Raw genomic sequence first — 115,343 nt, forward strand, 5'->3', positions numbered from 1 at the left:
ATTTAGTGCGACAGCCCCTTTAATATATCTATAATAACTATTTAGGTTGAACAATTAATCTAATTGCTGTTCTTTCTTCACCATCAATCTCAATATCAGTAAATGCTGGTATACAAACTAGGTCTACTCCACTTGGAGCAACGAATCCTCTGGCAATAGCAACAGCTTTAATTGCTTGATTAATTGCACCTGCTCCAATTGCTTGAATTTCTGCTCCGCCTTTTTCTCTTAAAACCCCTGCTAATGCACCTGCTACAGAATTTGGACTTGATTTTGCTGAAACTTTTAATACCTCCATAAATAAACCTCCTAAGTTAAACTTTATCATTGCAATATAGTAATTCTACAAAAAACACGAAAATCCTCTTAAAATATTTTAATTAATTTTGAAAATTGAATTTTTTTACTTTATTCATATATTAAAAAAATCTTCCTAAATCTTAGTACCACTACTAAAATTCAAGAAGATTTGTTGTTTGCAAAGTTATTATTTTCTATTTGGCATATTCTATTGAACGTGTTTCTCTAATTACATTTACTTTGATTTGACCTGGATACTCAAGTTCACTTTCGATTCTCTTCACAATATCCCTTGCCACTTCAACAGCGCCTGCATCATTGATTTCTTCTGGTTTAATCATAATTCTAATTTCTCTTCCAGCCTGAATGGCATATGACTTTTCTACGCCTTCATATGAGTTTGCAATTTCTTCTAGTTTCTCTAGTCTCTTAATATAAGCTTCTAAAGTTTCTCTTCTAGCACCTGGTCTTGCTGCAGATATAGCATCTGCTGCCTGAACTAGTATTGCCTCCAAAGACTGCATTTCTACATCCCCATGGTGAGCTGCTATAGCATTTACAACCATTGGCGATTCATGATATTTCTTAGCAATTTCTGCCCCAATTAGTGCATGTGGTCCTTCCACTTCATGGTCAACAGCCTTACCTATATCATGTAATAGTCCTGCTCTTTTTGCTAAAGTTGGATCAATTCCAAGCTCTGAAGCCATTAATCCTGCTAAATAAGATACTTCGATAGAATGTTTTAATACATTTTGACCGTAACTTGTTCTGTATTTAAGTCTACCCAACAATCTAACTATCTCAATGTGTAACCCATGTATACCAGTTTCAAAGGTGGCTTGTTCGCCCTCTTCTCTAATATCATTTTCAACATCCTTCTTAGCCTTTTCAACCATTTCTTCGATTCTTGCTGGATGTATTCTTCCATCAACTATTAATTTCTCTAAAGCGATTCTTGCAACTTCTCTTCTTATAGGATCAAATCCTGAAAGAATTACTGCTTCAGGAGTATCATCAATTATTAAATCTACTCCAGTTAAGGTTTCAAGAGCTCTAATATTTCTACCCTCTCTTCCAATAATCCTTCCCTTCATTTCATCATTAGGAAGGGAAACAACATGTACTGTTGATTCTGCAACATGATCTGCTGCACATCTTTGGATAGCGTATGTTATAATCTCTCTAGCCTTTTTATCTGCCTCTTCTTTAGCTTTTGATTCTAATTCCTTAATCATCATTGCAGTTTCATGTTTAATTTCTTTTTTCACTTCATCTAATAAAACTTGTTTTGCCTCATCAGATGTAAGACCTGACAGTCTCTCTAATTCTTGTCTTTGTTTAGTATACAATTCTTGTATACTTGCCTCTAATATTTCAACCTCTTGTTGCTTTTTATTTAATGATTCTTCTTTTTTCTCAAGAACTGTACTTTTTTTATCTAAAGATTCTTCTCTTTGAATTATTCTTCTTTCAAGCCTTTGGATTTCTGTTCTTCTCTCTCTTGATTCTTTTTCAAAATCATTCCTTAGTCTATGAACTTCTTCCTTAGCTTCAAGAATTGCCTCTTTCTTTTTTGATTCGGCGTCTTTTTTTCCTTCTTCAATAATTCTCTTTGCCTCGTCTTCAGATTTAGCTATATTAGCTTGAGATATATTTTTTCTTGTATAAATAACAACAAAAATTCCAATTAAAATAACAACGAAAATTGCTCCTACTAATAAAATAGTTGTGCCCATTTCCATTTAATCAACACCTCCTTTGCTTATTCCATAATATCTATTTGCAATAAATTGAAAGCTAGAAAAGGTGTCATACTTATTCAATTGGTAGCAATTATATTATGCTAAACCAGTATTTGTATTTATTTTATATTAATTTTTCATCAATGTCAAGATTGTTGCCAAATAGTACACTAAACTTACATGATGTTCTACATTAATTCTGCACAAATTTTACAATTATTATACTTATATATAATTAAAACTATTTTTCCTTTAGGAAATATCACTTACTGAAGAAAATATGTATTTCATTGAATCAACTCTTTACATCACTTAATAGAGCTTTTATATATTTATCAAAACCTTCAAAACTAACACTAAAACTCTCATTCTCTTCAATATACTTCACCATAAATTCTTAGGGCTTTTCACAATGCACCAAAGGAATTTCTCTGAACGTTAAAAAAACAGCTATAACCCATATAGTCATAACTGTTTTTCAACCTAATTATAAACTTTTCATATTTACTTATTAATACACTTTAAAATGAACAAGTTCATTTTATCAAATTATTTTCGAAGGAATTTTCACTCCCACTAAAGTTTATGTTTCATGCCTTACCTCTCACTTAAAGAGAGTAGTGGAGTTAACCTTGTAAGTATAGCTAACTCAAATTACTCTTCAGTAGCTTTATTACTTTCTCCTGCTTTAGCTACAGTTTCTTTATACAAGGGTAAATTATACTTTTCTCTTATTTTATTTTCAATTTCTAATCTAACTTGAGGGTTTTCTTTAAAGAAGGTTTTAGCGTTTTCTCTTCCCTGCCCAAGTCTCACATCTCCATAAGAGAACCAAGCTCCACTTTTTTGAACAATTTCTTCTTTAACAGCAATGTCAAGAACATCTCCTTCTTTAGAGATTCCTTGTCCATACATGATATCAAATTCTGCTTGTTTAAATGGTGGTGCTACCTTATTTTTTGTTATTTTAACTTTTGTTCTATTTCCAAGGAACTCTTCTCCTTGCTTTATAGTGTCAACTTTTCTTACATCCATTCTTACAGAAGCATAAAATTTAAGTGCTCTTCCTCCTGGAGTAGTTTCTGGACTTCCAAACATTACTCCAACCTTTTCTCTTAACTGGTTAATAAAAACAGTTACACACTTAGACTTATTGATTGCACCAGCAAGCTTTCTTAATGCTTGAGACATTAATCTTGCTTGAAGTCCTACATGGGCATCTCCCATTTCTCCTTCAATTTCTGCTTTTGGCACTAAAGCAGCAACTGAGTCAACTACTATTACATCTATAGCGCCAGAACGCACTAAGGCCTCAGCAATTTCCAGCCCTTGCTCTCCAGTATCTGGTTGAGATACTATTAAGTTATCTATATCTACGCCTAAAGCTTTTGCATATACTGGGTCTAATGCATGTTCAGCATCTATATAAGCAGCTGTTCCGCCAGCTTTCTGAGCTTCAGCAACTACATGTAATGCTACTGTTGTTTTACCTGATGACTCTGGTCCAAAGATCTCTATAATTCTTCCTCTTGGAACTCCCCCTATTCCAAGACCTATATCTAATCCTAAGCAACCTGTTGAAATTGCTTCTAGATTCATAATTGTGTTTTCTCCAAGTTTCATTATAGAACCTTTACCAAATTGTTTCTCTATTTGTCCCATAGCAGCTTCTAATGCTTTTAATTTTTCGTTATTCATATATTTTCCCCTTGGGGTTCACCATCCTTTCGATTATCGAACATTAGTTCTATTTAATTATATAATAAACTCTTCTTTAGGTCAACTATATAATGAGTATAATTATAATAAGAAGTTCCTACTAAATCAGTAGGAACCTCTTATTATATTTGACACTTTTTTAAATTTTAATCATTACTTGTCTGTTCTTATTACACTTTTATTTTTAACGAAATAATCCACTCCAGAAACTATAGTTATAACTACAGATAACCCTATAGAAATTGTTGTGATTAACTTTAACCATCCTAGAGGATAACTTAAATAAACTAAGCCTACTATTATAGCCAATATTTGAACTACAGTCTTTGCTTTTCCCCAATTACTAGCAGCTATAACTAAACCTTCTGAAGCTGCCAGAGTTCTTAATCCAGATACCGCAAATTCCCTAGCAATTATTATCATAGCTACCCATCCAAAAATAACATCTCTTTCCACTAATGTTATTAATGCAGAGGTTACTAATAATTTATCTGCTAGAGGGTCCATGAATTTACCAAAGTTGGTAATTTGATTTCTAGACCTGGCAATATATCCATCCAATTTATCTGTAATAGATGCAGCTATAAATATAACTGTTGCAATTACAGTTCCAGCTGGACTATTTAATGCAATAAAAATTAAGAATATAGGTACTAACAGCATTCTTAGTACGGTAAGTTTGTTAGCAAGATTCATTATACACATCTCCTACTTCCAATTTAATACTTCTTTATCTATTTATCAGTATTGTTAACAACCTCTCCAATAAGATCATATTCTAAAGCGTCAACAATCTTAACATTTATAAATTCTCCCATATTAATAATTTTATCACATTTTATAAAAATTTCACCATCTATTTCTGGCGACATTTCATAACTTCTTCCAATGTACTCTCCTGGTTGTTTTTCTTCTACTAAAACTTCGTAGATTCTTCCAACTTTCTCCTTGTTTATTTCAGCAGAAATGCCTTGTTGTAAAGCCATAAGCTTATGATATCTTTCTTCTTTTATTTCTTCATCTATTTGATTTCCCATTTCAGCTGCTGCTGTGCCTTCTTCTTGAGAATATATAAATACTCCTAGTTTATCAAACTTTACAGTTCTTGCAAACTCTAAAAGTTCATTGAAGTTTTCCTCTGTTTCTCCAGGAAAACCTACAATAATTGAAGTTCTAAGTACCACATTAGGAATTGCTCTTCTTAACTTTTCTATATTTTCTATAATAATTGCTTTTCTGCCTCTTCTTTTCATAGCTTTTAAAATATCATCACTAATATGTTGAACAGGTATGTCTACATATTTACACACTTTGTAATTGCTAGCAAATTCATCAATAATCTCATCGGTTAACTCTTCTGCATAGCAATATAATACTCTAATCCACTTAATACTCTTTATCTTTGAGAGTTCTTGAAGAAGTACATGAAGCTTTTGTCCTCCATATATATCTATACCGTAATTAGTAGTATCTTGAGCCACTAAAATTACTTCCTTATATCCGTTTATTGCAAGCTCCTTCGCTTCTGCTACAATATCTTCAATAGTTCTACTTCTATATTTTCCTCTTATCTTTGGAATAGCACAGTAAGCACATTGATAATTACAACCTTCAGAAATTCTTATATAAGCAGTAGTTCCTCCAGTAGTAACTATTCTTTTTCCTGAGTTTATGTTTGAATCACTGTAATTTGTGTAACAGCTCTTCTCCCCTTTATCTAAAGCTCTTTCTATGGCTTCGTTTAGCTTGTCATAGTCGTTAACACCTAAAATTATATCTAACTCTGGAATAAGTTCTAAAAGTTCATTTCCATATCTTTGAGTCAAACATCCTGTAGCAACTAAGACCTTACATTTATTATTTTCTTTATATCTAGACATTTCTAATATTGTGTCTATGGATTCTTGTTTAGATGTTTCTATAAATCCACAGGTATTTATTAATATCACATCAGCATTTTCTGGCTCATTAACTACTTCATAGGTTTCTTTTAAATTTCCTATAATGATTTCTGAGTCAATTCTATTTTTATCGCACCCTAAATTAACTACTCCTACCTTTAACTTACTCACTAGTTATCCTCCTATTTTATCTGTTATTATCCTTCGTAATCATTTTCTCTTATAAGAATCTGTCTTGGTTTGCTACCATTCTTTCCTGATATCACACCATTTTGTTCTAATTGATCCATAATTCTTGCCGCTCTATTATATCCTATCTTCAACTTACGTTGCAATAGTGAGGTTGAAGCTTGACCTGTTTCAAGCACTACACTTATAGCTTCATCCAAAAGCTCATCCCCATCTTCATCCTTACCACTAGCATTTACTTCTATTTGATCAATTATTTCTTTTTTATATTCAATTTCTTCAACACCACTTTTTATATAATCCACAACTCTTTCTACTTCTTCCTCTGAAACAAAGGCTCCTTGAATTCTAATAGGTTTTGCTTCACCAACTGGATAGAAAAGCATATCACCTTTACCTAGTAGTTTTTCAGCTCCTGATGAATCTAAAATTGTTCTAGAATCAATTTGACTTGAAACAGAAAAAGAAATCCTTGAAGGAATATTTGCCTTAATAACTCCAGTAATTACGTCTACAGAAGGCCTTTGTGTTGCTATAACTAAGTGCATTCCAGCTGCTCTAGCCATTTGAGCTAACCTTCCTATATAATCTTCTATATCATTTGGACATACCATCATTAAATCTGCAAGCTCATCAATGATTATTACTATCCAAGGGAGCTTCTCTTCTATTATTCCCTTATTTGCTAGTTCATTATAGCCTTCAATATTCCTCACATTATTATCTGCAAAAACTTTATATCTTCTTGTCATCTCATTTACTGCCCAGTTAAGAGCCCCTGCGGCTTTTTTAGGGTCTGTTACTACTGGAATTAAAAGATGAGGAATGCCATTATAAATATTTAATTCAACTACCTTAGGGTCAATTAATAATAGCTTTACATCCTCTGGTGAGTATTTGTATAATAAACTCATTAAAAGAGTATTAACACATACACTTTTCCCTGAACCAGTAGCTCCTGCTATTAAAAGGTGAGGCATCTTAGTCAAATCTGCTACAATACAATTTCCTCCTATGTCTTTTCCAAGACAAAAGGCTAAATTTTTATTAGACTTACTAAACTCATCTACTTCTATAACTTCTCTTAAAAACACTGGACTTAAATCCTTATTAGGTACCTCTATTCCAACGGCAGCCTTTCCTGGTATAGGTGCTTCAATTCTTACTCCTGAAGATGCTAGATTCAAAGCTATGTCATCAGATAAATTAACTATTTTACTAACCTTTACTCCTACATTAGGCTGAAGTTCAAACCGAGTTACTGATGGGCCCTTAGTTACTTGAATAACTTTAGCTTCTACTCCAAAGCTCAAAAGGGTTTCTTGCAATTTATTAGCACTGTTTAAGAGTTCTTTCTTATCACCTTTTCTTAGATTTAATGCTTCATTTTTTGATAACAACTCTATAGAAGGGTATTGATACTCATAATGAACCTTAGAGGCGGAAGTGTTAATTTGTATTTCCTCCTCAATTTCACTGCTACTTACTTCTCTGTTGACTCTATCTTCAGTATTCTCTCTTTTTTCAAATTTTGGTTTCTCATAAACTTCTACTACTTCATCACTTTGCTCCATAGATTTCATGAAATCAATTATTTTTATTTTTTGATCTAACTTTCCTGAAAAATCTTCAGTAGCTTTGGGTGCTTCCTTAATTTGTTCTGCCCCTAATTCATTTCCTATTTTTATTTCATTTTTTACTGGTTTTTTATCATTTAAAGACTGCTTGGCTGTTTTCATCAAATCTTTTATAGTTACTTCACTAATTAAGGTTATGGCTATTATGTACAAAGCTACAAAAATAATATAACTTCCAACCTTGCCAAATAACTGATATAAAGGTACCGCTATTAATAGAGAAACTATTCCTCCATGGAAGGTACTATCTCCATTAAATTGCTTAACAATAGCATCTGCTAGATATCCCTCCCTATAATATTTTGATAACACAAGCATTTCCACTACTAAAAGAGTACAAATTACGAATAACATTATTCCATAGAATCTTTTATTAAATCTAAGTCTTCCATTAGTTGAAATATAGTTTATCCCTATAAAAATAAAGAATACTGGAAAAATATATGCTCCAATACCTAACATACCTGTAAAGAATTTATTAAGAAAAATTCCAATAGTTCCTGACAATGAAGATGGATTTGAGAATAAAGTTGAAAAAAGGCTTAGTAATATGAGTACTCCTAAAGTAATTAACATTATTCCTGTTACATCAAAATTCTTTTCAACTTTTTCTTGCTTATTGTCATTTATTTTTGTGGCATTGCTACGACTTTTTTTACCACTTGCATCCTGCTTCTTATCATGGTCCTTAGATTTTTTAGCCACAATATCACCTCCAACTTAAATACTTCTACATTAGCAATTAAATTTCCTTTATTTTTTATTTATACCACATGACAAATCAAAGTCAAGTTCTACTTATACCTATCCCCTCTTAACTTCCAGAAGGCTCCTTAAGATAAAATATACGCCCTCTCAGCTTTTATATTATACATGAAATCACGTGAATATTTACTTCTTGGAAAAACTGCTTTGCTTTTCCAAATCTCCAGACAATGTTTAATTTTAACATTAACCTTGAAACTTAATAGCACATTATAATTATAGTCTAAAACTCCGAGTTTAAAATATAAAATGCAAATTTATTATATTTTTATATTTATGATTTATAAAATAAAATAAAACTAGCAAGGAAAGTTTTTTGTACCTTGCTAGTTTTATTTGCTTAATAATGAATTTTTTAATAAGTGTTACTTATAAGAACCCATAGTAAAGACTTAATTTATGAATTGAACCTACATTGGTTTCCTTAAGGAGTTTTGAAGATAAATAAAATTCCACCTTAAAAGCCTATATTGTCATAAATTTACTTATTACATACCATATTAACTCATCACTACTTTAGTCATCTCCAACTAATTCATTTAACTTATCCAAGGCCTGTCTAATGCCACCTACTTCATCAATTAAACCACAATCAACTGCCTGTTTTCCTATTAAAATTGTACCAATATCGTTAAGTAATTCATCAGTTTGACCCATTAAATTTCTAAAATCCTCATCACTAATTTTAGAAGTTCTAATGACAAATTCAACAATTCTATCTTGCATCTTCTTAAAATATTCAAAAGTTTGATGTACTCCTATGACAAATCCATTCATTCTAATTGGGTGAACAATCATTGTAGCCGTAGGAGATATGAAAGAATAATCTGCAGAGGTAGCAAGTGGAACTCCGATTGAATGACCTCCACCAATTACAATAGAAACCGTTGGCTTACTTAAACTTGCAATCATTTCTGCTATAGCGAGACCTGCTTCTACATCTCCACCAATGGTATTTAGCACAATTAGTATTCCCTTTACTTTTTCATCACGTTCCATTGCAATAAGTTGGGGAATTACATGCTCATATTTTGTAGTTTTAGTTTGTGGATTGGATATACTATGACCTTCTATTTGACCTATAATAGGAAGTATCTGAATTCTTTCATCTGGATGAGCTACAGTCATTACTCCAACTTCTTTAAGATTGGATACTTCTTCGCTAGGCCCACTTTTTAATTCCTCTTTTTTTGTATCTTCTTTGTTATCATTTATCAATTTTTTTTCAGGGTTTTTTTTCTCCATTTTTGACATAATCATTCCTCCTAATTCACAAATATTGTGTGCATTAGGAGGAAATTATATACTTATGAGAAAAGCATTAAATAATGAAGTAGCTTATTTTCTTAACAAGAAGATTATCCAAGATTAAATTCCTTATGAAGTGCATTTATAGCCCTTTGAGTATTCTTGGACTCTACTAAACACCAAATAGTCATATGGGAGTCAGCCGTTTGTAATACCTCTATCTGCTCTCTTGTTAATGCCTTTAGAATTTTAGCCATAACCCCTGGAATTCCTCTCATTTTAGAGCCTATTATAGCAATCTTGCTACAACTTTCAATATGATTACAGTTCAAGTTAATTCTATTTGCAATTTCCTTAAACTTAGTAAGGTCATAGCTAGCAATAGTAAATATTTTTTCTTTTGGAAAAACATTTATTAAATCTATGCTTATTTTCTCTTCAGCAAGTATATCAAACAAACTTTCATATGCTTGTTGGTTATTATCGCTGACTCTAATTTGAACTCTATCATTCATGTGAGTTATTCCTGTAATTATGCTATCACTATCTTCAACATAATGAGATATAATAGTACCTTCACTATCACTTAAAGTGTTCTTTATAACTAATGGAATATTATATTTTCTCGATATTTCAACTGCTCTTGGATGTATAACTTTAGCACCTTGATCTGCAAATTGGAATACTTCATCATAGCTTATATTTTGTATTAGGGTAGCATCAGATACGATTCTAGGATCAGCCGTCATGATACCATCTACATCTGTATAAATTTGAACTTCATCAGCTTTTAAAGCAGCTCCTAGTATAGCTCCAGTAACATCGCTTCCCCCTCGTCCAAGAGTAGTTAAAAATCCATTTTCACTTACTCCTTGAAATCCAGCTACTACTGGCACTTTTCCCTGATTTAGCAACTCTAATAGCTTATCTGGTTTCACCTCTAAGATAGCAGCGTTATTATAATTATCGTTAGTTTTTATGCCTGCTTGGCCACCAGTTAATGGTACTGCTAATATATTTTCTTTGAATAAATCCTCACTAATTACCACTGTGCTTAGAATTTCTCCACAGCCCATCAACAAATCTATTGCCTGAGGATTATTTCTTTTGAAATTCTCTCCAACTAAAGATAGTAAAGTATCCGTAGCATATGGAGCACCTTTTCTTCCCATAGCTGAAACAACTACTACTGGGCTATAACCTTGCTCTAGGGCAATTTTAATTTTTTTCACTACAAGTTTTCTATTTTCTTCACTAGATACTGAAGTCCCACCAAATTTCTGAACAAGAATCTTCATCGTTAAACCTCCAAATTTAAATGTGAGATCGTTTTAATGTTTCACCATCAATATCTATTATTATTGTTCTAGAGCCAATTTTTTTAACATACTCCCAAGGTACTTCTAACACATCCGCATTGCGGAATAAACTAAATCCACCTTTAGATTCATTCAATAATAATAGTTTAAACTCACCATTTTCATCTACTACTATATCATTATTACCTAAAAAACTGTATTTGTCACCATCATTAATATTTATAATTTCATATCTTTCCATTTCACTAAGATATTTTATATTATCTTCCATAAAATCACCTCACAATAATTCTCATAAATTACTATGAGAATTATTGTGAATATATACCTATTTTTAGATATAATTTAAATAATTCACATTTTAACTCTAATAAACTTTAGTTATACCCTAATAACCATTGTTTACTTGTGTACAAAAATTCATATCTATAATTCTGGATAAAATTATTCCTTTATACTTACCGTTCCCTATGAAGTAGATATTTTTTATTCCTGAACTTGCATAAAGAAAGTACATAAGTTTATATTTAATCCCTATATTTTAGTCTTATCTAATTTAAATTCAATTAAGGTATCTTTATAAATGTCTTTAAGCAAAGCTTCATCCTTCCCTACAAAAGCACTGTTATATATTCCTCTTCTGAAGGTCATATCCATCACAGCATCTACTTTATTATAATCAATACTATCTATTTTACTAAGCACATCATTAGGTGTATTTATTTTATCCTTAAAAAGAACAGATTTACCATTACTAAACATCCTACTGCTAGTGCTTTCCAACCCTAAAATATAACTTCCTTTTAATTGTTCCTTAGCTTTCATAAGTTTTTCTGGAGAAATTCTATCAGTTGAAAATCTTTTTAGTTCATGATTAATAGTTTCTAAGGCTACCTTTATATACTGTGGATTTAATCCAGTATATACATTCACTGTTCCCACATTTATATGAGAAGAGATAAATAAATAGATAGAGTAGCATATTCCTAACTCTTCTCTAATTTTTTGGAATAGTATGGAAGAAGCTCCTCCACCTAAAATATTAGAAAGTAGTATGAGGGTATAAATATCATCATGACCAACTTCTAAACCAGGCATACCCAAAGTTACATGTAATTGTTCTATATCTTTTTTCCTAAAAAAATTAGTTCTTTTAATCTCTGGTGAATTATATTTTGTAATACTTTTATTTTTACTGTCCCAGGCTCCAAAATACCTCTCTACAACTTCTTTTATGGTTTTCATATCTACTTTACCACAGATTGATATAACACAATTTTCAGGTATGTAATAGCTTTGTAAATAGTCAATGAGCATATTTCTATTAAAACCTCGTACAGTATGTTCATAGCCTAATATTGGCCTTGAAATGGATTCTTGACCCCAAGTAGCTATAGAATGTAAATCCATTAACACATCTTCTGGGGAATCTTCACTCATATTTATTTCTTCTATAACCACTCCTTTTTCCTTTTCAATTTCTTCTTCATTAAAATTGCTATTAAATAGCATATCCGATATTACATCTAACCCTAACTCTAAATAACTATCTAAAACTTTCACGTAGTAGCAAGTGGCTTCTTTACCCGTGAAGGCATTAATTTGCCCTCCAATGTCCTCAATAGCTTCAGCTATTTCTTTTGAAGTCCTTTTCTTAGTTCCCTTAAAAAGCATATGTTCTATAAAATGAGAAATCCCATTATTAAACTCATTTTCATTTCTAGATCCATTCTCCACCCACAGACCTACTGAAACTGAGTTAAATTGTTCAATATTTTCTACTACAACTCTTAATCCATTGTTAAGTCTAAATAAATTATACATATATTAATCCCCTTTACATAATAGAATAAAAAGGTCCTTTTCTATTATCTGTAGCTTCAACTAATACTATGTATACTATGATAGTTATTAGTAATTTGCTATAGACTATGACTTTTCACAGCTTCCTTCAACTAAGAACTTTTCTTATTCTTTTTAAATAGTTCAAGGTAGCCAGAGTAGTTCATATAAAAGTTAAGCTTCCTTTTACTTCTCCATAACTAAACTTTAATATAACAAAAGCGTGTATTAACACGCCATTTTAAAAGAACGCAACTACTTATAAATTTTTACATTTATTCTAAAAAATATTATTCACAATACTTTGCTATCATTATTATAAGTGAAAAAAGTTGAACTTCTTATATAATAAAAAAAATAAAAAGGCATAATGCCCTTTTATTGCTCTGGTTTATTTTCTTCACTATCTTTTATAGCATCTTTTCTTGAAAGGTTTACTCTACCTTGTGAATCTATTTCTGTAACTTTAACTAGGATTTCATCTCCAACAGAAACTATATCTTCTACCTTATTTACTCTTTCTGTATCTAACTTAGATATATGAACTAAACCTTCTTTACCTGGCATAATTTCTACAAATGCTCCAAAAGTTGTAATCTTAGTAACTTTACCTAAGTAAATTTCACCAACTTCTACTTCTTTAACAATATCTTTTATTATTTTTAAAGCAAGATTTGCACTTTCACTATCGTTAGACATAATAACAACTTTTCCATCGTCATTCGTATCTATTTTAACCCCTGTATCAGCTATTATCTTTTTAATAACTTTTCCACCAGGTCCAATTATATCTCTAATTTTATCTGGTTTAACTTGAATAACATACATTCTTGGAGCAAAAGGTGACAATTCTGTTCTTGGCTCTGGTATGCATTCCTTAATTTTATCTAAAATAAATAATCTAGCTTTTCTAGCATTTTCAATAGAAGTTCTGATACAGTATTCTGATAACCCTTTAATCTTTGTATCAACTTGAATTGAAGTTATTCCTTTTTCTGTTCCTGCTACTTTAAAGTCCATATCTCCAAAGAAATCTTCTATTCCTTGAATATCAGTTAAAACCTCTTCACTTGTTAAATCTTCATTGGTTATTAAACCCATTGCAATACCTGCTGCTGGTCTTTTAATTGGAACACCAGCATCTAATAATGCTAAAGTACTTCCACATACACTTGCTTGTGATGTAGATCCATTTGAGCTTAATACCTCAGATACAAGTCTTATTGTATATGGGAAATCCTCTTCTGAAGGAATTAGTGGTTCAAGAGCTCTTTCAGCTAATGCACCATGACCTATTTCTCTTCTTCCTGGTCCACGTAATGGCTTAACTTCACCTACGCTATAAGCTGGGAAGTTGTAGTGATGCATATATCTCTTAGTTTCTTCTTCACCAAGACCATCTAGTATTTGAACTTCTCCTAATGCTCCTAAAGTAGCAACAGTCATTACCTGAGTTAATCCTCTTGTGAAAAGTCCTGTACCATGAGTTCTTGGAAGTAATGATGTCTCACAACTTATAGGTCTTATTTCATCAAAAGCTCTTCCGTCTGGTCTTTTCTTATCTACTAGCATCATGTGTCTTACTATTTCTTTTTGAAGATTATAAACAACTTCTCCTACATCCGCCATTCTATCTTCATATTTCTCGCCAAATTCTTCATTGATTTTTTCCTTAATTTCATCAACTAAAAGGTTTCTATCACCTTTACTAGTTGTATACATAGCTTCTTTTAACATATCATAAGCAAAAGCTCTTACATCATTTTCGATTTCTTCATCTACTTTATGTAATTCTGGAACTATTTTTTCTTTTCCAAACTTACCTCTTGCTTCCTCTTGGAAGGCAACCAGCTTTTGACACTCTTTAAATCCAAAGCTAATAGCCTCTATCATAGTTTCTTCTGGTATCTCATCTCCACCAGCTTCGATCATCATTACTCTTTCTTTAGTAGCACATACTGTTAAAGACATTGAGCTTAATTCTCTTTCTTTAGCTGTTGGGTTAACAACAAAGTTTCCATCGATTAAGCCTACAGATACTGTTCCTACTGGGTCAGTAAATGGAATACTTGATAGGTATAATGCCATAGATGCAGCATTCATAGCTAGTATATCTGGTGCATTATCTTGATCAACGGATACTACTGTACAAACAACCTGAACATCGTTTCTATATCCTTTTGGAAATAATGGTCTTATAGGCCTATCTATAGCTCTACCATTTAGTATGGCTTTTTCAGATGGTCTACCCTCTCTTTTTATAAATCCTCCTGGAATCTTACCAACTGCATACAATCTTTCCTCATATTCAACACTTAGTGGAAAAAAGTCGATTCCTGATCTTGGTTTTTCTGAAGCATTTACATTTACAAGTATAACTGTATCTCCATAATTCACAAAAATAGCACAATCAGAGAGCATTCCTACTCTTCCAAACTCAACTTTCATTTGTCTACCTGCAATACTAGTTTCAATTGTGTTTATCATATATTGGCCTCCTTTCGCCCTTTAATAATATTATTGTCAAATTTTTATAATTTATAAATAGTTAAAATAATAGAGCGGCTTTGCCGCTCTTACTATTTTCTGATTCCTAATTGAGCAATTATAGTACGATATCTTTCAATATCTTGCTTCTTAACATAGTTTAAAAGTCCTTTTCTTTGACCAACCATCATTAAAAGACCTCTTCTAGAGTGGTGATCTTTCTTGTGAACTTTTAAGTGCTCAGTTAATTCTCTAATTCTTTCAGTTAATAATGCTATTTGAACCTCTGGAGAACCTGTATCTCCTTCGTGTCTTGCATATTTAACCATTATTTCTTGTTTTCTTGCCTTTTCCATCGTATAACACCTCCGAAAGTAAATCGCCAAATGCCATGTTTACCGTTGGCAATTCAAAAAACATAGCATAAGGTTCCTAAAGAATTATATCAAATTATTTCATACTTGTAAATTGTTATTTTTGTATATTATGATTAAATATGAAAATTTTATTTTAATTTTATGAAAAGTTCTATTTCCAACTTAAATTATAGTTTATACTTTTAGCAAAATTCTTATCAGCCTCAAGTTGAGTCTTCAAATCCTCTATAGATTTAAACTTTTTCTCTTCTCTTATTTTACTTACAAAATATATGTTAACCTCTTCATTGTAAATAGATTTTTCAAAATCTAAAATATGAGTTTCAATACTTAATTTTCTTCCCTCTACAGTAGGATTATATCCAATATTAGTTATACCTTTGTAGAATTTATTGCTGTACTCCACATAGGTATAATATACGCCCCCTTTAGGGATTGTAAACTTTTTACTATAACCTAAGTTTATAGTTGGGAACCCTATAGTTCTTCCTATTTGCTTTCCTTTAATAACTTTTCCACTAAGCATAAAAGGTCTTTGCAAGAACTTATTTGCTCTTTCTATATGTCCCTCTTGAATGTGATATCTTATAGCTGAGCTACTAACAACTTCATCCTCAACTATTACAGGTTCCACTATATTTAAAGTAAAACCTAGGGATATGCTTAAAGTTTTCAGTAATTCTACATCACCAAGATTTTTATATCCAAATCTATAATTAAAGCCAACTATAATCCCTGCCACATTATAGAAATGCTTTAGATTAAAAATGAACTCCTCTGGGGAAATTTTCATTAAATCTCTATCAAATTCCATGAAATTAACAATATCTACACCAAGCCCTTGTAGAATCTTTACTTTGTTCTTATTATCCATAATAAGCTTAGGTGCCAAATCCTTATTAATAACAGTTAAAGGATGATTACTAAAAGTACATACCATAGTTTTTGCATTTTCATTATAGTTTTTATTATATAATTTTGTAGCTTCTATAGCATTTTCGATGAGAGCTCTGTGACCTTGATGGATTCCATCAAAGCTTCCTAGGGCTATAAATGTAGGATTTTTTATCTCATGCTTAAAATTATCTTTAATTACTCTCATAACCTTCACTTAAACAAAAACTTTTAAAAGTTTTAATCCAATATCGCTATAGTATGCTATACCTATAAAAGTATTTTCCTCATTAAAAATAGTATAGTAAACAGACTTGCTTAAATCTTTCACTAATTTATTATCTTTAACAGCTACACCATTAACTAATAATTTTTGAAACTTTTCATCTACAATTATCCTATGGTAATTTTCAAAGGTACTCTCAATTGGCAATAGAAAATCTTTAATATTCACTTCATTCAACTGGTTAATATTAATGCTATCCTCTTTTACAAAGCTTCCTGTTCCGAGTCTCTCTAGACTCCACATCATAGCTCCACAACCTAAAATACTTCCTATATCATAGCACAAGCTCCTGATGTAAGTACCCTTAGAACACTTTACTAAAATCTTAACAATAGGCAGCTTAATTTCCACTATATCTATATTGTAAATTGTGACTTTTCTAGGCTCTCTTTCTATTTCTATACCTTGTCTAGCCAATTCATAAAGTTTTTGACCATTATGCTTTAGAGCAGAATACATAGGTGGAATTTGTTCTATCTCTCCAATAAAAGAATTTATAGTAGCTATAACTTCTTCTGATTGAAGATTTACATTTTTCTCTTCTATTATTTTGCCTTCTCTATCATAGGTATCTGTGACTACCCCTAACTTAAGTTCTGCTTCATAAACTTTAAAATCATCCATGATAAACTCAATAGCCTTAGTAGCTCTTCCAAGACATACAGGTAGAACTCCACTAGCCTCTGGGTCAAGAGTCCCACAATGTCCAACTTTTTTTTGCCTAGTAATCTTTTTTATTTTTCTAACTACATCAAAAGATGTAATTCCTGTAGGCTTATATACATTAATTATTCCACAAAGCTCTTTAGAACTCTGAGGTTTTATATTATCTAAAGTCATTATATCAACTCTTTTTCTAATATTTCCATGAGTTTTAACTTAATATCTGAAATACTTCCTTCAAAGGCAAAGCCAGCTGCTCTAATGTGTCCGCCACCATTAAACTGCTCTGCTATTCTTCTTACATCCACCTTGTTTTTAGATCTTAAGCTAACCTTAACCACTTCATCACTCTCTTTAATTAATACAACTACTTCTACATCTTTAATCATTGATCCGTATGTAAGTACATCTGAAGTATCTGACTTTTCAAGCCCTAATTCCTCCAACATGTGTTTTGTTATATACATAAACACTGCATTATCATTGAGTTCTAAAGTCATTGAATCAATTACTTTCCCATAAAGCTTTACTCTATTAAATTTCTTATTGTCAAAAATAGTTCTGTGAATTTCGCTAAAATCTATTCCTGTATTAATCACATCTCCTGCAATTGTATGAGTGACAGAAGTTGTATTAGAGTGTCTAAAAGATCCAGTATCTGTTAGTAGTGAGGTGTACAAAGATATACCCATGTCCTTAGTTAGTTTTACACCTAACAACTGTAACATTTGGTATATAATTTCCCCCACGGCTGCTGCATTAGTATCAACAAAATTATAATCTGCATATAATTCATTTGATAGGTGGTGATCTATATTAACTAAGGTATAACTTCTATTTTCCTGCATTATATCCGCATTAATTCTTTTAAAATCTCCACAATCTAATACTACTACTAAGTCTGTGTTGTCATCTACTACATATTTTTCTCCAGTTATCTCATTGCTACAAGGTAAATACTTAAAAGTTTCTGGAAGTACCTCTTTACATAAAATATGGACATTTTTATTAAGTGCCCTAAGCCCTTGTAAAAGGGCTGTGGCACTTCCTAAAGAATCTCCATCTGGGGATGTGTGAAAGGTAATAGCAATGTTTTGGCTTTCTTTTATAGCCTTAAGAATATTATTCATTATCATCGCTATTCTTCTCCTTTATAGCTTCGAATAATGTGTTAAGGTGCTGAGCTTTATCTAAAGTTGCATCAAGTTCAATTAGTACTTGCGGTACATGTCTTAGCTTTACATTTTTTCCTATTTCTTTTCTCATAAAGCCTGTTGAACTTTTTAACGCGTCCAAAGTATTTGCTTTTTGCTCTTCACTTCCAAAAATACTTACAAAAACCTTTGCATAGCTTAAATCTTTAGTTACCTCAACATCAGTTACGCTTACCATAGCAGTTAATCTAGGATCTTTTAGTTTGTTTTGTATTGTATTACTTACTTCTTTCTTAATTTCCTCATTAATTCTACCACCTCTATAATTAGCCACGTAACTCAACTCCTTATGTTATATTTGTTTAGGTTTAATTTCTTCCATAGTATAAGCTTCTATAATGTCGCCTTCTTTAATATCATTAAATTTCTCAACACTAATTCCACACTCGAATCCTGCTGCTGCTTCTTTAACATCATCCTTAAATCTTTTTAAAGATGCTAAAGTTGATTCAAATATTACAATGCCTTCTCTAAGCACTCTTACGCTGCTGTTTCTAGTGATTTTACCATTTAAAACATAACATCCCGCAATTGTGCCAACATTAGAAATTTTATATACAGCTCTAACTTCAACTCTACCAAGAACTACTTCCTTATATTCTGGTTCAAGCATTCCCAGCATAGCAGCTTTAATATCATCTAGAGCATTGTATATGATTCTATAAGTTTTTATTTCAACGTTATCTCTCTCACCTACAGCAATAGCATTATTATCTGGTCTTACGTTAAATCCAATTATTATTGCATTTGAAGCATAAGCTAAAGATACGTCTGTTTCAGTAATAGCACCTACTCCACCATGAATAACTCTTACTTTTACATTGTCTGTAGAAAGTTTTTCAATTGATTGTCTTATAGCTTCAACAGAACCTTGAACGTCTGCTTTAACTATAACGCTTAGTTCTTTAACTTTTCCTTCTTGAATTTGACTATATAAGTTTTCCATAGAAACTCTATTAGATGATTGGAAGTTTTCTTGTCTAATCTTTTCTTTTCTTGATTCAGCCATGTTTCTAGCTGTTTTTTCATCTTTAACTACAATAAATCTATCTCCCGCTGCTGGAACTTCAGAAAGTCCTAACACCTCAACTGGAATAGATGGTCCTGCAGCCTTAATTTTTTTCCCTTTATCATCAAGCATAGCTCTTATTCTTCCATAAGTTGTTCCAACGATTATAGAATCACCAGTGCTTAAAGTTCCATTTTGAACTAATAGTGTTGCAACAGGTCCTCTTCCTTTATCAAGCTTAGCTTCAACTACTGTTCCTTTTGCATTTCTCTTAGGATTTGCAGTAAGCTCTAACATTTCGGAAGTCAACGTTACCATTTCAAGTAATGTATCTAATCCCTCTCTAGTGTGTGCAGATACTGGAACACAAATTGTATCTCCACCCCAGTCCTCTGATAAAAGTCCATGTTCTGTTAACTCTTGTTTAACTTTATCTGGGTTAGCTGCTGGTCTATCCATTTTATTTATAGCTACAATCATAGGAACTTTAGCTGCTTTACAGTGATTAATAGCTTCTACAGTTTGTGGCATTATTCCATCATCAGCTGCTACAACTAATATAACTATATCTGTTATTTGGGCTCCTCTAGCTCTCATAGCTGTAAAAGCTTCGTGTCCAGGTGTATCTAAGAAAGTTACCTTTTCATCATTAACATCTACAGTGTAAGCACCTATATGCTGAGTTATTCCACCAGCTTCAGTAGAAGTTACCTTTGAATGCTTTATTGCATCCAATAAAGAAGTTTTACCATGGTCAACGTGTCCCATTACAGTTACAATTGGTGGTCTTTTTTCTTCATTTTCTTCATTGTCTTCGCTGTCTTCTACGTTTTCAGCATATACTTCCTCAGCTGCAAGCTTTCCAGCTTCTGCTTCTTTTAGTACTGCTAGTGAACCAAATTTCTCTATAACTTTTTCAGCTATATTAAAATCAATTTCTTGATTCATATTAGCCATAACACCTTCAAATATTAATGCCTTAATTACTTCTGTTGCTGGTTTCTTTAATTTTTCTGCTAAATCCTTAACTACAATGGTTCCTTCTAATTCTATAACTTCATCTACTGAATCTTCTATTTTTTTGTCCTCTTCTCTCTTATCGTTTAGGCCTCTTTTAATCTTACTGTTTTTTCTCTCTTGTTTCTTAATATCTTCATTAACCAACTCTTCATATTCTTCTACAATTTCTTTTTTGTCTTCATCTGAAGTTTTTTTCTCAGAGTAGAGTTCCTTTATAAGTTCTCCATCTTCTTCATCAATAACACTCATATGGTTTTTTGCTTCTATACCAAATTCTTCTAATAAAACAGTAATAAGTTCCTTACTTGATACTTCTAATTCTTTAGCTAATTCATATATTCTTAATTTTGACAAAACTTTCACCCCCGAATTTACGCTTGGTTCATTTCATTCCATAACTGTAATAACCTTTCGCTCATGTTTTTATCTTTTACACAAAGCACATTGATTTCTGGCCTTCCTAAACAATGTCCTAAATCATCCTTAGAAACATGTTCAATAATAGGAATGCTTCTGTCACTACAATACTTTCTAAACTTGTTTTTAGTGTTCTCAGCACATTCTAAGGATAAAATTGTTAAATAAACTCCATGCTTTTTTATATTCTCTTCGCACTTATTATATCCTTCTATTAGGTTACCTGATTTTTTAGTCAGTCCTAGAAATTGAAAAAATTTATTCTGCATTCTCTATCTCTTCTTTCAGCTTAGCATATATTTCTTCGCTAATCTTACTTTCTAAATTACGCTCTAAACGTTTGGTTTTTACAGCTTTTTCTAAGCACTCTGCACTCTTGCAAATGTATGCTCCTCTGCCTGGTTTTTTTCCATGAAGATCTATCGATATCTCATTTTCTTTGTTTCTTACAACTCTTATAAGTTCTTTTTTAGGTTTCATCTCCATACATCCAGTGCACATTCTTTGTGGTATCTTTTTAACCTTCATAAGATATCACCTACACTTCAGAATTATTAACATCTTCATTTGTTAAAGATGCATTTGTTAAAGCAAGTTTATCTGCTTGAGACTTGCTTTTTATATCTATCTTCCATCCTGTAAGTCTTGCTGCAAGTCTAACATTTTGACCTTCCTTGCCAATAGCTAAAGATAATTGATTGTCATCCACTACAACTTTAGCGCTTTTATTATCTTCATCAACGCTTACGTCTATAATTTTTGCTGGACTTAGCGCATTAGCAATATATTCTTCTGGAAGTTTACTCCACTTTATAATATCTATTTTTTCATTTTTAAGCTCATTTACGATGTTTTGAACTCTTATACCTTTTGGTCCAACGCAAGCTCCCATAGCATCTACATCTTCATCTTTTGAATATACAGCTATTTTAGTTCTTGAGCCTGCTTCTCTAGATATGCTTTTTATCTCTACTACTCCACTATATATTTCTGGAACTTCAAGTTCAAAAAGTCTCTTTACTAGACCTGGGTGAGTTCTAGATACCACAATTTGAGGTCCTTTTGGAGTTTTCTTTACTTCTACAATATAAAGCTTTAACTTTTCGTTAAATTTATATTCCTCACCTGGCATTTGTTCGTTTGGTCCTAATACTGCTTCAAGCTTTCCTAAGTCAATAAATACGTTACCTCTATCTTTTCTTAGTACTGTTCCAGTTATAATATCAAATTCTTTTGTTATGAACTCATCATATATTATAGTTCTTTCTGCTTCTTTAATTCTTTGAATTACAACTTGCTTTGCCGCCTGAGCTGCAACCCTACCAAAATCTCTAGGTGTTACTTCAATTTCAGCAATATCTTCTAAAGCATATCTTGGGCTAATGTCCCTAGCATCTTCTAAAGATATTTCAATTACATCATCATACACTTCTTCTACAACTTCTTTTAATGAATAAACATGTGTTTCTCCTGTTTCTCTATTCATTACAACTCTCACATTTTGATCCTTAGCATGTGACTTTGCAAAGTTTTTCTTATATGCAGCGACTAGTGCATCTTCTAGTGTATTAAATAATAACTCCTCACTGATACCTTTCTCAACTGCTAACTGTCTTATAGCATCAATGAATTCTTCTTTAAATCCCTCTCTCATTATTACTTCCTCCTTACAAAGATGGGTTTAGACTCACTGCAGAAACCTTTGATCTTGGTAAAACAACCTCGCTGCTTTCAACAGATAACACTATATTTTCTTCGTCAAAACTCTTTAATATTCCATCATACTTTTTCTTGCCATCAACTAAGCTATTTAGATTTACCAATACTGGATTATCAATATATCTACTTAAATGTTTTTCAGTATATAGAGTTCTAAACACTCCTGGAGAAGAGACTTCTAGATTATATTCATCTGATATTGGATCTTCTACATCCAAAACATCACTTATAGCTCTACTCACCTTTACACAATTATCTAGGGCAACACCATTGTCACTATCTATATAAACTCTAAAAATATTTTGTCCTGCTTCTTTCACATATTCTAGATAATAAAGTTCGAATCCGTTACTCTCTACTATTGGTAAGGCTAATTTATTAAGTTTCTCTATTAGTCCATTATTTTTCATAGTTATTCCCTCCTTTTTAATATTTTTCTACATTATGTGAATATTAAACCTATAAAGACTTTTAAAATAAAAATTTTAATACATTCTTATAACAAAGCCACAAAGAAACCAATATAATTACTTATCTAAGATAAGTTTTAGCTATTGTCTCCTATATTATAATTAAAACGCAACTTTTAGGTTGCGTTCTAATAAAGAGAGAGTAGGAAAACCCTACTCTCTGAAACAAAATTATGTTAACTTACTAAACTAAATATTATTATAGCACAATGAGGCTCCTAATACAAGGAAAAACTTTTCCAGAAATATTTAGTATATTTAAAATAAAGAAAGCTGGTTAGTTTCTGGTAAATCCCCCAGTGCACCATGGTTGCCCAGTGCTTCTATTACTGTTTTAGTTACCTTACTTCTATTACGCAAGTCCTCTTTAGAAATGAACTCTCCATTTTGTCGTTCTTCAGCAATAGCCTTTGCTGCATTAACTCCAACTCCTTGTAGTCCACTTAGAGGAATCCTTATAAAATCACCTTCAATAGTAAATTTTGTTGCCTCAGATTTATATATGTCCACTGGTAAGAATTTTATACCTCTTTTATACATTTCGTAAGATAATTCTAAAATTGTAAGCAATCCTTTTTCCTTAGTAGCAATGTTATTTCCCAAGGCATTAAGTTCATCCATTTTTGCTTTAATAGCTTCTTCACCCTTTATAACTATTTCTCCATCAAAATCGTCAGCTCTAACGGTAAAGTAAGTTGCGTAATAAGCTTTTGGATAATACACTTTAAAATAAGCTATTCTTACTGCCATGGTTACATAAGCTACCGCATGACCCTTAGGGAACATGTACTTAATCTTCTTACAAGAACCAATATACCACTCTGGCACATTATGTTCTCTCATTATGGCTTCATGTTCCTCTGATAAACCTTTTCCTTTTCTAACCTTCTCCATGATATTAAAGGCAGTTTTGGGTGGCAACCCCTTATAAATTAGGTAAACCATAATATCGTCTCTTGTAGATATACAATCTTTAAGGGTAGTAAACCCTTCTTTTATATAATATTGTGCATTGTTAAGCCATACATCTGTACCATGAGAAAGTCCAGAAATTCTCACCAAATCTGAAAAAGACTTAGGTTGAGTATCAATCAGCATTTGTCTTACAAACTTTGTTCCAAACTCAGGAATTCCATAGCTTCCAACTTCACAACCTAACTCCTCTTGTGTTAAACCTAAGGCCTCCGTAGAAGTAAATATACTAATAACCTTTGGGTCAGATAATGGTACTGTTCTTGGGTCTATTCCCGTTATATCTTGAAGCATTCTAAGTACTGTTGGATCGTCGTGCCCAAGAATATCAAGTTTTAAAAGTCTTCCACTTATGGAATGATAATCAAAGTGAGTAGTAATTATATCAGAATTAGGATCATCTGCTGGATGTTGAATTGGACAAAAGTTAAAAATTTCATTATCACTTGGAACAACCATTATCCCACCTGGGTGTTGCCCTGTAGTTCTTTTAACTCCCGTACATCCTAAAGTTAATCTCTCAATTTCTGCAGTATTAGCATTAATATTTCTTTCATCCATATACTTTTTAACATAACCATAAGCTGTTTTTTCTGCAATAGTTCCTATAGTTCCTGCTTTAAAGGTGTATCCTTTTCCGAAAAGTACTTCTGTATATCTATGAATATCCCCCTGGTTGTCTCCAGAGAAGTTTAGATCTATATCAGGTTCTTTATCTCCCTCAAAACCTAAAAATGTTTCAAAAGGTATATCATGGCCATCTTTTATATAGGGTGTTCCACACTTTTCACAGTTTTTATCTGGTAAATCCACCCCTGAACCAATAGAACCATCCATGATAAACTCACTGTTTTTACAATTTGGACAAACATAGTGAGGGGGTAGCCCATTAACCTCAGTGATATTAGTCATGGTAGCTACGAAAGAGGATCCAACAGAACCCCTTGAGCCAACTAAGTATCCATCAGCTAAGGACTTAGCTACCAACTTATGTGCGATCAAATAAAGCACTGCATAGCCATTTCCTATAATTGAGTTTAGCTCCTTATCTAGTCTCTTTTGAATTACTTCTGGTAAATCTTCTCCATATATATCAAAAACCTTTTCCATGGTCATGTTTCTAATTTCATCTTCTGCACCTTCAATTTTCGGTGGATAAGTTTCATCTGGAATAGGTTTAATAAACTCTATAGATTCTGCAATCTTATTAGGATTAGTTATAACTACTTCTCTTGCTTTTTCTTCTCCTAAATAAGAAAATTCCCTTAACATTTCTGTAGTAGTCTTCAGATAAAGTGGCGCTTGATTGTCAGCATCGCCAAATCCTTGGCCAGCCATGAGTATTCTTCTGAAAGCTTCATCAGTAGGATCCAAGAAGTGTACATCTCCCGTAGCTACAACTGGTTTATTATAATATTCTCCTAGCTTACAGATCTTTCTATTTATTTCTCTCAGGCTATCCTCATTCTTTACCGAGTTGTTTTTTATCAAGAATTCATTATTTCCTAGAGGTTGAATTTCTAAATAGTCATAGAAGCTAACTAAACCTTCTAAATCATCAAAAGTTTTTCCACTTAAAACTGCTTTATATATTTGTCCTGCTTCGCATGCCGAACCTATTATTAGCCCCTGCCTATACTCTTCAATTAAGCTCTTAGGAATTCTGGGTCTCCTTTGGAAATAATCTAAATTTGAAAAAGATATAAGCTTATATAAATTTTTAATACCTTCTTGAGTTTTAGCTAATATTATTACGTGATAAGTTGGGACTTTCTTAATATCAATATTTTTTAAGTATTCCCTATTTAAACTATCGATATCTAAAATTTGCCTTTCCATCAATATCTTAAAAGATTTCAGAAGAATTTCTGCTGTGGCCTTTGCATCATCTACAGCTCTATGATGGTTTTCAAGTGATATTCCAAGATGATTACAAATAACATTCAACTTATGTTTCTTTAATTCTGGAAACAAAAATCTTGCTAATGATAGAGTATCTAATATACCATTGTTAAAGCTAAGGTTTAATCTTTTACAATTGGCTTTTATAAACCCCGTATCAAAATCCGCATTGTGAGCAACTACAATGCTATCTTCTATAAATTCTAAGAATTTAGGAAGTATAGCTTTAATTGTCTCAGCCCCTTTAACCATATCATTATTTATCCCTGTAAGTTCTGTAATCTTATAAGGTATTGATATTTCTGGATTAACAAAGTAATTAAAACTATCAATTACCTCACCTTTTTGGATTTTCACCGCTCCAATTTCAATAATTCTATCATCGGAACTTGAGAATCCTGTGGTTTCTATATCAAAAACTACAAATCTATCTTCAAAAGACTTTCCTCTTGAATTCGATGCAATAGGAATACCATCATCCACTAAATAGCCTTCCATTCCATAAATCGCTTTAATTTTATGCTTTTTCGCCGCATCCATAGCTTCAGGAAAGGCTTGGGCTACTCCATGGTCTGTAATTGCAATTGCACTATGTCCCCACTTTGCTGCTCTAGCAATGATTTTAGATGCACTTGTTAGTCCATCCATAGAGCTCATAGTAGTGTGAGCATGTAACTCCACTCTTTTTTCTTCTGAAGTATCCATTCTTTCTATCTTTTTAAGTTTTACAATACTTCTTGCAGTGAGCACTAATTCTCTAGAAAACCTATCTATTTCCACTTCTCCATAAACCTTACAGTGAAGTCCTTCTTTAAGTTCTTCAAGAATTTTATCTAAATCATCATTAGCCCTAGGATATATTTTTACTGTGATGGAACTAGTGTAGTCTGTAACATATATAGATGGAAATATCCTTCCGCTTTTACTTTCAAATATATTTACTTTAAATACATCTCCAGCAATTGCAACTTTTCCTGAGCTAATATCCAATTCGCTAATAGCTGTGCTCTCTTCATTAATATTTCTTCCAAAAATCACATTTTCATCTATAGGCTCTTGTGCTTTTCTGTATTTTGTATAATCTTTTGCTTTATCTTTATTTGCGGTTTGCTTATTGCCATTCTCCTTGCTTTGTACTTTATTTGAAGATCCATTAATTTTAGATACTACTTCTTTTATTATAGTAGTCTCTTCAGCTCTATTTTCAATAAGATATTCGTCATTTATGTTAGTCCCATCAAATACTGCATTTATAGAAACCTCTATGCCAAACATCTCTCTTATTCCTTTTTTAAGTTGCATCTCTATGTTTTTGCTTTTTAACAGATTATAAATAAAGGCATTAGGCATATACAATGTGATTACTTCATCTTTTATCTCTTTATTACATTTTAATAATACGGTTCTTATAGAAGGAAAAGATGAGGCTACGGAGCTAACCACATCTACCCAGTACTGCCCCGCTACCTCATCTATTGACACCTGGTCAATATCTCTATACCATAATAACTCAATATTTTTAAAACAAATTAATTTTTTACTAATGATATCATATATAAGTTTTTTCTTTGACTCTTCAATATCCCACTTAAACTTTAAAATAACCCTAAGCTTTTCACTTTTCTTAAGATACTGCACCCTAAGCAGTTTAATACTATCATCTGTAAAAACCTCATTATTGTCTATATCCGTTTTAAGAATGTCAACTAGGCTTGCATTCATTAAATTACCTCCTAGTTTTAAAGTTTATTAATTTCATTTAAAAGTTCTTCTACTAAATTTTCTTCCTTAACTTTTTTAACTATCTCACCTTTTTTAAAAATTAGCCCTTCACCATTTCCACCAGCAATACCTATATCAGCTTCTCTTGCTTCTCCAGGTCCATTTACTACACAGCCCATAACCGCAACCTTAATGTTTTTATTTAAATCAGCTAATCTGCTTTCTACTTCTTCTGCTATTTTTATCAGGTCAATTTGAGTTCTACCGCAAGTTGGACAAGATATAAACTCAACGCCTTCATTAATGTATCCTAAAGACTTTAAAATTTCCTTACCAACCTTAACTTCTTCTACAACATCTCCAGTTAGTGAAACTCTAATGGTATCACCAATTCCTTGAGAAAGAATAGCCCCAATTCCTACACTAGACTTAATAGTTCCTCTCCAAATGGTACCTGCTTCTGTTACACCTACATGTAAAGGATAATCCACCTTCTCAGAAATTAACTTATAACTTTCTATCATTTGACCTACGTCAGAAGATTTTATAGAAATTACTATATCCTTGAAATTTACATCCTCTAATATTTTAACATGATTTAAAGCACTTTCAACTAGCGCTTCAGCACAAACTTTTCCGTATTTTTTCAGCAAATCCCTTTCAAGAGAACCAGAGTTAACCCCTATTCTAATGGGAATATTTTTAGCCTTTGCAGCTTCTGCAACAATCTTAACTCGTTCAATACTCCCTATATTTCCTGGGTTAATTCTTAATTTAGAAACCCCATTTTCTATAGCCTTAAGTGCTAATCTATAATCAAAATGAATATCTGCAACCAATGGAATATTTATTCCCTTTACAATTTCTTTTATTGCTTCAGCAGCCTCCATGTCTGGAACTGCACATCTTACAATATCACAACCTGCTGCTTCTAATTTTAAAATTTGATTTATAGTAGCTTTCACATCTCTAGTATCTGTGTTAGTCATGGACTGAATTGCAATATTAGAGTCTCCCCCAATATATACATTTCCAACTTTTATCTTTCTTGTTTCTTTTCTAATCATTTTATCACTCCTAGAATTGTACAGGATTTACAATATCCTTGATTAATACTAATACCATTAAGGCCATTAGTGCTAAAAATCCATAATAATTTATTGTGGCAACCTTTTCTTTATCAACTTCTTTTCCTGTTATAATTTGGAACAATAATAATAGTATCCAACCACCATCTAATGCTGGGAATGGAATTATATTGAATATGGCTAGTTGCACACTTAAGTAAGCAGTGAAGAATAATAAAGTTCCAACTCCTGCTTTAGCAGCTTGACCTGATACTTTAATTATAGTAATAGGACCACCTACATCATTTGCATTCAACTTACCTTTGAATAATTGACCAAAGAAAGCAAAGGTTTGCTTAACCATGCTACCAGTTTGATTAAATCCATGATATATAGACTCAGTGAAGCTTGGTTTTACCACTTTAGTATTTATACCAATTAAATATCTATTTTCAGCCTTATTAATTACTGGAACTATATTAAAGTTTACATCCTCTGTACCTCTTTTAACCTTCATATTCAAAGGTTTTCCTTCTCCAGTAAGCACTTCATTCAAAAATTCTTCCCAAGTTGATATGCTCTTACCATTAACCTCAGTAATTTTATCTCCAACTTGAACTCCAGCCATCATTGCTGGAGAATCTTTTACAAGCTCTCCTACAATATTTGTACGTTGCCCCTGAATTGATCCAGCCATAGCAAATAAAACAATAGCTAGTATAAAATTCATTATTGGTCCTGCTGCTACTATAGTGAGCTTTTGAAAAGATGTTTTCGATGCAAAAGCTCTAGGATCATTAACTGTTACATCCTCATCTTCACCATACATTTTTACATAACCACCAATTGGTAATAGCTTAATAAGATACTCAGTTTCTTTTCCCTTAACGCCAAAAACCTTTGGTCCCATTCCTAAAGAAAACTCTAAAACCTTAACTCCATTAATTTTAGCTAAAATAAAATGTCCAAACTCATGCCCTACAATAAGTAAGCTAAAAGCTAACAGTGCCATTATTATATAGGGTATATTCGATATTATAGTTTGCAATGCCTATCTCCCCTTTTATATATTATATTTATTTAAAACATATTCCCTAGTTCTTTTATCTATGTCTATAATTTGCTCTAAGGTTGGGTTTATTATATGTTCAAAGTTCATCATACACTCTCTAATTATCTCTTCAATTTGCAAATACTTTATTTTATTATTTAAAAATAATTCTACAGCTATTTCATTTGCACCATTAAAAATTGCTGGCATATTTCCCCCAGCCTTTCCTGCATCATATGCAAGACTTAAACACTGAAAAGTATCCATGTCGGGCTTTTCAAAGGTCAAGGAGCTTAAGGAATAAAAATCTAATTTTTCCGCTATAGACTGACCTCTCTTAGGATAGTTTAAAGCATATTGAATTGGTAGTCTCATATCAGTGCTGCCTAGTTGAGCAATTACACTTCCATCTATGTATTCTACCATGGAATGAATAATACTTTGAGGGTGAATCACTACCTGGATATTATCATAATCAACCCCAAATAGAAAGTGAGCCTCTATAACTTCTAACCCCTTATTTACAAGAGTTGAAGAGTCAATTGAGATTTTTTTGCCCATATTCCATTTTGGGTGTTTTAGTGCCTGTTCTGGTGTTATATCCTTAAGTTGTTCTCTCTTTTCACCTCTGAAAGGTCCTCCTGAGGCAGTCAAGATTACTTTCTCTACTTCATTATAGTTGTTTCCTTGTAAGCTTTGAAAAATTGCGCAATGCTCAGAGTCAACAGGTAATATTTGGACCCCATTTTCCTTAGCTTCCTTCATTACAATTTCTCCTGCCACCACCAGGGTTTCCTTATTGGCAAGTGCAATATGCTTTTTAGCTCTTATAGCACTAATAGTTGGAATTAAGCCAATCATTCCAACTACTGAAGTTACAACAATATCTATTTCTTCTAAAGTAGCAACTTTATTTAATCCTTCTATTCCACTTAACACCTGAATTTCTCTATTGGTTTCTTCACAGTAACTTTTAACTTTTAAATAGGAATCATAATCCATCATTGCCACATACTTAGGCTTAAATTCCTGAATTATATCTATAACCATACTATAGCTTTTATTAGCAGATATGCCTATTAATTTAATCTCTTTATTACTATTTCTTATCACATCTAGGGTTTGAGTACCGATGGAACCAGTAACACCTAATATACTTATATTCTTCACTTGTATCTCTCCTAACTACTTTCTCCAAATGCTTTAATACAGCTTATATTTCTAAGATTCTAATTTATAAGCTTAACTTATTCATAAACTTATAAATTCAGGTAATATTATAATCTCAAGTTTTCATATTAGCTCTTTACTAACATGTTTCTTTCATAGTTAATTTTTCCTGAAATTATCATATCCTTAAATTCTAACTTCTTTCTTATATCTTAAAACTTTAAGGATAAATTTAAAATAACTTATCTGAAATTCTAAAAAAATGTTGCTCTTATACTTTTAAGCTGACCTGTTGTCTGTCTCAGTGAACAGTATTTCATTAACAGTTACAATATAAATCACTGCCATTATAACACCTACAAATCCTGAAATTTTCATTCCAAAATAAATAGCTAAAATCATTGGTAGTGGATGAATTTGTAGTTTATTACTCATAAATTTAGCTTCGATTATTTGGGCATAAAAAATTAATAATATATATAACAGTAGCAAACCTCCAGCAATTACATAGGTGCCTTTAGTGATATTATACAATATTAATGGCCCAAACACAAAAATAGTTCCTATAACTGGAATTATATCTAATATTCCACAAACTATTCCTAATATTAAAGCATTATCTACTTTTAATATATAAAATCCACAAATTGTAATTATAGTATTTAAAACCACTACCATTAATATAACTTTAAATATCTTATTAATTTCTCTTACCCTTTGAAGAATAAATTCTGCATTCCCTTTAGTGATAATTCTCTCCGTAACTTTCCATACGGACTTTGCATCCTTTAACAAAAAATAAGCAGCTATATTACCTATAAAATATGTTAAAATTCCATCGGTAGTATATACTGCTCCTTTTCTTAAAAAATCTATATCATTTAAAGATTTGGATGTTATCTTAAGTATATTTTCTTTTAAAATCATTGGCGATATTTTTTCTGTAAAAGATAGACTATTCCATATATCTACTACATACTCTATAAAACCATTGTATTGATTTTGTAGAAAATAAAATATTTTGTTGTAAGTAAAGCTCCCTATAAAAATTAAAATAATGATAAACACAACGTTAGTAAATAACAGTGCTATAACAGAACTTATACTTGGAGAGAATATTTTATTTCTTCTCATGAACCTATAAATAGGAACTGAAGTATAAGTTAAAATAAAAATCACTAAAATTGGTTCTACGTAGCTATTAACAACCTTAGTTAATAGCAAAAAAACTAATAATAATACTACAACAGTAACTATATTTTTATATTTTTCAAGCACACTATATCCCCACAAAAATTGTTATATAATAGTATACTATCACTGATACAAAAAGTATGCTATCAAATCTATCCAATATTCCTCCATGGCCTGGTATCAAGTTTGAATAATCCTTCACTTTGGCATATCTCTTAATAGACGAAGCCACTAAATCTCCAAATTGACCAAATATGCCTCCAAGTATACCTATAATAACATAATGATATATAGGGATATTCACTCCATAGCCTCCTATTACATAGCCAAATATAGTAGATCCTACAATACTTCCAATTAATCCTCCAATTGATCCTTCAACAGTTTTTTTAGGACTTACCTTAGGACTAATTTTATGTTTACCTAAATATCTTCCAAAATAATAAGCTAGAGTATCACACCCCCAGGAAGATATAAATATTAACCAAACTAAATAATTACCATATTGCTTTAAATTTACTAAAATAATAAAACTAAAAAATATAGCTACATACAAATATCCCATAATAGTTAAGGATACATCTATAAAATTGTACTTAGTATTTAATACAGGTACTATCATTAATATAAAGATAGCTCCTATTAAAAGAAAACTCTGATAGGTAATATTAAAACCATCACCTATAGCTAAGTAATACAATATACAAAGTATATATCCTACGATAGAAATAGGATTAAAATCGCACTCTCTTGAAGTTTTGTAAAACTCATACATTCCAAACAATGCTAATACAAGAACTAAATACTTTAGATAGTATCCACCTAAAAATAAAAATATCAGCAATGGTGCTAAGGTTATAGCACCTATATACCTTTTATCCATTTAATTCACCCCTTATAAACTATACTCCACCGAATCTTCTATTTCTATTTTGATAATCACTAATAGCTTTACGAAGATCTCCTTCGGTGAAATCAGGCCAATTAATGTTCGAAAACCAAAATTCCGAATAAGCACTTTGCCACAGAAGATAATTACTTAACCTTAGTTCTCCACTAGGTCTGATAACTATATCTGGATCAGGCATACCCCGTGTATAAAGATGCTCTGAAATTAATTTCTCACCTATATCTTCAAGGTTTATTTCTTTATTTAAAAGCTCCTGTGCAATTTCTCTTACACCGCTAACAATTTCATCTCTACCGCCATAATTCAGCGCGATATTTAGGGTTAATCCTCTATTATTTTTAGTTTTTTCCTTAGCAGACTCTATAGATTGCTGACATAGTTCTGGTAATTTGCTTACATCTCCAATAACATTAAATACCACTTCATTCTTATGCAATTCATCAATTTCTTTTCCTATGAATTCTACCACTAGTTTCATGAGGGCTGTTACTTCATCTTGTGGCCTCTTCCAGTTCTCAGTGGAAAAAGCATACAAAGTTAAGTATCTAACCCCTAGCTTACTACATTCCTTCACTATCTTTCTTATAGTATCCATCCCTGCCCTATGTCCCATGGTTCTAGGCAAACTTCTCTCCTTTGCCCATCTACCATTGCCATCCATTATAATAGCAATATGAGCTGGAACATTATTTGCATCAATGATTATTTCTTGAGACTCCTTTTGTTTTCTCTTATTGTTATTAAAAAATAAGCCCAAATATTTTCTCTCCATTTCTTATATCGAAATATATAACTTTTTATTAATAAAACCTGCAGAAGTGCAGGTTTTAATTAATATGCTTATACAGATAAGATTTCACGCTCTTTAACTTCAACCATCTTATCTAATTCTTTTATAAACTTATCGGTTTCCTTTTGAATACTATCTTCTGCTTTTTTTGCTTCATCTTCAGTAATTGTATTATCCTTTTTTAATGCTTTTATTTTATCATTAGCATCTCTTCTTATAGATCTTATAGCAACCTTAGCTTCTTCACCAGTCTTCTTAACATTTTTAACTAAGTTCTTTCTTGTTTCCTCAGTTAATTCTGGAACGATTAGTCTGATAACAGAACCATCACTTGTAGGATTTATTCCTAAATCTGATTTTAAAATAGCTTTTTCAATATCCTTTATTGAGCTTTTATCCCATGGTTGAATTAATAGCACTCTTGGTTCTGGTGCTGAAACTCCACCTAATTGGTTAAGAGGCATCATACTTCCATAGCACTCAACTTGAATTCTATCTAGCATTGTTGGGTTTGCTCTTCCCGCTTTCATTGTTGCTAATTCAGCCTTAAATACTGAAATTGTTTTAGTCATTTTTTCGTCAGCATTTTTAATAATATCCTTTACCATAGAATTCCCTCCATCTATTTATTACATTTAACTGTATTAGATGATACTAACGTACCAATATCTTCGCCTTTAATAGCTCTTATAATGTTCTCTGGTTTATCTAACCCAAACACAAGTATAGGAATATTGTTATCCATACAAAGTGATGTAGCTGTTGAATCCATAACTTGTAATCCCTTTTCTAAAACTTCAATATAAGATAAATTATCAAATTTTACAGCATCTTCATACTTGTGAGGATCTTTATCATAAACACCATCTACTTTTTTAGCAAGTAGTATTACCTCTGCCTCAATTTCTGCTGCCCTTAAAGCTGCAGTTGTGTCTGTGGAGAAATATGGATTTCCTGTTCCCGCTGCAAATATTACAACTCTTCCTTTTTCAAGATGTCTCATTGCTCGTCTTCTTATGTAAGGCTCTGCAATTTCTCTCATCTCTATAGCTGTCTGAACTCTGGTGTTAACTCCAATAGCTTCTAATGAATCTTGTAGTGCTAGTGCATTTATGCAAGTAGCTAACATTCCCATGTAATCTGCAGTAGTTCTATCCATTCCTTCACCACTTCTACCACGCCAAATGTTTCCACCACCAACAACTGCTCCAACTTCAACTCCCATTTCCACTAGGTTCTTAATTTGTACAGCAATTGAATTAGCTACATCAAAGTCAATTCCATACCCTTTTTCTGCAGCTAAAGCTTCACCTGAAAGTTTAAGCATAACTCTTTTGTATTTTGCAGCTTCCATATATATTATACCTCCAAATCTTTCTTTTTACATCATTTACCTTAAAACTTATGTTATTTTAAAAAAAGAGAACACAGAGTTCTCTTCTTTTAGTTATTATCCTTGCATTTTTTGTACTTCTTCTGCAAAGTTATCTTCTTTCTTTTCGATTCCTTCTCCTCTTTCGAATCTAGCAAATCTTGTAACTGTTATTTCAGCACCGATTTTCTTTGATTCTTCTTGAAGATATTTAGTAATAGTGTAGTCACCATTTTTAACCCAAACTTGCTCTATTAAACAAACTTCTTTATAATATTTGTTTACTCTTCCCATAACCATTTTTTCAACAATATTTTCTGGTTTGCCTTCATTTAAAGCTTGAACTCTGTAGATTTCTTTTTCTTTTTCTAAAGATTCATTATCAACAGCATCTTTATTTAAGAATAATGGGTTTGCTGCTGCAACTTGCATTGCAATATCCTTACCAATTACAGCTAAAGCTGGATCTTGCTTTTCACAAGCTAATTCAACAAGAACTCCTATTTTTCCATTTCCATGAACATAGCTTTGAACTATTCCATTTTCAATAGCAAATCTTTCAAATCTTCTTACAGACATATTTTCACCAATTTTAGCGATTAATGCTGTAACAACTTCTTGTACTGTAACACTTTCATCTGCTATATATTTTTGAGCTACTAATTCTTCTACTGTGCTAACGTTTGATAATGCAACCATTTTTGCTACATTTTCTACTAGTGCTTTAAATTCGTCATTTGCTGCAACGAAGTCAGTTTCGCAGTTAACTTCTACTACTGAACCTAGTTTCATATCTTCTGAAATGTATGTAGTTACTATACCTTCAGCCGCAATTCTACCAGCTTTCTTAGCAGCTGCTGCTAATCCCTTTTCTCTTAATACTTCAATTGCTTTTTCCATATCCCCATTAGTTTCATTAAGAGCTTTTTTGCAGTCCATCATTCCTGCTCCAGTTCTTTCTCTAAGCTCTTTAACCATTCCTGCAGTTATCATCATTATTCCTCCTCTTTATAACTAATTTAAAAGGTAAATGAAAGAAATCCTTCTCTCACCTACCTTATAAATTTATTTTCTGTTTACAACCATAGATGAGGCTGTTTTTATTAATTCTTTAATTTCTATTACTCAGCTATTTGCTCGCCTTGTCTTGCTTCAATTATAGCATCAGCTAATCTTTCAGTAATTAGTTTTACTGCTCTGATAGCATCATCGTTTCCAGGGATTACATAATCAACTTCATCTGGATCACAGTTAGTATCAACTATTGCAATAACAGGTATTCCTAATATCTTAGCTTCTGATATAGCGTTTTTCTCTTTTCTTGGATCAACAACAAATAATGCTCCGATTTTCTTAGCATCCATGTTTCTGATTCCACCAAGGTTCTTTTCTAATTTTTCTCTCTCATTTTTAAGTTGAGTAACTTCTTTCTTTGGAAGAACTTCAAATATTCCATCTTCTTCCATTTTATCTAATTCTTCTAATCTTCCGATTCTAGTTTTAATAGTTCTGAAGTTAGTTAACATTCCACCTAACCATCTGTTGTTAACAAAGTGCATGCTTGATCTTACAGCTTCTTCTTGGATAGCTTCTTGAGCTTGTTTCTTTGTTCCTACAAATAGAATATCTTTTCCCTCTTCAGCTACTGATTTTATGAAATCATAAGCTTCATCTATTTTCTTCACAGTTTTTTGTAAATCTATGATATAGATTCCGTTTCTTTCTGTGAATATGTATGGAGCCATTTTAGGATTCCATCTTCTTGTTTGATGTCCAAAGTGAACACCAGCTTCTAATAATTGTTTCATTGATATTACTGCCATTTTTAATATACCTCCTCGGTTTTACCTCCATTGCTTTCATTTCCATTGAAAACCTTATTAAGGCACCTTTCAACAAATAGAGCAATGTGTGTATTTTCTTACCTTGTGTAGTATAACATAATTATACTTACTATTCAATAAAAATTTTATAACCTTATATATTTTTCATTTACACCTATTAATTTACACATATTTCTTTTTTTTATACTTACAACCATAAAAATTATATAAAAAAAATAAGTGAGGTAACCCCACTTATTTTAATTTATTTAATTCATCCATTAATTTGTCATTAAGTATTTTTATATGTGTTCCCTTCATTCCAAGAGATCTTGACTCAATAACTCCAGCACTTTCAAACTTTCTTAAAGCATTAACAATAACTGATCTTGTAATTCCAACTTTATCAGCTATTTTAGAAGCAACTAAAAGACCTTCACTACCATCTAACTCATTAAATATATGCTCTACTGCTTCAAGTTCAGAGTAAGAAAGAGTTCCAATTGCTAATTGAACTATAGCTTTCTTCCTAGCTTCTTCTTCAATTAAATCATTTTTAGATCTTAATATTTCAAGTCCTACTATAGTTGCACTATACTCTGCTAGTACTAAATCTTCTTCAGTAAATGGACTTCCGAATCTAGCTAATAATAAAGTACCTAATCTTTCTCTGTTTCCATTGATAGGAACAATAGTAGTTAACTTATTATCAAGCCCACATTCTTTACCATTTTCAAAAACACAAATACCTTTGCTTGGTAAATTTGATTTAGTTTCGTCTGCATTTAATAGTTTAGCATTGTAGCTCTCTGGAAATCTCATACCAGATAGAACTTCATTTTTAACCTCATCGCATTCAAATCCACCTGATAAGTTAAACCCTAAAACTTTTCCTCTTCTGCTTATTATATAAACGTTACACTCTAGCACGTCACTTAACAATTTGCAAATATCATCAAACACTACTGGTTCAGTACCAGATTTTTGTAATATCTTATTTAATTTCCTAGTTTTTTCTAATAGTGACAATTTAATTCCTCCTATTCTTTATTAGGGTAATTTTTATTTCAATTAGTTGTAATTCTCAATTATCTTTAGTATCTTTGAAACAATTCAAAACATTTGTGTAATTGAAAATTTTTAGAATTGTATTTCCCTCAAACTATAATAACACAGTACTTTTATCATTTCAACAAAATTATATTATTTTTCGACACATTTTGCCGTATTCTCATGTCTGTGGTGAATATTTTTTAGTTTTGTAATTATTTATTAACCATTTATTAATTTTTTATACTTACAACTTTTATTACTGCATTCTAAATAATCACCTTTAGCCTTAGAATACCTCTTTAACATAATTTCTCCACATTCTGGACATTTTTCTGTGCTAGGTTCATGCCAGCTTACAAAGTCACAATTTGGATAGTTAGAGCAACCAAAAAAGGTTTTTCCCTTCTTACTTCTTTTCTCTAAAACTGTTCCTTGACATTTAGGACATGGTGCTTCAATCTCACGAGCTAAAGGTTTCGTATTTTGACACTCTGGATAACCAGGGCATGCAAGAAAATCTCCAAATCTTCCTTGCTTAATCACCATAAACCTTCCGCACTTATCACACTTAACCTCTGATACTTTATCTTCAATGGTAATCTTAGCTATTTCTTTTTCTGCAACTTCTATGGCAGCCTTTAAAGGTGTGAAAAAGTTGTCAACAATAGTTTTCCACTGCTCTTTACCTTCTTCAACTCTATCTAACTTATCCTCCATAGCAGCTGTAAACTCCACATCTACAATTTGCTTAAAGTATTCACTCATCAAGTTATTAACTATAAATCCTAATTCTGTTGGGTCTAAAACCTTTTTATTTCTCTCCACATATTTTCTATCTAACAAAGTTGAGATAGTAGGAGAATACGTACTAGGACGCCCTATACCATTTTCTTCTAAAGTTTTTACTAAGGATGCTTCTGAAAACTTTGCAGGTGGCTGGGTAAAGTGTTGTTTACCTTCAATAGATTTTTTAATTAATATTTCCTGTTCTTCTAACTTAGGAATCTTAATGCCTTCCTCTTCATCCTCGTTGTCTCCAGCATAAACTTTAGTAAATCCATCAAATTTCACCTTATAACCTGAAGCTTTAAAATTATACGGCCCATTATCAATATTTATAGAAGTAGAATCTATTATAGAAGATGCCATTTGGCTAGCTACAAATCTATTCCATATTAGGGTATAAAGCTTATATTGATCATTATTTAAACTTCCTTTAGCTATTTCAGGTGTAATTTCAAAATGAGTAGGTCTTATTGCTTCGTGAGCATCTTGGGCATTCTTTTTCCCTTTATATACTCTTTTAGTTTTTGGTAAATAAGCTTCACCAAAAATATCTTTTACGAATTCCGATACTATTTGTTGAGCTTCATCTGATACTCTCACAGAATCTGTTCTCATATAAGTAATTAATCCCACAGTTCCAAAACCCTTAATTTCAATTCCTTCATAAAGTTGCTGTGCAGTGGACATAGTTTTCTTAGTTGAAAAATTTATCTTTCTGTAGGCATCTTGTTGCAAGGTGCTTGTAGTAAAAGGTGGCAAAGGATTTTTGGTTTTTTCTGTAGTTTTAATGCTCTTAACTATAAAGTTATTGTTTTCCAAATCCTTTATTATTGCATTACTTTCCTTCTCAGTTTTTACCTCAATCTTTTTTCCATCTTTACCATGTAGTTTAATAATAAAACTATTGGTTTCTCCCTTTTTTTGTACCTTTCCTTCTACTGTCCAATACTCTTTAGGTATAAATTCGTTTATTTCCTTTTCTCTATCACAAATTATTCTAAGGGCTACAGATTGAACTCTTCCAGCACTTAACCCCCATTTTATTTTTCTCCACAGTATAGGGCTGATCTTATATCCTACTAATCTATCTAATACCCTTCTAGCTTGCTGGGCATTGTATACATTCTCATTAATTGATCTTGGATTTTTTATGGCATTTTTCACTGCATTTTTAGTTATTTCATTAAATTCAATTCTGCATTTTTCTGTTTCATCAATTTTTAGCACCTTGGCTAGATGCCATGATATAGCTTCTCCTTCTCTATCAGGGTCCGTTGCTAAATAAACTTTTTCACTTTTTTTAGCTTCTCTTTTTAATTTATCTAATAAATCACCTTTTCCCCTAATAGTAATGTACTTAGGTTCATAATTATTTTCTACATCAACACCAAGCTGACTTTTAGGTAAATCCCTTACATGTCCCATGGATGCTTCAACAATGTAATTTTTACCTAAATACTTTTTTATTGTTTTTGCTTTAGCTGGTGATTCAACTATCACTAGTTTCTGACCCATCTTATCCCCTCCAGCATGTTATGCTATATAACTATTTATTTTATTTAAATTCTATGCTCATTTTTATTTGCAACAAAGTCCAAAATACTACTATATCTTAGATTACCTTTTATATGGATGACTTTCAAGAAAAATTTAAAGAATATTCATAATTTATTAACACATTAAACTTCACTACTAGCTGAGCTTAAGTTGAAACTTATTGGTTATTATTTATACCCTTACTATATCCAATGTAGGTATTTATATTTATGTTTATGCTTTTATATAGTATTATTGACCCTCACATAAAAGTTGCCATTTAAGCATAGTATTTCATCTTTTAGTTGCATTTCAAATAATACCTCATATAATCGTTTTATGTCAATATTAGTTAATCTTATTATATCGTCTATATGTATGGGATTATTGTTTATAACTTTGTATATTTCATCAGAAATACTACTTTTGATATCGCTTCGCCTATTACTAGTAATTTTATTGCCTTTGCTTTTAACTATACCTAACAAATTTAAAATATCCTGAGTTTCTGTAAGTACATGAGCGCCCTCTTTAATTAGTTTATTTGTACCTTTGCTTTCCTCAGAAAATATGGATCCGGGTACTACTAAAACATCTTTACCTTGTTCTAATGCTCTAGTTGCTGTTATTAATGAACCACTTCTTTCTCCTGCCTCTGACACAATAACCAATTTGCTTAATCCACTAATTATTCTGTTTCTTACTGGAAAATTCATAGGACGTGGCTGAGTTCCAGGAGGAAACTCACTAATTACACATCCTCCACTAGAAATTATTTGATGATAAAGCTTTGAATTTTCCTTTGGATATATCACATCTACTCCACTCCCTAATATGGCAACAGTATATCCCCATCCCTCTAGAGCAGTTTGGTGAGCCACAGTATCGATTCCTTTAGCCATACCACTTACAATATTAAGTTCATTTTCAAGCAATACTTTTGTTATTATCTTAGTTATATCTCTACCATAGACTGTACATCTTCTAGAACCAACAATAGATACATTTCTTCTAGTGCTAAGCTTTGAAATATCCCCTTTATAAAAAAGTGAAAAAGGACCATCATCCATAAGCTCTAAAATTTCAGGATAATCTTTTTCTCCTATTGTAACAATATTTATATTTTCCGTCCTAACTTTTTCCATAATATCATACAACCTTGGTAAATCATAGGACTTAATTAGTCTGTTTAATACTTTATTATCTTCAGATATATAATTTTTATGTGCAATTACATAGTCCCTTATGTTTTCCAAAGTTTCAAATTCTGATAAAAGCTTCAACTTTATATTACTAGAAAGCTCTGTCACAGAAAACCATAGTTTTAATATATCCATACGTTATACCTCTTTACAAAACAATATATCTTGGTAAAATAACATTTTAAAATTAGAGTTAGTAATTTTAATTTATATAATATTTTCATCAATAAACTTCCTATATTGAAGGGCCTCTATTATATCTTTTTCATCTATATTGATCTTTTCACTTAAATCAGCAATTGTTCTAGCCACCTTAAGTATTCTGCTATAGGCTCTTGTACTTAAGGAAAACTTATTGAAGGCTAACTCTAGTACTTTATGGGATTTTTCATTCAGCTTACAATACTTTTTTAAATGCTTCTCTCTCATCTGTGAATTACAAATTATACCTTCTTCTTTAAATCTTTCTTCTTGTAATTCCCTAGCTCTTTTCACCCTTTGCTTTATGTGTTCTGAAGTCTCAGTGTGTAAATTTTCATTTATCTCTTTGTAAGAGATAGGATTAACTGGAGAGAAAATATCTATCCTATCAAGTATAGGTCCTGAAAGCCTTGAAATATATCTTTTTACCTCATAATCGGAGCACTTACACTTCTTCACATTAGTGCCGTAATATCCGCAGGGACAAGGATTTAACGCTCCCACTAGCATGAAATTAGCAGGGTATTTTATGGTTCCGCTTACTCTAGAAAGTTTAACCTCTCTTTCTTCCAAGGGTTGCCTCAAAACTTGTAAACAACTTTTATTGAACTCCAATATTTCATCCAAAAATAAAACTCCATTGTGTGCTAATGAAACCTCTCCTGGGCTTGGATTTCTCCCTCCCCCAACTAGTGCAATAGATGTTATAGTATGATGAGGATTTCTGAAAGGCCTACTATTTATTAAGCCTTCCTTATTAAAACCTCCACTGACACTATAAATTTTTGTAACCTCTAGAGCTTCATCATAGGTTAATTCAGGAAGAATAGAAATAATCCTTTGAGCTAACATGGTTTTCCCTGAACCTGGCGCTCCATGTAAAAGAATATTATGGTTTCCAGCTGCAGCTACCTCCATAGCTCTTTTTGAGGCTTGTTGTCCTATGACTTCATTAAAATCTAGTCCATTACTAGTGTTTTTAAACTCTTTATGATTTTTATAGGGCATCATATCCTTATATCTTAGATACTCTACCACTTGGCGTAGAGTTTCTAAAGGGTATGTGTGAGCATTCCTAATAATACTACATTCTTCACGATTTTCCACTGGAATAATGTATTCATAAATGCCACTATTAACCCCTTGAATTATAATGGGCAAGGCTCCTTTAACCCTTTTTAAATCCCCACTTAAAGATAATTCTCCCATGAATAAATATCTTCCTATATCTTCTACAGCTATCTGGTTAGTAGCTATCAAAATTCCTATAGCAATTGGTAAATCAAAGTGGGAACCTTCCTTTTTTAAATCTGCCGGAGCCAGATTTATTGTTATTCTACCTACTGGAAACTCAAATCCAGAATTAATTATAGCAGCTCTTACTCTCTCCTTAGACTCCTTTACTGCTACATCTCCTAACCCAACTATATTAAAGGTTGGTAACCCATAAGAAATATCTATTTCTACATTAACTATTACTCCTTCAACACCAAAAAAAGTGGCACATAATATTTGTATCGCCATAATAATCTCACCTTTTCATATTTATAACGTAATTATTGCCAAATATATATTCTGTAAACCTGTAAATACCTTAGTACGTAAATAAATATATAGATGTATTTATGTATTTATACTTATTTCTTTATAAGAATATATAGTATTTATGGAGCTTCAGTCATTTTTAAAATATTGTATTTAGCTAAAACATAAGCAAATAATATAGAAAGACTATAAATTTATGCCCTTAGTAAGGGGATAATAATTTTGATGAATTTTTTTATTAACCTTTGCAACCTTTGCTTTTGCTTAAAATTTACATAGCTACTCTATACTCTGCCACATTAAGAATAGTGAAAGCCCTGATGATATTTTTGTGTTTATTATATTTTTTTTGCATAAATCTTTATATTAAAAACAAGCAATTATTTCTACAAGCACCAATACAATTAATGGAAATAATTCTTGAAACATACACCACATTGGTTTAATATTAGATTATAGGAAACTAATTTCAATTGATGAATTGTAGATACGACTAAATAGGTTTCCTTAAAAATTTTCAGGCATTCACATATTAAAAATTAATTTTCAAATCCTGGATTAACAAATTTGTAACCATAAGAAAGGATGGTTCAATGGGCGTATTAAATAAAAGTATAGGTTCATACGGTGAAAGTATTGCTGAAAGTTATTTAAAGGAGATGGGATATACAATTCTTGAAAGAAATTTCAAGTGTAAGCTAGGAGAAATTGATATAATTGCTAAGGACAATAAATATATTTGCTTTATTGAAGTAAAGACTCGTTATGGCTCCCTCTATGGAAGTCCAGGAGAGAGTGTAACTAATTTAAAGCAGTATAAAATTTATAAAACTGCTCAGTTTTATATTTTAAAGAAGAAACTCTATAAATTTAATTTTAGATTTGACGTGATAGAGGTTATATTAAATAATGAAGATGATAATTATTCAATTAAGTTGATTAAGGATGCTTTTCAGATTTCATAAATATTTTTTAATAATATGCAGTTTAAAAATAATAAAAGTTAGCTATAATAAATAGCTAACTTTTATTATTTAGAACCCAAATTTAGGATAGCTTGTAATTAAGCTACTCTAGTTCTATTAAATAATGAACAAATTCATGTTGTGGAGCTACTTTGGAAGCAGATTTTCACTAAATAAAAATATCTTTGTGAACAAACTGAGTTTGTTACACCAAAGCAAATTCCCTAGACAGAGCAATTGCAAGGTTATTCAACAGCCCCTTATAGAACATGTCAAACTTAAAGCTCCCAAAACACTGTTAAAACTTAAAATAATCATTAAAATAAGTTTTAACGTTGAAGATTAATATTTTCACATAAATTTAATTATAATTTAACTTTTAAGTAAAAACATTTACTCACTCATAATATTTGTTAAGAAAGACTTCCTATGTATTTCAGTTATTCCATAGGTTTTAATAGCGTCTATATGATCTTTACTTCCATAGCCCACGTTACTCTCAAAACCATATTGAGGATAACTCTTACCATATTCCTTCATAAGATTATCTCTATAAACCTTGGCTAGGATTGAAGCACATGCAATAGATGCACTTTTAGTGTCTCCCTTTATTACAAACTCATTTTTAATATTAAAATTCTTTATAGGATATCCATCAGATAATACTAGCTCTGGCTTAACTTCAAGCTTTCCAATTGACATTTTAAATATTTCATTATTGCAAAAACCTATTCCTCTTGTATCAATAATCTTATTATCAAGAACTGCAATGCTGTAAGCAACTGCTTTTTCTTTAATGATTTCACTGAGTTCCTCTCTAACCTTAGCAGAAAGTTTTTTAGAGTCATTAATATGTAGTATAAGCTCTGTAGTATTCAAATCTAATATGACTGCCGCTGAAACAATAGGCCCCGCTAGAGGACCTCTCCCTACTTCATCTACTCCTGCGACCACATTAACACCATACTTCTTATCAAACTCATAAAGATTTTTAACTCTTAAAAGTTCATTTTTATAATTTTCTAAATGCCTTTGTAATGATTTACCAACACCATTTACATTTTTTCTTTTATCACTATTTAATTTTTCTATTAACCTTAAATAGGCATCTTCCTGAGCTTCCACTGAAGTATTAGCTATGAATTCTTTTGCTAAAGCTTTTATATCATTAAATTTCATTCCTTCTATGCTATTTAATTTCATCGGGTTGTTCCTCTTTTATTTCTTCACCAAAATCAGGTCCCTCCAAGGATATTGGTCCTAGCTTTCCCCCTCTAAATTCATCTAATAGCATTACAGCAACTCTATTGTAATCAATGTTCCCTCCTGAAATTACTGCTCCTCTTTTTCTTCCTATGTTATCCATATTATCTATAGCAGCTTCTTCAAGAGAGTTAAGCTTATATCTTTCCACTAATCTTTTCGGATGAGTAACCTGTAATTTTTCTATTAACTTTAATGCTAATTCCTCTACATCCATTATTTCATCTTTTATAGCTCCAGTAAAAGCTAAGTTTAAACCAACTTTTTCATCTTCGAACTTTGGCCATAAAACTCCTGGAGTATCCATAAGTTCAATTCCAATTTTTGTTTTAATCCATTGTTTGCTTTTAGTAACCCCAGGTCTATCTCCAGTTTTAGCAATATTATTTTTCGCCATCTTATTTATAAATGTAGACTTACCTACATTAGGAATTCCTACTACCATTACTCTAGTAATTATATTTACTATTCCTTTGCTTCTCATTCTATCATGCTTTTCTTTAAGGATTTCCTCAAGAGCTGGCTTAATTTTATTTAACCCTGCTCCAGTTAAGCAATTAACAGATAAAACCTTAGTATAACTGTTAGATAGTTTTCTTACCCATAAGTTAGTTACACTATCCTCACTTAAATCACTTTTGTTTAAAAGTATTATCCTCGGTTTATCTTTACAAACTTCTTGTATGTCTGGATTAGAACTAGAATATGCTATTCTTGCATCTCTAATTTCAATTACTGCATCCACAAGCTTCAAATTTTCTTTTATTTCTCTACGGGTTTTGGCCATATGTCCAGGAAACCAATTTATACTCATTTATTTCATCACTCCTAGGTGTTTTATACTTTTTTATATTATTGACTATATTTTGCTTAGATATGATTTTTTATATTATAATCCATAGAAACCATACTTAAACCTTAAGCTATTTAATAAAACTGTTCGTGAAAATATTGGCTTAATTCTTTAAATCTATGTAAACTTGTAATTTCTAAATAAGCTAATATTTTATGGTGACTATATCTGTATATTTTCTATAATTATAACTAATAAAAAAAGGGACTCAAGAGTCCCATTTTTCTTAGATTAATTCTTTAACTTTAGCTGCCTTACCTACTCTGTTTCTTAGGTAGAATAACTTAGCTCTTCTTACTTTACCTCTTCTCACAACTTCGATTTTCTCGATAACAGGTGAGTTTATTGGGAAAGTCTTCTCTGTTCCAACATTATAAGCAACTCTTCTTACAGTGAAAGTTTCTCTAGCTCCACCGTTTTGCTTCTTAAGAACAGTTCCTTCGAAAATCTGGATTCTTTCTTTTGTTCCTTCTTTGATTCTGATATGTACTTTTACAGAATCTCCAACATTGAATTTTGGTAAGTCATTTCTTAACTGTTCTGCTTCTATAGCTCTTATTATATCTAACATGTGCATTCCCTCCTAAATTTTTTTTGACGTTCTTAATCATACTTTATGACAGAGGACCGCCCGTACTAGCACAAAGTACATTCTATCACAATATTTTTTCTTATGCAATATTATTTTTTTCTACTATAATAACTCTCTAATAATTTTTTATCCTCTTTAGTTAACTGAAAACTACAAAATAAATCTTTTCTTCTTTCTTTTGTAATAACTAAAGATTGCGTTCTTCTCCATTTTCTTATGTTTTCATGATGACCGGATAGTAAAATTTCTGGAACTTGCTCCCCCTGATATTCAACTGGCCTAGTATACTGAGGATATTCAAGTAATCCATTGTAAAAAGATTCTTCACTAAAACTTTCTTCACTAGATAACACTCCTGGGATTAATCTACATATGCTATCAACTATAGGAATGCAAGCCATTTCTCCTCCAGTAAGAACAAAATCTCCCAAGGAAATTTCCATATCTATGTACTTATATACTCTTTCATCTATACCTTCATAATGCCCACATAAAAAAACTAATTCTTGTTCTTTACTAAGTTCTTTAGCCATTTCCTGATTAAAAGTCTGCCCTCTTGGCCCTAAGAAAATAACTTTCCCACTATTATGTTTTTTTATTTCTAATATACTATCTACAATAGGTTGTGCCATCATCACCATACCTGCACCACCACCATAAGGGTAATCATCTACTTTTTTGTGCTTATTCAATGAAAAGTCTCTTATGTTTGTAGCCTTGATATTAATTATGTTACTCTCTTGAGCTCTTCCTATGATACTGTGGTTAAAAATCTCAAACATATCTGGAAATAATGTTAAAACATCTATCTTCATTCTGACCAAACATGAACTGGTTTTATTGTAATTTTACTATTTTCTATATCCACATTAACCACTATATCTTTTAAGGCAGGAATTAATACTTCCTCTTTCCCACTACCCTTAACCCAGTATACATCATTGCTTCCAGTTTCAATTACATCATAAATCTTTCCTAATTCCTTATTCTCAGTATCTACAACAGTACAACCAATTAAGTCTGCAATATAATAAGTATCTGCTTCAAGTGCTTTTGCAGCTTCTCTTTTGATCATAAGGTATTTGTTTCTATACCTCTCTGCCATCTCCATTGTATCTATTCCCGCTATTTTAAGAATTACTCTATCTTTTTGTAGTTTAACAGAGGTAATTTCTCTTTCCTCTCCATCTATAAGAACTTTCCCTAAATCCCTAAAATCCTCTAAGTTATCCATAAGTGAAATAACCTTTACTTCTCCTCTAACTCCATGAGGCTTAGAAATTTGTCCTACGCTCATAAACTCTTTCATAATAAATTTCTCCTTTTTACTTGCAAATATAGGCTTGTATATAGTATAACCTAACTTACTTATCCTAAAACTTCAATATATCAAAATAAGAGTTAGGTATCCCTAACTCTTATATTATCTCCACAACAACTCTTTTATTTTCTTTAATAGCCGCTGCTTTAACAACAGTTCTAATAGCCTTAGCTATTCTTCCCTGTTTTCCGATTACTTTACCCATATCCTCTTGAGCAACCTTTAATTCTAAAATTATTGAATGCTCACCAGCGATTTCATTCACTTGAACAGAATCGGGATTATCAACTAAAGATTTAGCAATAATTTCAAGTAATTCTTTCATGGAATGCGCCTCCAATCAATTGAACTTTTCTATTTTATGCCTGCATTGTTGAAAAGTCTTTTAACTGTATCTGTTGGTTGTGCACCATTTTTGATCCATTTGTTTGCTTTTTCTTCATCAATTTTTACAGTAACTGGCTCTGTAGTTGGGTTGTAATATCCAATTTCCTCTACAAATCTTCCATCTCTTGGAGATCTAGAATCAGCTACGATAATTCTGTAGAAAGGAGCTTTTTTAGCACCCATTCTTCTTAATCTAATTTTAACTGCCATGTTTTTTCACCTCCTTCAAAGGGTTATGCACTTTATATTAAAAAGGTAGTTTTCCAAATAAACCTTTCTTACCTGGCTTAGCCATACCTTTCATTTGCTTCATCATCTTCTTCATACTTTCGAAATCTTTGAGTATTTTATTAACTGCTTGAATTGTGGTACCTGAACCATTAGCAATTCTTTTCTTTCTTGAGGGCGAAGATGAAATTAAGTTTGGGTTTTTCCTCTCAGCTGTTGTCATTGACTTTATTATAGCTTCAACCTTTGCCATCTCTTTTTCACTCTGAGAAAGGTCTACACCTTTAAGTTCTTTAGCATTAAACCCTGGAATCATTTCTACAATTTTTCCTAGAGGTCCTAGATTCTTCATTTGATTCATGGTCTCAAGGAAGTCCTCAAAATTGAACTCTTGGTTAAGCATTTTATTTCCTAACTCTTGAGCTTTCTTTTCATCTATAGCTGCTTGAGCTTTTTCAATAAGAGAAAGTACATCTCCCATTCCTAGTATCCTAGAAGCCATTCTTTCTGGATGGAATACTTCAAGGTCCGTCATCTTTTCTCCCATACCAGCATATTTTATTGGCTTGCCAGTAATAGATTTAATTGAAAGAGCTGCTCCACCTCTTGTGTCACCATCAAGCTTAGTTAAAATAACACCTGTCACATCCAAAGTACTATTAAAGGTTTCTGCCACGTTTACAGCATCTTGTCCTGTCATGGCATCTACAACTAATAAAATTTCATTTGGATTTACAGATCCTTTAATTTGCTTTAACTCATCCATAAGAACTTCATCGATATGAAGTCTTCCTGCTGTATCTATAATGACTACATTACAATTATTATCTTTTGCGTTTTCTATCCCTGCTTTTGCAATATCTACAGGGCTTATCTTATCTCCCATAGCAAACACTGGTACATCTATAGATTTCCCTACTACTTGTAACTGCTTTATAGCTGCTGGTCTATAAATATCCCCTGCTACTAAAAGAGGTTTTTTATTGTTTTTTCTAAGGTTTAATGCAAGTTTCCCCGCCATAGTGGTTTTACCTGCACCTTGTAATCCTACAAGCATAATTACAGTTACACCATGATTAGCAAATTCTAACTTACTTTCTGTGGTTCCCATTAAAGTTGTCAATTCATCATTAACAATTTTTATTACCTGTTGTCCTGGAGTTAAACTCTCCATTACCTCATTACCTAGACACTTTTCGCTAACGGTTTTTACAAAGTCTTTAACAACTCTATAGTTAACATCAGCTTCTAACAGTGCAAGCTTAACTTCTCTCATAGCTTCCTTAATGTCTTTTTCAGAAAGTTTTCCTTTGCCCTTTAATTTTTTTATGGTTTCCTGTAACTTAGAAGATAATCCTTCAAAAGCCATGATAAACCTCCTATATATTCTCCACGATATCTTTTACAACATCGTTGATTATTTCTTTATTTTCTTCTTTACTCAACATTTTTTCTAAATCTTTCAATCTGTGAATAATCCTATCTTTGGAGTTTTCTATAGTTATGGCTCTTTCCATTAAGTGAAGTTTTTCTTCATATTCCATTAAAAGATTATCACATCTTTTTATTAAATCATGAATTGCCTGTCTGCTAGCTTTTGTAATTTCTGCTATTTCTGAAAGCGATAAGTCATTATTAAAATATAAATCCATAATGTCTCTTTGCTTTTCAGTAAGCAACGGCCCATAAAAATCTAATAGCAATGATATCTCTAATCTTTTTTCCATATTATCACCTAACTCACAAATGATATATTATCAGATTGAATATATGGTGTCAAGTACTTTTACTTAACACCCACATATATTTTTAATTAAAATAAAGCTTCTACAAATTCTCTTGCTCTAAATTCTTGTAAATCATCAATTCCTTCTCCTACACCAATAAATTTCACTGGTATATTTAAAGTATTTTTTATAGAGATAACCACTCCTCCCTTTGCAGTTCCATCTAATTTAGTTAAAATTATGCCATCTATAGGGCAAACTTCCATAAACTGCTTAGCTTGAATAACTGCGTTTTGGCCTGTGGTAGCGTCTAAGACTAATAATGTTTCTTTTTTAGCATCTTGAAATTCTCTATCAATAATCCTATTTATTTTGCCTAGTTCATCCATAAGATTCTTTTTATTATGAAGTCTTCCTGCTGTATCACATATTAAAACATCTACTTTTCTAGCTTTTGCAGCTTGAACAGCATCGTATACCACCGCTGCTGGATCAGACCCTTCTTGATGTTTTACTAGATCTACCCCAGCTCTGTTACTCCATACCTCTAGCTGGTCTATAGCAGCAGCCCTAAAAGTGTCTGCTGCCGCAAGTAATACCTTATAGTTATTATTTTTTATTCGTGCTGCAATCTTTCCAATTGAAGTAGTTTTTCCTACACCATTTACTCCGATTATTAGCTTAACTTCAGGAATTTTTTCTGGAATTATAGAGTTTTCATAGTCCCCTAGAATTTCAACTATTACCTCTTTCATAGCAGGAAGAATTTCAGCAGGATCCTTTATTCTTTCAGCCTTAACCTTTGCTCTAAGTCTTTCAATAATTTCTACAGAAGTTTCCACCCCTATGTCGCTAGTGATTAAAATCTCTTCCAGCTCCTCATATAAGTCTTCATCAATATTTACTGCTAGCTTTAGAACCTGAGTTACTGCATCATTAATACTGTCTCTAGTTTTTGAAAGTCCTGCTTTAAGTTTTTCAAAAAAACCTCCAAACATACACTTCACTCCTTTATAGTAAAATAATAAAACTTCTTATCTTGTTAAATTTACAGAAACCACCTTGGATACACCCTTCTCCTCCATAGTAACCCCATAAAGCATATCACTAGCTTCCATAGTTCCCTTTCTATGGGTTATAACAATAAACTGTATATTCTTAGAAAACTTTCTTAAAAACTCAGCATATCTTATTACATTGGCATCATCAAGAGCAGCTTCAATTTCGTCTAGTATACAAAATGGAGTTGGTTTCATTTTAAGTATAGCAAATAACAAGGCTATAGCGGACAATACCTTTTCTCCTCCAGACATTAAGTTAATGTTTTGTAGTTTTTTCCCTGGAGGTTCCACGTTTATTTCAATCTTCGAGGTCAATTCGTCTCCATCCTGAAGGATTAAATCTGCTCTCCCGCCTTTAAATAGTTCTCTGAAGGTTTGTTCAAAGTTAACTCTAAGTTTTTCAAAGTTATCTCTAAATACCACTTTCATCTTCTCAGTCATTTCACAAATAACCTTTATAAGTTCTTCCTTAGCATTTACTAAATCTTCTCTTTGATTACTCATAAATATAAACTTTTCTTTTACTTCCTTAAATTCCTCAATAGCCCCTACATTTACTACTCCTAGGCTTGAAATCTCTCTTTTTAAATTTAGTACTTTTTCCTTAAGCATAGATATATTAACAATATGTTCCTTATACTTTAAAGCCTCTGCATAAGTAAGTTCATACTCTTCATTTAATTTTTCTAATAATCCTTGTTCTTCAGTTTCAATTTTAACTAAGGACACTTGATGTCTATGATATTCTTTTTCAATCTTTTCAAACTCTAAGGTCAAAGTTTCAATTTGAGAATTAACTAAGTTTATCTGGTCCTTAAACTTTATTCTTTCAATTTCATTATCTTTAAACTTAAGTTCTAAAGACTCTAATTCCTCCATAAGAACTTTTACTTTTTCATTGTTCTCTTCTAAACTTTTAAAATAAATTTCTTTGGTTTTATCATAGTTTTTAACTTCACTTCTTAATTCTTCAATCTTTTGATTATATCCTACTATATCCGTTTTTAGTCTTTGAATCTCTAAAAACTTATTATTTATACTTTCATCAATTTGTGCTCTTTTTATCTTAAGATCAGTTAAATTATTTTTTATACTATCTATAATATCTAAACCTTGCTTTACTTCCTTATTTAGCAGCTCGTAGTTGCTTTCTATGGTTATTAATTCATCTTCTATTTCAATTAATTCTTTACCATAGTCATCTACGCTTAACTCCAAGGCTACTAACTTCTCCATAATGCTATTTAATTCTACTGTGGACTTTTCTAAACTTTTAGTAAGCTTTAAGGTATCTTCAGTTATAGAATTAATTTTCCCTTGAATTTTGGTAACCTCGATACTTTCAAAATGTATCTCATCTCTTAGATTTAAGTTTCTTTCATCAAGGGTTTTTATCCCTTCATTATAAGTTCTAACTTCCTCGCTTAATACTACTATTTCCTGATTATTTTCCTTTACCTTTACTGTTAATACTTCAATTTCTCTTTTTCTTCCTATGATGCTAGCTGTTTTAGAATATATGCTTCCTCCAGTCAATGCTCCTCCAGGATTAATTATTTCTCCATCTAAGGTTACAATTTTATGCTTATAGCCTGTAGCTTTTGCAATTTGCAGTGCCTGATCCATGTTATTACAAATAATGGTCTTCCCTAATACATAATCCATTACCCCTTTAAACTTATCTTCAAATTCTATAAGTTCACTAGCAATCCCTATGTATCCATCTTTATTCTTTATACTCTGTTCCACTTGAAGAACTCTTCCTCTTACAATATTCATTGGGAGAAAAGTAGCTCTACCAAGGTTACGACTCTTAAGATAATTAATTAATTCTTTTGCACTTTCTTCTTCTTCTGTAATCACATTTGAAATTGCTCCACCTATGGCAATCTCTATTGCAGTCTCAAACTTTTGATTAACCTTAATGATTTCACCTAAAACATAACAGTTCCCTTTTATATTTTTCACTGTTCCATTACTTAGATGTTGCATTAAATTCTTTACGGACTTATTATATCCCTCATATTGATTTTCAAGACTTATTAATGCATTTAAGTTTGCTTCATGTTTATTAGTTTGCATAGTTATTTCTTTTAACTTCTTTTCACTTAAGGTTAAACTATGTTTCAATCTGCCAATATTTTTTTTATTTTCTTTTACTTCTTCCTCAAAAGCTGAAATCTTTTCTTGAGATCTTTCAACCTCATCAATTAATGAGGTCTTAGTTCCATTATTTATTATGATAGAACTATTGTAGCTTTCCACATTAATTTTTAAATTTTCTAAGGTCTCTTTTGCTACCTCCATATTATTGTTAGCAACATTAATATTATTGCTTTGGGCGTTTTTCCCCTCCAACAACTTCACTTTTTTCTCTTCTAGACCTTTCAAATTTGATGACTCAGTAGAAATAGATTGGTTTATCTTATTTATTTCTTCTTCTTTCATAAAAATTTCATTATTAATGTTCTTTTGTTGCTCTTTCAAGGTATAAAGCTGTAATTCTAATTCATCTATCTTTTCATTTTCTTTTTCTATTCTATTTGAAAAATCTTCAATCTCATTTTGCACTCTTAATATATTGTTATCTATGCCTTGAATTCTTTCACTCATAAGATTAATCTCTGACAATATATTTTGATGCTTTCCCTTATTATCATAATAAAGTTGTTTATCCTGTGAAACCTTATTATCAAACTCTTCAAGTTCGGTATTCCATTTATGTAGTTCTTTTTTTAGAGTTTCTTTTTCCCTTAAACCACTTTCTAAGGCAATAGTAGCATTTTTTATTTTTATATTTAAATCACTTATATTGCTTTTAGTTTTTTCGATGAAGTCTATTATTATATTTATTTCATTTACTTTTAATTCTTCAGACAGCTTTAAAAAAGTTTTTGCCTTTTCACTTTCTTTTTCCAAAGGTTCAACTCTTTCTTCATAGGTATGAATTATGTCATTTATTCTTACAAGGTTATCTTCTGTATTTTGAAGCTTCTTTTCTGCTTCTTCCTTACGAGTTTTATACTTAACTATTCCAGCGGCCTCTTCTAGAAGTTTTCTTCGTTCTTCAGGCTTTCCACTCAATATGGCATCAATTTTACCTTGTCCAATAATTGAATATCCTTCTTTACCTATACCTGTATCCATAAATAATGCTTGTACATCTTTTAACCTACAGGTAGTGTTATTTATTAAGTATTCACTTTCTCCAGAACGATATAATCTTCTTGAAATAGTTACATCTGAATACTCTATTTGAAGATCTGAGTCAGAATTATCTAAGGTAAGAGATACCTGTGCAAGGCCCACTGCTTTTCTATATTGTGTTCCCGCAAAGATAACATCCTCCATCTTATCTCCTCTTAGACTTTTTACACTTTGCTCTCCAAGAACCCATCTAACTGCATCGGAAATATTACTCTTTCCGCTACCATTAGGTCCTACCACAGCAGTAACCCCTTGTTTAAAATTCAATTCAGTCTTATCAGCAAATGACTTAAATCCTCTTATTTCAATAGATTTTAAGAACATTTATTATCTCTCCTAAGCTCCAATTATTACTGGTAGTAAAATACCTAAAACCATAAATAAACATACAGTAGCAGCTAATATCTTAGCTATTTTTAATCTTTTCTTATCTTTCATAATTTCACCTTCTCCTTATTTATAGGATTCCATGATGGAATTTTAACTTATTCATATCGCCAAGCCCTTAAGTGAATCAGGGTAGGATTCATGTATAAGTTAAATTTTAATTTTAGTTCCATATATAGAACCAAAGTCAAGACTCAGCTTATACATCCTCACTTTTCAAGCCTATAATATACATAGTTTATATTATTAATTCATTTTTTTCAAATCCTATAGAGGTAACGGATTTTTCTATGCTAAAATATGGTCTAACCCCTCAAAGAGCTTACATTAGTTTAAACTCACTCAAGTTTAGCTTTCAGTCCTATAACTTACCGTACTTATTTTTTAAGTACTCCTGTACACTAACCTGATGTAAATCCTCTTTATGTTTAAATCCTAAAACCCCTCTTTTAGTTTCATTACTTTGAGTTACCTTTAACTTCTTAACTTCTAATTCTTCTAAAAGTTCATTAAAGTACTGTTTTTTATTAGCGTAAAGTTTTGAAATATCCTTAGGATTAATCCATAGCTCTTCACATACTCCATAAAAACTATGGTGCTCACGAACTATATCACAATAGATGCTTCCCTCTACTAACTCTCTAAAGGCAGGGTGAAAGGGTCCTTCAATTATGTCTCCCCCATAGTTTATTTCCTCTGTTGGTTGAAGTCCTATTCTTATTACGTTAATCTCCTTAGCAGTAAGCATTCCATAAACTACTTTTGAAATCTGAACAGCTTCTTCTAGGTCATAAGGCTTGTATATCCCTGTTTTAAGCATTTGCTCCATAGGGGTATCCTTAATTACCAAGGAAGGATATATCCTACTTATATCTGGTCCTAAGCTTATAACCTTTTTAGTTGTTTCAATATCCTTTTCCTTTGTATCTCCAGGTAACCCTAACATTATTTGATGGCCCAAGGTAAACCCATAACTCTTTATAAGCTTTGAGGCTCTTGTTACATCTTCGGAGCTGTGTCCCCTACCAGATTTTATTAAAACCTCATCATCTAAGGACTGAACCCCTAACTCTATTATATCAACTTTATATTGTTTTAAGTTGTCTAATATAGCTTCATCGATATAATCTGGCCTTGTAGATAATCTTATATAATCAATTTTACCACATTGTTTATATTCCATTGCAACATCCAATAATTCTCTTTGCTTGTTTATATTAATAGCAGTAAAAGTTCCTCCAAAGAAGGATACCTCAACTATAGAGTTTTCCCTTTTAATAGTTTCTAGGTACTCCTCAATAGTACCTCTCACAAAATCTCCATCTATCTTGAAGCAACTTCCTGTTATGCTATCTTGATTGCAAAACACACAGGTATGTGGACATCCTTCATGTGGAACAAAAATTGGTATAATATAATGGATTTTATTCATGTATTTCACCTCTAGTTATTAACAATTCCTTTGCAGCATTTTGTTCTGCCTCTTTTTTACTATAACCTACCCCTTTTCCACTTGAAACACCATTTACTACTACTTCAACAAAAAATTCTCTTCTATGTGGTGGACCTTCAAACTTTATTAAGTTATAAACAATGGATACTTCCCCATGACTTTGAAGATTTTCTTGAAGTTTAGTTTTATAATCAATTATAATTTCATTTTTAAAAGCTTTCTCAATAATGTTGTTAAAATTGTTAAGTATGAAAGTTTTTGCTACTTCATAGCCTCTATCTAGATATATTGCGGCAATTATAGCTTCTACAGCATCTGCTAATATAGATACTCTTGTTCTTCCTCCAGTAAGTTCTTCCCCCTTACTCATATTTATATAAATCCCTAAATTCCATCCCTTTGCAATCTGAAATAAAGAGTTCTCACAAACTATTAGAGATCTTATTTTAGTTAAATAACCTTCTGTTTCATTTTCTGTATTTGAATATAAATACTCAGATATTACAAGTTGCAATACTGAGTCCCCTAAAAACTCTAGCCTTTCATTAAAGCTTAACTTCCTCTCATTTGCATAGGAGCTATGAGTAATAGCAGTTTCTAAAGTTTTTATATCTTTAAATTCAACCATTAATTTTTTTTGTAATTCTAAAGTATTTTTTCTAAGGTTCATTTCCTCTCAACTTCCTTCCAGAAGTTTATTCTTCAAGTTACTAAAATTAATAATTCCTGTAAATTTTCAAAATTTTACCTTACCTAGAATAATAAGGCCCATTTCCTTCTAAAGGCAGTTATGTGACTTCACTTATACTCTTATGAACTCCTAGAACGTTTAACCTGAAAATTTACTTTTATTAGTAATAGGTTTTGTAAAGAACTTTCTCATGTACTTATGATTATAGAGCATATTCTAAAATTTCCTATGCTTAATAACTTCAAGAATAAACTTAAAAATAAGGTTCCGCAAAAATACGGAACCTATAATTAGTCTTCTACACGTGCTTTTATGTATTCTACTACATCACCAACTGTAGATATTTTTTCAGCATCTTCGTCTGGTATTTCCATATCAAACTCTTCTTCTAAAGCCATTATCAATTCAACTATATCTAGTGAATCAGCTCCTAGATCATCTGCAAAAGATGAATCCATCTTAATCTCCTCTTCATCTATACTTAATTGGTCTGCTATTCTTTTTCTAATTTTTTCAAACATGTTGCTCATCCTCCTAATTTATTACATTACTCTTTAAATATAATAGCTTATTAATAAGTTATCAACTACTTTTTATTAATACTTTAATATAATATACTAATTTTATTATATTTTATTCATTATTTGACTCTAGATTTTCAAATATTTCCTTCATTTTATCTAAAGCCTTATTGTCATGAAAAGTTTTCGCCTGTCTTATAGCATTCTTAAAGGCTTTTCCATCAGAACTTCCATGAGCCTTTATACAAATACCATTTACCCCTAAAAATGCAGCTCCACCATATTCTTTGTAATCATATTGTTTTTTAAAAGCTTTAAATACTGGCTTTAACAATAAGCCCCCTATTTTAGTTCTAGTGGTGCTCATTATTCTATCCTTTAACTCATCCAGTATAGTTGCTGCTACACCTTCATACATCTTTAATGCTGTATTTCCAACAAATCCATCACATACTAATACATTTACTTCTCCTGTAGGAATATCACGTGGCTCCACGTTTCCTACGAAGTTTAAGTTTTGTGTCTTTAAAAGCTTATGAGCTTCCTTTGTAAGTTCATTTCCCTTTTCTTCTTCAGCTCCAATATTTATTAATCCTATACTTGGATTATTTATGCCCAAAACACTTTCAAAATATACTTTCCCCATTTGAGCAAATTGAACCAAATAATGTGGTTTGCAGTCAGCATTAGCACCAGCATCTGCAATCATAAATGCCCCTTTTCTTCCTGGCATTATTGGTGCTAGAGTTGGCCTATCTATTCCTTTAATCCTCTTTACAATCAAAGTGCACCCAGCTAAGAATGCCCCTGTACTTCCTGCAGAAATTATAGCATCCGCTTCCCCGTCTTTTACCATTTGAAGAGCTCTAACCATAGAAGAATCTTTTTTTGTTTTTAAAGCCTTTACAGGGGTCTCATTAGGGCTTATAACTTCTCTAGCATCTACTACAGTAATCTTATCTTTGTTGTAATCATACTTCTCTAGTTCTTTCAAAATTAGTTCCTTAGGGCCTGTAATTGCTATTTCTACGTTATACTCACTTTGTGCTAAAACACACCCTTCAACAACTGCTTGAGGAGAATGATCTCCACCCATTCCATCTACTACAACTCTCATATCCAATCCTCTCATGCTTACATAATGTATTTTTGGAGACTAAATAACAAGTTTATTATTCTACACTCTTTATATTTATCTCCTTCATATATCTTACCAATTTCTATAATGTCTTTTATGTTTTGAAGCCCTGTATAAATATATTATATATTATATATTAAAAATCAACTTAATTTCCACTAAAATATTAAACTAGCAATAATTTTATAGAAAACCAAGCAAAGGCTTAATTAATTCCTAAAATCCCTTAAATTCATACAAAAAAAATAAAAGAAAGTCATATGACTTTCTTTCTATTTCTCAGTTGAAACAACTTCTCTATTCTTGTAGTAACCACAGTTTTTGCAAACTCTGTGAGCAAGTTTCATTTCATGGCACTGAGGGCATTCAACTATTCCTGGTAAACCTAGTTTGAATGTTTGAGCTCTTCTTGAGTCTCTTCTAGCTTTTGAAAATCTTCTAGCAGGATTTCCCATAATTACACCTCCTTATGCTTTAGAAAACAAGTCTTTTAATTTTGCCAACCTTGGATCCACATCTACGTCATCACAAGAACATTCCTTATGATTTAAGTCCGTTCCACACTGTTGGCATAATCCTTTACAACTTTCACTGCATAATCTCTTAACAGGTAGCTGTATAATAAGATTGCTTTCAACGATTTCATCAATGTCTATCTTATCATTTTTAATTGAGATAATTTCACTCTCTTCATTACTTGCACTAGTAGATAATTTTTCTTCTATGTCCATTTCTATGGTATATGGAAATTTTTTAAGACATCTTGAGCATGTAAGTAATAATTCTGCAGTTACTTTCCCCTTTAGTTGGAAGATATCACCAACAAAGCGTATAACTCCATCAAATTTTATCGGGCTTGAAACCATTACTGTTTCAGTACCGTCATAAAAACTTTCTTTCTCAATTACAACGTTGATATTTCTTTTGGAATTTCTTTTACCTTTTAATTCTGAAACATCTATGTTCATAATAAATGCTCTGAAAAAACATTAAAACTATGCTTTTTCTCATATAACTAGAAAGTTATATATTATGCAATCTACTAATTTAATAGCGTAAACATTGCATAGCTTGAGCAAAGCTCCAACGTCCCTCCTTAATTTCAATATAAGAATATCTACTATTTCAAACACAAACTATTATATAAAGTCTACACCTAAAAGTCAAGGTTTATTTATAGATAGGGAACCAAATTAAACTCCTTAATCACCTATGAATCTACCTTGGTTCCCTAATTCTCTTTATATATACATTTATTTAAAACTAACTTTAAAATTTTATCTTAAAGCTATTGGAAGCATTGTTAGAGCTTGCAATTAAAATTATCTTCTTTTACAAAATAATTATCTTTTGCATTAGTTTCTTGCATTATTTATTTTGTAGTTAATTCTTGAGTATCTCTAGCTATAACTAATTCTTCATTTGTTGGAATTACAAATACCTTAACGCTAGCATCTGCAGCACTTACATCTACTGCTTTTCCTCTAACATTGTTTTTCTCAGCATCAATTTTTATTCCTAAGAACTCTAAACCAGCACAGATATCTTTTCTTGTTTCTGGAGCATTCTCACCAAGACCTGCTGTAAATACAACTGCATCTACTCCGCCCATAGCTGCTGCATAAGCACCTATCATTTGTCTTACTTTGTAGTTATAAACGTCTAATGAAAGTTTAGCTCTTTCATTTCCCTCTTTAACTGCATTTTCAATATCTCTGAAGTCACTGCTTACTCCTGAAAGTCCTAAAACACCTGATTGTTTATTCATTAAGTTGTTAACATCGTCAGCTGACATATTTTCTTCTTTCATTAAGAAAGTAACTATAGCTGGATCGATATTTCCGCATCTTGTTCCCATTGCTATACCTTCAAGCGGTGTGAAGCCCATGCTTGTTTCTACAGATTTTCCATTTTTAACTGCAGATAAACTTGCACCATTTCCTAAATGACAAGTAATTATTTTTAAATCTTCTATGTTTTTGCCCATCATTTCAGCGCATTGTGCTGATACGAATCTATGTGATGTTCCATGGAAACCATATTTTCTTATTCCATGTTTAGTGTATAGTTCATATGGTAGAGCATACATATATGCTTCTTGAGGCATTGTTTGATGGAAAGCAGTATCAAATACAGCTACCATTGGTGTATTTGGCATTAAGCTCTTACAAGCATTTATTCCTATTATGTTTGCTGGGTTATGAAGTGGTGCAAGTTTAATACACTCTTCTAAGCTAGCCATAACATCATCATTTATTACAACTGAAGTTGCATATTTCTCTCCACCGTGAACAACTCTGTGTCCTACTGCAGAAATTTCGTCCATTGATTTTATTACTCCATGAGTATCATCAATTAATGCACCTAAAACTAATTTTATAGCATCTGTATGATCTTTCATTGGTTGTTGAATTATGTATTTGTCTTTTCCTGGAACTTTTTGAGTTAAGATTGAACCTTCAATTCCTATTCTCTCAACTAATCCTTGTGCTAATGACTCTTCATTTTCCATGTTTATTAACTGATATTTTAGGGATGAACTTCCACAGTTAATTACTAATACCTTCATTGTATTTCCTCCTCTATAAAGTTACTATAATTTATTTTTAAATATTATATTGAAATTTCAAGGTCCCTCTGAACTATAATAACAAAGCAAAGCTACTACAGATACTTTTCTTCACAAAACCTACACTGTAGAAAACAATATTCATTCATAGTTTTACTATAAATAAATTCTATTAACCTAGCATAATAAAAAATAAAGTAGCATAATGGATAGTTACTTTTCAGAATACCTTCATCTCAATATGATATTTTAATACACTCATGTATAATTTGGCAAATAATTATTGCCTTTTAAGATAATTGTCTTAATTTTAGGCAATTATTATTACACTTTTATCCATTTTTTAAACTGTATATTGTATTAAAACATGATTAATAAATATCCCTTATTAATATACCCCTTTTTACACATAATTTTCAACCTTAAATGCGAAATTATTTCAACCCTTGGAATATTATTAATTAATATGTACAAATTTGACAATATTATATATTATAAACTAATAGAGTATAAGTATTATTTTTTTCCGCTTTACTATTTTTCACTTATATATCTTTTTTCATATTGGAGTGAGTAAAATGAAAATTTCAGGAATTGTTGTAGAATATAATCCCCTACATAATGGCCATGTATATCATATAAATAAAACAAAAGAATTAACTAATTGTGATGTACTAATTGCAGTAATGAGTGGAAGTTTTAATCAAAGAGGTATCCCCTCTGTAATAGATAAATGGAATAAAACTTTAACCGCCCTTCATAATGGCGTAGATTTAGTTATTGAGCTTCCAGCACTATATAGTTTATCTTCAGCAGAGTTCTTTTCCTTTGGGGCAGTTAGCTTACTTAACAGTCTAGGAGTCGTAGATTCAATTTGCTTTGGCAGTGAACACGGAGATGTAACCTTGCTAAGTCATATAGCGGAAATTTTAAATACAGAACCAGAGGCATTTAAAGCTGTTTTAAAGGCTAAGTTAAAAGAAGGGTTAGTTTATCCTAAAGCCAGAACTCATGGTATATCTGCCTATTTAAATAATAATTCAATGGCAAATAACATGAACCTTAATGATTATAGTAAACTAGAAAATATTTTAAATTCATCAAATAATATTTTAGGTATAGAATACATAAAAAGCTTAAAGAAATTAAACAGTAACATAGAAGCATATACCCTTAAAAGGGAAGGTGCAGCCTATAACAGCGATGAACTAAATTCTCTTTTCTCTAGTGCTACCTCTATAAGAAAATTTTTAAAATCCGGAGATTCCATTGAAAATCTTAGTTCTCACCTTCCTGTGCAGGTTTATGAATTATTTAAAACCTTAAGCCTTTCCAAGTATCCATTTTCCTTTTATGACTCTATGTTTCCATACATAAAACATCGAGTCCTTACTAATAATGGAAATTTACTGAGAATTCCTGATGTTTCTGAAGGTTTAGATTTTAAAATTACTAAAGGGGTTTTAGAAGGGAACTCCTACGAGGCTGCCATTGATTTAATTAAAAGCAAGCGATACACCTATACTAGAATTAGTAGGGCCCTATGCCAGTATTTTGTTGGCTTTGATAATTATAATACAGAGGTCTTAAGAACCTTACCATGTCCTTATGCAAGGGTTTTAGGCTTTAATGACAAGGGGAAGTCCATCTTAAAATCTATAAAGAATAATAGTAGTATTCCTCTCTATACAAAGCTCCCAAAAGACATTAACGATACCATGAAGTTAGATATTCAATCTACAAAAGCATATAGTTTAATCAACAATAAAGTAAACTATAATGATGATTACTTAATAAGTCCTTTAATTCTAAAATAAAAAATCTAAGCCATTAACTTAAGTGAAATATAATTAGGTTAATGGCTTTTCCTATTAATTTATTTCTATTATAAAGACCTTTGAACAGTGAACAAAATTATTTTCATCAACAAAAAGTCTAGCTCCCTGTTCACCTTTCTATACCAAAGTTAAAAGCTTCTTCCCTAAAAAACACTACTAAATTTGGATTTTGAAACTTATACTTATCATAACTATCTTGAAGCAACAATATATTTAAATATAATCTATGCTTAGCAACTGTCACTAAAAAAAGACGGCAGACTTAAAGTTTCAAAAACGTTATTAAATTATCACTGTAAGAAAGAAGGCATGCCATGAAGGTAATATTAATCCTAACTTTAATAGTCATATTTTCTCTTATATATTTGCTTTTAAAAAATCATGATAAAAATGCTTTGCTCACCTTTATTTGTTCCATAATTGTAGTTTATATAGTGTTAAACCCCAAGCAATGTATTGGATTTACTATAGATGGAGCCAAGCTATTTTTTAATGCAGTGTTTCCTTCACTGTTCCCTTTTTTAGTTATAGTAAACTTAATCATCTCCTTTGGTGGCATTGAGATTTATTCTAGACTCTTAGGAACACTTCTATGTCGCCCTCTTGGACTTCCAAAAGAATGTAGCTTAGTATTATTGGTAAGTGTATTTTGTGGTTACCCTTTAGGCGCAAGATATGCAGCCGAATTATATGAACAGAATCTAATAGATCATAAAACCTTAGAGAGACTTCTAAATATTGCGACCAACGGAAGTCCCTTGTTCATTATTGGCTCTGTAGGCACCGCTATGCTGGGTCATCCATCCTTAGGCTATATTCTAATAATCTCAAATATACTTTCTTGTATTGTCATGGGTTTATTGCTACCTGGAAGATATAAATGGAAAAACTACAAAACCACTACTAAGCAAGCATCAACCCAAAGCATAAATTTAGGCGTTGCCCTTAAGAATGCCTTAGAAGATGCAGTAAAAACCTGCATATCCATAGGCAGTTTCGTCATAATCTTTTCAGTAATTATAAACATAATAAAGAGCAATGCTTCTTTCAACATTGCTCTAACCTATGTATCAAAATATACAAATTTACCTATTGAGATATTCCAAAGTTTTACTCTTGGAATATTGGAAGTAACCAATGGTTGTAATTTAATTGCTAGTTCAGCTATTTCTTATGATTTAAAGCTTACTATTAGCAGTTTTCTAATTGCTTTTAGCGGTCTTTCAATCACTTCCCAGGTATACTCTCTAGTATACAAACACAAAATTTCTATAAATAAATATATACTTTTAAAAATAATTCAGGGAATTGTAGCCTCCCTAATAACTTTATTTATATGTAATATGGGGTTTGTTCATATAGCTCAAGATGTATTTTTAGATAGTTATCCAAAAGGATCTTCCTTTTCTCCATTCTTACTAGGAATTATTATCTTAATAACTATGCCAATAATAGTTGATAAACTAAAATCCTTAATTAGAGTTTCCTAAGTCTTTAATATTTTCTCTTACTGTAGAAGTGGTGCTAGCTATTTGCTTATGAATATTTATAAGCATAGTTTCCATTTCTTTTTTTATGTTTATTAAAGATTGTTCTCCTACTAAATCTATTTCCTTCTGTAAATTGCTTAAAGTGCCATCCGCATAGTTCATCACACCATACTTTATTTCCTTAGCATGCATAGTAGCCTCAGTTTTAATTTCTTTTGCTTCCTTCTTAGCTAGCTCAACAATTTCATTGGCTGATGCTTTAGCTGCAGTTAATATATCTGAGTTCTCGTACTCATCCTGAGCTCTTCTTCTAGCTCTTTCTATAATTTCTTCAGCTTCTCTCTTAGCCTCATTTAATATTCTTTCTCTTTTATCCACAATGTTTTTAGCTTCTGTAAACTCATCTGGTAAATAACTTCTAATCTCTGTTATAGTTTGTAATACCTCTTTTTTATTTATAGAGACCTTCCCCACTAAATTCTTTGATGCCATTTGAATATTTTGTTCAAGAAAATCTAATAACTCTAATACCTCCATGTTATAACTCCCCCTCAAATTGTTTTGCTCTTTGTCTTATTTCACTTTCTAATTCCTTAGGCACTAGCCCCTCTAAGCATCCTCTAAACAAAGCTACTTGCTTAATAGCTGTAGAACTCAAATAAGAATACTTGGAGTTAGTCATCATAAACACTGTTTCTTTTTTGTGATCAAGTTTCTTATTCATAAGGGCCATTTGAAATTCATAATCAAAGTCTGACATAGATCTTAATCCTTTAACAATAACACCGATGTCTTCCTTGTTCATAAAATCCACAAGTAATCCACTAAAACTTTGCACTTTAACATTTTTTAGCTCTGACACTACCCTCTGAATATGTTCTACTCTTTCATCAATATCAAACCACCCCTTTTTATTAGGGTTAATTAATACAGCTACAACAACCTCATCAAATACATTTGATGATCTTTTTATAATATCTAAGTGTCCATTTGTTACTGGGTCAAAACTTCCTGGATAAACCGCCCTTGTCATTTTATATCTCCTTATACTCGTAGAAACACACTGTTGTATTTCCATATTTTCTTTTGTCTATTAAAACAATATTTCCATCACCTTCGTATATTTCTTCTCCTGAATCAATCTTAGTTACAATAAGCCCTTGTCTATTTAATAAGTTATATTTTGTTATAAGTTCAATAGATGGTGGTATCATTTCCTTTGCATAAGGAGGATCTATAAAAATTAAATCGAATACCTTTCCAGCTTTTCCAAACTCCTCAAGATATCTATAACAATCTCCTTTATAGCATTTACATCTATCTTCAAATTTTAAATTAACTATGTTTTGTTTTAAGAATCCAAAGGTAGTGTCTCCTTTATCAATTAAGTGGCATTCCTTAGCTCCCCTACTTGCTGCCTCTAAACCTAAACTTCCTGTACCTGCAAATTGATCAAGGACCACTGCATCCATAATTCTGTTTTGAATTATACTGAAGATAGATTCTTTAATTCTATCTAAAGTAGGTCTTGTTCCCATGCCTTCTGGTGATAATATTTTCCTTCCCTTTGCTATTCCCGCTATTATTCTCATTTGGTTTCCTCCTATGCTCTCCTAATTAAAACAAATATATTTTGAGCTTCTCTCTATGCTGTTTATTATTTCTTTAACAACTTTTTGCTCTTCCTCTTCTTTATTTGCTAATAAAGCTTTAGCTTCAAGATTAGCTACTTTAAATAATTGAAAATCTGTAGACAGGTCTGCTAATAACAACCCACTTTCACCAGATTGCCTCATTCCAAAGACCTCACCACTGCCTCTTATCCTTAAATCCTCTTCAGCAATGTAAAATCCATCATTACTACTTTTCATTATTTCCATTCTACGTCTTGTAGTTTCACTTTTAATTTCAGCAACTAGTATACAGTAGGACTTATAGCTTCCTCTTCCAACTCTTCCCCTTAATTGATGAAGCTGAGATAACCCAAACCTTTCTGCATTCTCAATAATCATTACAGTGGCATTTGGTACATTTACACCTACCTCGATTACTGTGGTTGAAATTAATACTTTAATTTCTCCACTCTTAAATCGATCCATAATTTCATTCTTATCTTTATTTGACATTTTACCATGAAGAATGCTTATATTTATATTTTTAAAATACTTCTCTTTTAATTCATCATATAAATTTGTTACTGAAGTTAGTTTTATTTCTTCATTTTCTTCTACTAGAGGACAAACAACATAAACTTGTCTTCCTTCCTCAATTTCCTTAAGGGCAAAATTATAAACTCTATTACTTTCATTTTTATTTACATAATAAGTATCTATAGGCTTTCTTCCAGGTGGTAGTGTATCCACTATAGACACATCTAAATCACCATAGAGATATAAATATAAAGTTCTTGGTATTGGTGTAGCACTCATAACTAGAACATCTATATTTTCGCCCTTGTTGCTAAGCTTACTTCTTTGACCTACTCCAAATCTATGCTGCTCATCAGTAACTATCATTCCTAAATTTTCAAATACTACATTTTCTTCTATTAAAGCATGAGTACCAATTAGCAAATCAATCTTACCCTGTGCTATTTCTTCTTTAATTATCTCCTTATTCTTACCAGTAGTACTTCCAGTAAGTAATTTTACTTTTATTCCAAAATCCTTATAAATTCTTTCCGCTTCTGCATAATGTTGTTTGGCAAGAATCTCTGTAGGTGCCATCATAGCTACTTGGTATCCATTCTTTATTACGTTAAACATGGTTATTAGCGCTATTATAGTTTTTCCACTACCCACATCCCCTTGCACTAATCGGTTCATAGGCACTGGCTTCTTTTGATCTAAAAGCACTTCTCTTACTACTCTTGCTTGAGCCTGCGTTAGCTGAAATGGAAGTTTTTCTTTTAATTCCTTCAATTCATCTGAAATCTTGAAACCTATACCTTTTACACTACTGTTAATTTCTTTTAAAAGAAGAATCTTCAAAGAGTAAGTAAATAGTTCCTGAAATTTCAACCTTCTCTTGGCTTCATTTAAAATTTTGCTATCCATTGGACTATGTATGCTTTTTATAGCTTCATCTAAAGATATGAATTTATATTTGTCAAGGATACTACAAGGCAAATTTTCAATAATATTGATTTGTACTAATGCCTCAGTGATAATCTTATTTAAAAAATTATTGCTCAAATCATCCCTTAAAGAATATTTAGCCAGTATTTTATTATCATCCAAAGTAATATTTCGCATAATTTTAGGATTACTTAAATGAATTTCCTTATTATGTTTTTCAATTTTTCCACTTAAAATATATTTGCCATTTACTCTAAAGCTATTTTTTGCGTAGGGTTGATTAAACCAAATCCCCTTGAATTTAGTGTTTCCACTTTTAAATAATACAGTAGATAAAACTTTTCCAGTTTTAGTTCTAATATCTTTAAGTATTCCTTCCACTGTTGCTTCTGTTATAACTTTATCTTTGTCATTGAATTCCTCTACATTGTTAGCTATAGATATAAACTCATAATCTCTTGGAAAATACAGCAACAAGTCTAATATTGTGTATATTCCACATTTGTTAAGTTTTTCAGCCATTTTAGGACCTACTCCTTTTAAATAGCTTACATCATCATAAATATTCACAATATCACTCCAAATTAAACAATGAACAAACTCATTTTATTTAACAACTTTGGAAGCAGATTTTCACTGCCACCAAATCAATTTATATTAATTAATAATATACGTTGACATTGATTCCATAAATATAGAAAAAAAGCCCGAAGGCTTTTATTCTACAGATGTAATAAAATAATATAGAGGTTGCTTTCCTTCAAAATATTGCACATCCATATGAGGATATTTTTCTTCTAAATCAGCAACTAATTCTTCCACTTTTTCCTCTTCACAATCTTCACCATAGAATATTGTAATAAGTTCGCTCTCTTCAGTTACCATGTTTTCTATAAGTTTTTTACACACTTCATAGATATCTGTGCCTATTTCATTAATTTTACCTTCTAAAATACCTAAAATATTGCCTTCTTTAATAGCTCTTCCATTGTCTTCAGTATCTTTAACTGCATAAGTTACTTCTCCTGAAACTACATTAGATAAACTTTCAGTCATTAAATTTTCATTTTCTTCAGTGTCTGTTTCTCCATTAAACATGGTTATAGCTGTAACTCCTTGAGGAATTGTTTTAGTTGGTATAACAACTACCTTCTTATCCTCGATTAAATCTACCGCTTGACTAGCTGTCATGATTATATTCTTATTGTTTGGTAATACAAATACCGTATCAGCATTAATTTTATTTATGCTATCAACTATATCCTGAGTACTAGGGTTCATAGTTTGACCGCCTTCAATTACTTGATCAACCCCTAAATCCTCAAATATAGCCTTTATACCTTCACCTCTTGCTACAGTAACAAAGCCATAAGGTTTATTAGGCTCATCAAAGCCTTCACTTGCTGTTTCATCTACTGCTTTTCCTGGTTCCATATCAGTTTCCAATAAGGATCTATGTTGTTCTCTCATATTATCAATTTTTATTTTTGATAATTCTCCCATCTTAACAGCCATAGATAAAACTTCACCTGGATCATTAGTGTGGATATGAACTTTTACGATATCTTCTAACCCAACTAAAACTATTGAATCTCCGCGTTTTTCTAACTCTACTTTAAATTTAGGAATATTTACACCCTCACTTAAAATTATGAACTCTGTGCAGTATCCAAATTTAATATCAGCAGGATTAATGTTAGCCTCAAGTGCTTGCGGTTGGAAGCCACTTTCTTTCACATGTCCTTCTCCAAACAATTCAACTTTCAAATCCTTGTCTAAGGCTTCTAACATCCCTTGTAAAAGTATTAAAAGTCCCATTCCTCCTGCATCTACAACCTTTGCTTGTTTTAATTGTGGAAGCATTTCAGGAGTTTTATCTAGCATAATTTTACTGTGATTGCATATATCTTGGAACAATGAAGTTATGTCCTCACTATTGCTACTCATTGCAGCTTCTCCCGCCGCTTTTATTATAGTAAGGATTGTACCCTCTGTTGGACGCATTACTGCTTTATAAGCAAAATTAGCCCCTTCTACCATACTAGCCTTTATATCTTCAATGGTAGCTTCTGATTTTCCTTCTAACCCTTTTGCTATTCCTCTGAAAATTTGAGAAAGAATAACCCCCGAGTTACCTCTTGCTCCCATTAAAGCACCTTTAGCTAATCTTTTGGAAACTTCTCCTAAAGTTTTATTATCTAAACCCTCAAGGTCAGTTGCTGCAGCTTTAAAAGTTAATGACATATTTGTTCCAGTATCTCCATCCGGTACTGGGAAAACATTTAACGAGTTTACATACTCTTTTTGCTCTTCTAATTTATTAGAGGCATTTCTTACCATGTTGCAAAAATCATGTCCGCTTATTTTTAAGTATTTCAATGTTGTTACCTCCTAAACTCTCACACCTTGAACATTTACTGTAACTTGTGAAACTTTAATGCCTGTAAAGTTTTCAACATTGTATCTAACCTTTTGTATAATGTTATTTGCAATTACAGAGATTTTTGTTCCATACTCTACTATTATATATAATTCAATAGTTATAACTTCGCCTTTAGAAATAATCTTAACACCTTTTCCAAGGTTTTCAGCTTTTAATAACTCCCATAATCCATCTTTTGCATTTTTTGAAGCCATACCAACAACGCCATAGCATTCCATGGTTGATATTCCAGCTATATTAGCTAAAACTTCTTCAGAATAATGTACATTACCTATTTCAGTGGTTATGCTAGCTTTCATATAAAAATTCCTCCTTAATTAGACCTTACCCTTATTTTATATTAAATTGCCAATTAATTCAACAAAATATGTATATGTAGGGAACCTAAGTTAAAACTAAGAGTATATAGGGATATAACTTAGTACCTTTAAACCTTTTGTATGAATAGATTGGACTTTCCTTACTGAAAATTATATTCATATAGGGTTTCCTTAGTAAAAGCTTACTTTACTCAGCTTTTAGAGCCTTGTGAACACCAATGTAGGTTACCTAGGTAAGTTAAGTCTCCAAATTAGTTCCCCATCCATATATATTAATTATTTTACTTAATACTTGCAAGTATTATAACAATTATGTTAAAATAGTTTATGTTTGATTTAGAACAATATTCTTGGTGACTTTAAGGAGGTGTATTAAATGTCAAGAAGATGTGATATATGTGATAAAGGTGTAGTTGCAGGAGCACAGTTCAGCCACTCACACCGTCAATCAAAAAGAACATTCGCTCCAAACCTAAAAAGAGTTAAAGCGATCGTTAAAGGTTCACCTAAAACTATCCATGTTTGTACAAGATGCTTACGTTCTGGTAAGGTACAACGTGCAGTTTAAGCATAAAAAAATGCAACTTTAATGTGTTGCATTTTTTTATTTTCTTAAATTTTATAAAACTTAACTAAAACTAGCAAGGAAACTTCCCTGCTAGTTTTAGTTACCTATGTTGTTTTCTAATAAATAACCTTATTATTTTGGATAAGAATTTAGGCAGTTTAATAACTTTTATTGTCATTTAATTCCTCCTCACACATTTGTATTTATGTTAAAATAATAAATTAGTTAATTTAATTACCCTCCATTATCTTCCATCCAACTATAATAATTACACCACCCATAGCCATTATCCATCCCCAAAATGGAATAAGCATAGATAACACAACTCCAGCACCAACTGCTACTGCTGCTGCTCCAATCTTTTTTTTGGTTCTCCTCCCACAAAATCTTGACATCTTTTATTCCCCCACGAATACTTTTATTACCAATATATGATAAACTTTCACATTTGCTACAAATAATAAATTATTGTTATAAATTTTATTTTTTATATTTATTTAGCACACTAATGATTATTTATTTAGTTTTAAAAATACCACAACATTCTTTCTTAAGTACTTTTTTTCGCAAATAAAAAAGTGTAGCACATTGGCTACACTTTATCTTTTGCTCTAATTATCATAAGTATTCCACTACTAAATTCTATCTCTACTTCCTTATTCTTAAACTTATTAGATAAGGTTAAGTTATTACTTGTGCTTAAATCAAAGTTTTCTAGTGGATATTTTGCCCCTTTTATAGTTAGTCCCTTAACATTTTCAAAGTAACTAAGAAGTGAAAAACTGTCTCCCTCTATCCCTTCTAAAGTAAGAGACTTATCTGATAGATATATCACGTTACACTGATCTATAATATAAGCTTTTATGCCCATTTTTAGTGCTCTGTATAGCACACAAATATTTCCTAGAAAATGATCTAATCTCTTTCCTGTACACCCAAGAAAAATCACTTCTGAAGCACCTAACTCCTTAGCTTTATCTAAAGCTAGATCACTATCCGTGTAATCCTTGTCTATCGGAAAATTTATAATTGGACAGGAAGTTTTCATTTTCTCTAATATGTGGGGGGCTATAGAATCAAAATCTCCTAATAAATAATCAGGATTAATGCCATAATTGTACAGCACATTTGCTCCACCATCAGCCGCAATAATAATAGAATTTTCATCTAAGTATCTATGTATTAATTCCTCACTTGGAGCATCTCCTCCACCTATTATGATCGCCTTCATGCTAAATCCCTTCTTTTAAAGCCTTTATATTTTCTTCAATATTATTATTCTTAAACACTGCTGAGCCAGCTACTATAACATTTGCACCACTGTTTACCACTGTGCCTATATTGGTGCTATCAATACCACCATCTACTTCTATAAGTAAGTTCTTATTATATTTTTCTGCTAACTCTTTAACCTCTTTAATTTTATCTCCACAATATGGTATGTATTTTTGTCCACCGAATCCAGGATTTACAGACATTATTAAAACCATATCTAAGTTAGGAATTAAATGTTTAATAGAATTAACTGATGTTGCAGGATTTAATGAAACTCCTGCCTTTACTCCAAAGCTCTTAATATAATTTATAGTTCTATCTAAATGTCTATCAGCCTCATAATGCACAGTTATAATATCTGCTCCTGCATCTACAAAATCCTTAATATATCTTGAAGGTTCTTCAATCATTAAATGTACGTCAAAGGTAAGTTTTGTTAAGCCTCTAATTGATTTTATTATAGGCACTCCAAAAGATATATTAGGCACAAACATTCCATCCATAACATCTATATGAATCATATCTGCACCATACTTCTCTAGGCTTACAATATCTTCTCCAAGTTTTGAAAAATTTGCTGATAATATTGATGGTGAAATTTTTATCATTTCCAGTTCCCCCTACTTATTGCTTCTTCTAATGTTTTTACATAAAATTTGTATCTAATTTTATTTATCTCTCCTAGTTCCAAAGCAGCTTTTACAGCACACCCTGGTTCCTTATGGTGAAAACAATTATTAAACTTACATTGGTCACTATACAGCTTAAACTCCGGAAAACAGTACTGTAAATCTTCTTTACCAATGAAATCTAGTTCTAAGGAAGAAAAGCCTGGAGTATCCACTAGAAAACCCTCTTCCACTTGGATTAACTCACTATGTCTTGTGGTATGTTTACCTCTTTTAGCTTTTTCACTAATTTCTCCAGTTTTCATCTTTTCTCTTCCTATGAAACTGTTTAAAAGAGTAGATTTGCCAACTCCAGATGGTCCGCAGAACACACTTATGTTGTCTTTTATCTTTTCCTTTAATCCTTGAACACCAACACCATGTTTTGCTTCTAAGTACAAAACATCATAGCCAACATTTTTTAATACTTCGCCTATTTCTTTATGCTCTTCTGTTGCTAAATCCATTTTATTAAAGCATACCACTGCCTTTAAATCGTTATATTCGCAAAGCACCAAAAACTTATATAACAGCTCTAAGTTTAAATCTGGCTCCTTAAAGGCAAACACAACAAAAGCTTGAGTAACATTGGCCACTACAGGTCTAATTAGCTCAGTGTGTCTTGGTAGAATTTCATTTATAACTCCTGTTTTATCTTTTTCAATTTCTATTACCACATAATCGCCAATCATAGGGGTAAGTCCACTGTGTCTGAACTTACCTCTAGCTTTGCATTCATATATTTCTTTATCTACATCTACGTAATATAATCCACCAATTCCTTTAACAATTACGCCTTCCATGTTACCTCCAATTGTTTTTCTTAATCCTTCATTTTTTAATCATTCTTATCATCATCTTTTTTAGCAGCTGTAGTTAATGTTATTGTAGTGCCTTTCTCTACCTTGCTATTTGGAGCCTTATCTTGTTTTTCAATTACATTTTTAGTGTCTCCGTTAACTTGTAAATTTAATCCCAGTTCTTTTGCTATATCCTGTGCATCCTTTACTGATTTACCCACAAAATTTGGTACTGTAATCTTGCCTGCATCTGGATCTTGGTACTTGTAGTAATTTACTGATATAGTCTCTTGTTCCTTAACCATTGTATTTGGCGCAATACTTTGATTAAATATTTTCCCGTCCTTAGACTTATCATCTGTCAATACCGCAGTAGCTTCTCCTAGTTTTAAATTTGAAACAGCTAGAACATTCTTAGCTTCATCCAATGTCATATTTGATAAATCTTTAACCTTTTGGTATTTAATTGCAGAGCCCTTACTTATAACTAAATTTACTATATCGTTCTTTTTAAGCTTTGCCTTAGGACCTGGATCAGTACTAATTACTAATCCTTGAGCTACTTCCTCAGAATTTTCCTCAGTTATCTTGCCTACCTTAAATCCTAAGTTTACAATGTAGTCTTGTGCCACACTCTTGTCTAATAACTTAAGGTCAGGAAGTTCCGCTTCCTCTGGTCCAATGCTTATCCTAACTCTAACTTCGCTTTCCTTTTTCACTACAGTGCCTTCATTTGGGAAAACCTGTAGTATTGTTCCTTTAGGTTTATCACTCTTTTCTTCACTTAAAACCACAAACTTTAAACCTAAATCCTCTACAGTCTTTTGCCCCTGTTCTTTAGGCTGCCCTGTTATTGTTGGAACTTTTATTTCATTCTTAGCTCCACCACCTGAGCTTAAGGAAATGAAAAATTTACCTGCAAATAGACCTAATACTATGGCAAGAATTACAGCTACTGAAGCAATAATCCATTTTTTATTCTTATTATTCACCTTAGGACTTCTTTTTTTAACTCTTCCATCATCATTATCATCTTCATATTCATCTTCTTCATAAGAATCTACAGTAGCTTTAACATCAACAGGGTCCATAACTCTAGTAAATTCATTTTCCTGTTTTGAGTTTATTATTGTGTAAGCTTGATTGCTTTGTATTTTCTTTAAATCATTTAATATATCTGTTACAGTTTGATATCGTCTAGCAGTTTCCTTCTCGGTAGCCTTTAAAATTAAGTTATTTAAACTCTCAGGAATACTTCCAATAAGTAGTCTTGGAGATATAACTGGCTCTTGAATGTGTTTTAAAGCCACTGAAACAGCACTCTCTCCATCAAAAGGAACCTTTCCTGTTATCATCTCATACAGTACTATACCTAAAGAATAAATATCCGTTCTATAGTCTACTATCTTCCCCTTTGCTTGCTCAGGAGAGAAATAATGTGCAGATCCTATCACTTTACTGGTATGAGTTATGGTATCTGAAGAAGCAGCCTTTGCTATACCAAAATCAGTTACCTTTACTGTGCCATCTTCCGTTACTAAAATATTATGAGGTTTTATATCTCTATGAATAATATTATTTTTGTGTGCACATTCTAAAGCCTTTGCAATCTGAATTCCAATACTTAAAGTATCATCTACACTAAGTCTTCCTCTTTCTTGAATTACTTCCTTTAAAGTTTTTCCATTAACAAGTTCCATAACAATATAGTTAATATTATTATCACTACCTACATCATAAATATTTACTATATTATTGGCTGAAAAGCTTGCAGCAGCTGCTGCTTCTTTCCTAAACTTATTCATAAATTCTAAGTTATTAGAATACTCTTCTTTAAGAATCTTTACAGCTACATATCTATTTAATAGAAGGCATTTAGCTTTATAAACTACAGCCATTCCACCTTCGCCTATCTTCTGGAGCAGTTGATATCTACTACCTAATATGGTTCCAATCATGTGTACACTCTCCTTTAAAAATGATAACAGAAATATTATCTTTCCCGCCTTTTTCTTTACTACGCTCTATTAATCTTATGCTGCTATTACTGATATCATTATTTATAATACTTAGGATTTCTTCCTCAGTTACTTCATTAGTTAATCCATCTGAACATAACATTACTGTACTTATGTTTTGTAAATCTAAAGGATAATAATCTCCCTTAATAGAAATTTTTGTTCCTACAGCCCTAGTAATAACATTTTTGTTTGGATGATTTACTGCTTCTTCTGCTGTAATGGTACCATTATCTAAAAGTTCCTGTACTAGGGAGTGGTCCTTAGTAACTTTTATTAATTCTCCTTTTGAAACCACATAACAACGACTATCCCCTACATTAGCTACAATAAGCTTATTTCCCTTAACATAAGCTACTGTAAGAGTAGTTCCCATACCACTGCAATTTTCATTTAATACTGCATATTTATAAACGTTTTTATTTGCCTCATCTATTGCACCTTCTAATGCTTGCTCCATGTCATAGTCGTTACAATGAGTTTTAATGTATTCTAATACACTATCCACTGCAATTTTACTTGCCACCTCACCAGCATTATGGCCTCCCATGCCATCAGCAATTACAAATATGCTAAACTCACTATCTTCATAAAATCCTACGGTATCTTCATTGAGGGTTCTTTTGTTCCCTAAATCTGTTTCTATACCTATTAATCTCCCCATATAGTTATGACTCCTTCTTTTTTAAATAACTTCTTCTAAGTTGTCCACATGCAGCATTTATATCAAGTCCCATTTCTCTTCTTATGGTTGTTTCAATACCACTTTTAACCAAAATATCCTTGAACTTGTTAATTGCCTCCATATTGGACTTTTTAAGTGTACTTTCACTTATTTCATTAATAGGAATTAAATTAACATGACAAAGCATCCCCTTTAAAATCTTTGAAAGTTCCTCAGCATTGTCCTTTGTATCATTAAACCCCTTAACTAATGCATACTCAAAAGTAATTCTTCGATTTGTTTTGCCTATGTAATACCTACAAGCTTCTAAGAGTTCCTCTATTGTATAGGCATTTGCAATAGGCATTGTTTGCTTTCTAATTTCATCACTTGGTGCATGGAGCGAAATTGCTAAGGTTATTTGCAAATCCAAATCAGCAAGTGACTTTATCTTTGGTACTATTCCACAGGTTGAAAGCGTAATATGCCTTTGACCAATATTTAATCCATACTCAGCATTTACATTATATATAAATTTTAACACATTTTCAAAATTATCTAAAGGCTCTCCACTGCCCATAAGTACAACATTAGAAATTCTCTCTTTTAGTTCACTTTGAGCTCTTATTATCTGACCCAATATTTCACCACTAGTTAAATTTCTTACTACTCCCCCTATAGTTGAAGCACAAAACTTACATCCCATTTTGCAACCTATTTGAGTAGAAACACAAATAGAGTTACCATGTTTATATTTCATAACTACAGACTCAATAACATTTCCATCTCTTAAAAGAAATAAATGTTTTTTCGTGTCTTCTCTTTTAGAACTGTAGGTTTCTATAATCTCTGGGATACCTACGTAAAAACTCTCCTCTAATTTTTCAAGAGTAGCTTTAGGAATATTAGTCATTTCACTAAAACTCCAGACTTCTTTGTATATCCAATCCATTACTTGCTTTGCTCTAAAATCCTTTTCTTTATTATCTTTCATCCATTGTTTTAACTCTTGCAAATCTAAATCCAAAATATTTTTCATCTTCTCACCTACTTATTTCTACGAATTTTAGCTACAAAAAATCCATCCATATACGAATTAGGGAGTATGGTTGCAAAACCTTCTTCATGGTAAATAATATTATCTGATTTTCCAAAATAAACCTTTTCCACAGTAAACTCTGGATTTTTACTTATAAACCACTTTATATTTTCTTCATTTTCCTCTTTATTCAAGGTGCAAGTAGAATATAAAATTACTCCTTGTTCCTTAACATACTTAGCTGCATTAATCATTATCTTCCTTTGAATTTTTACAATTTCCTGTAGCTCCTTAGCATTTTTATTATACTTAATTTCTGGCTTTTTTCTTATAATTCCAAGACCTGAACAAGGCACATCAATAAGAACGCTATCAGCTTTTTCACTAAGGCTCTCTTCATACTTTGTAGCATCTAATATAGATAAGCTAATATTACTTAGCCCAAGTCTTTCTGTATTCTCTTCTATTAATCTAAGTTTATGTTCGTATATGTCAAAAGCTAGTATCTTTCCTGTATTATTCATTAGTTCTCCAATATGGGTAGTTTTTCCTCCTGGAGCACTACACAGATCTAAAATGGTACTATTTTCTTCCACATCCATGGTTGGAGCTACCAACATAGCACTTTCATCCTGTACAGTAATATATCCATCTTTAAATAGAGGATTTTCTTCAATACTTCTTCCTCTAGTTATTTTTATTGCTTCTGGGCAAACATACCCTTCCTCTATCTGATAACCATGTTCTTCTAACCTATTAAATATCTCTTCATAATCTCCCTTGGTGGAATTTACTCTTACAGTAATATCTGGTCTTTGGTTTAGTCCTGATAAAATCTTCTCACAAACTTCCATTCCATACTGTTCATTGAATAACTTTACCATCCATTGAGGAAAGGAATATTTGAAGGCTAACTCTTCAAAAATATTCCCCTCCTTCCAATAAACTTCCTCTTCCTTATTTCTTAAATAATTTCTTAGTACCCCATTAGCTACCTTAGAAGCACCTAACGATACATACTTTTTAACTAAGTTTACTGCTTCGTTAACAGCAGCAAATTCTGGTACCTTATCTAAATACCTGATTTGATAAATAGTTATTCTTAAAACATTTAATAAAAATCTATCTGTTTTATCAAAATTATTTTTTAGAAATCCTTTTAAAATCTTGTCTATGGTATATTTATATTTTATTGTGCCATAAACAATTTCCGTTACTAAACCTTTATCCTTTTGATCTAAACTGCTACTATTAAGCATATTTCCAAGTACAATACTTGAATATGCTTTGTTATAAAATACTTCATTTAATACATCTACAGCTATTTTTCTAGCATTATCCATTATCTTCCCTCAACTTATCTTTCTCTGTCACTTAGTGCAATTAACCTTAGTAATTGTGCAATAGCAGTAAGTGCTGCTGCCACATAGGTAAATCCCGCTGCTCTTAACACCTTTTTGGTTCCAGTTAATTCATCCTCATGAAGTATATTTCTATCTTTTAATATAGCTACAGCCCTATTTGATGCATTAAATTCCACGGGTAATGTGACTATTTGAAATAAAACCACTGCAGTAAAAAGTAAAATACCTAAATTAACTAAAGCTGGCATGGATAAAATAAACCCTAGAATAAAAAGCATCCAAGATGCACTAGACCCAAGATTTGCAATAGGAACCATAGCCATTCTAATTTTTATAGGTACATACCCATCCCTGTGCTGAATTGCATGCCCCACTTCATGGGCTGCAACCCCAATAGATGCAATGGAAGCTCCGTAAAATACGTCCTGGGATAACCTTACTACATTTTCTTTTGGGTCGAAGTGGTCTGTTAATTTCCCTCCAATAGGAACTACTGGTACATGAAATAACCCATAGCCATCTAATATCATTCTTGCCACTTGGCTTCCTGTATAACCATTTCTACTATAAACCTTTGAATATCTTGAATAACTAGCTTGTATGTTAAATTGTGCCCAGGTAGCAATTATTAACGCTGGTAATAAAATCAGCATAGTTGAATCAAAATAAAACATATTAATCTCTCCTTAAATTTTATTTGTGTAATACTTCTTTTTCCTCTATACTGTTTCCTTTAATATACTCTGCTACTTTAAGAGGTTTTTTATTTGGAAACTGTACTTCTGTAATAAGCAAAATCTTATCTTTAGTTGAAACTCTTATTCCCTCACTATTCACCTTTAGAATTGTTCCAGGTAATTCTGTTGATTCCTCCTGTAAAACTTTAGTGCTTATTAACTTCATAGACTTATCCTTATAGAAAGTATAGGCCATAGGAAATGGGTTTAAACCTCTCACAAAGTTGTGAATTTCTTCTGCACTTCTTTGCCAATTAATATTTGCCATTTCCTTATTTAGCATACTTGCATAAGAAGTTATAGTATCTCCTTGTTTTACTGGCACTATTTCATTATTGTATACACCTTTAATTGTATCTACTAATAACTTTGCACCATCTGCCATTAGTAAATCATGAAGCTCTCCCGCCGTCATGCTTTCTGTAATTTCAATTTGGCTTTTTAAAAGCATATCCCCAGTGTCAAGGCCTACATCCATAAGCATAGTAGTATTTCCACTGGTCTTTTCACCTTCCATCACCGCAAAGTTTATTGGAGCTGCGCCTCTATACTTTGGAAGCAGAGATGCATGTAAGTTTATACATCCGTACTTAGGTATATCTAAAACTTCCTTAGAAAGAATTTGTCCAAAGGCCACTACAATTATAAAGTCTAACTCCATATCTTTAAGCTTATCTATTAGTTCTTTATCCTTTTTTAATTTTTCTGGTTGATACACTGGAATATCATATTTTAGTGCTGCCTCTTTAACAGAGGACATGGCCAAAGCTTTTCCTCTACCTTTAGGCCTATCTGGTTGAGTTAATACTGCTTTAACTCCAAATTCTTTCACAATAGCTTCAAAGGAAGGTACTGCAAATTCTGGTGTTCCCATAAAAACTATATTCATTTATTTACTTCCTTTCTTTAATGACTTATTAACAAATTAATTATTATACTAAAGGATTTTATATAGTTACTTTTTTACTTTATCCGTGTAAAGTATCCCATCTAAATGGTCTATTTCATGACAAAATGCCCTTGCTAGAAAATCCTCTCCTTCAAGTTCTATCTCTTGTCCATTTTGGTTTAATCCTTTAACCTTAACATATTCAGGACGTATTACCCTTCCCTGCTCCCCAGGAATACTTAAACATCCTTCTAAAGCTTCTATAGCTCCTCTTTGCTTTATTATCTCTGGATTAATTAATACTATAGGTCCCTGTCCTACATCTATAACTACAATTCTCTTAAGGATTCCTACTTGTGGTGCTGCAAGTCCTACACCATTTGCATCATACATAGTTTCTAACATATCTTTAATTAAAACCTTAGTTCTATCATCAATATTTTTAACTACCTTACTTTTTTTTCTTAATACTTCCTCTTCTTTAGTTCTAATTTTCCTTAGTGCCATTGTTATATATTCCTCCTGCCTATCTACAATAAATTATTTGGGTTAACATCTAAACCCACCTTAATATAATTATGAACTGAGTTTAACTCATTGTAGGTAATGTCCTTAATCTCCTCAGCTAATTCTGTGGTAAATTCTCCCTTAATAAGTATCTGCCACCTATAGGCACTCTTAATTTTAGAAATCCCACAGGGACATGGTCCTAATACTTCAATTTTATCATTATTATCTAGTTTTATGTGTAGTTTGTCACCTAAATCTTGTATACTTTTTATTAATAATTTTTCATCCTCACTACTTAGGTTTATAGCTAATATTTTAGCAAAAGGTGGATAATTCATAGCTCTCCTAATTTCTATTTCTTCCTTATAAAAACTTTTGTAGTCATTTTCCACAGCATATTTTATACTAAAACTTTCTGGTGTATAGGTTTGAACCACCACTCTTCCAGGTTTCTTTCCTCTCCCTGCTCTTCCAGAAACCTGAGTTATTAACTGAAAGGTTCTTTCACTGGCTCTATAATCTGGAAGATTTAAGGATAAGTCTGCTGCAATAACTCCCACTAAGGTTACATTAGGAAAATCTAACCCCTTAGCTACCATTTGTGTTCCAATCAAAACATTATGTTCCTCATTTCTAAAGCTATTATAGATCTTTTCATAGGAATTTTTCCCTCTAGTAGTATCAAAATCCATCCTAAGAGTTCTCGCCTCTGGAAATACTTTTTTTACTTGGTCCTCTAATTGTTCTGTACCAATACCAAAGTATTTTACATATTTACTCTTACATCTTGGACAGGTGTTTACTAACTGCCTCTTAGCTCCACAATAGTGGCAAGTCAGATTTGAAGAATAATTATGGTAGGTTAATGCTATATCACAATTGCTGCACTTAAAAACAAAACCACATTTTCTACAGGAAACAAAGGTTGAAAATCCTCTTCTATTTAAAAATAATATTGCTTGCTCCTTGTTAGCTAATGTGTGTTTTAATCCTGAAAAAAGACTTGCACTAAAAATAGATTTATTATCATTCATAAGTTCTTCTCTCATATCAACGATTTTTACTTGTGGCAGCATTGCACCATCAGCTCTTTCACTTAAAGTTATAAGCATGTATTCTCCCTTGGTCGCCTTATAATAGCTTTCAATGGCTGGCGTAGCAGAGCCTAATACAACTTTGCAGCCCTCTATGTCACTTTTAAGTTCAGCTATATCTCTAGCATTATACTTTGGATCACTATCTGATTTATAACTAGCCTCATGCTCCTCATCAATGACAATAAGCCCCAAATTTGAAAAAGGTAAAAAAATTGCTGACCTAGCTCCAATGGCCACCTTAACCTTGCCCATCTTTACCCTCATCCACTCATCAAATCTTTCACCATCACTAAGCTTACTGTGAAATATTGCTACATTCTTTCCAAAACGACCTTTAAATCTCTCTACCATTTGTGGAGTAAGAGAAATCTCTGGAATTAAAATGATTGAGTCTTTTCCATTTTCCATTGCTTTTTTTACTAAATTCATATAAATTTCTGTTTTCCCACTACCTGTTACCCCATGAATTAAAAACTTTTTCCCTTTAGAATTCATAATAGTATTAACAGCTTGTTGTTGCAAGGAATTTAAGGTTCTTTCCTCATAATTATTATATTGTCTATCGTTATATCTATTTATAATAGCTTCTTCTAATATTAAGAAGCCATGTTTAATTAAAGTGTTTATCGATGATACAGAAAAACCAAACTCATTTGAAAGTTGCTGTTTACTATAGTTTCCATCGTTTTCTTTTATAAACTCTAATATTTTCTTGTAGCTTTCTTTTTCATACTTTGTTGTTAGAGGTTCCCCTAAAACAACCACATTTTTAGTTTTGAACTTCATACCTTTAGTAATTCCACTTGGAATAAATACCTTAATACACTCTAAATAAGTACATAGATATTTAGCCCTCATAATTCCAATAAGAGAAATATCCTTCTCCCTTATAACCTGAAAATCATCACCTATTTCAATTATAGCCTTTAATTTGCTAAGGCTTTTTGCATCCAGCTCTACATACTCATATAACTGAACAATAAAACCATCAATATTTTTATTTCCCATTCCAAAAGGAACCTTAACTCTTTGGCCAAGATTAATTTTATTTTTTAATCCCTCAGGAACTTTATATGTAAATATCTTATCAACTTTTACAGAATCATTATTTACAATCACTCCAGCATAGTTATACATAGGTTTATCTCCCTTCACAAGAGTGTATTTATTTTTTCCAATAACTACATTTTCTATTAGGCATATGAAAATAAATAACAAGTCAAAGATGTGAAAGATATTTTGAGTTCACAAGTAAGCTTGTGCTGACAAGGAAACTGTTTCCTTAGATAGTGGAGATATCTAATGGTTCTGTTAACGCAGTATAACACAAAATAGACCAGGATACTGACTTATTTATTTTTTGAAGATGCCCTATATAATCTATAGTTATTTTTAGATTCTTTAAATAAGAGTAAGAAAAAAAGCGACATTGTCGCTTTTGACTAATCATTCTTATGTTTTAGTACTAAGTCAAAAATTTTCTGTCCTACTAATCTCTTAGACATCGAATCTAACTCTGTAATTTCACCTTTATTACTAATTATAGTTACCTTGTTACTGTCACTAGCAAATCCAGCATCCTTACTAGTAATATCATTAGCTACTATATAATCTAAGTTTTTTTTGCTTAGTTTTCCTTTTGCATTTTGTAAAACTTCATTACTTTCTGCTGCAAAACCAATTAGTACTTGATTTTTCTTCCTATCTCCAAGGGTTTTTAGTATATCATTATCCCTTGTAAATTCTAAAACTAAGTCTCCTGAACCTTTTTTAATCTTTTCTTCAGAATAATTCTTTGCTTTATAATCAGCTACAGCTGCAGATTTTATAACTATATCGCAACTATCATATTCTTGTAAAACCGAATTCAACATTTCCTCATTGGTATTTACAGGTACAATCTTAACACCAAATGGAGGCCTTAAGCTTGAAGGACCAGTTACTAAAACTACCTCAGCACCTCTGTCTCTTGCTTCTTCTGCAATGGCATATCCCATTTTACCCGTAGATTTATTTGTTATAAATCTTACTGGGTCAATAGCAGAAACTGTTGGTCCTGCTGTTACTAATACTTTTAATCCCTTTAAGTCCTTAGGTTCATACAATGCAGAAATTACTCTTTCAGCAATTAATTCTGTATCTGCGAGTTTTCCATCTCCTACATCTCCGCAGGCTAATCTTCCACTAGCAGGTTCAATAAAATCATAACCATAAGCTTTAAGCTTTCTCATATTTTCTTGAACTATAGGATTATTATACATGTTTGTATTCATTGCTGGAGCAAACATCACAGGAGCTTTAGTAGCCATAATAGTGGTTGATAGCATATCATCAGCTATACCATTTGCTACTTTCCCCATAATATTGGCTGTTGCTGGTGCAATAAGCATTAAATCAGCTTTTTTAGCTAAGGATATATGCTGTATTTCCCATGCTCTAGGTTCTTCAAACATGTTGTGTATAACCATATTTTGACTTAGGGATTGAAAGCTAAGAGGTGTAACAAATTCTGTAGCAGCTTTTGTCATTATTACATGAACATTTATATTTGCTTTTCTTAATCTACTGATTACATCTAAAGCCTTATAAACTGCTACCCCACCGCTCACTCCAATAACAACAGTTTTTTGCTGCTCCATTTTACTTTATGCCTTCTTTCGTAGTCTCTGCTTCAATTGCTCCCTCATTAATTTCATTAATAGCAATAGTCAAAGGCTTATTAGACTTAACAGTAATAAATGGTTTTTCACCTTCAATTATTTGTCTTGCTCTTTTTGAAGTTGCAACAACAAGAGAATATCTATTATCAACTTTCTCTAATAGATCTACTATAGATGGATTAATCATTGAATTGCTCATTACTAAAACCTCCCTAATAATTCATCTTTAATTTTAAAAACTCTACATTTTTCTGCAGTAATAATACTTTCAATTTTCTTCACTGCCTCTTCAACCTCATCATTAACTACAGCGTAGTCATACTTTGATGCAAAACTTATTTCATCATAGGCAGCTTCTAATCTAGTTTTTAATGATTCTGGAGTTTCACTTCCTCTATTTGTAATTCTGCTTTTTAATTCTTCCATCGATGGTGGCAAAATGAATATAAATATTCCTTCTGGATAAGCAGACTTGATTTTCAACGCACCCTGAATATCAATTTCAAGAATTACATCTCTTCCTTGCTCTAGCACCTCAAAAACCTTTGATTTAGGAGTTCCATAAAAATTGCCATAGACTTCCGCATACTCTAAAAAGTCGTTGCTGTCTATTTTTTGTAAAAATTCCTCTCTATTGACAAAGAAGTAGTTTATACCCTCTACTTCTCCCACTCTAGGAGATCGAGTTGTAGCAGAAACAGATATCCAAATATCATTTTGTTGTAGCAAAGCCTTACAAACTGTACCTTTACCAGCACCAGATGGACCAGATATTACTAATAATTGTCCCTTAGCTGACATTTTAATCTTCAACCTCTTCTATATGCTGTTCTTCATCCTTAGAAGAAAGTCTATGAGCTACAGTCTCTGGTTGTACTGCAGATAAGATTACATGGTCACTATCTGTAATAACTACTGCTCTTGTTCTTCTTCCGTAAGTTGCATCAATAAGCATTCCCCTATCTCTTGCCTCTTGAATTATTCTTTTTATTGGTGCTGATTCTGGGCTTACTATAGCTACTATTCTATTTGCTGAAACAATGTTTCCAAATCCTATGTTTATAAGCTTTATATTCATTAGTCGCCTCCTGTTATTCTATGTTCTGAACTTGTTCTCTAATTTTTTCAATCTCACTTTTTATATCCAAGGCTAAATTTGTTAGCTCCAAATCATTTACTTTAGATGCTATTGTATTAGTCTCTCTATTCATTTCCTGTACAATAAAATCTAATTTTCTTCCTATAGGCTCGCTCAAAGTTAAAGTTTGTTGCATTTGATGAATATGGCTCTTTAGTCTTACAATTTCTTCATCTACTCCTGTTTTATCTGCCTGAAGAACAACTTCCATAGCAATTCTATTTTCATCAAACTGTGACTCTTCAATAAGTTCCTTAACCTTCTTTGTAAGCTTTTCTCTGTATTCTTTTGATACCTCTGGAACTCTATCACTTATTCTTTCAACATATTGTAAAATCAATTCACATTTATCATTAATATCCTTAAAAAGCTTTTGACCTTCTTCTTCTCTCATTCTGATTAAGTTATCTACCGCTTCATTTATTGGATTTAATAAAATGTTCCAAACTGCATCTACATCTTCTTCTCTTTGCTTTAATGTAACTACCTCTGGAAATCTAGCTAAATTTGTTACTGAAATGTCATCCCTTAACTCATACTTACCCTGAATAGTCTTTAAACACTTCATATAGCTATCCATTAAATTCTCATTTAATACTGCTTCAATGTCGTCTCTATTAAAGGTGTTTTGAGTTATAAACACATCGACTTTTCCTCTTTTTATTTTTTCATTAAGAATCTTTCTAATATTATCTTCTAATGAAATTAAGGCTCTTGGCATTCTCACATTAAATTCAAAGTATCTATGATTAACAGATTTCATCTCAACAACATAGTTTGAATCCTTTTGTTCACTAGTACCTCTGCCAAACCCCGTCATGCTTTTTATCATAACAACGCTTCCTTCCGAACATTTCCTAAATTCAAAGTCTATTATACATAAATTATATCCTTAATTTCAAGTTAAAAATACAAGAATATAAAAGAAAAATGAAAGATTTATAAGAAAACTTAAGAAATCTACTGATAATTAAGATTTTAAAAGTTTTTATTTGTATATTTTAAAAACTTGAGGCTATATTACTAAATCATTTCTAGTAATATAGCCTCAATTAATATTAATCCTTATTAAGCTTTTAGTCTATAGTTTTTCTAATATTAATTATCATATCTTGGTAAGGATGCTAATCCTTCTTCTATTATCTGCCAAGAACAGGTTAATGCAATTCTAAAGTAATCATACCCTAAAGTTCCAAAGCAAGATCCTGGTGTTACCACCAAGCCATACATATCCAAAATTTCCGAACAAAATTCATGAGTTGTATATCCTTTTGGAGTTTTACACCAAATATAAAAAGTGCTTTCAGTAGTGAAGAATTGAATATTTTTTTCTTTAAGTACCTTTTCAGCTACTGTCCTTCTTTTAAAATATACTTTTCTTATTTCATCACCATAAGTCTTATCTAGGTTTAATGCTGTAACAGCTGCCTTTTGTATGGGAATAAATTGACCTGAGTCCAGATTGCTCTTAACCTTAACAAGAGCAGCTATAACCTCCTTATTCCCAACTGCATAACCTATTCTAAATCCTGTCATATTATATAGTTTAGAAAGGGTTCCAAATTCAACTGAGTGCTTATTTTTATCAAATTGCAATATACTAAGTGGACTTTCTTCTGGGCTTATTATTTCGCTATAAGCAGCATCATTGCATAGGACTATATTACTTTCCTCACAAAACTTAACTACTTCACTAAAAAACTCACCACTGCCTTTAGCACCAGTAGGGTTATTTGGGTAGTTAATGAACATTAATTTTGCTTTTGTACAAACTTCCTTGGGAATTTCAGTAAAATCCACCAAATAATCATTGCTCTCTTTTATAGGTACAGTGTAAGGTATACAGCCCCAAAGCTTTGAAGCTGATGAATAAACAGGATAACCTGGTTCTGGAACTATAACTGCATCTTTAATATCACAAACTGCTGGAATTACATTGCTAATACCTTCTTTTGAGCCGATTAAAATAGCTACCTCTTCTAATTCTAAGTGAACTCCAAACCTGTTTTTATAGTAATCTATAACTTGATTTTTTAGATAATTAATTCCATCATAAGGAGGATATTTATTAAACCCTACCTCATCAAATCCTTGAACTAAAGCATCAAGAATTGAAGGCTCTACAGGTAAATCTGGATCACCTATGCTTAAATCAATAATTTTCTTGCCTTCTTTTCTTCTTTTTTCTTTTATGCCGTCAATAGTTTTAAAATGATATACACCTATAGAATCTAATCTGTTGTTTATTTTCATATCATCACCCTGAATAAATGTTATAAAATATGTTATTCAGAGTGTGCTAAAATTGTTACAGCTTACTACTAGGTTCTAAATCAAGTTCATACCTTTAGTAATGACCATTTTCGAAAGTTTCTCTTATTTCTCTTAAATCATTAGTTTTTCCAAGGGCTAACATCAACTTTATTCTAGCCTTTTGACCTGGAAGGCTTTCACCAAAAATAGCACCAGCATTTCTCAAGCCTTTTCCTCCACCTGGATATCCATAGCTATCTAAAACTCTTCCCTTATAGCATCTCGAAACTATTACCACAGCCACTTGTTTTTCTATTGCTCTTTCTACAGCTTCAGCCATTTTAGGTGGAATGTTTCCTCTTCCCATAGCTTCAATAATTAATCCTTTTGCCCCTTCTTGCACGCAGAAATCTATTAGCTTACCATCCATACCAGCACAAGCTTTTATTAGTTCTACATTAGTCTCTACTTTATTTGTGTCAATATGATTTTTATTCAAACTATCTCTATAGAAAATAGCCTGGTTGTTATCTACAATTCCAATTGGTCCGAATTCAGGGCTTTGAAAGGTATTTAAGTGCATTGAATGTGTTTTTGTAACTTCACTAGCACAATTTAACTCATCATTTAAACAAACTAAAACCCCTCTATTTCTTGCTTCTTTTGAAGTAGCAGTACAAATAGCCGCTGCTAAATTAGCTGGACCATCATACCCTAGCTCCGAACTATTTCTCATTGACCCTGTGACTACCACTGGTTTTTCACTTTTTATAGTTAAATCTAAAAGATACGCTGTTTCTTCTAAACTATCAGTTCCATGAGTAACAACTACTCCATCTACATCTTCTCTATCTAAAAAACTTTTAACATAATCAGATAACTTCATCATTAACTCTGGAGTCATATGTGGTCCTGGTAAGCTAGAGAAAGTATACGATTCCACCTCTGCATGAGCTTCTATACCTGTTACCATTGACATAATCTCTTCTCCAGTTAGCGTAGGTACTGCTGCTTGAATTTTTGGATCAACTTTCATTGATATAGTTCCACCATTAAATATTACTACTACTTTATTCACTTTTGTAACCTCCCAAGAATAAAAACTACTATAATTAATTCATTTATATTTTACACCAACCTTTTAAGATTTACATCAAAATGTTGAATATTATTAAATATTTTATATATGGTTAATAAAATAATCACATTACCTCAACTCTATTTTTAAACTTTTCTTTTGTATGAACTAGTTGTTCTAAAAAATTTTATACTTAGTTGCAGAATTCTTAATGTGCACTTGGGCTTCTTTGTAATCCTTAATAAAAATTATATATAAGATATTTGTTAAATAATGAATACGTTCATTTTGCGGAGTTATTTTGGAATTAAATTTGGACTAAATAAAGGTTTCTTTGTGATCAAGCTGCGTTTATTTCACGGAAGTAATTTACTTAAACTAAGTAATCACAAGTCTAATAAACAGACCTTAAAGAAAATGATAGTCTTGAAGCTACAAAATGTTGTCAGAATAAAAGTGAGTGCTTTTATATAGCACTCACTTTTATCTAACTTCAATTTTTTAAGATTCACAAGCTTTCAAGTAAATTTTTTAGATTTTATAAAATAGTAAAAACAGTAACTTTATAAGGCTTTCCAAGTAAAAAAGTATTTTATTCTTAATGAAAACACCTCAAGTAACCCATGTAGATTTCACCTATAAGTTAAGTTTTGACTTTTATTTCTTGTATATACTTGGCGAAATTTTAATTCAAAATATATAAGTTTAAATTATATGCTTATTTCCTTTTTTTCTAAGTAATGAAATATTTCTTTTTCTATTTCATCTGTACAATTGTCATCTAATGTAACCGTCTTAATAAATCCATCTAAGGCTCTCATTTCTATCTTACACACTTGATCACCACTTAATAGGTCTTTGTCTCTTTCAAATTTGTTAATAGTATACCCTTCATCAATATAATCCCTTATTTTTTTCATTTTAACTCCTCCTTAGATAAGAATTATTTTTATTTTATAATATTATTATCTGCTATTTAAATGAACATATCCTATGACATTTTATATAATTAAGTTAGTACTTTTCTGTATTTCTATTATTTGACCACTAGATTCAAGAATATTTAAGTAATAAAACTAAGTGTAATCACTTAAATCTATAAAAAATCTATTAATTTCTCTATATTACTATTTTTGCTTATAAGTTTTTAATTATTCTGAAAATTCTAGGAATAATTAAGTCTTTACAGTTAATTTACAATTTACCCTAATTATTCATTTTTTTATTAAACATTAAAAATTAGGGTAAGAAAACTTTAACCCTATAATTGACTTACTTTCCTTCTGAACTTTATGTTGTTGTAATAAGATATATCCTAAAGATTACAATATGTTACTTATGAAAAAGCCTTAAATAAAAACATAAAAATAAACCTTAGGATCTATAAAGATTCCATAAGGTTTACTTTGCTTTGGTCTGAGTGACAGGACTTGAACCTGCGACCCCAAGCCCCCCAGACTTGTGCGCTACCATCTGCGCTACACCCAGATATATTACATTTCGTAATAAAATTATTATTTCTATTACTTTTAGAACTTTATTATATCAAAATTTAAAGGTTTTTCAAATACTTTCATATGAAATTTTATTTTGAATATAGTTTTGAGTTATAGAACTTCTTCTATAACTCAAAACTAGGTTTATTGTTAATTATAAGATTATACAGATTAGTCCACCATTACCTTCATTGATAATTCTTTGAAGAGTTTTTTGAAGTTTAACTTGAATATCCTCTGGCATTTTATAAAGCTTATTTTGAAGCCCTTCTTTAACAAGTTCTTCTAGTGATTTTCCGAACATATTACTTTGCCAAATTTGTGCTGGATCATTATCAAACTGCTCTATAATAGCATTATAGAATTCTTGACTTTGCTTTTTGTCACCAGTAATTGGAGTAACCTCAGTTTCAATGTCTGCTTTTATAATGTGTAATGAAGGAGCAGAAGCTTTAAGTTTTACAACTCCATTTTTCTTATCAATATTTGGCTCTTCGAATTTAATTTCACTTAACTGTGGAGCCACTAGTCCATAACCTGTCTCATTAACGTCCTTTAAAGCTTGTGCAATCTTATCATACTCTGTTTTTGCTTTATGATAAGAAGCCATAAGACTTAACAAGTCATTTTCATTCTTGATATCTGTATTACATACTTCCCCAAGAATTTTATAGAATAACTCCTGTTTAGGATTAATATCTACACAAGAAGTTCCATCTCCCATATTCATTTCTTTTACGTTTATGTTTGATAAGAACTCTATTCCCTTAAATGCATCTAGGCATCTCTTTATGTCTCTAACCTTAAATATATCTTTGCACATTGCTTTAAGTATGGTCATAACATTAACCTTTAACCAATGCTTAGAATTTAGGCTTTCCATCCATTGAGGCATGTCTATACTTATTTCCTTTACAGGGAACTCTTTTAGAACATTTCCAAATATGGCAGCTATATCATCTTCATCCATGTTCATTATATCCATGATTGTAACTGGAACATCATATTTTTCTTCTAACTCTCTTTGAAGCTCTATAGTTTCTTGTCCTTTAGGGCTTAAGCTATTAAGAAGAATAATAAATGGTTTATTTATAGCTTTTAGTTCATTTACAACTCTTTCTTCAGCCTCTACATAATCCGCTCTATTTAACCCTGTTATAGAACCATCTGTAGTAACAACTATTCCAATAGTTGAATGATCAGTAATAACCTTTCTTGTGCCAATCTCAGCTGCTTGCTCAAATGGTATTTCATAATCAAACCATGGTGTTGTTACCATTTTAGGAGCATTTTCTTCATTATATCCTAATGAACTTTTTACTACATAACCAACGCAATCTACCATTCTTACTTTAAATTTTGTACCACCCTCAAAGCGTATTTCCACAGCTTCGTTTGGAACAAATTTTGGCTCAGTGGTATGAATTGATTTCCCAGAACCACTTTGTGGAAGCTCATCCTTTGCTCTTTCCTTTTTATGCGGATTTTCAATATTAGGAATCACCATAAGTTCCATAAATCTCTTTATGAATGTAGATTTTCCTGTCCTTACAGGACCTACAACCCCTACGTATATGTCCCCTTGAGTTCTTTCTGCAATATCTTTGTATATATCAAAGTTTTCCAAGGTCCACCCTCCCATAACTACATATTAACAATATATATATATTGTATAAAAAAATAAAATATTACTAATTTATAAGAAAAGACAGTAAGAAATTTTCTTTTCCTTACTGTCTATATATATTACAATATTTATATTTTTATGCCTTATACTTCAATAAAAGAGTGCTCATCCTTCATTTCTCTAGACATAAGCTCTTGTACTGCATCATGGGCATTTTTATTTAGGAATAAAACCTTATAAAGCTCATCAGTAATAGGCATACTTATTCCTTCTCTTTCTTTCAGTGCATAAAAAGCCTTTGTAGCCTCAATTCCTTCTACAACCATGCCTACTTCTTTAGAAGCCTCTTCCATGGTCTTTCCTTGTCCTATAAGAATTCCAGCTCTCCTATTTCTGCTATGCATACTAGTACAAGTAACTATTAAATCTCCCATACCGGTTAAGCCATAGAAGGTTTCTTGCCTTCCGCCAAGCTTTGTTCCTATTCTCACAATTTCGTGCATACCACGGGTCATTAGAGCTGCTTTTGCATTGTCTCCATAACCTATGCCGTCAGTTATTCCAGCGGCAAGGGCAATTATGTTTTTACATGCTCCGCCTATTTGAACCCCAATTAAATCATCATTAGTGTAAATTCTAAAGCTGCTAGTGCTAAAAATCTGCTGAATTTCCTTAGCGGCTTCCATATCTCTTGAGGAAACAGTTACTGTGGTAGGAATTCCTCTTGATACCTCTTCAGCATGACTTGGGCCTGATAAGATGACAATTGGATTACTTAAAATTTCCTCTTCCATAATTTCTGACATGGTCTTAAGGGTACCTTTTTCTATGCCCTTTGCTACAGTAACAAGGATTTGGCCCTTATTTAGTAGAGGCGCAACCTGCTTTGAAACTGTTCTAATTACTTGAGAAGGCACGGCTAAAACTATAACCTTACTGTTTTCTATAGCTTTATCCAATTCTCCATAAGCAGTTACATTACCTGGTATAGTAACACCTGGGAGAAACTTGCTATTTTCCCTTTTTATATTAATATCCTCAACACCATGCTCATCAATTGTCCAAATAGCTGTTTCAATTCCTTTTTTAGAAAGCATTACCGCTAAAGCTGTACCGAAGCTTCCTCCTCCTAAAAATGCAACCTTTAACATAACTTCCCTTCCTTCCCTATATCTTATTATTCTTTTCTTTCTCTGAAGATTAGCTTTATACCTGTTCCCTTAAAGTCAAAGCTTTCTCTAAGTTGGTTTTCTAAATATCTCTGATATGAGAAGTGTAACAAGTTTGGATCATTTACAAAGAATATAAATGTTGGTGGTTTTGTGTCTACTTGAGTAACATAAAATATTTTTAATCTCTTTAATGCTACTATTGGTGGCTCTTTCATAAGCACTGCTCTACTTATTACATCATTTAAAACTCCAGTAGCAATACGCTTATTATAGTTATTAAAGCAATCTCTTGCCATTGTAAGTACTTTGTTTACTCTTTGGCCAGTTAGTGCAGATATATAAAGGTACGGTGCATAAGGCATAAAGGATAATCCTTTGGATATTTCATTAGTAAACTTATTCATGGTCTTATCATCTTTTTCAATTAGATCCCACTTATTTACAATAATCATTATAGCTTTGCTTAACTCGTGAGCATATCCAATGATTTTCTCATCCTGATCACTTAGAGTTTCAGTGGCATCAAGCATAAGAATACACACATCAGCTCTTTCAATGGCAGCAAGAGTTCTAATTACACTATATCTTTCTATTTCTTCCTTAACTTTGCTCTTTCTTCTTAAGCCTGCTGTATCTATTAAGATAAATTTGCCCTCTTCAGTTTCTATCCTACTATCAATAGCATCTCTAGTAGTACCTGGGATATCACTTACTATATTTCTATCCTCACCTAAAATTTTATTGATTAAAGAAGATTTTCCTACGTTAGGCTTTCCAACCATAGCAATTTTAATATATTCTTCGTCCTCATCATTTTCTCCATTAGTTCCAAAATGGCTAACCACTTCATCTAGCATATCTCCAAGTCCAAGGCCCTGTGATGCTGATATAGCAATTGGAGTTCCTATTCCTAAGTTATAAAATTCAAAGGCATTATCTTCTAATTCAATTCTATCTATTTTATTAACTACTAATATAATAGGTTTTTTTGATTTTCTAAGCATTTGAGCTACTTCAAAGTCTGATGGATGAAGTCCCTGTTTTCCATCAACAATAAATACAATAACATCTGCTGTTTCAATAGCAATATTTGCTTGTCTTCTCATCTGTGCCATTATTATGTCTTCATTTTCTGGCTCAATTCCACCTGTATCAATTATAGTAAAATTATGACGAAGCCATTCAGCTTCTGCATAAATTCTGTCCCTTGTAACTCCTGGTGTATCTTCAACTATAGCAATTCTCTTTCCTGCTAGTTTATTAAAAAGTGTTGATTTACCCACATTAGGTCTTCCAACGATTGCAACTATTGGTTTTCCCATTCTAATCCTCCTCTGTGTATTGATTTATAAGGTCAATTAAGTCTTCTCCTGTATAATCACATACAATTATTTTTTTATTTAATAATCTTTCTAAGTCTGCCACTGTATAATCATCTAGTAAAATTAATTCCTCTGTACTTCCGAGCTCATATCCCCTTCTCAGCACATTGCTAGGTATAATTATATATTCTCCTAAATCCCTATTTTTTAATGCTTCAATTATATCTTTTCCTGTTAAAAGTCCTGCTACTGTAATGGTTTTTCCGAAAAATTCATTTTCAACTCTAACCACGTCCAACTGAATTTTAGGATTTACTTCTTTAATTTGCGAAGCGATTTCATATATAACTTCATAAGCAGAAGTTCCAGTTACCATTGTAAAGGATCCCTTATGATTATTCTCTAGATAGGCAAGATCATTTTCTATAGTAGATTGTAATAATCTTATCATTCCTATACCATCTTCTAATTGCTCGTAGCCCCCATAATGCTCTTCCTCAGGTATACTAACTCCTGACACTACATAAAACTCATCTGACAATCTAGCAAAAGGAGTTCCAATTTCCTTTTCATACTTATGTTGAAGCTCTGTTATAAGCTCTATTTGCTTTCTTGCAGTATCTTCATTAAACAACTGAAGTTCTGGTAAGCTTTCCCTATGCTTTGTAACTCCTAGAGGAACAATTGCTACATTTTCCACATTAGGGTAAAGCTTCTGTAGGTCCTCTACGGTTTTAACAAGTTCTTTATTATCGTTTAGCCCTGGACAACATACAATTTGAGTATTAATCTTAATCCCTGCTTCTGATAATCTTTTTAGTATTTCGTATATGTTTCCAGCAAACCTATTATTAAGCATCCTAACCCTAAGCTGCGGATTAGTAGTATGTACTGAAACATTAATAGGACTTATTCTATATTTAATTATCCTATTAATATCATCCTCACTCATATTAGTTAAAGTTAAAAAATTTCCTTGTAAGAAGGATAATCTAGAATCATCATCTTTAAAATAAAGAGTCTCCCTCATACCTGGAGGTAATTGGTCAATAAAACAAAATACACATTTATTATGACAACTTCTAGGCTTATCTAGTATGGCTTCTCTAAATATTATACCTAAATCCTCATCATAATCCTTCTCTATTTCAATCTCCCAAATCTCCCCATCTTTTTTCTCTACTTCTATAAGTAATTCTTCATCGGTAACAAGAAATTTATAATCAATTATGTCCTTCACTTCATTACTATTTATACTTATAAGTTTATCTCCGACTTCTATACCTACTTCTTCTGCTATACTATCAGGCATAACTTTAGCAATCTCATTTTTCATATTCCTATCTCCTTTATGTACGTAGAAAATCAAAATCACCAATTTTTTCACGATTATTGATTCCCTTAAGGCTTTTGGAATGAATAAATTACCTCTCATTTTAAAAGCCTATACCGCAACTATAACATCTTACTATGATTATGTCCGCTATTATGATATATTATATCAATTACTAGGAATAGTCAATGTTTAACAACTCATTCCCACGTTTATTGTTCCACCTTAACCCTGCCAGAACTCCTAAGTTTATTCTCTCTAATTTTTATCCTTTATAACCAAGTATACCCTCACAAATGGAAAAAACCTCCATAGGAGGTAAGTTTAATCGTTTAAGTCTACTTGTTTTCCAGTAATTAAATAAATTGTCCACTCACAAATATTAGTAGTATGATCTGCCATTCTCTCAAGAAACTTTGCTACGAATAAAAATCTTGTAGCCTGTTGAACGACCTTTGGATTTTCTAGCATTATTACTAAAAGTTCACTGAATACTTGCTTATAGATAGCATCTACAGAATCATCTTTTTTACAAACAACATATGCCAAATCCACATCTCTATCCATATAAGCTTGTAAACACCCATCTATCATTTCTTCTACAATAGCAGATATTCTTGGAATATCAATTAATTCCTTAATATATTTTTGCCCTTCAAGCTGCTTAGTTATTTTAGCAATATCAACTGCATGGTCTGCAATTCTTTCCAAATCAGTAACAATTTTGCTCATGGTGAAGATGCTTCTTAAGTCAATGGCTAGGGGCTGACGAGTTGCTATAAGCTTAATACACTTATCTTCAATTTCTTTTTCTAAGTTATCAACTAAATCATCCTTTTTAATTACTTCATTGGCTAGGTTTATATCTTGCGAAACTAAAGCGTTAATAGAATTGCTAATCTGAGCTTTTACTATATCCCCCATTTTTTTAAGTTCCTCATGCAAATTAACTAATTCTGTATCGAAGTTTTTTCTTGACATAGCTACACCACCTTAACTTATTCTTCCTGTAATATAATCCTGAGTTCTGTTGTCTTCTGGTCTATAGAATATTTGCTCCGTCTCTCCAAATTCAATTATTTCTCCGTTAAAGAAAAAAGCAGTATAATCTGAAATTCGGGCAGCTTGTTGCATGTTATGGGTTACAATTATTACTGTATAGTTTTCTCTTAAAGTATCCATTAATTCTTCAATTTTCAAAGTAGATATTGGGTCTAATGCTGAAGTTGGTTCATCCATGAGGATCACCTCTGGTTCAATAGCAATAGTTCTCGCAATACATAATCTCTGCTGTTGTCCTCCTGATAGGGCTAAAGCACTTTTATTTAGTCTATCCTTAACCTCATCCCAAAGTGCTACTGCTTTTAAACTACTCTCTACTATTTGGTCTAAGACCTTTTTATTTTTAACTCCATGAATTCTTGGTCCATAGGCAATATTTTCATATATGGTCATAGGAAAGGGATTTGGTTTTTGAAATACCATACCAACATGCTTTCTTAGCTCCATTACATCGTAGCCCTTATATATATCTATATCATTATATGATAAATTCCCATCAATCTTAACCCCTTCAATTAAATCATTCATTCTGTTCAAAGTTCTTAAAAAGGTTGACTTTCCACAACCTGATGGTCCTATAAGTGCTGTAACCTTATTCTTTTTTATATTTATATTTACATCTCTTAATGCTTTCACAGTACCATAGTGTAGGTTAAGATCCTTAACCTTTATTATATCCATATTAAATCCTCCAATGATACATTTTATATTTAGATTCATCTCATCAGTTATTTTGTCCTAGCATCTATTAACCAAATCTACCTGAAATATAATCCTCGGTTTTCTTACTCTTAGGGTTATAGAAAATATCCTCTGTATTATTAAACTCTATTAGCTCTCCATTCAGGAAAAAACCTGTGTAATCTGATACTCTTCCTGCCTGCTCCATATTGTGAGTTACTATAACCACTGTATAGTTTTCTTTAAGCTCATGTATTAAGTCCTCTACTTTTAAGGTTGAAATTGGATCAAGGGCAGAGGTTGGTTCATCCATCAAAATAATATCTGGCTTTGCAGCTAGAGTTCTTGCAATGCATAATCTTTGTTGCTGTCCTCCTGATAAGTCAAAAGCAGATTTGTTTAGCTTATCTTTTACCTCATCCCATAGAGCAGCTCCTCTTAAACTTTTCTCTACTAATTCATCTAGAACTTTTTTATTTTTTATTCCATATCTTTTAGGTCCATAAATTACATTTTCATATATAGACTTCGGAAATGGATTTGCCTTTTGAAAAACCATTCCAACTTTTTTTCTAAGTTCTATTAGATTTATATCTTTATCTAAAATATTCTGGTTATCAATTACTATGGTTCCTTCATATTTTGTATTATCAATAATGTCATTCATTCTATTTAAAGTTCTTAAAAATGTAGACTTCCCACAACCTGAGGGTCCAATTAAAGCTGTAACCTTTGTTGATAGTATTTCCATATTTATATTCTTTAAAGCTTGATTTTCTCCATAATAAAAATTTAAATCCTGAACTTTTATTCCTAACTCCATAATAAATTCTCCCCTTACTAATCTAGTCTCTTTTGATACTTATTTCTTAATATTATAGCTAGAGTATTAGCACCTAGTAAAAATACCAATAGTACTATTATTCCTGTTGCCGCAAGCTTCTGAAATTCTGCTTGAGGTCTAGAGGTCCAATTATATATTTGAAGTGGTAGTGCTGTATAGGCGGAAAATAAGTCTTTTGGTAAAAATGCTACATAACTAGCAGCTCCCACCATAATAAGGGGTGCTGATTCTCCAAGAGCTCTAGAAATGGAAAGAATAGTTCCTGTAAGAATTCCTGGCATAGCAAAGGGTAGAACTACTCCTGTGATACTTTGCCACTTAGAAACTCCAAGTGCATAAGATCCTTCTCTTAAGGACTTAGGTACATTTCTTATAGCTTCCTGAGAAGTAATTATAATTGTTGGTAATATCAAAAGTGCTAAGGTCAAGGCAGCTGATACAATTCCTCTTCCAAACATAAAGGTTTGAACAAATACTGCAAGACCAAGTATTCCATAAACTATAGAAGGTACTCCTGCTAAGTTAGATATGTTAAGTTCTAAAAACTCCCTAAATTTATTTTTAGTCATATACTCTTCTATATAAATCGCCGAACCAATACCCAAGGGAAATGCAATTAAAGCTGTAAGTCCAATGACATAAGCACTACCTACTATTGCTGGCAAAACTCCTGCTTTAGATGCTATACGAGAAGGTGACCCTGTTAAAAAATCTAAACTTAAGTATTTTAATCCATCCTTTAATACGGAACCTATTAATACTATAAGTATTATGATTCCAAAAGTAGTACAAAGAAAAAATGCAGTTTTAAAGATATTGTTTATCCTTTGTCTACTTTTTAAATTATCCCTTGCATTATCCTTAAATAAATTGTTACTCATTACATTTTCACCTGACCTTTTTTTACAATTCTTTTAGCTATGAGATTTAAGCCAAAGGTTATTAAAAATAATAATGCTCCTACCGCAAAGATAGTTTGATATTCTACTGATCCATGGCTAATATCTCCCATAGCCACTGATACCATATATCCAGTCATGGTTTGTATTGAATTCAATGGATTTAATGTAAGCTGTGGCTTTGCTCCTGCTGCAATTGCAACGATCATAGTTTCCCCTACTGCTCTTGATATAGCTAATATAAAAGAGGAGACAATACCAGATAATGAACCTGGAATAACAATCTTTGTTACTACTTCAAATTTCGTTGCCCCAAGTGCGTAAGCTCCATTTCTAACTGAATTAGGTATAGCACTCATAGCATCTTCACTCAAAGAAGAAACTAGAGGAATTACCATAATTCCCACTGCAATACTAGCGCTTAAAGCATTAAAAATTTGTATGTTAGGTGCAAAGTTTTTTAAAAATGGAGTTATTACTGTAAGTGCAAAGTATCCATATACTATGGATGGAATTCCTGCTAGTATTTCTAATATAGGTTTTAGTATATTTCTAACTTTTTTAGATGCATATTCACTTAAGTATATAGCTGCGCCTAATCCAACTGGAATAGCAATAACACTAGCCCCTGCTGCAATTAGCAAAGTACCATTTAGTAGTGGCAGTACTCCAAAGTTCTGTGGTTTCATAAGTGGTGACCATTTAGTGCTAGTAAAAAATTCACTAATACTAACTTGGCTAAAAAACACAATACTTTCTCTTATTAAAATAAATATTATAGTAATAGTAGTTATAATTGATAAAATTGCAAACAATGATAAAGATTTTTCAATAAAGAATTCCTTCTTGCTTCCTTTAACCTTCTTTTTAAGTTCCATAAAAATCCTCCTATATAACTAACCTGTATGCGTTTTGAACAAATTCTATATCTATATATTATTCCCTCTTTGTTAACTCTATTATGTACTATGTTAAGTGAAAGTTAAGTGGAGGTTATGATTGGAATAAACTTAATTTAAAAAGCACTGGGATTATATATCCACAGTGCCTTTTAGAGGTAAGTAATTATCTTTTTATTATTTAATTTTATTCAACTGCTCTTTGTATTCAGCTTCTGGTAATGCAACTTCACCAATCTCTGGCACTATTTCAGCTGCATTTTCTAAGTAAAATTTAACAAATTCTTTTACTTCTGGCTTTCCAAAAGACTTGTTGTTTACATATACAAAGATAGGTCTAGATAATGGCTTATAGCTACCATCTTTAATTGTATTTAGTGAAGGTTCAACAGCTCCTGTGCCAGTATCTATTTTCACTGCCTTTAATTTATCCTTATTTGCTTCGTAGTATGAGAATCCAAAGAACCCTATAGCATTCTTATCTCCACCTATCCCTTGAACTAAAGTATTGTCATCCTCACTAGGATTCACATCTGGTCTCATTGCTTTGGCTTTTTTATTTATAGCTTCTGTAAAGAATTCAAAGGTTCCAGAGTCTGGGCCTGGAGTATAAAATTTAATAGGTTCCGCTGGCCAATCTGCTCTCACATCTTTCCAAGTTTTAACAGTACTATCTGGAGCCCACATCTTTTTAAGTTCATCCACTGTTAATGTATCTACAAATTTATTTTCCTTGCTTACACAAACTGTAATTCCATCATAGGCTACTATGAACTCTGTCATCTCAACACCATTTTCTGTAGCCTTTTTCTTCTCTTCTTCCTTTACAGGTCTTGAAGCATTTTGTATATCTGTTTCTCCAACTACAAATCTTTTAAAACCTCCACCTGTTCCAGATATTGCTACTGGTATTTGAACATCAGGATACTTTTTGTTAAACTCTTCTGCCATAGCTTCTGTTATTGGTCCTACTGTGGAGGATCCATCCGCTTGTATAGTACCTGATAATTTTTGTGTTTGGGCTGCATTATTATCTGTATTATTCTTAACTTCTCCACCATCTTTGTTTCCGCACCCCGCTAGCACTCCTGTCATCATTGTAACTGCTAATGTGGCTACCATAAGTCTTAAGCTTGTCTTTTTCATTAAAAATACCCTCCATTTATATAAAATTTATTTAGTTTTATTTCTTCCTTACAATATTTATTATAGTGTTTCTTAATTAAGGCATTATTATGTATTAGTTAAGTAATCGAAAGTTCTTGTTAAGCATATTTAACAATTTATACCTTCTCAATAAGATACAAATTCTTGTAACTCCTAAACATACTAGAAATATAAAAATTCCTTGCAAGAAAAAAGAACTATAAGTATTCAGTTAATACTTATAGTTCTAATTGATTTTCTTTTAGTTAATGACTAGCTTCCTTTATTTCTACCTGGTATCAAGCTATTAAGGTTATATAAGTAATTTCATTATGCATATGGAATTTTAATAATGAACTTTGTGCCAACCCCTACCTTGCTTTCCACTGCAATATTCCCCTTAAAGCTTAATACGATATGTTTAACAATAGCTAACCCTAAGCCTGTTCCACCTTTTGCTCTAGATCTTGCTTTATCCACTCTGTAAAACCTTTCAAAGAGTCTAGGTATATATTCCCTAGGAATTCCATTTCCTGTATCTTCCACTGTAATTACACAGTACCTTTTCTCATTTCTTCTAGAAATAATCACTTTATCCCCTGATTCACAGTACTTCACGCCGTTATCCACCAGATTTATTAACATTTGCTTAAACCTATCACCATCACCAATTAAATCAGGGACATCCTCACCCTCTATAGAAAGTATAATATTCTTTTTATCTGCTGTATTTTTAATTAAGTTGTAAACATCTCCAATAGCCTTATTAACGTTTACTCTTTCTTTCTTTCCTTCCCTTTGTTGCTCAATATCTGATAGTAATAATATATCGGATATTAATCTTGTAAGTCTTTCTGCTTCGTCATTGATAATATTTAAGAATTTATCTCTCGTTTCTATATCATCTACATACCTTAGAGTTTCAGCAAAGCCTTTTATAGACGTTAATGGGGTTTTAAGTTCATGAGATACATTTGCAACAAATTCAGTTCTCATATTTTCTAGCCTTTTTACTTCCGTAATATCATGAACTACTGCTACAGCACCAATATGCTGATTTCTATTAATAATATCCGCTGTTCTTACTCTTAACTCCCTTAATTGTGGTCTAGTAATTCTTATTTCTCTAAAGTTTGTATCTCCATCTAAAAATATATTAGTCATATCAAACTCTTTGGATACTTCACAGATATTTTTTCCTACAATATCTTCTTCCATATCAAAGATATTTTTAGCATAGTTGTTAATCATAATAATTTTATTTGTATTATCAATAGCTATAACTCCACTATCCATACTTTCAAGTATAGCTGCTAATCTATTTTGTTTTTCCTTAACTTCATTTAAAGTATTTTGAAGTTTATCTGCCATATGATTAAAATTTCTTCCTAATTGCCCAAGCTCATCTTCTGAGTTAACATTTACTCTCCTATTTAATTCACCTTTTGCAATCATTGAAGTAATAAAATCTAAATCCCTAATAGGCTTAACAATAACATAGGAAAGTTTAATAGATAGCCACAGTGAAATTAAAAGTATAGCAATTATTGCAACTATGTAGTATATGATATAGGAGCTTCCTAATCTATGTACATCTTTCAAAGCTTTTGAAGTTCTAATAATACTACCATCTTCTAGTTCACTAGCATAATAAATTGTATTAGAATCAGTATCCTTACTGTATCTGATACTGTAACCTTCTCCATGGTTTCTTGCTGAAATTACTTCTTCTCTATCATTATGATTATCTAACTCATCCTCAGAAAAGTTCGTATCCAATACTACTTCTCCCTTGCTATTAATCACAGTAACTCTGACATCTGATTCTTTTAGAATTCTAGTTACATTTTCTTCTTGCTCTTTACTCTTTTCCAAAGTGTTCTTTAATAGCTCATTATAAACTTTTAAGTTTGTTTTAGCATTAGTTTCATTTTGATAGCTAAATATTCCATAGAATAATAGTGTTATAAATAAAAATATGAAAATTAATGCTCCTAATATAAAGAGCATTAACTTTCTTTTCATACTAACTTTTAACTTATTCCTCATATTCATCTCCGTAGTTAAACTTATATCCAATACCTCTTATAGTTTGAATGTAAATTGGATTTTTATCGTCCTTCTCAATCTTCTGTCTCAAGTGCCTTACATGAACATCCACAGTCCTTGTTTCTCCTACGTATTCATAGCCCCAAATTTTATCTAATAGGAAATCTCTTGTCATTACTCGTCCCTTATTCTTTATAAGTATTTCAAGAAGTTCAAATTCCTTAAGAGTAAGTTCAATTTTCTCCCCTTCTCTTTTAACTTCATGCTTTTGAAAGTCAATGGTAATGTCTCCAAACTTATAGTTACTTTCTTCATACTTAACTGTAGTTCTTCTAAGGATAGCCTTCACCCTAGCAATAAGCTCCCTTACTGAAAAAGGTTTAGTAATATAATCATCAGCTCCTAGTTCTAGACCCAAAATCTTATCTAACTCTTCACTCTTTGCAGTTATCATAATAATAGGCATATTTGAAATAGAAGCTTCTTTCCTAATTTCCTTGCATACATCCAATCCATCCATTCCAGGCAACATTAAATCTAAAAGCATCAAATCCGGTTGTTGCTCCTTTGCAATTAAAAAAGCATCTTTTCCGTTATCAGCTGTAATAACTCCATATCCATTCTTTTCAAGATTAAATTTTATAAGTTCTAAAATATGCTCTTCATCATCAACTACCAAAATCTTTTTATCTGCCATATTAATTCCTCCACTTATCTTATATACACGAAGGAATACATTCTTCCCTCTTTTTCTTCTTCTCTTCTATAGGAAAATAGCTTAAAATGTTTGCTACAAAATGTACATTCTTCTGTGCTATTAATATTTTCTTCTTTAATTCCATAGCTTAAGAGCTGAATCTTAATACAGGTCTCTAAGTCTAGTTTTCTTCCTTGATTTATTTTAAATTCTTTTGATTTTACCTTATCTTTAAATATAGGGTTGTTATGAAACTTTTGAATAAGTTCCTCACTAACCTCATAGCAACAACTTCTATTGTGTGGTCCTATATATATGCTTAAATCCTCTGGATTACATCCAAAAGCATCCTTCATTTTCTCTACTGCTTTCCCAGCAATATTAGCATAAGTTCCCTTCCAACCACTGTGGACAGCACCTATAACCTTTTTTGTTTTATCAACTATGATTACTGGAACGCAATCAGCTGTAAAAACGCCTATAGCTGTTTCTCTATTACTTGTAATTATGCCGTCACCCTCACTATTTATTATGTCAGCATTATTACTAAAAATATGAATAATATCACTATGAATTTGATTTAAATATACCACTTCTTTAACATTGAACCAACGCTTAATACTATTTAAGCTTCTCTGTCCTTCTTCTGTCCTTCTATTAAAGGTTAGCCCATTTCCTGCTGTAAAGAATACTACTTCTATATTTTCTCCACAGCTATAAGTTAAATACTCAAAGCCCTCAATACAATCTTTTTTCATAACTATCCTCCACATATTAATTTAATAATACAATAGCCTTTTTTTATAATCTACTATTTATCCTAATTTTAACCTTTATTTAACATATAGGAAACTAAAGTTAGCCCTAAAATTATATTTAGTCTTATGTTGCTCTCTTAAAGCTTAAACACTACAAATAAAGCACTCCTTTACTTTAGAAATCTATATAAAAAAACAAGTAAAATGCAAAAACATTTTACTTTTCTTTAATTAATCTTTTTATTTCTTCCATAAAACTATTAATATCATCAAATTTTCTATACACTGAGGCAAACCTTACATAAGCTACTTCATCCACACTTTTCAACATATCAAGAATCATTTCCCCAATTCCCTCTGAACTAATTTCTGTAGTCATGTTATTATTTAAGGTTTTCTCAATATTATCTACTATTGATTCAATATTACTACGAGTTACAGGTCTCTTTTCACAGGCTCTCATAATACCATTAATTATCTTATCTCTATTAAAAAGTTCCCTTGTTAAATCTCTTTTAATAACAAAAATAGATATATCTTCAACCTTTTCATAGGTTGTATATCTTCTATTACAATTCAAGCATTCTCTTCTTCTTCTAATAGCCACATTATCTTCTGTTGATCTTGAGTCAACAACCTTACTTTCTTCTCCATTACAATATGGACACTTCAATGATTTTCACGCCCTTTTTCTATTATCTAGAATGCAACAAGGCAAATAAATATGTATTTTTCTTCCCTTTTGCACTCTCCTTAACACAAGCTACTTTAAAGTACATTTAAAATATAACTCCAATATCATAACTTATATAATTTTATTATACACATATTTTATAACATTAGTATATAAGTAACTAAAATTAAAATCAATACTTCCTAATGTAGCTACACCTTTCTCTATTAATGCTGTTGAAACTCTACAATGCCATCACCATCAATTAATATAACATCTACTCCAATTTTTTTTATTTTTTCCCAAGGTATTTCTGTATCTTGACTCTTCCCAAACCACCCTGCTTTTTCTGCAGGTATAATTATTGATTCTATTTTATGGCTCTCACAATTTATCTTAAAATCTTTAATATATCCAAGCTTACTCCCCGTGTTGATATCGATTATTTCCATCACTTTTAAACTATTAATTGCAAACATTGTACTCTCCATTTTTATCCCCTCACTTAAAATAATAAAATATTAATTCTTATAGCCCAAAAGCTAATATAGCATAGATTTAACTTTTTCCTTTAGCCTCTTTAAAATACCTAAATTAATCATCACTTGAAAATTCATAAAAACTTATAACAATCTATTCAACTTATATGCTATTACTTAAAATTGTAGAACTTAAAGTTTTTCTTAGTTAGAATAAAGCCTTGTATTCAAATAGCTTTTTAAAGTGATTTCCTTAATTCCTATTTACTACACCAAAAGAAAAAGAGCCCATAGGCTCTTTAAACATACTTTCTCATATGTTTTAATGCTGTTTTTTCTAATCTTGAAACTTGTGCTTGAGATATTCCAATTTCATCTGCTACTTCCATTTGAGTTCTTCCATCAAAGAATCTTAAGTTTAATATAAGTTTCTCTCTATCACTTAACTTCTTCATTGCTTCTTTAATAGATATATTTTCAAGCCAACTATCATCTAAATTTTTATTATCACTTATTTGATCCATAACATAAATTGCATCTCCACCATCATGATAGATAGGTTCAAATAAAGATACTGGATCTTGGATTGCATCTAAAGCAAATACTACTTCCTCACGAGATATTTGAAGTTCATTAGCAATTTGTGAAACAGTGGGTTCCTTGTTATCCTTATTTACTAATCTATCTCTTACTTGTAATGCCTTATATGCAATATCCCTCAAAGATCTACTAACTCTAATTGAGTTATTATCTCTTAAGTATCTTCTTATTTCTCCTATAATCATCGGTACCGCATAAGTGGAAAACTTAACATTCTGACCTAAGTCAAAGTTATCAATGGCCTTAATGAGCCCAATACAACCAACTTGAAATAAGTCATCTACGTTTTCTCCTCTATTATTGAATCTTTGAATTACACTCAATACTAGTCTAAGATTACCCCTTATGAATTGTTCCCTACAGGTATAATCCCCTTCTTTCATTTTAAGTAGCAGCTCTCTCATTTCTTTTTCTTTTAAAACTGGTAGCTTAGATGTATTTACACCACAGATTTCTACTTTGTTGATCATCATAAGGTCTTCATTCCCTTCAGAGTAATTGCATTTAAATTATCTCCTGATGTAAAAACTTTTATACTAAAGACAACCTTATAACATTTTATTAATTTCTTTCTTTAATCTTTTTATTATTCTTTTTTCTAGTCTTGAAATGTAGGATTGAGATATACCAAGCATATCCGCCACTTCCTTTTGAGTTTTTTCTTGGAATCCATTTAACCCAAATCTAAGCTCTACTATTTCTTTTTCTCTGTGATTTAATTTCCCCATAGCAATTACTAGTAACTGCTTATCCACCTCATCTTCTATAAAGTTATATACAACATCACTATCAGTTCCTAATATATCTGATAATAATAACTCATTCCCATCCCAATCTATGTTTAAGGGTTCATAAAAGGAGATTTCTGTCTTAGTTTTACTATTTCTTCTTAAATACATTAAAATTTCATTCTCGATACACCTAGAAGCATAGGTGGCAAGCTTTATCTTCTTTTCAGGATCAAAGGTATTTACTGCCTTAATAAGTCCTATTGTTCCCACTGAAATCAAATCTTCAACATTCACCCCTGTATTCTCAAACTTACGAGCAATATAAACAACTAATCTTAAGTTTCGTTCAATTAATGTTGCTCTAATGCTCTCATCACCAGACACTAAATCTTGTACTAATTTATCCTCTTCTTCCTTTGATAGCGGTGGGGGTAACGCATCATTTCCACCAATATAATAAACATGCCCAGCAAATGCTTTAAACTTGCTTATAAATCTACTTATATAACTTGGAATAGCTTTTAATAAACTCATTATTTTTTCTCTTATCTTATTCATCATAATCACAATCCCCCACTTTATAAAATTCCTCTTGGTAAGAGTCCGTTATAATCATTATATTTACTTAATTTTTTATCACAAAATGCTACTATTGCCTTTTCCTCTCGGGTTTCGTCATCCATAGTTATTTTAATGCTATCTGGTTTTATGCCTATTAATTTTCCATGTTGTCCATTCACCACTGAATATGGAATGTGGTATATAGAATACCCCTCTAAATTTATTTTATCAAAATATTCTTTTTCAATAATTATTACTGGTAGGTTGGTTGCTGGCTCCCTTAATTCATTGCCTGTATCTAAAAAAGCCTTTAAGGAAGTCTTTACTTCCTTAGTATAAATTTCAATGTTGTAAACAAACTTATCTAGCTTCCTACGATCTTTAACATAAATCACTAATCTGCTTATAACCGTATAAATTATCATAATTCCTATGTAAATATTTTTTGATGAAAAGTTAATCACCCTTGTGTTTGGAGTAATATTAGGATTTTCACTTAGTGCACTGTAGAAGGCTAGTCCAGCCAATAAAAAGGAGTAAAAATAGAATATTATTGTAGATTTAGCTATAAATAGTAGATTTTTCTCCTTCACTGCAATAAATATCATTAATAGTGCCATAAAAATTTGAAAAGGTATCTTAGCTAAGTACTGGTATCTAGGTACTAACATAGGAATCACATAAAGACTTCCTATAAAAGCTGCGGTAATCACCCTAAACATACTTGTTTTTCTTTTAATAGTTTGTAGAGTTACTGTAATGAGGAAAACATTCACAATAAAATTTTGAAACAATAGCACATCCAGATATATAACCATGCTTACTCCTCCTTTACTCTATTATAACTTGTAATAACTGTAAAATTTGTAAAATTCTAATCCTAAAATTGATTTTATTCATTAAATTTTACGTCATTTTACGATTAATTTTTCAAAAAATAAAAAAACAGTTGTAAATTTTATTTAATTTACAACTGTTTTTAGTATTAAAGTTTATTAAAAGTCATAGAAGCATTTAATTAAGTTTTATACACCCTTAATTAAATTATCTCATATTTTTTCTAAGCCATGTTGGTACAGAAAAATCTTCTTCTTGTGACTTAGGTTGTTCTGGTTCCTTAGTTGCAGCTACCTCACTATGAGTAACTTCTTTTTTTGGTAATTCAATTTTACTTGTAGGTTGAATTACTTTATCACACTCAAAACCAGTAGCTATTACAGTAATTCTGATTTCATCTTTAAGATTTTCATCAATAACTGCACCAAAAATTATATTTGCATCTGGATCTGCTGCTTCTTGAACAATTTGTGCCGCTTCACTGATTTCAAGCAATGACAAATCAGCTCCTCCAGTTACATTTAGTAGTACTCCCGTAGCACCAATAATTGAAGTTTCAAGTAATGGGCTTGAAATTGCTTGTTTGGCAGCTTCTTGTGCTCTATTGTCACCTTTTCCAGAACCTACACCCATATGAGCAAGTCCTTTATCTAACATAATTGTACTTATATCAGCAAAATCAAGGTTAATTAATCCTGGAATAGTTATAAGGTCTGATATACCCTGAACACCTTGTCTTAAAACATCATCAGCTTTTTTGAAAGATTCAACTAAAGTTGTTTTCTTATCAACTAAATTTAATAATCTTTCATTTGGTATTGTTACTAGTGTATCTACTGATTCCTTTAGAGATTTAATTCCTGACTCTGCATGAATCATTCTCTTTCTTCCTTCAAATGGAAAAGGCTTAGTTACAACCCCTACTGTCAATATTCCCATTGACTTAGCTATCTCAGCAACTACTGGAGCTGCTCCTGTACCAGTACCACCACCCATACCAGCAGTGATGAATACCATGTCTGCACCCTTTAAAGCTTGAACAATTTCTTCCTTACTCTCTTCTGCTGCTTTTCTTCCAATCTCAGGATTAGCTCCGGCACCTAAGCCCCTAGTAAGCTTATCTCCTAATTGAATTTTTAATTCAGCTTTAGATAAAGCTAATGCTTGTTTATCCGTATTTATACCAATAAACTCAACATTCTTTAAGCCTTCTTCAATCATTCTATTTACAGCGTTGTTACCACCGCCACCACATCCAATAACTTTAATTTTACATAAGTCCTTGTCTTGTACATCAAAATCAATCACAGTACTACCTCCTCATTAGAAAAATTCTGCCAAAAATTCTTTTATTTTACTTGAAAATGTAACTTTTTCCTTCGATTCATCTCTCTTATTAACTTCTAAATTACTAAACTCTTCTGTACCTTTTGATAACTCATTACTTATTTTATTTCTTAAAACTATTTCCTTAATTATTCCTACGGCAGTAGAATAAATAGGATTTGCAGCCCCTACATAAGAAGGCGACCCCACTCTTGTTGGCTTATTAAAAACTTCTGTAGCAACTACTGTTATGTCTCTGAATAAAGATACTCCGCCTCCTACAATTACAAAGGAGTTTATATCTTTATAGTTGCCATCTTCTATAAGTTTCTTCTTTATGATATTTAATAATTCTTTTACTCTCTCGCCTATAATCTCAACTAAAGTATCATAATTAATATCTATAGACCCATTACCAGTTATAGAGTTAACCTTAACTCTATAATTTTGTAAAGTTTTGTCCTTTATTAAATTACTACACTTTATTTTTAAGTTTTCCGCATCTTCATGAGGTACCTTAAGACAAATAGAGATATCATTAGTTATGGTTTCTCCGCCTAAGCCTACAGAAAATACATTCAAAATCCTATTATTTCTATACACTGAAGTTTCAATTACCTCTGCACCTATATCAATAAGTGCAACTCCGTTATCAATCTCATCATCTTCAATAATATCTTTATATATACCTAATGAATTAACTACAATACCATTAACTCCAATTCCTGCTCTGCTTAAAGCTTTTTTGTATCCCTCTAGCATAGCTGATGGAGCTGTTACCACTTGAGCTTCTACTGCAAGTTCCTCCCCTGTCATACCAACGGGGTTACCTATGTTGCTCATTTCATCTACAGTAAACATCTCAGGTTCCACAGCAACTACTTCTGTGCCTTTTTCCATTGGTACATGTTTTACGGCTTCTAACACATTTCTTAAATCTGAAATTTTAATTTCTTTACTTGGTGAAGATACAGAAACAGCTCTTCTATTTTTTGTTAACTCACACAGTGATATTGGTATAGACAAATAAGCCTCTTTAACAGGCATATTTACTATATTTTCTAATGCTTTAACGACACTAGTAACTGCATAAGATATTGAATTTATGTCCACTACCATACCGTTCCTAATACCACTACATTTAGAAGTAGTAATGCCTAAAACTTGAATTCTGTTATCATTATCTATCTTTCCAACAACACCACATACCTTAGATGAGCTAATATCTATTCCAACAATATGGTTACTCATTTAAACTGTTCCTCCTTTGATAGAAGTCTCAAAGGAATATATTCAACATAAACATCAAATTTCCTCCAAAAAATCATAATTTTAAAAGAAAAATTTATAAAATATTATGATATCTTTGATTATGTAATGCTAACTTTGTGTTTATCCTCAATCTTAGTATAAAACCTTGATAAATAAAATGCAATAATAAATGCCTTTTGCGGGCATATTTTTACACTTATGTACAGTTATACCTAAAAAAGGTGCAAAACCAATGCACCTTTTTATAATTACATCAACATCATTCTGCTTAAAATTTCCTTATCTACAGCATATGTCATTGCAACATCTTTTGAAATCTCTCTATTGCTGTATAGTTCTGAAATAGCCATATCCATGGTTTTCATTCCATACTTGCCTCCTGTTTGCACGGCTGACTCAATTTGATGAGTTTTTCCCTCTCTTATAAGATTTTGAATAGCAGGTGTTATAGTCATGATCTCTAAAGCTGCTACTCTCCCATTTTCATCAATTTTAGGAAGTAATTGTTGTGAAACAATTCCTTGAAGAACTGCTGCCAACTGTATTTTAATTTGTTGCTGCTGGAAAGGTGGAAAAACATCAACTATTCTATCAATAGTTTTTGCAGCACCTATAGTATGTAAAGTAGATAAAACTAAGTGTCCTGTTTCAGCTGCTGTAATAGCTATTGAAATGGTTTCTAAGTCTCTCATCTCTCCTACTAGGATAACATCTGGGTCTTCTCTTAATATTGCTCTTAACGCATTTTGGTAAGTTTTGCTATCCCTCCCTATTTCTCTTTGATTAACAATAGACTTGTTATGTTTATGTAAATATTCAATAGGATCTTCTAGGGTAATAATATGTGAGCTCCTATTGCTATTTATTTCATTAATCATAGCAGCTAATGTAGTACTTTTTCCGCTACCTGTAGGTCCTGTAATAAGAACTAAACCTCTTTGTCTTTCAGTGAGTTCCTTAACTGAGGATGGGAATTTTAATTCTTTTAATGTTGGAATTTTTAAAGCCACCACCCTAAGTGCTATGGCATCTCCCCCTCTTTGCTTATATACATTTACTCTAAATCTTCCCAGACCAGAAATAGAGTAAGATGTATCTATCTCACCCATAGTGTTATATGCCTCGTAATCCTTACCTAAAATTTCCTTTGCATAGTTAGCAGTATGGGCTGGCAAAAGCTTGTCATTATTGATTGGAACTAAATGACCGTTAATTCTCAAAGTAGGAGGTGCTCCCACAGTTAAATGCAAATCTGATGCATTTTTATTCATGGTTACTTCTAGTAATTCGTGTAATAACATATTAAAATCTCCTTTATAAATCCTCACCATTGTTTTCGTTCCAAATTTCTATAGCTTTATATGCTTGATTAAAAAGCATTTTTTTTCCATTCATTATTCTACAGCCAAACTCTTCTCCTTTTTTTAAAAACAATGACTTTTCTGGTACATAATTAAGGTCATAAAACAAAGTATCTTCACTTGCAGCTATAATAGTAATAGGATTTACATTTGAATGATTTGCTCCACCAAGAGGGGTGCAATTAACTACTATGTGATAATCTTCTAAAGAAAAGCTCTTATTAAAGTTCCACACCCTTGTTATTATGCTACTGTGTTCCACTAAAGTTTCTTCTCTTCTAGCTACCACCTCAATGGTTTTAGCTCCATTATCATGAAGTGCATATAAAACTGCCTTCGCTGCCCCTCCACTACCTATAACCAGAGCCTTACATCCCTTAATGTTAAATTTAATGTCTTCAAGAGTTTTAATGAAGCCATAATAATCTGTGTTGTATCCCATTAACTTCCCCTTGTTTACAGTTACTGTATTAACTGCCCCTATATATTTTGCTGGATATACAACTTCATCTAAGAAACTAATTATATATTCTTTATAGGGAATGGTAACATTAAATCCAATTATCTTATTTTTCTCCATACCACTAAGAAAGTGCTCAATGGCACCCTTTTCTATATCGAAAATTTTATATTCTAACCCTATGTTATTCTCCCTGTAATATTGGTTATGAATAAGAGGTGACATAGAATATTTTATGGATCTTCCAAGTAATCCACTATATCTCACTACATCACCTCCTTTAATCCTTACTATTAAATTATTAACTATTTCCCCACTACTTGTAAAGAGCCAATTAAAGTTTAATAAGGAAAATTCCCACAACTTCCCAATTCCTTGAAAAGTTTTTTCAAAGCTCTTTTTTCAATTCTTGATACATAGGATCTTGATATACCAAGTATTTTAGCAATTTCTCTCTGAGTTCTTGCATTGCCATCAAGTAGCCCATACCTCATTTCAATAATAACTTTTTCCCGTTCTTGCAGCACTGTATTTATTTTCCCGTAGAGCTTCTTAACTTGGATTTTATTTTCCACTATCTCTACAACGGAATCCTTATCGCTACTTAAAATATCCATAAGAGATATTTCATTACCTTCTTTATCCACTCCAATAGGATCTTGTAGGTATACCTCACCCTTAGTTTTTTTGTTATTTCTGATTAACATCAATATCTCATTTTCTATGCATCTTGCTGCATAAGTCGCAAGTCGAGTACCTTTAGAACAATCAAAGGAATCAATTGCCTTAATTAAACCTACAGTGCCAATGGAAATTAAGTCATCAACTTCCTTACCTGGGAAAGAATATTTTTTTACAATATGTGCTACTAATCTTAAGTTCCTTTCTACTAGTGTATTCTTTGCGTGTAAGTCTCCATCCTTAAACTTGTTTAAGTATAATTTTTCCTCTTCCTCCGTCAATGGTTGTGGAAATGAACTGTTGCCAGATACATACCCTGTTAGTAAAGTGAATTGTCCAATCACATTTAATAACCAACTCAAGAAAACCATAGATGCTCCCCCTAAAAGTGCTTATTAATATAGTATGATTGGAAAATAAAAAAGTGCATGTACACTTAATTATTTATTTGAAATTATTATTTTAGATATTTATTTTCTACTATTCCTTCCACAATATCTTTAAACACATAGGAGGCGGTTCCTCCACCTGCATCATTGCCCAGTATTTGTGGAACAAATACTACCATGGA

The 115,343-nt window shown here is 31.6% G+C and carries 107 protein-coding genes, 1 tRNA gene and 2 pseudogenes (1 of these 110 running past the window's edge); 4 read left to right on the forward strand and 106 right to left on the reverse strand.

Translation table 11 applies throughout. From position 1 onward, the window contains the following. Positions 1 to 37: 37 nt before the first annotated feature. The 37 genes and pseudogenes from B3040_RS11200 to B3040_RS11375 all read right to left on the reverse strand — a co-directional run bounded on the left by B3040_RS11200 (position 38) and on the right by B3040_RS11375 (position 43,496). Positions 38 to 298: a stage V sporulation protein S gene (locus tag B3040_RS11200; RefSeq protein ID WP_017414479.1), complete on the reverse strand. Its 261-nt coding sequence runs from the start codon at positions 296 to 298 to the stop codon at positions 38 to 40. A gap of 196 nt (positions 299 to 494) precedes the next feature. After that, a complete protein-coding gene (gene rny / locus B3040_RS11205) occupies positions 495 to 2,045 on the reverse strand; it encodes a ribonuclease Y (RefSeq protein WP_414632535.1) in 1,551 nt (516 codons plus the stop codon). Positions 2,046 to 2,699: 654 nt separating this feature from the next. Further along, positions 2,700 to 3,743, reverse strand: coding sequence for a recombinase RecA (gene recA / locus B3040_RS11210; protein ID WP_291573303.1), 1,044 nt, complete (start codon positions 3,741 to 3,743; stop codon positions 2,700 to 2,702). A gap of 174 nt (positions 3,744 to 3,917) precedes the next feature. Next, the gene (pgsA, locus tag B3040_RS11215) at positions 3,918 to 4,460 is read right to left on the reverse strand and encodes a CDP-diacylglycerol--glycerol-3-phosphate 3-phosphatidyltransferase (protein ID WP_017414482.1); all 543 of its coding nucleotides are present in this window, start codon (positions 4,458 to 4,460) and stop codon (positions 3,918 to 3,920) included. A 38-nt stretch (positions 4,461 to 4,498) separates the two neighbouring features. After that, positions 4,499 to 5,836, reverse strand: a complete 1,338-nt coding sequence (rimO, locus tag B3040_RS11220; RefSeq protein ID WP_291573306.1) for a 30S ribosomal protein S12 methylthiotransferase RimO — start codon at positions 5,834 to 5,836, stop codon at positions 4,499 to 4,501. 26 nt (positions 5,837 to 5,862) lie between these two features. After that, the gene (locus tag B3040_RS11225) at positions 5,863 to 8,067 is read right to left on the reverse strand and encodes an FtsK/SpoIIIE family DNA translocase (RefSeq protein ID WP_291573646.1); all 2,205 of its coding nucleotides are present in this window, start codon (positions 8,065 to 8,067) and stop codon (positions 5,863 to 5,865) included. A gap of 705 nt (positions 8,068 to 8,772) precedes the next feature. Beyond that, complete coding sequence (locus B3040_RS11230) at positions 8,773 to 9,510, reverse strand: ClpP family protease (RefSeq protein ID WP_291573308.1); 738 nt, start codon at positions 9,508 to 9,510, stop codon at positions 8,773 to 8,775. Between the two features lie 104 nt (positions 9,511 to 9,614). Beyond that, positions 9,615 to 10,802, reverse strand: coding sequence for an aspartate kinase (gene dapG / locus B3040_RS11235; protein ID WP_291573309.1), 1,188 nt, complete (start codon positions 10,800 to 10,802; stop codon positions 9,615 to 9,617). A 16-nt stretch (positions 10,803 to 10,818) separates the two neighbouring features. Next, positions 10,819 to 11,094, reverse strand: a complete 276-nt coding sequence (locus tag B3040_RS11240; protein ID WP_291573311.1) for a YlmC/YmxH family sporulation protein — start codon at positions 11,092 to 11,094, stop codon at positions 10,819 to 10,821. Between the two features lie 263 nt (positions 11,095 to 11,357). After that, positions 11,358 to 12,647 (reverse strand): M16 family metallopeptidase, encoded by a 1,290-nt coding sequence (locus B3040_RS11245; protein WP_291573313.1) that lies wholly within the window; start codon positions 12,645 to 12,647, stop codon positions 11,358 to 11,360. A 396-nt stretch (positions 12,648 to 13,043) separates the two neighbouring features. Further along, on the reverse strand, positions 13,044 to 15,152 hold the full coding sequence (locus B3040_RS11250) for a polyribonucleotide nucleotidyltransferase (protein ID WP_291573315.1): 2,109 nt from the start codon (positions 15,150 to 15,152) through the stop codon (positions 13,044 to 13,046). Positions 15,153 to 15,244: 92 nt separating this feature from the next. Then, positions 15,245 to 15,508, reverse strand: a complete 264-nt coding sequence (gene rpsO / locus B3040_RS11255) for a 30S ribosomal protein S15 (protein ID WP_291573317.1) — start codon at positions 15,506 to 15,508, stop codon at positions 15,245 to 15,247. A 172-nt stretch (positions 15,509 to 15,680) separates the two neighbouring features. Beyond that, positions 15,681 to 16,631: a bifunctional riboflavin kinase/FAD synthetase gene (locus B3040_RS11260; RefSeq protein ID WP_291573320.1), complete on the reverse strand. Its 951-nt coding sequence runs from the start codon at positions 16,629 to 16,631 to the stop codon at positions 15,681 to 15,683. Between the two features lie 9 nt (positions 16,632 to 16,640). Then, entirely contained in the window at positions 16,641 to 17,549 is a 909-nt protein-coding gene (gene truB / locus B3040_RS11265) for a tRNA pseudouridine(55) synthase TruB (RefSeq protein WP_291573322.1), read from the reverse strand. Continuing rightward, complete coding sequence (locus tag B3040_RS11270) at positions 17,549 to 18,508, reverse strand: DHH family phosphoesterase (RefSeq protein WP_291573325.1); 960 nt, start codon at positions 18,506 to 18,508, stop codon at positions 17,549 to 17,551. Before B3040_RS11270 ends, truB begins: the two co-directional genes overlap by 1 nt. After that, positions 18,495 to 18,860: a 30S ribosome-binding factor RbfA gene (gene rbfA / locus B3040_RS11275; RefSeq protein WP_017414494.1), complete on the reverse strand. Its 366-nt coding sequence runs from the start codon at positions 18,858 to 18,860 to the stop codon at positions 18,495 to 18,497. Before rbfA ends, B3040_RS11270 begins: the two co-directional genes overlap by 14 nt. Positions 18,861 to 18,878: 18 nt before the next feature. Further along, positions 18,879 to 20,645: pseudogene (infB, locus tag B3040_RS11280) on the reverse strand (translation initiation factor IF-2); the annotation flags it as partial. A 231-nt stretch (positions 20,646 to 20,876) separates the two neighbouring features. Next, positions 20,877 to 20,978: pseudogene (locus tag B3040_RS19545) on the reverse strand (translation initiation factor IF-2 N-terminal domain-containing protein); the annotation flags it as partial. An 8-nt stretch (positions 20,979 to 20,986) separates the two neighbouring features. After that, complete coding sequence (locus B3040_RS11285; RefSeq protein WP_291573329.1) at positions 20,987 to 21,301, reverse strand: ribosomal L7Ae/L30e/S12e/Gadd45 family protein; 315 nt, start codon at positions 21,299 to 21,301, stop codon at positions 20,987 to 20,989. Next, a complete protein-coding gene (gene rnpM, locus B3040_RS11290) occupies positions 21,291 to 21,560 on the reverse strand; it encodes an RNase P modulator RnpM (RefSeq protein ID WP_291573331.1) in 270 nt (89 codons plus the stop codon). The genes B3040_RS11285 and rnpM overlap by 11 nt, the downstream gene beginning before the upstream one ends. A gap of 10 nt (positions 21,561 to 21,570) precedes the next feature. After that, the gene (gene nusA / locus B3040_RS11295) at positions 21,571 to 22,686 is read right to left on the reverse strand and encodes a transcription termination factor NusA (protein ID WP_291573333.1); all 1,116 of its coding nucleotides are present in this window, start codon (positions 22,684 to 22,686) and stop codon (positions 21,571 to 21,573) included. A gap of 13 nt (positions 22,687 to 22,699) precedes the next feature. Continuing rightward, positions 22,700 to 23,161, reverse strand: a complete 462-nt coding sequence (rimP, locus tag B3040_RS11300; protein WP_291573335.1) for a ribosome maturation factor RimP — start codon at positions 23,159 to 23,161, stop codon at positions 22,700 to 22,702. 318 nt (positions 23,162 to 23,479) lie between these two features. Continuing rightward, complete coding sequence (locus B3040_RS11305; RefSeq protein ID WP_291573337.1) at positions 23,480 to 27,817, reverse strand: PolC-type DNA polymerase III; 4,338 nt, start codon at positions 27,815 to 27,817, stop codon at positions 23,480 to 23,482. A 17-nt stretch (positions 27,818 to 27,834) separates the two neighbouring features. Then, positions 27,835 to 28,884 (reverse strand): flavodoxin-dependent (E)-4-hydroxy-3-methylbut-2-enyl-diphosphate synthase, encoded by a 1,050-nt coding sequence (gene ispG, locus B3040_RS11310; protein WP_291573339.1) that lies wholly within the window; start codon positions 28,882 to 28,884, stop codon positions 27,835 to 27,837. A 10-nt stretch (positions 28,885 to 28,894) separates the two neighbouring features. Beyond that, positions 28,895 to 29,896: an RIP metalloprotease RseP gene (rseP, locus tag B3040_RS11315; protein ID WP_291573648.1), complete on the reverse strand. Its 1,002-nt coding sequence runs from the start codon at positions 29,894 to 29,896 to the stop codon at positions 28,895 to 28,897. 51 nt (positions 29,897 to 29,947) lie between these two features. Next, positions 29,948 to 31,105 carry a 1-deoxy-D-xylulose-5-phosphate reductoisomerase gene (gene dxr / locus B3040_RS11320; RefSeq protein ID WP_291573341.1) on the reverse strand — a complete coding sequence of 386 codons (1,158 nt, stop codon included), beginning with the start codon at positions 31,103 to 31,105 and terminating at the stop codon, positions 29,948 to 29,950. 279 nt (positions 31,106 to 31,384) lie between these two features. Beyond that, positions 31,385 to 32,383, reverse strand: coding sequence for an AI-2E family transporter (locus B3040_RS11325; protein WP_291573343.1), 999 nt, complete (start codon positions 32,381 to 32,383; stop codon positions 31,385 to 31,387). A gap of 1 nt (position 32,384) precedes the next feature. Beyond that, positions 32,385 to 33,182, reverse strand: coding sequence for a phosphatidate cytidylyltransferase (locus tag B3040_RS11330; protein ID WP_291573345.1), 798 nt, complete (start codon positions 33,180 to 33,182; stop codon positions 32,385 to 32,387). 19 nt (positions 33,183 to 33,201) lie between these two features. Beyond that, on the reverse strand, positions 33,202 to 33,915 hold the full coding sequence (locus B3040_RS11335) for an isoprenyl transferase (protein WP_414632537.1): 714 nt from the start codon (positions 33,913 to 33,915) through the stop codon (positions 33,202 to 33,204). Between the two features lie 134 nt (positions 33,916 to 34,049). After that, positions 34,050 to 34,607 carry a ribosome recycling factor gene (gene frr, locus B3040_RS11340; RefSeq protein ID WP_017414507.1) on the reverse strand — a complete coding sequence of 186 codons (558 nt, stop codon included), beginning with the start codon at positions 34,605 to 34,607 and terminating at the stop codon, positions 34,050 to 34,052. A gap of 14 nt (positions 34,608 to 34,621) precedes the next feature. Then, positions 34,622 to 35,353 carry a UMP kinase gene (pyrH, locus tag B3040_RS11345; RefSeq protein ID WP_291573351.1) on the reverse strand — a complete coding sequence of 244 codons (732 nt, stop codon included), beginning with the start codon at positions 35,351 to 35,353 and terminating at the stop codon, positions 34,622 to 34,624. A 96-nt stretch (positions 35,354 to 35,449) separates the two neighbouring features. Next, positions 35,450 to 36,364 (reverse strand): translation elongation factor Ts, encoded by a 915-nt coding sequence (gene tsf / locus B3040_RS11350; protein ID WP_291573353.1) that lies wholly within the window; start codon positions 36,362 to 36,364, stop codon positions 35,450 to 35,452. Between the two features lie 128 nt (positions 36,365 to 36,492). After that, positions 36,493 to 37,194 (reverse strand): 30S ribosomal protein S2, encoded by a 702-nt coding sequence (gene rpsB / locus B3040_RS11355; RefSeq protein ID WP_017414510.1) that lies wholly within the window; start codon positions 37,192 to 37,194, stop codon positions 36,493 to 36,495. A 255-nt stretch (positions 37,195 to 37,449) separates the two neighbouring features. Next, positions 37,450 to 38,223: a GTP-sensing pleiotropic transcriptional regulator CodY gene (codY, locus tag B3040_RS11360; RefSeq protein ID WP_017414511.1), complete on the reverse strand. Its 774-nt coding sequence runs from the start codon at positions 38,221 to 38,223 to the stop codon at positions 37,450 to 37,452. A 243-nt stretch (positions 38,224 to 38,466) separates the two neighbouring features. Next, on the reverse strand, positions 38,467 to 40,548 hold the full coding sequence (topA, locus tag B3040_RS11365) for a type I DNA topoisomerase (RefSeq protein ID WP_291573356.1): 2,082 nt from the start codon (positions 40,546 to 40,548) through the stop codon (positions 38,467 to 38,469). A gap of 263 nt (positions 40,549 to 40,811) precedes the next feature. After that, on the reverse strand, positions 40,812 to 41,906 hold the full coding sequence (dprA, locus tag B3040_RS11370; protein ID WP_291573357.1) for a DNA-processing protein DprA: 1,095 nt from the start codon (positions 41,904 to 41,906) through the stop codon (positions 40,812 to 40,814). Positions 41,907 to 41,978: 72 nt separating this feature from the next. Further along, entirely contained in the window at positions 41,979 to 43,496 is a 1,518-nt protein-coding gene (locus tag B3040_RS11375) for a YifB family Mg chelatase-like AAA ATPase (RefSeq protein ID WP_291573359.1), read from the reverse strand. A gap of 614 nt (positions 43,497 to 44,110) precedes the next feature. Between B3040_RS11375 and B3040_RS11380 the strand changes: the two genes are divergently transcribed. Further along, on the forward strand, positions 44,111 to 44,482 hold the full coding sequence (locus B3040_RS11380) for a YraN family protein (protein WP_291573361.1): 372 nt from the start codon (positions 44,111 to 44,113) through the stop codon (positions 44,480 to 44,482). A 393-nt stretch (positions 44,483 to 44,875) separates the two neighbouring features. On the opposite strand, the gene B3040_RS11385 is transcribed toward B3040_RS11380, so the two are convergent. The 18 genes from B3040_RS11385 to B3040_RS11470 all read right to left on the reverse strand — a co-directional run bounded on the left by B3040_RS11385 (position 44,876) and on the right by B3040_RS11470 (position 61,880). Beyond that, a complete protein-coding gene (locus B3040_RS11385) occupies positions 44,876 to 45,661 on the reverse strand; it encodes a ribonuclease HII (protein ID WP_291573649.1) in 786 nt (261 codons plus the stop codon). A 10-nt stretch (positions 45,662 to 45,671) separates the two neighbouring features. Then, positions 45,672 to 46,559: a ribosome biogenesis GTPase YlqF gene (ylqF, locus tag B3040_RS11390; RefSeq protein WP_291573363.1), complete on the reverse strand. Its 888-nt coding sequence runs from the start codon at positions 46,557 to 46,559 to the stop codon at positions 45,672 to 45,674. 265 nt (positions 46,560 to 46,824) lie between these two features. Continuing rightward, positions 46,825 to 47,169: a 50S ribosomal protein L19 gene (rplS, locus tag B3040_RS11395; protein ID WP_017414519.1), complete on the reverse strand. Its 345-nt coding sequence runs from the start codon at positions 47,167 to 47,169 to the stop codon at positions 46,825 to 46,827. 110 nt (positions 47,170 to 47,279) lie between these two features. After that, positions 47,280 to 48,005, reverse strand: coding sequence for a tRNA (guanosine(37)-N1)-methyltransferase TrmD (gene trmD / locus B3040_RS11400; RefSeq protein ID WP_291573366.1), 726 nt, complete (start codon positions 48,003 to 48,005; stop codon positions 47,280 to 47,282). Continuing rightward, positions 48,002 to 48,499, reverse strand: a complete 498-nt coding sequence (gene rimM, locus B3040_RS11405; protein ID WP_017414521.1) for a ribosome maturation factor RimM — start codon at positions 48,497 to 48,499, stop codon at positions 48,002 to 48,004. The genes trmD and rimM overlap by 4 nt, the downstream gene beginning before the upstream one ends. A gap of 109 nt (positions 48,500 to 48,608) precedes the next feature. Next, positions 48,609 to 48,836: a KH domain-containing protein gene (locus B3040_RS11410; protein ID WP_017414522.1), complete on the reverse strand. Its 228-nt coding sequence runs from the start codon at positions 48,834 to 48,836 to the stop codon at positions 48,609 to 48,611. Between the two features lie 29 nt (positions 48,837 to 48,865). Further along, entirely contained in the window at positions 48,866 to 49,108 is a 243-nt protein-coding gene (gene rpsP, locus B3040_RS11415) for a 30S ribosomal protein S16 (protein ID WP_017414523.1), read from the reverse strand. A 37-nt stretch (positions 49,109 to 49,145) separates the two neighbouring features. Beyond that, the gene (gene ffh / locus B3040_RS11420) at positions 49,146 to 50,495 is read right to left on the reverse strand and encodes a signal recognition particle protein (RefSeq protein ID WP_291573371.1); all 1,350 of its coding nucleotides are present in this window, start codon (positions 50,493 to 50,495) and stop codon (positions 49,146 to 49,148) included. A gap of 10 nt (positions 50,496 to 50,505) precedes the next feature. Beyond that, a complete protein-coding gene (locus B3040_RS11425) occupies positions 50,506 to 50,853 on the reverse strand; it encodes a putative DNA-binding protein (protein WP_017414525.1) in 348 nt (115 codons plus the stop codon). Between the two features lie 86 nt (positions 50,854 to 50,939). Further along, a complete protein-coding gene (gene ftsY, locus B3040_RS11430; protein ID WP_291573374.1) occupies positions 50,940 to 51,851 on the reverse strand; it encodes a signal recognition particle-docking protein FtsY in 912 nt (303 codons plus the stop codon). 36 nt (positions 51,852 to 51,887) lie between these two features. After that, the gene (gene smc / locus B3040_RS11435) at positions 51,888 to 55,445 is read right to left on the reverse strand and encodes a chromosome segregation protein SMC (protein WP_291573376.1); all 3,558 of its coding nucleotides are present in this window, start codon (positions 55,443 to 55,445) and stop codon (positions 51,888 to 51,890) included. A 424-nt stretch (positions 55,446 to 55,869) separates the two neighbouring features. Further along, a complete protein-coding gene (locus B3040_RS11440) occupies positions 55,870 to 56,940 on the reverse strand; it encodes an elongator complex protein 3 (protein ID WP_291573379.1) in 1,071 nt (356 codons plus the stop codon). Continuing rightward, complete coding sequence (gene rnc, locus B3040_RS11445; protein WP_291573381.1) at positions 56,933 to 57,631, reverse strand: ribonuclease III; 699 nt, start codon at positions 57,629 to 57,631, stop codon at positions 56,933 to 56,935. The genes B3040_RS11440 and rnc overlap by 8 nt, the downstream gene beginning before the upstream one ends. A gap of 311 nt (positions 57,632 to 57,942) precedes the next feature. After that, on the reverse strand, positions 57,943 to 58,173 hold the full coding sequence (gene acpP / locus B3040_RS11450) for an acyl carrier protein (protein WP_017414531.1): 231 nt from the start codon (positions 58,171 to 58,173) through the stop codon (positions 57,943 to 57,945). Between the two features lie 112 nt (positions 58,174 to 58,285). Continuing rightward, on the reverse strand, positions 58,286 to 59,290 hold the full coding sequence (gene plsX, locus B3040_RS11455; RefSeq protein WP_291573383.1) for a phosphate acyltransferase PlsX: 1,005 nt from the start codon (positions 59,288 to 59,290) through the stop codon (positions 58,286 to 58,288). Positions 59,291 to 59,583: 293 nt separating this feature from the next. Beyond that, a complete protein-coding gene (rpmF, locus tag B3040_RS11460; protein WP_017414533.1) occupies positions 59,584 to 59,766 on the reverse strand; it encodes a 50S ribosomal protein L32 in 183 nt (60 codons plus the stop codon). A gap of 12 nt (positions 59,767 to 59,778) precedes the next feature. Beyond that, positions 59,779 to 60,279: a YceD family protein gene (locus B3040_RS11465; RefSeq protein ID WP_291573386.1), complete on the reverse strand. Its 501-nt coding sequence runs from the start codon at positions 60,277 to 60,279 to the stop codon at positions 59,779 to 59,781. Positions 60,280 to 60,683: 404 nt separating this feature from the next. After that, on the reverse strand, positions 60,684 to 61,880 hold the full coding sequence (locus B3040_RS11470) for an acetate/propionate family kinase (protein WP_291573388.1): 1,197 nt from the start codon (positions 61,878 to 61,880) through the stop codon (positions 60,684 to 60,686). 578 nt (positions 61,881 to 62,458) lie between these two features. On the opposite strand from B3040_RS11470, the gene B3040_RS11475 reads away from it, so the two are divergent. Together B3040_RS11475 and ylbJ are read left to right on the forward strand one after the other, a co-directional pair. Beyond that, positions 62,459 to 63,697 carry a nucleotidyltransferase gene (locus B3040_RS11475; protein WP_291573390.1) on the forward strand — a complete coding sequence of 413 codons (1,239 nt, stop codon included), beginning with the start codon at positions 62,459 to 62,461 and terminating at the stop codon, positions 63,695 to 63,697. Between the two features lie 335 nt (positions 63,698 to 64,032). Further along, positions 64,033 to 65,208, forward strand: coding sequence for a sporulation integral membrane protein YlbJ (gene ylbJ / locus B3040_RS11480; protein ID WP_291573392.1), 1,176 nt, complete (start codon positions 64,033 to 64,035; stop codon positions 65,206 to 65,208). Here ylbJ and B3040_RS11485 read toward each other — a convergent pair. From B3040_RS11485 to B3040_RS11510, 6 genes are all read right to left on the reverse strand, one after another. Beyond that, a complete protein-coding gene (locus tag B3040_RS11485) occupies positions 65,191 to 65,745 on the reverse strand; it encodes a hypothetical protein (protein ID WP_291573393.1) in 555 nt (184 codons plus the stop codon). The genes ylbJ and B3040_RS11485 overlap by 18 nt on opposite strands. Position 65,746: 1 nt before the next feature. Beyond that, on the reverse strand, positions 65,747 to 66,241 hold the full coding sequence (gene coaD, locus B3040_RS11490) for a pantetheine-phosphate adenylyltransferase (RefSeq protein WP_291573395.1): 495 nt from the start codon (positions 66,239 to 66,241) through the stop codon (positions 65,747 to 65,749). A 1-nt stretch (position 66,242) separates the two neighbouring features. Next, positions 66,243 to 66,800: a 16S rRNA (guanine(966)-N(2))-methyltransferase RsmD gene (gene rsmD, locus B3040_RS11495; protein WP_291573398.1), complete on the reverse strand. Its 558-nt coding sequence runs from the start codon at positions 66,798 to 66,800 to the stop codon at positions 66,243 to 66,245. Positions 66,801 to 66,821: 21 nt separating this feature from the next. After that, complete coding sequence (recG, locus tag B3040_RS11500; RefSeq protein WP_291573400.1) at positions 66,822 to 68,855, reverse strand: ATP-dependent DNA helicase RecG; 2,034 nt, start codon at positions 68,853 to 68,855, stop codon at positions 66,822 to 66,824. 147 nt (positions 68,856 to 69,002) lie between these two features. Next, on the reverse strand, positions 69,003 to 70,664 hold the full coding sequence (locus B3040_RS11505; protein WP_291573402.1) for a DAK2 domain-containing protein: 1,662 nt from the start codon (positions 70,662 to 70,664) through the stop codon (positions 69,003 to 69,005). 12 nt (positions 70,665 to 70,676) lie between these two features. Continuing rightward, positions 70,677 to 71,027: an Asp23/Gls24 family envelope stress response protein gene (locus tag B3040_RS11510; RefSeq protein WP_017414543.1), complete on the reverse strand. Its 351-nt coding sequence runs from the start codon at positions 71,025 to 71,027 to the stop codon at positions 70,677 to 70,679. A gap of 397 nt (positions 71,028 to 71,424) precedes the next feature. On the opposite strand from B3040_RS11510, the gene rpmB reads away from it, so the two are divergent. Beyond that, entirely contained in the window at positions 71,425 to 71,616 is a 192-nt protein-coding gene (gene rpmB / locus B3040_RS11515; protein ID WP_017414544.1) for a 50S ribosomal protein L28, read from the forward strand. A gap of 230 nt (positions 71,617 to 71,846) precedes the next feature. Here rpmB and B3040_RS11520 read toward each other — a convergent pair whose 3' ends face one another. The 45 genes from B3040_RS11520 to B3040_RS11740 all read right to left on the reverse strand — a co-directional run. Further along, a complete protein-coding gene (locus tag B3040_RS11520) occupies positions 71,847 to 72,011 on the reverse strand; it encodes a hypothetical protein (RefSeq protein WP_291573407.1) in 165 nt (54 codons plus the stop codon). Between the two features lie 197 nt (positions 72,012 to 72,208). Continuing rightward, positions 72,209 to 72,847: a thiamine diphosphokinase gene (locus B3040_RS11525; RefSeq protein WP_291573409.1), complete on the reverse strand. Its 639-nt coding sequence runs from the start codon at positions 72,845 to 72,847 to the stop codon at positions 72,209 to 72,211. A 1-nt stretch (position 72,848) separates the two neighbouring features. Further along, positions 72,849 to 73,499 carry a ribulose-phosphate 3-epimerase gene (rpe, locus tag B3040_RS11530; protein WP_291573411.1) on the reverse strand — a complete coding sequence of 217 codons (651 nt, stop codon included), beginning with the start codon at positions 73,497 to 73,499 and terminating at the stop codon, positions 72,849 to 72,851. Further along, positions 73,496 to 74,362 carry a ribosome small subunit-dependent GTPase A gene (gene rsgA / locus B3040_RS11535; RefSeq protein WP_291573413.1) on the reverse strand — a complete coding sequence of 289 codons (867 nt, stop codon included), beginning with the start codon at positions 74,360 to 74,362 and terminating at the stop codon, positions 73,496 to 73,498. The genes rpe and rsgA overlap by 4 nt, the downstream gene beginning before the upstream one ends. Before the next feature lie 35 nt (positions 74,363 to 74,397). After that, positions 74,398 to 76,317: a Stk1 family PASTA domain-containing Ser/Thr kinase gene (gene pknB, locus B3040_RS11540; protein ID WP_291573415.1), complete on the reverse strand. Its 1,920-nt coding sequence runs from the start codon at positions 76,315 to 76,317 to the stop codon at positions 74,398 to 74,400. Further along, on the reverse strand, positions 76,295 to 77,041 hold the full coding sequence (locus B3040_RS11545; RefSeq protein ID WP_291573417.1) for a Stp1/IreP family PP2C-type Ser/Thr phosphatase: 747 nt from the start codon (positions 77,039 to 77,041) through the stop codon (positions 76,295 to 76,297). Before B3040_RS11545 ends, pknB begins: the two co-directional genes overlap by 23 nt. Before the next feature lie 4 nt (positions 77,042 to 77,045). After that, the gene (gene rlmN / locus B3040_RS11550; RefSeq protein WP_291573418.1) at positions 77,046 to 78,080 is read right to left on the reverse strand and encodes a 23S rRNA (adenine(2503)-C(2))-methyltransferase RlmN; all 1,035 of its coding nucleotides are present in this window, start codon (positions 78,078 to 78,080) and stop codon (positions 77,046 to 77,048) included. Between the two features lie 8 nt (positions 78,081 to 78,088). Beyond that, complete coding sequence (gene rsmB / locus B3040_RS11555) at positions 78,089 to 79,423, reverse strand: 16S rRNA (cytosine(967)-C(5))-methyltransferase RsmB (protein ID WP_291573420.1); 1,335 nt, start codon at positions 79,421 to 79,423, stop codon at positions 78,089 to 78,091. Positions 79,424 to 79,437: 14 nt separating this feature from the next. Next, the gene (locus tag B3040_RS11560) at positions 79,438 to 80,118 is read right to left on the reverse strand and encodes a zinc metallopeptidase (protein WP_291573422.1); all 681 of its coding nucleotides are present in this window, start codon (positions 80,116 to 80,118) and stop codon (positions 79,438 to 79,440) included. 19 nt (positions 80,119 to 80,137) lie between these two features. Continuing rightward, entirely contained in the window at positions 80,138 to 81,070 is a 933-nt protein-coding gene (gene fmt / locus B3040_RS11565) for a methionyl-tRNA formyltransferase (RefSeq protein ID WP_291573423.1), read from the reverse strand. Positions 81,071 to 81,136: 66 nt separating this feature from the next. Continuing rightward, positions 81,137 to 81,577 carry a peptide deformylase gene (def, locus tag B3040_RS11570; protein ID WP_291573425.1) on the reverse strand — a complete coding sequence of 147 codons (441 nt, stop codon included), beginning with the start codon at positions 81,575 to 81,577 and terminating at the stop codon, positions 81,137 to 81,139. A 23-nt stretch (positions 81,578 to 81,600) separates the two neighbouring features. Further along, positions 81,601 to 83,814: a primosomal protein N' gene (gene priA / locus B3040_RS11575; protein ID WP_291573427.1), complete on the reverse strand. Its 2,214-nt coding sequence runs from the start codon at positions 83,812 to 83,814 to the stop codon at positions 81,601 to 81,603. A gap of 305 nt (positions 83,815 to 84,119) precedes the next feature. Continuing rightward, positions 84,120 to 85,316, reverse strand: coding sequence for a bifunctional phosphopantothenoylcysteine decarboxylase/phosphopantothenate--cysteine ligase CoaBC (gene coaBC / locus B3040_RS11580; RefSeq protein WP_291573429.1), 1,197 nt, complete (start codon positions 85,314 to 85,316; stop codon positions 84,120 to 84,122). Position 85,317: 1 nt separating this feature from the next. Continuing rightward, the gene (rpoZ, locus tag B3040_RS11585) at positions 85,318 to 85,536 is read right to left on the reverse strand and encodes a DNA-directed RNA polymerase subunit omega (RefSeq protein ID WP_291573431.1); all 219 of its coding nucleotides are present in this window, start codon (positions 85,534 to 85,536) and stop codon (positions 85,318 to 85,320) included. Positions 85,537 to 85,538: 2 nt separating this feature from the next. Beyond that, the gene (gmk, locus tag B3040_RS11590) at positions 85,539 to 86,138 is read right to left on the reverse strand and encodes a guanylate kinase (protein WP_017414559.1); all 600 of its coding nucleotides are present in this window, start codon (positions 86,136 to 86,138) and stop codon (positions 85,539 to 85,541) included. A gap of 1 nt (position 86,139) precedes the next feature. Further along, a complete protein-coding gene (gene remA, locus B3040_RS11595; protein ID WP_291573434.1) occupies positions 86,140 to 86,415 on the reverse strand; it encodes an extracellular matrix/biofilm regulator RemA in 276 nt (91 codons plus the stop codon). Between the two features lie 13 nt (positions 86,416 to 86,428). Then, on the reverse strand, positions 86,429 to 87,307 hold the full coding sequence (locus B3040_RS11600; protein ID WP_291573436.1) for a YicC/YloC family endoribonuclease: 879 nt from the start codon (positions 87,305 to 87,307) through the stop codon (positions 86,429 to 86,431). 266 nt (positions 87,308 to 87,573) lie between these two features. Beyond that, positions 87,574 to 88,728 carry an aminotransferase class I/II-fold pyridoxal phosphate-dependent enzyme gene (locus B3040_RS11605; protein ID WP_291573438.1) on the reverse strand — a complete coding sequence of 385 codons (1,155 nt, stop codon included), beginning with the start codon at positions 88,726 to 88,728 and terminating at the stop codon, positions 87,574 to 87,576. A gap of 94 nt (positions 88,729 to 88,822) precedes the next feature. Then, a complete protein-coding gene (locus B3040_RS11610; protein ID WP_291573440.1) occupies positions 88,823 to 89,806 on the reverse strand; it encodes an asparaginase in 984 nt (327 codons plus the stop codon). A gap of 710 nt (positions 89,807 to 90,516) precedes the next feature. Beyond that, the gene (locus B3040_RS11615; RefSeq protein WP_017414564.1) at positions 90,517 to 90,726 is read right to left on the reverse strand and encodes a hypothetical protein; all 210 of its coding nucleotides are present in this window, start codon (positions 90,724 to 90,726) and stop codon (positions 90,517 to 90,519) included. 492 nt (positions 90,727 to 91,218) lie between these two features. Beyond that, a tRNA-Pro gene (locus B3040_RS11620) sits at positions 91,219 to 91,294 on the reverse strand. 162 nt (positions 91,295 to 91,456) lie between these two features. Further along, positions 91,457 to 92,929, reverse strand: a complete 1,473-nt coding sequence (spoIVA, locus tag B3040_RS11625; RefSeq protein WP_291573443.1) for a stage IV sporulation protein A — start codon at positions 92,927 to 92,929, stop codon at positions 91,457 to 91,459. Between the two features lie 143 nt (positions 92,930 to 93,072). Further along, positions 93,073 to 94,080, reverse strand: a complete 1,008-nt coding sequence (locus B3040_RS11630) for an NAD(P)H-dependent glycerol-3-phosphate dehydrogenase (protein WP_291573445.1) — start codon at positions 94,078 to 94,080, stop codon at positions 93,073 to 93,075. A gap of 26 nt (positions 94,081 to 94,106) precedes the next feature. Further along, positions 94,107 to 95,423 (reverse strand): ribosome biogenesis GTPase Der, encoded by a 1,317-nt coding sequence (der, locus tag B3040_RS11635; RefSeq protein WP_291573448.1) that lies wholly within the window; start codon positions 95,421 to 95,423, stop codon positions 94,107 to 94,109. 1 nt (position 95,424) lies between these two features. After that, positions 95,425 to 96,759: a DUF512 domain-containing protein gene (locus B3040_RS11640; protein WP_291573450.1), complete on the reverse strand. Its 1,335-nt coding sequence runs from the start codon at positions 96,757 to 96,759 to the stop codon at positions 95,425 to 95,427. A 321-nt stretch (positions 96,760 to 97,080) separates the two neighbouring features. Continuing rightward, positions 97,081 to 97,737, reverse strand: a complete 657-nt coding sequence (gene phoU, locus B3040_RS11645; RefSeq protein ID WP_291573452.1) for a phosphate signaling complex protein PhoU — start codon at positions 97,735 to 97,737, stop codon at positions 97,081 to 97,083. Positions 97,738 to 97,749: 12 nt separating this feature from the next. Then, positions 97,750 to 98,499 carry a phosphate ABC transporter ATP-binding protein PstB gene (gene pstB / locus B3040_RS11650; RefSeq protein ID WP_291573454.1) on the reverse strand — a complete coding sequence of 250 codons (750 nt, stop codon included), beginning with the start codon at positions 98,497 to 98,499 and terminating at the stop codon, positions 97,750 to 97,752. Positions 98,500 to 98,566: 67 nt separating this feature from the next. Further along, positions 98,567 to 99,322 (reverse strand): phosphate ABC transporter ATP-binding protein PstB, encoded by a 756-nt coding sequence (pstB, locus tag B3040_RS11655; protein WP_291573456.1) that lies wholly within the window; start codon positions 99,320 to 99,322, stop codon positions 98,567 to 98,569. 17 nt (positions 99,323 to 99,339) lie between these two features. Further along, positions 99,340 to 100,224: a phosphate ABC transporter permease PstA gene (gene pstA, locus B3040_RS11660; RefSeq protein WP_291573458.1), complete on the reverse strand. Its 885-nt coding sequence runs from the start codon at positions 100,222 to 100,224 to the stop codon at positions 99,340 to 99,342. Beyond that, the gene (gene pstC / locus B3040_RS11665) at positions 100,224 to 101,120 is read right to left on the reverse strand and encodes a phosphate ABC transporter permease subunit PstC (RefSeq protein WP_291573460.1); all 897 of its coding nucleotides are present in this window, start codon (positions 101,118 to 101,120) and stop codon (positions 100,224 to 100,226) included. Before pstC ends, pstA begins: the two co-directional genes overlap by 1 nt. A gap of 198 nt (positions 101,121 to 101,318) precedes the next feature. Continuing rightward, positions 101,319 to 102,287 (reverse strand): PstS family phosphate ABC transporter substrate-binding protein, encoded by a 969-nt coding sequence (locus B3040_RS11670; protein WP_291573463.1) that lies wholly within the window; start codon positions 102,285 to 102,287, stop codon positions 101,319 to 101,321. Positions 102,288 to 102,617: 330 nt separating this feature from the next. Continuing rightward, positions 102,618 to 104,312 carry a two-component system histidine kinase PnpS gene (gene pnpS / locus B3040_RS11675; protein ID WP_291573466.1) on the reverse strand — a complete coding sequence of 565 codons (1,695 nt, stop codon included), beginning with the start codon at positions 104,310 to 104,312 and terminating at the stop codon, positions 102,618 to 102,620. Between the two features lie 13 nt (positions 104,313 to 104,325). Beyond that, entirely contained in the window at positions 104,326 to 105,033 is a 708-nt protein-coding gene (locus tag B3040_RS11680) for a response regulator transcription factor (RefSeq protein WP_291573468.1), read from the reverse strand. 14 nt (positions 105,034 to 105,047) lie between these two features. Further along, positions 105,048 to 105,791, reverse strand: coding sequence for a peptidoglycan editing factor PgeF (gene pgeF / locus B3040_RS11685; RefSeq protein WP_291573470.1), 744 nt, complete (start codon positions 105,789 to 105,791; stop codon positions 105,048 to 105,050). A gap of 217 nt (positions 105,792 to 106,008) precedes the next feature. Beyond that, positions 106,009 to 106,464: a transcriptional regulator NrdR gene (nrdR, locus tag B3040_RS11690; protein WP_291573473.1), complete on the reverse strand. Its 456-nt coding sequence runs from the start codon at positions 106,462 to 106,464 to the stop codon at positions 106,009 to 106,011. 227 nt (positions 106,465 to 106,691) lie between these two features. Next, entirely contained in the window at positions 106,692 to 106,955 is a 264-nt protein-coding gene (locus B3040_RS11695; RefSeq protein WP_291573475.1) for a YlmC/YmxH family sporulation protein, read from the reverse strand. A 287-nt stretch (positions 106,956 to 107,242) separates the two neighbouring features. Next, positions 107,243 to 108,016 (reverse strand): RNA polymerase sporulation sigma factor SigG, encoded by a 774-nt coding sequence (gene sigG, locus B3040_RS11700; protein WP_017414580.1) that lies wholly within the window; start codon positions 108,014 to 108,016, stop codon positions 107,243 to 107,245. A gap of 75 nt (positions 108,017 to 108,091) precedes the next feature. Next, on the reverse strand, positions 108,092 to 108,808 hold the full coding sequence (gene sigE, locus B3040_RS11705) for an RNA polymerase sporulation sigma factor SigE (protein ID WP_291573651.1): 717 nt from the start codon (positions 108,806 to 108,808) through the stop codon (positions 108,092 to 108,094). Positions 108,809 to 108,852: 44 nt separating this feature from the next. Next, the gene (gene spoIIGA, locus B3040_RS11710; protein ID WP_291573477.1) at positions 108,853 to 109,653 is read right to left on the reverse strand and encodes a sigma-E processing peptidase SpoIIGA; all 801 of its coding nucleotides are present in this window, start codon (positions 109,651 to 109,653) and stop codon (positions 108,853 to 108,855) included. 226 nt (positions 109,654 to 109,879) lie between these two features. Continuing rightward, positions 109,880 to 110,980: a cell division protein FtsZ gene (ftsZ, locus tag B3040_RS11715; RefSeq protein WP_291573478.1), complete on the reverse strand. Its 1,101-nt coding sequence runs from the start codon at positions 110,978 to 110,980 to the stop codon at positions 109,880 to 109,882. 15 nt (positions 110,981 to 110,995) lie between these two features. Then, complete coding sequence (gene ftsA / locus B3040_RS11720) at positions 110,996 to 112,249, reverse strand: cell division protein FtsA (protein ID WP_291573479.1); 1,254 nt, start codon at positions 112,247 to 112,249, stop codon at positions 110,996 to 110,998. A gap of 269 nt (positions 112,250 to 112,518) precedes the next feature. After that, positions 112,519 to 113,571: a type IV pilus twitching motility protein PilT gene (locus tag B3040_RS11725; RefSeq protein ID WP_291573480.1), complete on the reverse strand. Its 1,053-nt coding sequence runs from the start codon at positions 113,569 to 113,571 to the stop codon at positions 112,519 to 112,521. A gap of 13 nt (positions 113,572 to 113,584) precedes the next feature. Then, on the reverse strand, positions 113,585 to 114,358 hold the full coding sequence (aroE, locus tag B3040_RS11730; RefSeq protein ID WP_291573482.1) for a shikimate dehydrogenase: 774 nt from the start codon (positions 114,356 to 114,358) through the stop codon (positions 113,585 to 113,587). A 74-nt stretch (positions 114,359 to 114,432) separates the two neighbouring features. Then, positions 114,433 to 115,143 (reverse strand): RNA polymerase sporulation sigma factor SigK, encoded by a 711-nt coding sequence (sigK, locus tag B3040_RS11735; RefSeq protein ID WP_291573484.1) that lies wholly within the window; start codon positions 115,141 to 115,143, stop codon positions 114,433 to 114,435. 86 nt (positions 115,144 to 115,229) lie between these two features. Further along, positions 115,230 to 115,343, reverse strand: partial view of a penicillin-binding transpeptidase domain-containing protein gene (locus B3040_RS11740; RefSeq protein WP_291573486.1) — the final stretch only. Its footprint extends 1,566 nt past the window's final position; 114 of the gene's 1,680 nt are visible here — the last part of the coding sequence; its start codon lies beyond the right edge, outside the window; its stop codon occupies positions 115,230 to 115,232.

This window comes from Clostridium sp. UBA4548, assembly GCF_002387895.1.
In the GTDB taxonomy this organism is placed as follows: Bacteria; Bacillota; Clostridia; order Clostridiales; family Clostridiaceae; genus Clostridium_J.

Excerpts from the sequence above, each read along its gene's own strand:
- rpsB (WP_017414510.1), bottom strand. The coding sequence starts at position 37,194 with ATGGCAGTAATATCAATGAAACAATTATTAGAAGCTGGTGTTCACTTT.
- plsX (WP_291573383.1), bottom strand. The coding sequence starts at position 59,290 with ATGAGAGTTGTAGTAGATGGAATGGGTGGAGATCATTCTCCTCAAGCA.
- B3040_RS11230 (WP_291573308.1), bottom strand. The coding sequence starts at position 9,510 with ATGTCAAAAATGGAGAAAAAAAACCCTGAAAAAAAATTGATAAATGAT.
- pknB (WP_291573415.1), bottom strand. The coding sequence starts at position 76,317 with ATGATTGGAACCATATTAGGTAGTAGATATCAACTGCTCCAGAAGATA.
- B3040_RS11475 (WP_291573390.1), top strand. The coding sequence starts at position 62,459 with ATGAAAATTTCAGGAATTGTTGTAGAATATAATCCCCTACATAATGGC.
- B3040_RS11485 (WP_291573393.1), bottom strand. The coding sequence starts at position 65,745 with ATGGAGGTATTAGAGTTATTAGATTTTCTTGAACAAAATATTCAAATG.
- fmt (WP_291573423.1), bottom strand. The coding sequence starts at position 81,070 with ATGAATATAGTTTTTATGGGAACACCAGAATTTGCAGTACCTTCCTTT.
- acpP (WP_017414531.1), bottom strand. The coding sequence starts at position 58,173 with ATGTTTGAAAAAATTAGAAAAAGAATAGCAGACCAATTAAGTATAGAT.
- pgsA (WP_017414482.1), bottom strand. The coding sequence starts at position 4,460 with ATGAATCTTGCTAACAAACTTACCGTACTAAGAATGCTGTTAGTACCT.
- B3040_RS11510 (WP_017414543.1), bottom strand. The coding sequence starts at position 71,027 with ATGAAAGCTAGCATAACCACTGAAATAGGTAATGTACATTATTCTGAA.
- B3040_RS11680 (WP_291573468.1), bottom strand. The coding sequence starts at position 105,033 with ATGGCAGATAAAAAGATTTTGGTAGTTGATGATGAAGAGCATATTTTA.
- rnpM (WP_291573331.1), bottom strand. The coding sequence starts at position 21,560 with ATGAAGGTTAAAAAGATACCACAAAGAATGTGCACTGGATGTATGGAG.
- rsgA (WP_291573413.1), bottom strand. The coding sequence starts at position 74,362 with ATGGAAGGCGTAATTGTTAAAGGAATTGGTGGATTATATTACGTAGAT.
- B3040_RS11670 (WP_291573463.1), bottom strand. The coding sequence starts at position 102,287 with ATGAAAAAGACAAGCTTAAGACTTATGGTAGCCACATTAGCAGTTACA.
- gmk (WP_017414559.1), bottom strand. The coding sequence starts at position 86,138 with ATGTCAGCTAAGGGACAATTATTAGTAATATCTGGTCCATCTGGTGCT.
- sigK (WP_291573484.1), bottom strand. The coding sequence starts at position 115,143 with ATGGTTTTCTTGAGTTGGTTATTAAATGTGATTGGACAATTCACTTTA.
- B3040_RS11605 (WP_291573438.1), bottom strand. The coding sequence starts at position 88,728 with ATGAAAATAAACAACAGATTAGATTCTATAGGTGTATATCATTTTAAA.
- B3040_RS11520 (WP_291573407.1), bottom strand. The coding sequence starts at position 72,011 with ATGTCAAGATTTTGTGGGAGGAGAACCAAAAAAAAGATTGGAGCAGCA.
- pstA (WP_291573458.1), bottom strand. The coding sequence starts at position 100,224 with ATGAGTAACAATTTATTTAAGGATAATGCAAGGGATAATTTAAAAAGT.
- B3040_RS11250 (WP_291573315.1), bottom strand. The coding sequence starts at position 15,152 with ATGATAAACACAATTGAAACTAGTATTGCAGGTAGACAAATGAAAGTT.
- priA (WP_291573427.1), bottom strand. The coding sequence starts at position 83,814 with ATGTATAACTATGCTGGAGTGATTGTAAATAATGATTCTGTAAAAGTT.
- pstC (WP_291573460.1), bottom strand. The coding sequence starts at position 101,120 with ATGGAACTTAAAAAGAAGGTTAAAGGAAGCAAGAAGGAATTCTTTATT.
- B3040_RS11270 (WP_291573325.1), bottom strand. The coding sequence starts at position 18,508 with ATGATAATGAATAATATTCTTAAGGCTATAAAAGAAAGCCAAAACATT.
- rlmN (WP_291573418.1), bottom strand. The coding sequence starts at position 78,080 with ATGAAAAATATTTTGGATTTAGATTTGCAAGAGTTAAAACAATGGATG.
- rpsO (WP_291573317.1), bottom strand. The coding sequence starts at position 15,508 with ATGGAAAAGGCAAGAAAACAAGAAATAATGGTTAAATATGCAAGACAC.
- pstB (WP_291573454.1), bottom strand. The coding sequence starts at position 98,499 with ATGGATATAATAAAGGTTAAGGATCTTAACCTACACTATGGTACTGTG.
- B3040_RS11330 (WP_291573345.1), bottom strand. The coding sequence starts at position 33,182 with ATGGATAAAAGGTATATAGGTGCTATAACCTTAGCACCATTGCTGATA.
- rpmB (WP_017414544.1), top strand. The coding sequence starts at position 71,425 with ATGTCAAGAAGATGTGATATATGTGATAAAGGTGTAGTTGCAGGAGCA.
- rpsP (WP_017414523.1), bottom strand. The coding sequence starts at position 49,108 with ATGGCAGTTAAAATTAGATTAAGAAGAATGGGTGCTAAAAAAGCTCCT.
- def (WP_291573425.1), bottom strand. The coding sequence starts at position 81,577 with ATGGCACTAAGGAAAATTAGAACTAAAGAAGAGGAAGTATTAAGAAAA.
- B3040_RS11240 (WP_291573311.1), bottom strand. The coding sequence starts at position 11,094 with ATGGAAGATAATATAAAATATCTTAGTGAAATGGAAAGATATGAAATT.
- B3040_RS11375 (WP_291573359.1), bottom strand. The coding sequence starts at position 43,496 with ATGGCGATACAAATATTATGTGCCACTTTTTTTGGTGTTGAAGGAGTA.
- rpe (WP_291573411.1), bottom strand. The coding sequence starts at position 73,499 with ATGATAAAAATTTCACCATCAATATTATCAGCAAATTTTTCAAAACTT.
- recA (WP_291573303.1), bottom strand. The coding sequence starts at position 3,743 with ATGAATAACGAAAAATTAAAAGCATTAGAAGCTGCTATGGGACAAATA.
- smc (WP_291573376.1), bottom strand. The coding sequence starts at position 55,445 with ATGTTCTTAAAATCTATTGAAATAAGAGGATTTAAGTCATTTGCTGAT.
- rseP (WP_291573648.1), bottom strand. The coding sequence starts at position 29,896 with ATGGCACTGTTAGCTTTTAGCTTACTTATTGTAGGGCATGAGTTTGGA.
- B3040_RS11560 (WP_291573422.1), bottom strand. The coding sequence starts at position 80,118 with ATGTTTTATTTTGATTCAACTATGCTGATTTTATTACCAGCGTTAATA.
- pstB (WP_291573456.1), bottom strand. The coding sequence starts at position 99,322 with ATGGAGTTAGGAATAAAAGTTCAGGATTTAAATTTTTATTATGGAGAA.
- phoU (WP_291573452.1), bottom strand. The coding sequence starts at position 97,737 with ATGTCAAGAAAAAACTTCGATACAGAATTAGTTAATTTGCATGAGGAA.
- trmD (WP_291573366.1), bottom strand. The coding sequence starts at position 48,005 with ATGAAGATAGATGTTTTAACATTATTTCCAGATATGTTTGAGATTTTT.
- dprA (WP_291573357.1), bottom strand. The coding sequence starts at position 41,906 with ATGGATATATTAAAACTATGGTTTTCTGTGACAGAGCTTTCTAGTAAT.
- pnpS (WP_291573466.1), bottom strand. The coding sequence starts at position 104,312 with ATGAAAAGAAAGTTAATGCTCTTTATATTAGGAGCATTAATTTTCATA.
- B3040_RS11640 (WP_291573450.1), bottom strand. The coding sequence starts at position 96,759 with ATGAAAAATGAGATTGCTAAAGTTATGCCTGATAGTATAGCAGAAGAA.
- rny (WP_414632535.1), bottom strand. The coding sequence starts at position 2,045 with ATGGAAATGGGCACAACTATTTTATTAGTAGGAGCAATTTTCGTTGTT.
- topA (WP_291573356.1), bottom strand. The coding sequence starts at position 40,548 with ATGGGTCAGAAACTAGTGATAGTTGAATCACCAGCTAAAGCAAAAACA.
- sigG (WP_017414580.1), bottom strand. The coding sequence starts at position 108,016 with ATGATGATCAACAAAGTAGAAATCTGTGGTGTAAATACATCTAAGCTA.
- B3040_RS11245 (WP_291573313.1), bottom strand. The coding sequence starts at position 12,647 with ATGTATAATTTATTTAGACTTAACAATGGATTAAGAGTTGTAGTAGAA.
- B3040_RS11225 (WP_291573646.1), bottom strand. The coding sequence starts at position 8,067 with ATGTTAATTACTTTAGGAGTACTCATATTACTAAGCCTTTTTTCAACT.
- dapG (WP_291573309.1), bottom strand. The coding sequence starts at position 10,802 with ATGAAGATTCTTGTTCAGAAATTTGGTGGGACTTCAGTATCTAGTGAA.
- B3040_RS11545 (WP_291573417.1), bottom strand. The coding sequence starts at position 77,041 with ATGGGGAGATTAATAGGTATAGAAACAGATTTAGGGAACAAAAGAACC.
- B3040_RS11615 (WP_017414564.1), bottom strand. The coding sequence starts at position 90,726 with ATGAAAAAAATAAGGGATTATATTGATGAAGGGTATACTATTAACAAA.
- B3040_RS11725 (WP_291573480.1), bottom strand. The coding sequence starts at position 113,571 with ATGTTATTACACGAATTACTAGAAGTAACCATGAATAAAAATGCATCA.
- rimM (WP_017414521.1), bottom strand. The coding sequence starts at position 48,499 with ATGAAAGAGTTTATGAGCGTAGGACAAATTTCTAAGCCTCATGGAGTT.
- coaD (WP_291573395.1), bottom strand. The coding sequence starts at position 66,241 with ATGACAAGGGCGGTTTATCCAGGAAGTTTTGACCCAGTAACAAATGGA.
- rplS (WP_017414519.1), bottom strand. The coding sequence starts at position 47,169 with ATGTTAGATATAATAAGAGCTATAGAAGCAGAACAGTTAAGAAATGAC.
- B3040_RS11470 (WP_291573388.1), bottom strand. The coding sequence starts at position 61,880 with ATGAAGGTATTAGTAATTAACTGTGGAAGTTCATCCCTAAAATATCAG.
- ffh (WP_291573371.1), bottom strand. The coding sequence starts at position 50,495 with ATGGCTTTTGAAGGATTATCTTCTAAGTTACAGGAAACCATAAAAAAA.
- B3040_RS11630 (WP_291573445.1), bottom strand. The coding sequence starts at position 94,080 with ATGTTAAAGGTTGCATTTTTAGGAGGAGGAAGCTTCGGTACAGCTTTA.
- tsf (WP_291573353.1), bottom strand. The coding sequence starts at position 36,364 with ATGATAACTGCAGGAATGGTTAAAGAGCTTAGAGAAAGAACTGGAGCA.
- B3040_RS11285 (WP_291573329.1), bottom strand. The coding sequence starts at position 21,301 with ATGCAGAATAAATTTTTTCAATTTCTAGGACTGACTAAAAAATCAGGT.
- pyrH (WP_291573351.1), bottom strand. The coding sequence starts at position 35,353 with ATGGAAGCTGCAAAATACAAAAGAGTTATGCTTAAACTTTCAGGTGAA.
- B3040_RS11440 (WP_291573379.1), bottom strand. The coding sequence starts at position 56,940 with ATGAATAAAATCCATTATATTATACCAATTTTTGTTCCACATGAAGGA.
- sigE (WP_291573651.1), bottom strand. The coding sequence starts at position 108,808 with ATGAGTTTATTAAAAGCTATTCCAAGTTATATAAGTAGATTTATAAGC.
- B3040_RS11380 (WP_291573361.1), top strand. The coding sequence starts at position 44,111 with ATGGGCGTATTAAATAAAAGTATAGGTTCATACGGTGAAAGTATTGCT.
- B3040_RS11260 (WP_291573320.1), bottom strand. The coding sequence starts at position 16,631 with ATGAGAGTAATTAAAGATAATTTTAAGCATGAGATAAAAAATCCTACA.
- B3040_RS11425 (WP_017414525.1), bottom strand. The coding sequence starts at position 50,853 with ATGGAAAAAAGATTAGAGATATCATTGCTATTAGATTTTTATGGGCCG.
- pgeF (WP_291573470.1), bottom strand. The coding sequence starts at position 105,791 with ATGAAAAAAGATTGTATTGAGGGCTTTGAGTATTTAACTTATAGCTGT.
- spoIIGA (WP_291573477.1), bottom strand. The coding sequence starts at position 109,653 with ATGGTTATATATCTGGATGTGCTATTGTTTCAAAATTTTATTGTGAAT.
- rsmB (WP_291573420.1), bottom strand. The coding sequence starts at position 79,423 with ATGGATAATGCTAGAAAAATAGCTGTAGATGTATTAAATGAAGTATTT.
- rimP (WP_291573335.1), bottom strand. The coding sequence starts at position 23,161 with ATGAAAAATAATGGACTAATAGAGAAACTTAATAAATTAGCCTTACCA.
- B3040_RS11200 (WP_017414479.1), bottom strand. The coding sequence starts at position 298 with ATGGAGGTATTAAAAGTTTCAGCAAAATCAAGTCCAAATTCTGTAGCA.
- B3040_RS11410 (WP_017414522.1), bottom strand. The coding sequence starts at position 48,836 with ATGAAAGAATTACTTGAAATTATTGCTAAATCTTTAGTTGATAATCCC.
- ylqF (WP_291573363.1), bottom strand. The coding sequence starts at position 46,559 with ATGAGTATAAATTGGTTTCCTGGACATATGGCCAAAACCCGTAGAGAA.
- B3040_RS11465 (WP_291573386.1), bottom strand. The coding sequence starts at position 60,279 with ATGAACATAGATGTTTCAGAATTAAAAGGTAAAAGAAATTCCAAAAGA.
- B3040_RS11695 (WP_291573475.1), bottom strand. The coding sequence starts at position 106,955 with ATGGAGAGTACAATGTTTGCAATTAATAGTTTAAAAGTGATGGAAATA.
- coaBC (WP_291573429.1), bottom strand. The coding sequence starts at position 85,316 with ATGGAGCAGCAAAAAACTGTTGTTATTGGAGTGAGCGGTGGGGTAGCA.
- rsmD (WP_291573398.1), bottom strand. The coding sequence starts at position 66,800 with ATGAGAATAATAGCGGGAATAGCAAAGGGAAGGAAAATATTATCACCA.
- B3040_RS11305 (WP_291573337.1), bottom strand. The coding sequence starts at position 27,817 with ATGAATGCAAGCCTAGTTGACATTCTTAAAACGGATATAGACAATAAT.
- der (WP_291573448.1), bottom strand. The coding sequence starts at position 95,423 with ATGGGAAAACCAATAGTTGCAATCGTTGGAAGACCTAATGTGGGTAAA.
- B3040_RS11600 (WP_291573436.1), bottom strand. The coding sequence starts at position 87,307 with ATGATAAAAAGCATGACGGGGTTTGGCAGAGGTACTAGTGAACAAAAG.
- rpmF (WP_017414533.1), bottom strand. The coding sequence starts at position 59,766 with ATGGGAAATCCTGCTAGAAGATTTTCAAAAGCTAGAAGAGACTCAAGA.
- remA (WP_291573434.1), bottom strand. The coding sequence starts at position 86,415 with ATGAATATAAAGCTTATAAACATAGGATTTGGAAACATTGTTTCAGCA.
- ispG (WP_291573339.1), bottom strand. The coding sequence starts at position 28,884 with ATGATTAGAAAAGAAACAAGAAAGATAAAAGTTGGAAATGTATATATT.
- ftsY (WP_291573374.1), bottom strand. The coding sequence starts at position 51,851 with ATGTTTGGAGGTTTTTTTGAAAAACTTAAAGCAGGACTTTCAAAAACT.
- B3040_RS11385 (WP_291573649.1), bottom strand. The coding sequence starts at position 45,661 with ATGAAATTTAATGATATAAAAGCTTTAGCAAAAGAATTCATAGCTAAT.
- rnc (WP_291573381.1), bottom strand. The coding sequence starts at position 57,631 with ATGAACCTTAGAAAAAATACTTTAGAATTACAAAAAAAATTAATGGTT.
- B3040_RS11525 (WP_291573409.1), bottom strand. The coding sequence starts at position 72,847 with ATGAAGGCGATCATAATAGGTGGAGGAGATGCTCCAAGTGAGGAATTA.
- nusA (WP_291573333.1), bottom strand. The coding sequence starts at position 22,686 with ATGAGAGAGGGATTTAAAGAAGAATTCATTGATGCTATAAGACAGTTA.
- rpoZ (WP_291573431.1), bottom strand. The coding sequence starts at position 85,536 with ATGAGCAATTCAATGATTAATCCATCTATAGTAGATCTATTAGAGAAA.
- truB (WP_291573322.1), bottom strand. The coding sequence starts at position 17,549 with ATGACTTTAGATAATATAAAACCTCAGAGTTCTAAAGAGCTTTGTGGA.
- frr (WP_017414507.1), bottom strand. The coding sequence starts at position 34,607 with ATGGTAAAGGATATTATTAAAAATGCTGACGAAAAAATGACTAAAACA.
- ftsA (WP_291573479.1), bottom strand. The coding sequence starts at position 112,249 with ATGAGTAACCATATTGTTGGAATAGATATTAGCTCATCTAAGGTATGT.
- ylbJ (WP_291573392.1), top strand. The coding sequence starts at position 64,033 with ATGAAGGTAATATTAATCCTAACTTTAATAGTCATATTTTCTCTTATA.